98 protein-coding genes, 1 tRNA gene and 1 pseudogene are annotated in these 115343 nt (G+C 62.0%); 41 read left to right on the forward strand and 59 right to left on the reverse strand.

The features are described from left to right. Positions 1 to 11: 11 nt before the first annotated feature. The 3 genes from DOM36_RS16715 to DOM36_RS16725 form a co-directional block, all read right to left on the reverse strand. A complete protein-coding gene (locus DOM36_RS16715; RefSeq protein ID WP_110643766.1) occupies positions 12 to 1274 on the reverse strand; it encodes a restriction endonuclease subunit S in 1263 nt (420 codons plus the stop codon). Then, entirely contained in the window at positions 1271 to 4021 is a 2751-nt protein-coding gene (locus tag DOM36_RS16720; protein ID WP_110643767.1) for a DEAD/DEAH box helicase family protein, read from the reverse strand. The genes DOM36_RS16715 and DOM36_RS16720 overlap by 4 nt, the downstream gene beginning before the upstream one ends. A gap of 541 nt (positions 4022 to 4562) precedes the next feature. Next, a complete protein-coding gene (locus DOM36_RS16725; protein WP_232823893.1) occupies positions 4563 to 4820 on the reverse strand; it encodes a hypothetical protein in 258 nt (85 codons plus the stop codon). A gap of 37 nt (positions 4821 to 4857) precedes the next feature. Here DOM36_RS16725 and DOM36_RS16730 point away from each other — a divergent pair. After that, positions 4858 to 5151: pseudogene (locus tag DOM36_RS16730) on the forward strand (tyrosine-type recombinase/integrase); the annotation flags it as partial. Positions 5152 to 5164: 13 nt separating this feature from the next. Here the strand turns inward: DOM36_RS16730 and DOM36_RS16735 are convergent. Beyond that, a tRNA-Ile gene (locus DOM36_RS16735) sits at positions 5165 to 5241 on the reverse strand. 84 nt (positions 5242 to 5325) lie between these two features. On the opposite strand from DOM36_RS16735, the gene DOM36_RS16740 reads away from it, so the two are divergent. From DOM36_RS16740 to DOM36_RS16755, 4 genes are all read left to right on the forward strand, one after another. Next, positions 5326 to 5934, forward strand: a complete 609-nt coding sequence (locus tag DOM36_RS16740; protein WP_232823894.1) for a hypothetical protein — start codon at positions 5326 to 5328, stop codon at positions 5932 to 5934. Positions 5935 to 5937: 3 nt separating this feature from the next. Beyond that, entirely contained in the window at positions 5938 to 6681 is a 744-nt protein-coding gene (locus DOM36_RS16745; RefSeq protein WP_075571591.1) for a 4'-phosphopantetheinyl transferase superfamily protein, read from the forward strand. Positions 6682 to 6749: 68 nt separating this feature from the next. Next, positions 6750 to 7646: a lipid A hydroxylase LpxO gene (gene lpxO, locus DOM36_RS16750; protein ID WP_075571598.1), complete on the forward strand. Its 897-nt coding sequence runs from the start codon at positions 6750 to 6752 to the stop codon at positions 7644 to 7646. A 241-nt stretch (positions 7647 to 7887) separates the two neighbouring features. After that, complete coding sequence (locus DOM36_RS16755) at positions 7888 to 10035, forward strand: TonB-dependent siderophore receptor (RefSeq protein ID WP_075571590.1); 2148 nt, start codon at positions 7888 to 7890, stop codon at positions 10033 to 10035. Between the two features lie 27 nt (positions 10036 to 10062). On the opposite strand, the gene DOM36_RS16760 is transcribed toward DOM36_RS16755, so the two are convergent. Next, the gene (locus tag DOM36_RS16760; RefSeq protein ID WP_110643769.1) at positions 10063 to 10260 is read right to left on the reverse strand and encodes a hypothetical protein; all 198 of its coding nucleotides are present in this window, start codon (positions 10258 to 10260) and stop codon (positions 10063 to 10065) included. Here DOM36_RS16760 and DOM36_RS16765 point away from each other — a divergent pair. The 4 genes from DOM36_RS16765 to DOM36_RS16780 all read left to right on the forward strand — a co-directional run bounded on the left by DOM36_RS16765 (position 10259) and on the right by DOM36_RS16780 (position 16345). Further along, the gene (locus tag DOM36_RS16765) at positions 10259 to 11830 is read left to right on the forward strand and encodes an aspartate aminotransferase family protein (protein ID WP_232823895.1); all 1572 of its coding nucleotides are present in this window, start codon (positions 10259 to 10261) and stop codon (positions 11828 to 11830) included. The genes DOM36_RS16760 and DOM36_RS16765 overlap by 2 nt on opposite strands. Then, a complete protein-coding gene (locus DOM36_RS16770) occupies positions 11824 to 13146 on the forward strand; it encodes a lysine N(6)-hydroxylase/L-ornithine N(5)-oxygenase family protein (protein ID WP_110643770.1) in 1323 nt (440 codons plus the stop codon). Before DOM36_RS16765 ends, DOM36_RS16770 begins: the two co-directional genes overlap by 7 nt. Positions 13147 to 13186: 40 nt before the next feature. Then, the gene (locus tag DOM36_RS16775) at positions 13187 to 15691 is read left to right on the forward strand and encodes a GNAT family N-acetyltransferase (protein ID WP_110643771.1); all 2505 of its coding nucleotides are present in this window, start codon (positions 13187 to 13189) and stop codon (positions 15689 to 15691) included. 156 nt (positions 15692 to 15847) lie between these two features. Then, positions 15848 to 16345, forward strand: a complete 498-nt coding sequence (locus tag DOM36_RS16780; protein ID WP_232823896.1) for an RNA polymerase sigma factor — start codon at positions 15848 to 15850, stop codon at positions 16343 to 16345. Positions 16346 to 16351: 6 nt separating this feature from the next. Here DOM36_RS16780 and DOM36_RS16785 read toward each other — a convergent pair whose 3' ends face one another. Together DOM36_RS16785 and DOM36_RS16790 are read right to left on the reverse strand one after the other, a co-directional pair. Next, positions 16352 to 16804: a GNAT family N-acetyltransferase gene (locus tag DOM36_RS16785; RefSeq protein ID WP_110643773.1), complete on the reverse strand. Its 453-nt coding sequence runs from the start codon at positions 16802 to 16804 to the stop codon at positions 16352 to 16354. After that, positions 16801 to 18024, reverse strand: a complete 1224-nt coding sequence (locus tag DOM36_RS16790) for a hypothetical protein (protein ID WP_198651314.1) — start codon at positions 18022 to 18024, stop codon at positions 16801 to 16803. Before DOM36_RS16790 ends, DOM36_RS16785 begins: the two co-directional genes overlap by 4 nt. Before the next feature lie 149 nt (positions 18025 to 18173). On the opposite strand from DOM36_RS16790, the gene DOM36_RS16795 reads away from it, so the two are divergent. The 5 genes from DOM36_RS16795 to DOM36_RS16820 all read left to right on the forward strand — a co-directional run bounded on the left by DOM36_RS16795 (position 18174) and on the right by DOM36_RS16820 (position 25613). Beyond that, complete coding sequence (locus tag DOM36_RS16795) at positions 18174 to 18941, forward strand: ATP-binding cassette domain-containing protein (RefSeq protein WP_110643774.1); 768 nt, start codon at positions 18174 to 18176, stop codon at positions 18939 to 18941. Between the two features lie 320 nt (positions 18942 to 19261). Further along, the gene (locus tag DOM36_RS16805) at positions 19262 to 21061 is read left to right on the forward strand and encodes an MFS transporter (protein ID WP_075571583.1); all 1800 of its coding nucleotides are present in this window, start codon (positions 19262 to 19264) and stop codon (positions 21059 to 21061) included. Beyond that, positions 21058 to 23259, forward strand: coding sequence for a RecQ family ATP-dependent DNA helicase (locus DOM36_RS16810; protein WP_232823897.1), 2202 nt, complete (start codon positions 21058 to 21060; stop codon positions 23257 to 23259). Before DOM36_RS16805 ends, DOM36_RS16810 begins: the two co-directional genes overlap by 4 nt. Positions 23260 to 23378: 119 nt before the next feature. After that, positions 23379 to 24638 carry a putative DNA modification/repair radical SAM protein gene (locus DOM36_RS16815; RefSeq protein WP_110643775.1) on the forward strand — a complete coding sequence of 420 codons (1260 nt, stop codon included), beginning with the start codon at positions 23379 to 23381 and terminating at the stop codon, positions 24636 to 24638. A gap of 45 nt (positions 24639 to 24683) precedes the next feature. Then, positions 24684 to 25613 carry a TIGR03915 family putative DNA repair protein gene (locus DOM36_RS16820; protein ID WP_110643776.1) on the forward strand — a complete coding sequence of 310 codons (930 nt, stop codon included), beginning with the start codon at positions 24684 to 24686 and terminating at the stop codon, positions 25611 to 25613. A gap of 19 nt (positions 25614 to 25632) precedes the next feature. On the opposite strand, the gene DOM36_RS16825 is transcribed toward DOM36_RS16820, so the two are convergent. Further along, entirely contained in the window at positions 25633 to 27294 is a 1662-nt protein-coding gene (locus DOM36_RS16825) for a multidrug ABC transporter permease/ATP-binding protein (RefSeq protein ID WP_110643777.1), read from the reverse strand. Between the two features lie 219 nt (positions 27295 to 27513). After that, positions 27514 to 28425, reverse strand: coding sequence for a LysR family transcriptional regulator (locus tag DOM36_RS16830; protein ID WP_075571578.1), 912 nt, complete (start codon positions 28423 to 28425; stop codon positions 27514 to 27516). Positions 28426 to 28773: 348 nt separating this feature from the next. On the opposite strand from DOM36_RS16830, the gene DOM36_RS16835 reads away from it, so the two are divergent. From DOM36_RS16835 to DOM36_RS16845, 3 genes are all read left to right on the forward strand, one after another. After that, positions 28774 to 29793, forward strand: coding sequence for a zinc-dependent alcohol dehydrogenase family protein (locus tag DOM36_RS16835; RefSeq protein ID WP_075571577.1), 1020 nt, complete (start codon positions 28774 to 28776; stop codon positions 29791 to 29793). A gap of 109 nt (positions 29794 to 29902) precedes the next feature. Next, positions 29903 to 30778, forward strand: a complete 876-nt coding sequence (locus tag DOM36_RS16840) for an AEC family transporter (RefSeq protein ID WP_110643778.1) — start codon at positions 29903 to 29905, stop codon at positions 30776 to 30778. Positions 30779 to 30899: 121 nt separating this feature from the next. Further along, entirely contained in the window at positions 30900 to 31433 is a 534-nt protein-coding gene (locus DOM36_RS16845; protein WP_232823898.1) for a PRC-barrel domain-containing protein, read from the forward strand. A gap of 118 nt (positions 31434 to 31551) precedes the next feature. Here the strand turns inward: DOM36_RS16845 and DOM36_RS16850 are convergent, their stop codons facing one another. The 3 genes from DOM36_RS16850 to DOM36_RS16860 form a co-directional block, all read right to left on the reverse strand. Beyond that, positions 31552 to 31941 (reverse strand): DUF4168 domain-containing protein, encoded by a 390-nt coding sequence (locus DOM36_RS16850; RefSeq protein ID WP_110643779.1) that lies wholly within the window; start codon positions 31939 to 31941, stop codon positions 31552 to 31554. Between the two features lie 187 nt (positions 31942 to 32128). Then, positions 32129 to 33424: a pyridoxal phosphate-dependent aminotransferase gene (locus tag DOM36_RS16855; RefSeq protein WP_110643780.1), complete on the reverse strand. Its 1296-nt coding sequence runs from the start codon at positions 33422 to 33424 to the stop codon at positions 32129 to 32131. Between the two features lie 44 nt (positions 33425 to 33468). After that, a complete protein-coding gene (locus DOM36_RS16860) occupies positions 33469 to 34386 on the reverse strand; it encodes a MurR/RpiR family transcriptional regulator (RefSeq protein ID WP_110643781.1) in 918 nt (305 codons plus the stop codon). A 215-nt stretch (positions 34387 to 34601) separates the two neighbouring features. Between DOM36_RS16860 and DOM36_RS16865 the strand changes: the two genes are divergently transcribed. Next, a complete protein-coding gene (locus DOM36_RS16865; protein ID WP_075571572.1) occupies positions 34602 to 35057 on the forward strand; it encodes a DUF4174 domain-containing protein in 456 nt (151 codons plus the stop codon). An 84-nt stretch (positions 35058 to 35141) separates the two neighbouring features. On the opposite strand, the gene DOM36_RS16870 is transcribed toward DOM36_RS16865, so the two are convergent. The 3 genes from DOM36_RS16870 to DOM36_RS16880 are packed head-to-tail and all read right to left on the reverse strand — an operon-like array spanning position 35142 to position 37560. Next, positions 35142 to 36098 (reverse strand): biotin-dependent carboxyltransferase family protein, encoded by a 957-nt coding sequence (locus tag DOM36_RS16870; RefSeq protein WP_232823899.1) that lies wholly within the window; start codon positions 36096 to 36098, stop codon positions 35142 to 35144. Then, positions 36098 to 36811, reverse strand: coding sequence for a 5-oxoprolinase subunit PxpB (gene pxpB, locus DOM36_RS16875; RefSeq protein WP_075571571.1), 714 nt, complete (start codon positions 36809 to 36811; stop codon positions 36098 to 36100). Before pxpB ends, DOM36_RS16870 begins: the two co-directional genes overlap by 1 nt. Beyond that, on the reverse strand, positions 36808 to 37560 hold the full coding sequence (locus tag DOM36_RS16880; protein WP_075571593.1) for a 5-oxoprolinase subunit PxpA: 753 nt from the start codon (positions 37558 to 37560) through the stop codon (positions 36808 to 36810). The genes pxpB and DOM36_RS16880 overlap by 4 nt, the downstream gene beginning before the upstream one ends. Before the next feature lie 264 nt (positions 37561 to 37824). On the opposite strand from DOM36_RS16880, the gene DOM36_RS16885 reads away from it, so the two are divergent. The 4 genes from DOM36_RS16885 (at position 37825) to DOM36_RS16900 (ending at position 42050) form a co-directional block, all read left to right on the forward strand. Further along, entirely contained in the window at positions 37825 to 38781 is a 957-nt protein-coding gene (locus DOM36_RS16885; protein WP_075571570.1) for a LysR family transcriptional regulator, read from the forward strand. A gap of 120 nt (positions 38782 to 38901) precedes the next feature. Then, the gene (locus DOM36_RS16890) at positions 38902 to 39900 is read left to right on the forward strand and encodes a TRAP transporter substrate-binding protein (protein ID WP_110643858.1); all 999 of its coding nucleotides are present in this window, start codon (positions 38902 to 38904) and stop codon (positions 39898 to 39900) included. An 80-nt stretch (positions 39901 to 39980) separates the two neighbouring features. After that, positions 39981 to 40562 (forward strand): TRAP transporter small permease, encoded by a 582-nt coding sequence (locus DOM36_RS16895; RefSeq protein ID WP_110643782.1) that lies wholly within the window; start codon positions 39981 to 39983, stop codon positions 40560 to 40562. Between the two features lie 186 nt (positions 40563 to 40748). Next, on the forward strand, positions 40749 to 42050 hold the full coding sequence (locus tag DOM36_RS16900; RefSeq protein WP_075571568.1) for a TRAP transporter large permease subunit: 1302 nt from the start codon (positions 40749 to 40751) through the stop codon (positions 42048 to 42050). Positions 42051 to 42087: 37 nt separating this feature from the next. On the opposite strand, the gene DOM36_RS16905 is transcribed toward DOM36_RS16900, so the two are convergent. From DOM36_RS16905 to DOM36_RS16925, 4 genes are all read right to left on the reverse strand, one after another. Continuing rightward, positions 42088 to 43017 carry a Gfo/Idh/MocA family oxidoreductase gene (locus DOM36_RS16905; protein ID WP_075571567.1) on the reverse strand — a complete coding sequence of 310 codons (930 nt, stop codon included), beginning with the start codon at positions 43015 to 43017 and terminating at the stop codon, positions 42088 to 42090. 44 nt (positions 43018 to 43061) lie between these two features. Next, positions 43062 to 44621: a sodium/solute symporter gene (locus DOM36_RS16910; protein WP_075571566.1), complete on the reverse strand. Its 1560-nt coding sequence runs from the start codon at positions 44619 to 44621 to the stop codon at positions 43062 to 43064. A 404-nt stretch (positions 44622 to 45025) separates the two neighbouring features. After that, entirely contained in the window at positions 45026 to 48007 is a 2982-nt protein-coding gene (locus DOM36_RS16920; RefSeq protein ID WP_232823900.1) for an FAD-binding and (Fe-S)-binding domain-containing protein, read from the reverse strand. 63 nt (positions 48008 to 48070) lie between these two features. After that, positions 48071 to 49342: an aminotransferase class V-fold PLP-dependent enzyme gene (locus tag DOM36_RS16925; RefSeq protein ID WP_110643784.1), complete on the reverse strand. Its 1272-nt coding sequence runs from the start codon at positions 49340 to 49342 to the stop codon at positions 48071 to 48073. Between the two features lie 271 nt (positions 49343 to 49613). Here DOM36_RS16925 and DOM36_RS16930 point away from each other — a divergent pair, with 271 nt between their 5' ends. After that, on the forward strand, positions 49614 to 50315 hold the full coding sequence (locus DOM36_RS16930) for a GntR family transcriptional regulator (protein ID WP_110643785.1): 702 nt from the start codon (positions 49614 to 49616) through the stop codon (positions 50313 to 50315). 14 nt (positions 50316 to 50329) lie between these two features. Here DOM36_RS16930 and mtgA read toward each other — a convergent pair whose 3' ends face one another. Further along, a complete protein-coding gene (gene mtgA / locus DOM36_RS16935) occupies positions 50330 to 51037 on the reverse strand; it encodes a monofunctional biosynthetic peptidoglycan transglycosylase (protein WP_075571168.1) in 708 nt (235 codons plus the stop codon). A gap of 282 nt (positions 51038 to 51319) precedes the next feature. Here mtgA and DOM36_RS16940 point away from each other — a divergent pair, with 282 nt between their 5' ends. Then, positions 51320 to 52018: an alpha/beta hydrolase fold domain-containing protein gene (locus tag DOM36_RS16940; protein ID WP_232823901.1), complete on the forward strand. Its 699-nt coding sequence runs from the start codon at positions 51320 to 51322 to the stop codon at positions 52016 to 52018. Between the two features lie 15 nt (positions 52019 to 52033). On the opposite strand, the gene DOM36_RS16945 is transcribed toward DOM36_RS16940, so the two are convergent. After that, the gene (locus tag DOM36_RS16945) at positions 52034 to 52975 is read right to left on the reverse strand and encodes an ABC transporter substrate-binding protein (protein ID WP_110643786.1); all 942 of its coding nucleotides are present in this window, start codon (positions 52973 to 52975) and stop codon (positions 52034 to 52036) included. A gap of 205 nt (positions 52976 to 53180) precedes the next feature. On the opposite strand from DOM36_RS16945, the gene DOM36_RS16950 reads away from it, so the two are divergent. The 5 genes from DOM36_RS16950 (at position 53181) to cysA (ending at position 58150) form a co-directional block, all read left to right on the forward strand. Continuing rightward, complete coding sequence (locus DOM36_RS16950; protein WP_110643787.1) at positions 53181 to 54107, forward strand: CysB family HTH-type transcriptional regulator; 927 nt, start codon at positions 53181 to 53183, stop codon at positions 54105 to 54107. A 119-nt stretch (positions 54108 to 54226) separates the two neighbouring features. Beyond that, positions 54227 to 55297, forward strand: coding sequence for a sulfate ABC transporter substrate-binding protein (locus DOM36_RS16955; protein WP_280952808.1), 1071 nt, complete (start codon positions 54227 to 54229; stop codon positions 55295 to 55297). Positions 55298 to 55318: 21 nt separating this feature from the next. Then, positions 55319 to 56146 carry a sulfate ABC transporter permease subunit CysT gene (gene cysT / locus DOM36_RS16960; RefSeq protein ID WP_110643789.1) on the forward strand — a complete coding sequence of 276 codons (828 nt, stop codon included), beginning with the start codon at positions 55319 to 55321 and terminating at the stop codon, positions 56144 to 56146. Positions 56147 to 56156: 10 nt separating this feature from the next. Further along, the gene (gene cysW, locus DOM36_RS16965) at positions 56157 to 57023 is read left to right on the forward strand and encodes a sulfate ABC transporter permease subunit CysW (RefSeq protein ID WP_110643790.1); all 867 of its coding nucleotides are present in this window, start codon (positions 56157 to 56159) and stop codon (positions 57021 to 57023) included. Further along, entirely contained in the window at positions 57020 to 58150 is a 1131-nt protein-coding gene (cysA, locus tag DOM36_RS16970; protein WP_110643791.1) for a sulfate ABC transporter ATP-binding protein, read from the forward strand. Before cysW ends, cysA begins: the two co-directional genes overlap by 4 nt. Positions 58151 to 58298: 148 nt before the next feature. Here the strand turns inward: cysA and fghA are convergent, their stop codons facing one another. Together fghA and DOM36_RS16980 are read right to left on the reverse strand one after the other, a co-directional pair. After that, entirely contained in the window at positions 58299 to 59156 is an 858-nt protein-coding gene (fghA, locus tag DOM36_RS16975; protein ID WP_110643792.1) for an S-formylglutathione hydrolase, read from the reverse strand. 159 nt (positions 59157 to 59315) lie between these two features. After that, complete coding sequence (locus tag DOM36_RS16980; RefSeq protein WP_075571176.1) at positions 59316 to 60425, reverse strand: S-(hydroxymethyl)glutathione dehydrogenase/class III alcohol dehydrogenase; 1110 nt, start codon at positions 60423 to 60425, stop codon at positions 59316 to 59318. 180 nt (positions 60426 to 60605) lie between these two features. On the opposite strand from DOM36_RS16980, the gene DOM36_RS16985 reads away from it, so the two are divergent. Then, positions 60606 to 61493 (forward strand): LysR family transcriptional regulator, encoded by an 888-nt coding sequence (locus DOM36_RS16985; protein WP_110643793.1) that lies wholly within the window; start codon positions 60606 to 60608, stop codon positions 61491 to 61493. Between the two features lie 70 nt (positions 61494 to 61563). Here the strand turns inward: DOM36_RS16985 and DOM36_RS16990 are convergent, their stop codons facing one another. Together DOM36_RS16990 and DOM36_RS16995 are read right to left on the reverse strand one after the other, a co-directional pair. Continuing rightward, positions 61564 to 62298 carry a Crp/Fnr family transcriptional regulator gene (locus DOM36_RS16990; RefSeq protein ID WP_075571178.1) on the reverse strand — a complete coding sequence of 245 codons (735 nt, stop codon included), beginning with the start codon at positions 62296 to 62298 and terminating at the stop codon, positions 61564 to 61566. A 166-nt stretch (positions 62299 to 62464) separates the two neighbouring features. Then, positions 62465 to 63844, reverse strand: coding sequence for an L-serine ammonia-lyase (locus tag DOM36_RS16995; protein WP_110643794.1), 1380 nt, complete (start codon positions 63842 to 63844; stop codon positions 62465 to 62467). Between the two features lie 158 nt (positions 63845 to 64002). Here DOM36_RS16995 and DOM36_RS17000 point away from each other — a divergent pair, with 158 nt between their 5' ends. Beyond that, positions 64003 to 64950, forward strand: coding sequence for a LysR substrate-binding domain-containing protein (locus DOM36_RS17000; protein WP_075571180.1), 948 nt, complete (start codon positions 64003 to 64005; stop codon positions 64948 to 64950). 54 nt (positions 64951 to 65004) lie between these two features. On the opposite strand, the gene DOM36_RS17005 is transcribed toward DOM36_RS17000, so the two are convergent. The 6 genes from DOM36_RS17005 to DOM36_RS17030 form a co-directional block, all read right to left on the reverse strand. After that, complete coding sequence (locus DOM36_RS17005) at positions 65005 to 66192, reverse strand: CoA transferase (protein WP_075571181.1); 1188 nt, start codon at positions 66190 to 66192, stop codon at positions 65005 to 65007. 126 nt (positions 66193 to 66318) lie between these two features. Further along, positions 66319 to 67107: an enoyl-CoA hydratase/isomerase family protein gene (locus DOM36_RS17010; RefSeq protein WP_110643795.1), complete on the reverse strand. Its 789-nt coding sequence runs from the start codon at positions 67105 to 67107 to the stop codon at positions 66319 to 66321. A 55-nt stretch (positions 67108 to 67162) separates the two neighbouring features. Then, on the reverse strand, positions 67163 to 68449 hold the full coding sequence (locus DOM36_RS17015) for a TRAP transporter large permease (RefSeq protein WP_198651315.1): 1287 nt from the start codon (positions 68447 to 68449) through the stop codon (positions 67163 to 67165). Continuing rightward, the gene (locus DOM36_RS17020) at positions 68446 to 69009 is read right to left on the reverse strand and encodes a TRAP transporter small permease (RefSeq protein WP_232823902.1); all 564 of its coding nucleotides are present in this window, start codon (positions 69007 to 69009) and stop codon (positions 68446 to 68448) included. Before DOM36_RS17020 ends, DOM36_RS17015 begins: the two co-directional genes overlap by 4 nt. Positions 69010 to 69072: 63 nt before the next feature. Next, on the reverse strand, positions 69073 to 70053 hold the full coding sequence (locus tag DOM36_RS17025) for a TRAP transporter substrate-binding protein (RefSeq protein ID WP_110643796.1): 981 nt from the start codon (positions 70051 to 70053) through the stop codon (positions 69073 to 69075). 458 nt (positions 70054 to 70511) lie between these two features. Continuing rightward, positions 70512 to 71183: a GntR family transcriptional regulator gene (locus DOM36_RS17030; RefSeq protein WP_110643797.1), complete on the reverse strand. Its 672-nt coding sequence runs from the start codon at positions 71181 to 71183 to the stop codon at positions 70512 to 70514. 101 nt (positions 71184 to 71284) lie between these two features. On the opposite strand from DOM36_RS17030, the gene DOM36_RS17035 reads away from it, so the two are divergent. After that, entirely contained in the window at positions 71285 to 71749 is a 465-nt protein-coding gene (locus DOM36_RS17035; RefSeq protein ID WP_075571185.1) for a heme-binding protein, read from the forward strand. Between the two features lie 115 nt (positions 71750 to 71864). Then, positions 71865 to 72503 (forward strand): hypothetical protein, encoded by a 639-nt coding sequence (locus DOM36_RS17040; RefSeq protein ID WP_110643798.1) that lies wholly within the window; start codon positions 71865 to 71867, stop codon positions 72501 to 72503. A 242-nt stretch (positions 72504 to 72745) separates the two neighbouring features. Here DOM36_RS17040 and DOM36_RS17045 read toward each other — a convergent pair whose 3' ends face one another. From DOM36_RS17045 to DOM36_RS17055, 3 genes are all read right to left on the reverse strand, one after another. Further along, a complete protein-coding gene (locus DOM36_RS17045; protein WP_075571187.1) occupies positions 72746 to 73411 on the reverse strand; it encodes a response regulator transcription factor in 666 nt (221 codons plus the stop codon). A 388-nt stretch (positions 73412 to 73799) separates the two neighbouring features. Next, a complete protein-coding gene (acs, locus tag DOM36_RS17050; RefSeq protein ID WP_075571188.1) occupies positions 73800 to 75752 on the reverse strand; it encodes an acetate--CoA ligase in 1953 nt (650 codons plus the stop codon). Between the two features lie 261 nt (positions 75753 to 76013). Next, on the reverse strand, positions 76014 to 76613 hold the full coding sequence (locus tag DOM36_RS17055) for a SprT-like domain-containing protein (RefSeq protein ID WP_232823903.1): 600 nt from the start codon (positions 76611 to 76613) through the stop codon (positions 76014 to 76016). Positions 76614 to 76692: 79 nt separating this feature from the next. Here DOM36_RS17055 and DOM36_RS17060 point away from each other — a divergent pair, with 79 nt between their 5' ends. Beyond that, positions 76693 to 77379, forward strand: a complete 687-nt coding sequence (locus DOM36_RS17060) for a YecA family protein (RefSeq protein WP_075571189.1) — start codon at positions 76693 to 76695, stop codon at positions 77377 to 77379. A 66-nt stretch (positions 77380 to 77445) separates the two neighbouring features. Here DOM36_RS17060 and DOM36_RS17065 read toward each other — a convergent pair whose 3' ends face one another. Continuing rightward, complete coding sequence (locus DOM36_RS17065) at positions 77446 to 78573, reverse strand: phosphatidylserine/phosphatidylglycerophosphate/cardiolipin synthase family protein (protein ID WP_110643799.1); 1128 nt, start codon at positions 78571 to 78573, stop codon at positions 77446 to 77448. Between the two features lie 207 nt (positions 78574 to 78780). Between DOM36_RS17065 and plsB the strand changes: the two genes are divergently transcribed. Then, the gene (gene plsB, locus DOM36_RS17070) at positions 78781 to 81201 is read left to right on the forward strand and encodes a glycerol-3-phosphate 1-O-acyltransferase PlsB (RefSeq protein WP_075571191.1); all 2421 of its coding nucleotides are present in this window, start codon (positions 78781 to 78783) and stop codon (positions 81199 to 81201) included. 28 nt (positions 81202 to 81229) lie between these two features. Here the strand turns inward: plsB and DOM36_RS17075 are convergent, their stop codons facing one another. From DOM36_RS17075 to DOM36_RS17120, 10 genes are all read right to left on the reverse strand, one after another. Further along, entirely contained in the window at positions 81230 to 82030 is an 801-nt protein-coding gene (locus DOM36_RS17075) for an ABC transporter permease (protein ID WP_075571192.1), read from the reverse strand. 26 nt (positions 82031 to 82056) lie between these two features. After that, positions 82057 to 82944 carry an ABC transporter permease gene (locus DOM36_RS17080; protein ID WP_075571193.1) on the reverse strand — a complete coding sequence of 296 codons (888 nt, stop codon included), beginning with the start codon at positions 82942 to 82944 and terminating at the stop codon, positions 82057 to 82059. Next, the gene (locus DOM36_RS17085) at positions 82925 to 84061 is read right to left on the reverse strand and encodes an ABC transporter ATP-binding protein (protein ID WP_075571194.1); all 1137 of its coding nucleotides are present in this window, start codon (positions 84059 to 84061) and stop codon (positions 82925 to 82927) included. The genes DOM36_RS17080 and DOM36_RS17085 overlap by 20 nt, the downstream gene beginning before the upstream one ends. 187 nt (positions 84062 to 84248) lie before the next feature. Next, on the reverse strand, positions 84249 to 85361 hold the full coding sequence (locus DOM36_RS17090) for an extracellular solute-binding protein (RefSeq protein ID WP_075571195.1): 1113 nt from the start codon (positions 85359 to 85361) through the stop codon (positions 84249 to 84251). Between the two features lie 377 nt (positions 85362 to 85738). Further along, the gene (locus DOM36_RS17095) at positions 85739 to 86791 is read right to left on the reverse strand and encodes a porin (RefSeq protein ID WP_110643801.1); all 1053 of its coding nucleotides are present in this window, start codon (positions 86789 to 86791) and stop codon (positions 85739 to 85741) included. A 455-nt stretch (positions 86792 to 87246) separates the two neighbouring features. Then, a complete protein-coding gene (locus DOM36_RS20520; RefSeq protein WP_232823904.1) occupies positions 87247 to 88167 on the reverse strand; it encodes a ProQ/FINO family protein in 921 nt (306 codons plus the stop codon). Positions 88168 to 88271: 104 nt separating this feature from the next. After that, the gene (locus DOM36_RS17105; RefSeq protein ID WP_110643802.1) at positions 88272 to 88805 is read right to left on the reverse strand and encodes a dihydrofolate reductase; all 534 of its coding nucleotides are present in this window, start codon (positions 88803 to 88805) and stop codon (positions 88272 to 88274) included. Then, positions 88802 to 89596, reverse strand: a complete 795-nt coding sequence (locus DOM36_RS17110; protein ID WP_110643803.1) for a thymidylate synthase — start codon at positions 89594 to 89596, stop codon at positions 88802 to 88804. The genes DOM36_RS17105 and DOM36_RS17110 overlap by 4 nt, the downstream gene beginning before the upstream one ends. A 106-nt stretch (positions 89597 to 89702) precedes the next feature. Then, positions 89703 to 90515, reverse strand: a complete 813-nt coding sequence (lgt, locus tag DOM36_RS17115; RefSeq protein ID WP_075571200.1) for a prolipoprotein diacylglyceryl transferase — start codon at positions 90513 to 90515, stop codon at positions 89703 to 89705. Between the two features lie 37 nt (positions 90516 to 90552). Continuing rightward, the gene (locus tag DOM36_RS17120) at positions 90553 to 91344 is read right to left on the reverse strand and encodes a sulfite exporter TauE/SafE family protein (protein ID WP_075571201.1); all 792 of its coding nucleotides are present in this window, start codon (positions 91342 to 91344) and stop codon (positions 90553 to 90555) included. A 271-nt stretch (positions 91345 to 91615) separates the two neighbouring features. On the opposite strand from DOM36_RS17120, the gene DOM36_RS17125 reads away from it, so the two are divergent. Further along, positions 91616 to 92395: an NRDE family protein gene (locus tag DOM36_RS17125; protein ID WP_075571202.1), complete on the forward strand. Its 780-nt coding sequence runs from the start codon at positions 91616 to 91618 to the stop codon at positions 92393 to 92395. On the opposite strand, the gene ptsP is transcribed toward DOM36_RS17125, so the two are convergent. Together ptsP and DOM36_RS17135 are read right to left on the reverse strand one after the other, a co-directional pair. Next, complete coding sequence (ptsP, locus tag DOM36_RS17130; RefSeq protein ID WP_110643804.1) at positions 92386 to 94647, reverse strand: phosphoenolpyruvate--protein phosphotransferase; 2262 nt, start codon at positions 94645 to 94647, stop codon at positions 92386 to 92388. The two genes, DOM36_RS17125 and ptsP, sit on opposite strands and share 10 nt — an antisense overlap. A 132-nt stretch (positions 94648 to 94779) precedes the next feature. Further along, the gene (locus DOM36_RS17135) at positions 94780 to 95280 is read right to left on the reverse strand and encodes an RNA pyrophosphohydrolase (RefSeq protein ID WP_075571286.1); all 501 of its coding nucleotides are present in this window, start codon (positions 95278 to 95280) and stop codon (positions 94780 to 94782) included. A 424-nt stretch (positions 95281 to 95704) separates the two neighbouring features. Here DOM36_RS17135 and DOM36_RS17140 point away from each other — a divergent pair, with 424 nt between their 5' ends. Continuing rightward, positions 95705 to 96361 (forward strand): HAD family hydrolase, encoded by a 657-nt coding sequence (locus DOM36_RS17140; protein ID WP_110643805.1) that lies wholly within the window; start codon positions 95705 to 95707, stop codon positions 96359 to 96361. Between the two features lie 127 nt (positions 96362 to 96488). Here DOM36_RS17140 and rsd read toward each other — a convergent pair whose 3' ends face one another. From rsd to DOM36_RS17180, 8 genes are all read right to left on the reverse strand, one after another. Beyond that, positions 96489 to 97007, reverse strand: a complete 519-nt coding sequence (rsd, locus tag DOM36_RS17145) for a sigma D regulator (protein ID WP_075571205.1) — start codon at positions 97005 to 97007, stop codon at positions 96489 to 96491. 49 nt (positions 97008 to 97056) lie between these two features. After that, entirely contained in the window at positions 97057 to 97611 is a 555-nt protein-coding gene (locus DOM36_RS17150; protein WP_110643806.1) for a disulfide bond formation protein B, read from the reverse strand. Between the two features lie 128 nt (positions 97612 to 97739). Further along, positions 97740 to 99311 carry a glutamate--cysteine ligase gene (gene gshA, locus DOM36_RS17155; RefSeq protein ID WP_232823914.1) on the reverse strand — a complete coding sequence of 524 codons (1572 nt, stop codon included), beginning with the start codon at positions 99309 to 99311 and terminating at the stop codon, positions 97740 to 97742. A gap of 228 nt (positions 99312 to 99539) precedes the next feature. Beyond that, positions 99540 to 101918, reverse strand: a complete 2379-nt coding sequence (locus DOM36_RS17160; protein WP_110643862.1) for a Tex family protein — start codon at positions 101916 to 101918, stop codon at positions 99540 to 99542. A 277-nt stretch (positions 101919 to 102195) separates the two neighbouring features. After that, positions 102196 to 103776 carry a phosphoenolpyruvate carboxykinase gene (locus tag DOM36_RS17165; protein ID WP_110643808.1) on the reverse strand — a complete coding sequence of 527 codons (1581 nt, stop codon included), beginning with the start codon at positions 103774 to 103776 and terminating at the stop codon, positions 102196 to 102198. A 212-nt stretch (positions 103777 to 103988) separates the two neighbouring features. Beyond that, entirely contained in the window at positions 103989 to 104861 is an 873-nt protein-coding gene (hslO, locus tag DOM36_RS17170) for an Hsp33 family molecular chaperone HslO (RefSeq protein WP_075571207.1), read from the reverse strand. Positions 104862 to 104958: 97 nt separating this feature from the next. After that, on the reverse strand, positions 104959 to 105351 hold the full coding sequence (locus DOM36_RS17175; RefSeq protein ID WP_075571208.1) for a S4 domain-containing protein: 393 nt from the start codon (positions 105349 to 105351) through the stop codon (positions 104959 to 104961). A 47-nt stretch (positions 105352 to 105398) separates the two neighbouring features. Further along, positions 105399 to 106058: an HAD-IA family hydrolase gene (locus DOM36_RS17180; protein ID WP_075571209.1), complete on the reverse strand. Its 660-nt coding sequence runs from the start codon at positions 106056 to 106058 to the stop codon at positions 105399 to 105401. 141 nt (positions 106059 to 106199) lie between these two features. On the opposite strand from DOM36_RS17180, the gene nudE reads away from it, so the two are divergent. Then, entirely contained in the window at positions 106200 to 106793 is a 594-nt protein-coding gene (nudE, locus tag DOM36_RS17185) for an ADP compounds hydrolase NudE (protein WP_075571210.1), read from the forward strand. A 181-nt stretch (positions 106794 to 106974) separates the two neighbouring features. Here the strand turns inward: nudE and DOM36_RS17190 are convergent, their stop codons facing one another. Both DOM36_RS17190 and DOM36_RS17195 read right to left on the reverse strand, forming a co-directional pair. Beyond that, entirely contained in the window at positions 106975 to 107337 is a 363-nt protein-coding gene (locus DOM36_RS17190; protein WP_110643810.1) for a hypothetical protein, read from the reverse strand. 120 nt (positions 107338 to 107457) lie between these two features. Beyond that, entirely contained in the window at positions 107458 to 108396 is a 939-nt protein-coding gene (locus DOM36_RS17195) for a LysR family transcriptional regulator (protein ID WP_198651316.1), read from the reverse strand. A 214-nt stretch (positions 108397 to 108610) separates the two neighbouring features. Between DOM36_RS17195 and DOM36_RS17200 the strand changes: the two genes are divergently transcribed. Further along, on the forward strand, positions 108611 to 110176 hold the full coding sequence (locus DOM36_RS17200; protein WP_110643811.1) for an altronate dehydratase family protein: 1566 nt from the start codon (positions 108611 to 108613) through the stop codon (positions 110174 to 110176). A gap of 128 nt (positions 110177 to 110304) precedes the next feature. Beyond that, complete coding sequence (locus DOM36_RS17205; protein ID WP_110643812.1) at positions 110305 to 111348, forward strand: 2-keto-3-deoxygluconate permease; 1044 nt, start codon at positions 110305 to 110307, stop codon at positions 111346 to 111348. A gap of 90 nt (positions 111349 to 111438) precedes the next feature. On the opposite strand, the gene DOM36_RS17210 is transcribed toward DOM36_RS17205, so the two are convergent. Together DOM36_RS17210 and DOM36_RS17215 are read right to left on the reverse strand one after the other, a co-directional pair. Beyond that, positions 111439 to 112488 carry an oxidoreductase gene (locus tag DOM36_RS17210; protein ID WP_110643864.1) on the reverse strand — a complete coding sequence of 350 codons (1050 nt, stop codon included), beginning with the start codon at positions 112486 to 112488 and terminating at the stop codon, positions 111439 to 111441. Between the two features lie 276 nt (positions 112489 to 112764). After that, entirely contained in the window at positions 112765 to 114024 is a 1260-nt protein-coding gene (locus DOM36_RS17215; RefSeq protein WP_075571215.1) for an acyltransferase, read from the reverse strand. A 444-nt stretch (positions 114025 to 114468) separates the two neighbouring features. Between DOM36_RS17215 and DOM36_RS17220 the strand changes: the two genes are divergently transcribed. Further along, positions 114469 to 115239: an SDR family NAD(P)-dependent oxidoreductase gene (locus tag DOM36_RS17220; RefSeq protein ID WP_110643813.1), complete on the forward strand. Its 771-nt coding sequence runs from the start codon at positions 114469 to 114471 to the stop codon at positions 115237 to 115239. Positions 115240 to 115343 lie beyond the last annotated feature (104 nt).

The following is a 115343-nucleotide window of genomic DNA, read 5'->3' on the forward strand; positions in this document are numbered from 1 at the left end:
CCCGGGGCGATTCATTCGTCAAGTGCCTTTCCTGTCAGATGCTTGATGGTTGATCCGGTGTAATGTTGATCCAGAAGCCCAGCGAGTGTCGCAAACCTCAAGAAATGATAGGCAAACCAAGCACTGTAGGACTGTGTGAAGCGCACGCGATGCAGGGCCTTCTGAATAAAAACACTGTCGTCATCCCCTTGCCAAACCGCACAGCGACCCGGTTCCCCGCCTTCACAGATCACCAAGTCCCCCGCTCTGATCCCATAACGCGGGATTTCGTGATCCTCGATGGGCATTATCTTTTCCCTATCTACGTCGAATACTCCCCACCTCAAATTGATGTTTCCCAAGTACGGCCTTGAAGTTCCTCGGTTCTTTTGCCGATCAAGCATCTTCCCTAGGACGGCTTCGAAAGCGATGCCTCCCAACGGGGCGGTGATCCAAGCGGACGGGGTTGTGAGGCGATCATGGGGCTTTGACTCGAGGTCCTTTGGCCGCTTCGGCTTCGCGGGTTTCTTGCCCTTTTCGCCATTGGCGCGCCACTCACCGAGGGCCTTTTGCCAGGCGTCCAGGGCGGCTTTGTGGCGGGTATCGCGTTCGCGCTGGAGGCGAGCGAGGAGGATTTCTGGGGCTTCCAAGCTTGAAGCGTTTTGCGCGCGCCAGTCGGCGGTAAGGCGGCCCTCAAAGGCGGATTTCAGCAGGGACTGGCGGTAGAAGCTGAGGGTGGCGCGCGCCGTTTGAAGGCTCTCGACCCCCTTGTCGATCTCGTCGAACATCGTCTCGATCTTCCCGACGATGCGGCGTTGTTCATTGGTGGGGGCGATTGGCAACTCGAATGATGCAAGGCGCGGCATCTCGATGCTGTGAACCGTCGTGCCGCCCTTGCGACATTTGTCGAGAATGCGTTGCTCGAAAGCTCGCATTCCCCAAGCGATATATTCAGAACTTATGCCATCTGGAAGGGCGAGCGCTTTGAGGTCCTGATTGAGCGTACTCTCTGCGGCGGTGACCGCAATTGGCAAAGTGTGAGCCAAGATTCCAGATCGAGTGACGATCAGGACCGATCCGGCGGGCACAAGTTTCGCTGCAGAGTCCTCAACGGCTTCCTTTGTGATGCCGTCAATCGTTTCCCGAATGATCTTGCTTTTCATGTCCTTGGGCGAAACCCATAGAATGGGACCGTTCCAAAAACGAGGGTTTGCTTTCGAGGGTGTGCCACCCCCGATCCATGTTCCGAAATCGGAGAACTTCGCGCTCGCCCACGTGGAAGGTAGATCAGTCATGCCGAGAGAGCCTTATTCATCTCGAACATGACCTTGTCCATACCATCGCCGAAGAGCGCATACATCTGCCCCATGCTGCCCTTGCCGTCAAATGGGGCCATGTCCAAATCGTCTCGTTCAATAGTAAAAGATGTCGCGAGATGGTCGCGGATCATACGCAGCCAGTCCATCTGTTCTTCAGTGAATTTCGTGCCGGCGCCGGAATGTCGGTTCAGCACCCAGTTCTGGAAGTTGCGCCGCACGCGCTCAGAATGGCAGGTCAGCTTTTCATCCAGTCCGGTCACTCGACGTATCAGCGCCACTAGCGCGGTGAGGTCGCTGGCCGGATTCCCGCCTTTGTAGTCGTCAAGATGGGAATAGGCGCGCCAGACGATGAGCGGAGCGAGGCGCGGGCGATCCTCGGTCAGTTTCTTCAGCACGTCCTTGATCATGGCGTAGGTGACTTCGGACCGACGGGCGGGGGTGTTGAAGTAGATCGAAAGTGCCTCGATCTCGTCGCGGTTCTCGGTAAGGTATTCCTCGAATTCCCCCGCGATCTGCTTGGCGTTCTCGGCCGCGTCGCCCGCCCATTCGGCGCGCAGCAGTGTGTCAAGGTTGTCATGGTCGATGGTCTGCTCGTTGTCCCGCCGGATCCTGTCCATCAGATTGATGAGCGGGCCGGTGAAGACGTTGGCGGCTTGCTTGATGCGTTCCTCGCGCGCGGCCTGCATGGCGGCATCGTCCGGCTCGGGGTGGCCCGCAGCCTTGGCGTCGGCCTCCACCTGATCGGGGTCTATCGCATCGAAGAGGTCGCGCACGATAGCCGTGAGGGGTTTGCCGGCCTCGGTCGCGATCTTCTCTTGGTCCTCGGCCCCGAGCTTGTTGTCAAGCCGTGCGAGGCGAGCGGCGAGAGAACTAACGCTCTCCTCGGACCGGTCGCCCATCATCAACCCCATGGCGAGATCTTTAAATGGGATCGATGGCTTGGTGTCGAGCGGCTGGCTGGCCGTCTTGAGCGATTTAGTCACGCCGACCGCGTCGACAATGACATAATGGGTCTTGGCCTCGGCAGAGGGGGAGACCTTTTTCAGGTCATCGTGTTTCAGAACACGGGTGCCACGGCCCTTCATCTGCTCGAAGTAGGTCTTCGACTTCACATCGCGCATGAAGATCAGGCATTCGAGTGGTTTGACGTCGGTGCCGGTGGCAATCATGTCCACGGTCACGGCGATGCGCGGGTAGTAATCGTTACGGAAAGCCGACAGCGAGGATTTCGGATTCTTCGCGCCGTTGGTGATCTTGCGGCAAAAATCATTGCCTTCGCCGAACTCTTGTCGGACGGTTTGGATGATGTCGTCGGCGTGGCTATCGGTTTTGGCGAAGATCAGCGTTTTCGGCAGCTCTTTCCGGCCGGGGAATATCTCGGGCCACTTGTCACAGAAGGCGCGTATCACCGTGCGAATCTGGTCGGGGTTCACGACGGAGCGGTCGAGCTGGGTCGCGGCATAGGCTTGTTCCTCGTCCTGTGTCTCCCAGCGGCGGGCGCGGGTTTCACGCTCACGTTTCTCGACGAGTTGCTCGGCCTTCAGCGTCTCACCTCCCCGGCTGATTTCGGTCTCGATCAGGTAGATTTCATTGCCGACGTTGACCTTGTCGGCGACGGCCTTCTCGTGGGTGTACTCGCTGACGACGTTCTTTTGGAAGAACCCATAGGTGCGATTGTCGGGCGTGGCGGTCAGGCCGACCAAGTAGGCATCGAAATATTCGATGACCTGGCGCCAGAGATTGTAGATAGAGCGGTGGCATTCATCGATGACCACCACATCGAAGTATTCCGGCGGCAGCTTGGCGTTGTAGACGACTGGCAGGGGCTCCTTGCGGCGCCATTTCTGCTCGGCCGGGTTTTCGTCTTCTGCGCCTTCGTTCAGCTCTTCGCCCTTGAGCGTGGCGTACATGCGCTGGATCGTTGAAATAACGACCTGACTGTCATTCGCGATGGAGGGCGAGGTCAGCCGCTGGACGTTGTAGAGTTCGGTGAACTTGCGGTTGTCGTCGTTCGGGATGAAGGCCATGAACTCCTGTTCGGCCTGCTCGCCGAGGTTCTTTGTGTCGACGAGGAACAGGATACGGCGCGCGCCTGCGTGTTTGAGCAAGCGGTATACTTGTGTGATCGCGGTGAAGGTTTTGCCCGACCCGGTCGCCATCTGGACGAGGGCGCGTGGCTTGTCCGCCTTGAGTGAGGCTTCGAGGTTCGTAATCGCCTTGATCTGGCAGTCGCGCAGGCCGTCCGGGTTGAGACCCTGCAGGGCTGCGATGCCTGTGCGCAGGCTCTTTAGAGCCTGTGCCCAGGATTTTAGGGTTTCTGGCCGGTGAAAGGTGAAGACCTCGCGCGAGCGCGGATTCGGATCGCGGGCGTTGGTGAAGCGGGTGACTTGGTCTGTGCTCTCGTACACGAACGGGAGCGGTTCGGCGTTGGTGACCCATTTCAACTTGGCGTTGGCATAACCCGCGGATTGTTCCTCGACGGAGGTCAGGCGGCCCCCCCATTTGTCAGGCTTGGCCTCAACCACACCGACCGCTTGCCTGTCGGCGAAGAGGACGTAGTCGGCGGGCCCGATATCTGTCTGGTATTCGCGAACGGCTACGCCAAGGCCGACATTGAAGTCGAGTGCATCCTTGTCCTGAACATGCCAACCCGACGCCCGTAGGCGCTCATCGATACGACCCCGGGCGACCTGCTCTGGTGTTTGGTTGGCGTCATATGACACGTGGTAAGGCCTTAAATTTTTTTCAAATTTTTGATGATGGCTACCGGCAACTAGAAATGCAATTTTCGAGCGACGTCATTTAGCTGCGAAACCATTTTAAAGAACGCTTCGCCTCAAATGCTGCCTGAACCGTCCTTCACCGCCGCTTTTCGGGCCGGTGTGGCGCATCGTCCTCAATTATCAGCGGCCGCCCGTCTTTCCAGACCACATAGTAGTGGCCCAGGCGGCATTTTCATTCGAGCATCTCTTTAGCATCTGGTGATAGCTGGGCCATGGCTAGTGTCCACACATCTAGAATCATGATGTCTAGGACTGTTAAAACAACTGGGTACCTAGCGGCGTGTCCAGTGGCGTTCTTCATACCTTCCCCGCCTGCCTGGCAATAGGTGACCAAGCTCAGGTCACGAGCCAAAAAGGATGCCTAAGCCCTATGCCGCCCCGGCAGGAGCGGCTTAGGCTTTACTGCGTGGTCTAGCTCGCTGCCCATTTTAGCAAGGGCTGACGAGCAATTCGCAAACCGAATAAGTTTCGCCCCTTCTTATCAAGGCGCTGCGACGACCGCCATGCGACGCAACATTTCTTCGTAGAACGCCTCGACGCGCTCGATAAGGATCTGAATCATCGCCTCGTCCCGGTAGGCTCGCTTGATGAACAGTGGCATGCCAAGCCAGTAGCTGACGAAGTCGATCCACTCGCGTTCGCTAACCCATAAGCCGCCCTGGCACTGCGCGACGTGCTCCTGAGGAAGCTCATCGGCCAGCAGCAGCTCGATCTGATACTGGGCAGATTGGTGAACCACTCCTGGCTCACAAAATCGTCACGAGAGTGGCAAACGCAGTAACTACGCTTTCACCAAAGCAATGAACCGAACGGGAATTGAGCTGCCCAATGGCCAACGTGCGCACGTCTTGCGTCATACCTTCGCCAGCCACTTCATTATGAATGGTGGCGACTTACTGACGCTGCAGAAGATCCTCGGACACCAGACGATTCAGATGACCATGCGCTACGCCCATCTCTCCCCCGGCCACTTGGCCGCCAGTCTGAAATTCGGGCCGAAAATGCCCGGTCGATACTTGGTCGAGACCGACGAGAAATGGAACCCTGAAACGGGTCGAAAATTGACGTAAGCTACTGATTTTATGGTGGGCCCAGTAGGACTTGAACCTACGACCAAGGGATTATGAGTCCCCTGCTCTAACCAACTGAGCTATAGGCCCTGAAACGCGGGAGCCGTATGATAACCAAAGCGGTCGGCACAGGCTAGCCGCTGTTGAACGGTATGCATGTCCAGGGAGGACAGGATGTCATCGAAAACGATTATTCGCCGCGTCATGGGCATCGGCTTGGCCGCCGGATTGACGGCGTTCTGCGGGCTGGCGCAGGCAGCGTGGCAGCTCGACCCCAATCAGTCCCGGGTGACGGCCACGGTGACCGAAATCACCAGCGGTGGCGAGTCGATCACTCACGAGCACGCCCTGCGCCGCATGGAGGGCCAGATCAGCGCGGACGGCACGCTGAAGCTGCCCATTCGGCTCAACCAGACGGACGTGCTCGATCGTCTGGGCGATCTGCCGCCGTGGATGTCGTCATTGACCAATACCACGCTGGTCACTGTCGTCACGCAACTGCCGCCGGAGCGGATCAATTCGTTGAAAGTCGGCCAGTCGACGGTGGAAATACTGACACTACGTACCGATTCCAACGGCGAGCAGCGCCAGGAAAAGCTACCGGTGCGCTTCACCCGCGAGTCGGACGACGCGGTGCGCGTGCGCAATGCCGAGCCGGTCTCGCTGGATGGCAAGGAATTGATGAAGAATCAGAACGTGCGTTCGATTCTGTCGCTGATGGGTTATCAGCAGATCGGCGACGAAGTGCCGGTGGAGCTGAATGCCGTGCTGGTCGATCGCTGAGCGATGTCTGAAGTCAGACCACCGACCGAAACATTGCCATTCGGCTGCCACTCGCAGAGAAGCGAGTGGCCCTGGCAACTCGTGTTACCCGAGGCACGCTTTAGCGCACTGCGCTTTGAGACAGAAGCCTTGTGTGAAGCGGATCTCGACGGCTGGGATCTCCCGCTGCCGGAGCGCCTGAGAACGGCGGCGGCCAAGCGTCGGGCCGAGTTTTTGGCTGGTCGGTTAAGCGCCCGGCACGCACTCGCCGAACTGACGGGCTCGTCATCGACGCCAGCGCAGGATGCCGAACGGCTCCCTGAGTGGCCGGCGGGCACCCTCGGCTCGATCACCCATAGCCGGGGATTGGCAGCAGCGGTCGTCGCCAGTCGGCCGAACTTTCAGAGCGTCGGGCTGGATGCCGAGGTCGTGATGAGCGCTGAGCGGGCACGACGGCTGGCGCCTCAGATTCTGGTGGCGTCGGAACAGGTCTGGTTCGATCGGCTGCCCGCCGAGCGTCAGGGCGATTTCCTCACCTTGGTGTTCTCGCTCAAGGAGAGCCTGTTCAAGGCGCTCTATCCGCTGGTGCGTGAGCGTTTCTATTTTCCCCATGCGCGCTTGATCCTTTGGGATGCCGAAACCTGCGCGGTGTCGATCGAGCTGCTCAAGACCTTATCGCCGCAGTGGCCGGCGGGCACCGTTCTCCGCGGGCAAGTCACGAAAATCGATGACTATCTGTTGACGCTGATCGCGATCTCGGGAAAATAGTAAGCTGCCAAACTAATTTCGCAGCACGATGCTTATCCGTGCTCGGCCTGCCCGCGGAAGTCTACTCTATGATCAAATGGATTTTGATACTGCTTTTCGTCGCCAGCGTGCTCTATACGCACTATCGCGGCCGCGTGCGTCACAAACCGCTGCGCCAGCTCTCCGACCACTCCACGTTCATGTCGCCGATCAATGCATTGATGACGCTTTTCGGCCGTGACAAGGACCAGCCCTACCACGATCTGGCGAATTATCCGGAACTCGAGAGACTGACCGGCAACTGGGAGACGATCCGCGACGAAGCGATGGCGCTACAGGATCACATCAAGGCGTCCTCACGCTACGACGATGCCGGTTTCAATTCGTTCTTCCGCCGCGGCTGGAAGCGCTTCTATCTGAAGTGGTACGGCGAGAGCCACGCCTCGGCCGAGCAGCTATGCCCGCAGACCACGCAGCTGTTGGCGGGCATTCCCAACGTCAAGGCGGCGATGTTCGCCGAATTGCCGGCGGGCAGCCACCTGACGCTGCATCGCGATCCCTACGCCGGCTCGCTTCGTTACCACCTGGGGTTGATCACGCCCAACGACGACCGCTGCTACATCGACGTCGACGGCGAAAAATACAGTTGGCGCGACGGCGAGGCCGTGATGTTCGACGAGACCTACCTGCACCGCGCGGAAAACGGTTCGGAGCAGAATCGCATCATCCTGTTCTGCGACATCGAACGGCCGATGAAATACGGCTGGGCGCGAAGCCTCAACCATTTCTTTGGCCGGACGGTCATGGCGGCGGCCAGCTCGCCCAATGACGACAGCGACCGTACCGGTGGACTGAATCGGGCGTTCAAGTATATCTACGCCGTACGCCGTCAGGGCAAGGCCCTCAAGAAGCGCAACAAGTCGCTCTACTACGCCATCAAGTGGGCACTATTCGCCATCGTGATCATTGCGATCATCGCCTGGTAGACGAATCCGGCGGACCGTTCAGGGTCCGCCGCCTTCCGTTTCCTTCTTTTTCTTTTTCCTTTCCTTTTTCCTTCCCCCTCCGCTCAAGAAACGCACCGCCGTCCTCGACCATCGTGTAGCGTCCCGATCCGGTTATTGAAAATAATTGTCATTGCGGTTCAGAAACCGGACTCCCCTACGTCTTCTTATTGGCAACATCCATGGATAAGAACGATTTTCATTCAAGGGGAGTCTGTCGTTCATGCATCATGTTCTACGTTATCCGGCAAGTGCACTGGCCTGCGCCTGCCTGTCGTTTCCGGTCTGGGCCCAGCAGACGAACGACAACATTGTCGCCACCACGGCGTCGGCTGAAACCGCCAACCTGGATACCGTCACGGTGACCGGGCAGTCTGCCGCCACCAAGACCGAAACCCCCATCGTCGAAACGCCGCAGACCGTTTCCAATGTCGACCGCGAGGAGATGGACGAACGCGGCGTGCGCACGGTGCGCGAAGCGGCGCAGTACACGCCGGGTGTCTACACCAACCAGGTCGGCGCCTCCAACCGTTACGACTATCTGGTCATGCGTGGCTTCTCCGACGGCAGCCTGAGCAACACCTATCTCGACGGGCTCAAGGTGATGGGGGACGCCAATGGCTACAGCTCGATGGTGATCGATCCATGGTTCCTGGATAACGTCGAGATCGTCAAGGGGCCGGCGTCGGTGCTCTACGGGCGCTCGTCTCCCGGTGGGCTGGTGGCATTGACCAGCAAGAAGCCGCTGTTCGAGGACCGCAACGAGCTCCGTTTCAGCACCGGCACCAACAGCCAGCGCAGCGCAGCATTCGACTTCTCCGGACCGCTGGACGACGAGCGGCGCGTCGCCTATCGGCTGGTCGGCATCGGCAGCAAGGCGGACACCCAGTTCGGCCCGATCGAGGAGGAGCGCTACGCCATCGCGCCGTCGATCACCTGGGACGCCACCGACGACACTTCCGTTACCTTCATGGCGTACCTGCAGAAAGATCCCGAGGGTGGCTATCACTCCGGCGTGCCCTATGAGGGAGCCGTCAGCAGCCATAACGGCCGCCACATCGGCAATGATTTCTTCGACGGCGAAGACGACTACGACAAATTCGAACGCACCCAGCGCATGTTCGGCTACGACCTCGAGCATCGCTTCAGCGATGACGTCACCGCCCGCCAGAAGCTGCGTTATCTGAACTCGGATGTCGAGCTGAACCAGGTCTACGGCTACGGCTGGGTCTCGCCGGATTCCAACGAACTGAACCGCTACTACTCTGGCGGCCGCGAATCCCTCGACGCCTGGACGCTGGATAACCAGGTGGAAGCGAAGCTCCAGAGCGGCTTCATCGATCACACCGTGCTGGTTGGCGTGGACTACCAGAAGCGCAAGAATGATGTGGTCTGGACCGCCGGTAGCTTCCCCAGCCTCGATGCCTTCAACCCCAGCTATGGCGCCGATCCGATCGGAGAGATTGGGGTCACCAACGACGAGCGCCATGAGCTGACCCAGACCGGCATCTACCTGCAGGACCAGATGGCGATCGATCGCTGGCGTCTGACCCTCGGCGGCCGCTACGACTGGGTCGATATCAAGAACACCGACCATCGGAACGATAGCGAAAGCACTCTCGATGACACCCAGTTCAGCGGTCGTGTCGGCGCGCTCTACCTGTTCGACAATGGCCTCGCGCCCTACCTGAGCTATAACACCGCCTTCACGCCGACCAGCTTCGTCGACGGTAACGGCGATCTGCTGGAACCGATGGAAGGCGAACAGTGGGAGACCGGGTTCAAGTATCAGCCGCCGGGAAGCCGGGATCTCTATACGTTGTCGCTGTTCCGGATCAACCAGGAAAACGTCGCGACCAAGGAGCAGCCTACCGACGATTACCGCTCCGTCGGCGAGATCCAGTCCCAGGGGGTCGAGTTGCAGGCGCGCACCTACCTGACCGACAACTTCCGCCTGCAGGCCGGTTACAGCTACACCGACATCACCTACGAAAAAAGCGACGTGCCCGGCGAGCAGGGTAACCACGCAATCTATGCACCGCGCCACCAGGCCAGTCTCTGGGGTCATTATGTCTTCAAGAACGGAGCCTTCGACAACGGCGCTCTCGACGGGCTGGATGTCGGCGTCGGCGTGCGGTACTACGGCGATATCTACGCCGACCGCGCCAACACCGAGAAGGTACCCGACTACACCCTGGTGGATGCCGCCGTAGGCTATGACCTGAGCCAGGTCGGGCTGCAGGGCGTCAGCGCCCGGGTCAACGTGGGTAACCTGCTCGACAAGGAGTATGTCGCCTCATGCAACTCGCTCGAATACTGCTACTTCGGCGCGGAGCGTAACGTCACCGCCACCGTTGCCTACGAGTTCTAGCGTGTAGCCGTTCTAGCACGACTCGTTCTAGAACGTCCCACGCTGATCGATCGCCGGCTGCAGGAAGCGGCCGGCTCTCATCGACACCGCATCACTCATCGTTTCGCTCTCTATCGACATGCGCGCTCCCAGCGTCGCATTGGCTGCGCCTTTGTCTGCAAAAAGGTCCGTCACAAACCAACGGACTGCCAAAGGCATCAGGAAGGCAATCAGGAGAAACGTCATGCCACATGACATGGAATTCGCCACGCCCATTCCTTTGCACCGGCTTCGTCCGCCCTGCTCCCCGGAGACATCGATGTTGTTCGGCGAGGCGAGTCTCGACGCCTATCGAGAAGGCATGCAGCGTTGCATGGAGCGGGTGCGCCGCACGCTGACCCGAGCGCAGGGCCCCTGCAGCGGTGTCGAACCCCACGAGTTGCAGCCCGCCTTCGAGGCGATCGATCTCGACCGGCCGCTGAACGATCTCGATGCCAGCCTGGAGGAGGTACAGCGGCTCTATCTCGACCACGCCGTCCATTTCCATCACCCGCGCTATGTCGCACACCTCAACTGCCCGATCACGCTGCCGTCGATCCTCGCCGAGGCAATCGCCACGCCACTCAACACGGCGGTGGAAACCTGGGACCAGAGCGCCGGCGCCACCCTGATCGAGCAGAAGCTGATCGACTGGACCGCGGCACGCATCGGGCTCGGCGACGAGGCCGACGGCGTGTTCACCAGTGGCGGCACTCAGTCCAACCTGATGGCTTTGAGCATCGCTCGAGACAGCGCCTGCGAAGCGATGCCCGGACACGCCGGCAACCGCCATCACGGTCTTCCCGAAAACTACCGCAAGCTGCGCATCCTCACCTCCGAGGTCAGCCACTTCAGTGTCCAGAAAGCCGCCGCGCTGTTGGGGCTGGGCTACGACGCCGTGATCAGCGTGCCAAGTGACGCCGACAAGCGCATGGATATCGACGCGCTTCAGGCGACGCTGGAAGATTGCGACGAGGCGGGGCTGATCCCGCTGGCGATCGTCGCCACCGCGGGCACCACCGATTTCGGCAGCATCGATCCGATTCCCGCCATTGCCGAACGCTGCCGGCAGCGCGGGATCTGGCTGCATATCGATGCGGCCTACGGCGGCGGGCTGCTGCTCTCCTCGCGCCATCGTCACTGGCTCGCCGGCATCGAGCAGGCGGACTCGGTCAGCATCGACTACCACAAGACCTTCTTCCAGCCGGTGAGCTGCAGCGCCTGCCTGGTCCGCGATCGCCGCCAGCTGCGCCATGTCACCTATCACGCCGACTATCTCAACCCCCGCGATCAGGCAGAGGAAGGCACGCCGGACCTGGTCAACAAGAGCCTGCAGACGACCCGGCGCTTCGATGCGTTGAAGCTGTGGATGACGCTACGCACCCTTGGTGCCGAACGCCTGGGCGACTGTCTCGACGAAGTGATCGAACTGGCGCGCCAGACCTATCGCGCGCTTCGAGCGCGTGACGATTTCGAGGTGCTGATGCCGCCAGCGTTGAGCACGCTGGTCTTTCGTTACCGTCCGGGCGGCATGGACGACGAAAGCGATCTCGAAGCGCTCAATCAGCGCATTCGCCAGACGCTGTCGCGACGCGGCGAGGCGGTCATCGCCGGTACCCGGGTCGACGGCCGCTTCCATCTCAAGTTCACGCTGCTCAACCCCATGACTCGCCTCGAGGATCTGATGCCCCTGATTTCGGAGATCGCCCGGGTCGGCGAATCACTCGCCCCGTCGACTTCTCATCCGTCCAACGTCTGGAGCCAGTCATCATGCTGAGCCGCATCTACGACTTCCTCGCCGTCGGCCTGGGGCCGTTCAATCTGGGTCTCGCCTGCCTGACCGATCCCGTCGACGATCTCGACGGTCTGTTTCTGGAGCGTCGCTCGAGCTTCGACTGGCACCCCGGCCTGCTGCTCGAGGACGCCACCCTGCAGACGCCCTTCATGGCCGACCTGGTCACGCTGGCCGACCCTACCAGCCGATTCAGTTTTCTCAACTACCTGAAATCCCAGGGTCGGCTCTACAACTTCTACATCCGCGAGAACTTCTTCCTGCTACGTAACGAGTACAACCGGTACTGCCAGTGGGTCACCACGCAGCTCGAATCACTGCGCTTCAATCACGATGTCCAGAGCATCACCTACGACGACGCCGAGCAGTGCTATCGCATCCGCTGCCGGGATACCCGAAAGAACGAAAACCGCATATACCGCGCCCGCCGGCTGGTGCTGGGTACTGGCAGCGAGCCGATGATTCCGGCGTGCTGCCAATCGGTAGCCGAGCGCGTGGTGCACTCTTCACGTTATCTCGACCACAAGGCGGCGCTGCAGACGAAGTCGGCGATCACGATCGTCGGCAGCGGCCAAAGCGCCGCCGAGATCTATCTCGACCTGCTCGAGGAGATCGATACCCACGGCTATACCCTGAGCTGGGTCACCCGCTCGCCGCGCTTCTTCCCGCTGGAGTACGGCAAGCTGACCCTCGAGATGACCTCGCCGGACTACATCGACTATTTCCACGCCCTGCCCGAGGCGACCCGGGATGAGCTGATGCGCCAGCAGAAGGGGCTCTACAAGGGCATCAATCTCGAGCTCATCAACACGATCTACGACCGCCTCTACACCAAGAGTCTGCAGGGCAAGGTGGATACCCACCTGCTGACCTGCGCCCAGCTGGAGAGCTGCCACTTCGATACCGCCCACCGACGCTTCGACCTGACCTTCAACCAGACCGAGCAGGATCGGCGCTTCGAACACCAGACGGAGGGCGTGATCCTGGCCACCGGCTACGCGGCGCAGACACCGGCCTTCCTCGCTCCGATCGAGGACCGGATCCGCCGCGACGGCGCCGGACGCTATGCGGTCGGCCGTTACTACGGCATCGGCACCGACGACGACATTTTCGTCCAGAACGCCGAGTTGCACACCCACGGCCTGGTGGCACCGGATCTCGGCATGGCGTGCTATCGCAATGCCTGCATCATCCGCGAACTGGCCGGACGCGAGGTCTACCCGGTCGAACGCGGCTTCACCTTCCAGGACTTCGGCGCCCCCGACGAGCGCGTGTTCCAGCCCCGGCGCGCCACGGCATGACCGATACCTCGTTCCCCGATTTCCGCCAGGAGACAACGCCATGACTCTATCGAAAAATCGACTGCCCGCCGCCGAGACAACCAAGTCGCCGCTCAGCAGCCTTTATTCTCGGGAGCTGCGCTTTCGCCGTGAGTGGCCAGCCATCGGCACGCTCGCCCTTCGCCCATTCGATCTCGATCGCGACATCGACACCGTCTTCGACTGGGTCAGCCGCGATAGCGCCCGTTTCTGGGGCATGAGCAACGACACGTGCGATCAGGTCACCGCGTTCTACCGCGACATGGCGCAGAGCGACAGCGCCCAGGCGTTCCTCGGCCTCCACGACGGCCAGCCGGCGTTTCTGGTCGAATGCTACGACCCCCGCCACGATCCGGTCGGAGAGCAGTATCCGGTCCAGTCCGGCGACCGTGGCATGCATTTTCTGGTCGCTCCGCTGGATGGGACCTCACGATCGCCGATTCACGGCTTCAGTCAGGCCGTGATCGATACCATCGTGGCTTTCCTGTTCAGCGACCCGGCGACACGGCGCATCGTCGTCGAACCGGATGTGAACAATGAAAAAATTCACCCGCTCAACCGCCGCGCGGGTTTCGCCTACCAGGGTCAGATCCAGCTGGGGGAGAAAACGGCGCATCTGGCGTTCTGCACCCGCGAGCGCTTCGAAGCGCTAGACACCTCGCGGCGCCCCGTCACCGCACTGCGCGAGGCGGTCGCCCATCTCCGCCCCGACCGCTGGCGGCGCGCCAATCGCGACCTGCTGGGCAAGGCGATCAGCGAGTTCGCCCATGAACGTTTGCTGAACCCGTTAGCGTCATCCGCACCCGAGAGCGATGGCTGGGCCGATTACCGGCTCACCACCGATAGCGACAGCATCGTCTATCATTTCCGCGCGCGCCGGATGGCGCTGGATCACTGGTGGATCGACAAGGACACGCTTGCCAAGACCCGTGACGGCGATCCACAAGCGCTAGACGTGGCAAAATTCCTGTTGGAATGTCGGGCGCGGCTGAACATCGATCCCGACAATCTGCCCACCTACCTGGAAGAGATCGCCAGCACCCTGGCCGGCATGGCCTACAAGCTTGGCCGAGATGTGCCCGCGGCCGGTGCCCTTGCCACGGCCGATTTCCAGACCGTGGAGACGGCGATGAGCGAAGGCCACCCCTGCTTCGTCGCCAATAGCGGCCGGATCGGTTTCGACGTGGAGGATTATCACCGCTACGCGCCGGAAGCCGGCGCCGCGATTCGCCCCGTCTGGCTGGCCGCCGCACGCCACTGCACGGCATACAGCGCCATCGACGGGCTCGACTTCGAATCGCTCATCGAAGACGAGCTGGATGCCTCGGTTCGAGAGCGTTTCATGGCCCGGCTTCACGAGCTCGGCCTCGATCCCGATGACTACTTCCTGATGCCGGTTCATCCGTGGCAATGGCGCCACAAGCTCGCCATCACCTTCGCCGGCGAAGTGGCCGAGAACCGCCTGGTACTGCTCGGCGAAGCGGACGACGACTACCGCGCCCAGCAGTCGATCCGAACCTGGTTCAACGTCTCGCAACCCCGGCGCCGCTACGTCAAGTTCGCGCTGTCGATCCTCAACATGGGCTTCATGCGGGGGCTGTCGCCGCACTACATGAAGGGAACGCCGGCGATCAATGCGTGGGTCGAGAACCTGGTCGCAAGCGACGCCGAACTACAGGCCCAGGAGTTCAGCGTGCTGCGTGAAGTCGCCACGCTGGGCTACCACCACGCCGGTTTCGAGGCTGCCACCGACAAACAGCATCCGTATCAGAAAATGCTGGCCTGCCTGTGGCGCGAAAGCCCTTACACCCGCATCGGCCCCAACCGACGGCTGATGACCATGGCCGCGCTGCTGCATCGGGATGCCAATGGCGATGCGCTGCTGCCCGCCCTGATCGACGCCTCCGGCATCGGCGCCCGCGCCTGGATCGAACGCTATCTGGCGGCCTACATGACGCCGCTGCTGCACTGCTTCTTCGCCCACGATCTGGTATTCATGCCCCACGGCGAAAACCTGATTCTGCAATTCGAGAACCATGTGCCGACCGGCGCGATCCTCAAGGATATCGGCGAGGAAACCGGCATCTTCGATAACGGCCAGTCATTGCCGGAAGCGGCCCGGCGCATTGCGGTCGAGGTGCCGGAGCATCTGAAGGTCCTGTCGATCTTTACCGATCTGTTCGACTGCTTTTTCCGCTTCCTGGCCGAGATTCTGGTGGCTTCGAACCAGCTCGATGAGAACGATTTCTGGCAGCTGGTGGCGACGTGTGTCATCGATTACCAGCAACGACACCCCGAATTCAACGACAGGTTCGAACGCTTCGATCTGTTCGCCCCGGAATTCACGCTGTCGTGCCTCAACCGGCTACAGCTGCGCGACAATCGCCAGATGATCGATCTGGCCGACCCGTCGAAGAACCTGCAGTTCGCCGGCACGCTGGTCAATCCCATCGCCGCCTATCGCCCGACCTCTGAACGGCGACACGCGGCCGAGGAGAAGCGCCACGCATCGACCGTATCGACATGAGGTAACCGACGCCCATTCCGATCCATCGCCGGGCGCGTCGAAGTGCCCGGCCTACAACTAGTTGCCAATACGACTTATTGCTAATGATTCTCATTTTTGCCATGATCGCGGCACTTTTGTCGTTCTGCCCCCAGGGCCGCCATCATGCGCGCAGCAATGTTCGAATCTCTCTATCGTCAGCACCATCATGAACTCGAGGGCTTTCTCAGCCGCCAGCTCGATTCCCGGGATCAGGCCGCCGATCTTTGCCATGAGGTCTATCTCCGCCTGCTCAATACCGCGCCGGATCGCGCGCTCGATAATCCTCGCGCCTACCTTTTCCGCATCGCTCGCAACCTGTTGATCGATCACCGGCGACGCCAGACGCCGGATCTGATCGCCATCGAGGTGCTGGAGCCGGTGCTGATCTGCCCGCATGCCTGCCCGGAGAGCGACGCCTGCCAGCAGCAGTGCGTTCATCAGCTCACGCGAACGCTGGGCAACCTGCCGGACCGGCTGCGCCGGGCGTTGATCTGGCACCGACTGGAAGGCATGACCCAGCGCGAAATCGGTGAACGTCTTGGCGTTTCCGAACGCATGGCCGGGCGCTATATCGCCCAGGCCGTGACCCGATGTCAGGCTGAGCTCGACGGGCTGGATATCGCTGTGACCTGACCTCCGCTAGCGGTTCGGTTGGGGGTACCATGCCATGCCGATGGCGTGGGGCGAGGTCGGCTTGAAACCGAACTGGGCGTACAGCCGATGTGCTTCGCCATCCGCCAGCAGGCTGACGAAGGCGTTTTCCGGTGCCTCGCGCAGAATATAGGCCCGAATCTCGCTCATGATCCGCTTGCCCAGACCGCGCCCCTGATGCGCCGGCTGCACGGCGATATCCACCACCTGATAGAAGCAGCCGCCGTCGCCGACGATCCGTCCCATGCCGACGGTTTCGGACTTTCCTTCAAGCTGGTGAACGATCTGCACGGCAAACAGGCTATTGGGTAAACCCAGCGCAGCGCCGGCAGCGCTGCGTGCATTCATGCCGGCCTCGCGGCGGAGCCGCATATAGGTCTCGGCGTCGGGCGGCTCGAAGATCAACCGATAAGCGTTGTCATCATGACTGGCGTTTTTCATAACGTGGGATCCGTTCGGAAGTCATTTCGCGATCGAGCGATCAGCGTGCCATCACGCCGCGGCCGCTGCCTTTTCGTCAACCAGCGGGGCGTTCTCGAGCTCGCCTTCAACACCGGTACCAACAGCCAAAGCAGTGGCGCCAGCAACCAGCGATAAACGAACCGTGCCACGATCAACAGCGGCAACAGCACCACGACCCAGATCAGGAACTGCCCCAGCCACACCGGCCAGCCCAGCCACCGCGCGGCGTTGGCCCCCAGCGCGCTGACCAGGCTGGGATGACGTGCCACCACGTAGGCCGTGCCGGTGATCGCCGCGACCTTGGCCGCTCTCGACAGGTTGACGAAACGCCCGCCGCCGGCCAGCACGCCGCGCCCGGCAGCCCGCGCGCCCTGCCCCTCGACAGCGGCGCCGGCTCGCACCGCGCGGCCGGCCCGCAGCACCTTGACCGCACTGGTCATCACCAGCAGGTCGATGCCGGCCCAGCCGATATCGGCGACCCCGATGGCCTCGCCCTGGCGCCACTGACTTTCCAGATCGCGCAAGCCACTGGTGAAGAAGTCGCCGATATCGCTCACCACCCGTTCGCCCTGTAGCCAGCTCACGTCATTATCCGGCGTGACCACGAATTGCTGCAGAAAGGCGTGACCTTTGGCTTCCAGAATCGCGATGGCGATCTGGCCGCGGCGTGCCGGCGTCAACGCCGCCGACATCGAGTTCCCGTCGTTCGCCGTGGTCGTCGCGCTCTTTGCTGAATCCGCCGAGGCCCGTGGGCCGCCCTCCTCGTCGTCACTCCACCAGTGATCCAGTTGCTCGCTCGCCGCCCGGTAGCGCGTACCCAGCCAGTGCCGGGCCCGCAGCGTGACGATATCGTGATCGCGGTAATAGATCACCGGCAGTACGGCATCGGCACCGAAACGCACCAGCACACGCTGAAATGCGGGATCGAGCCCGTAATCGCGCAGCGCCTCACGGGCCAGATCGCCGTGATTGCGAATCGCCAGCCAGGCAGCGGCCCAGAGCGCCGGCTCGTCGGCATAGCCCAGAAAGACGGCGTTGATCTCCGGCGACTCCTCGGCCAACGCATCCGCCAGCGACGGCAGCGCGCGCTGGGTTTCCAGTCGAAGCATGCGTGGCTCGAAGGGTTCGTGCGAGGCGACGGCGGTCAGCACGCCTCCCGCGACGAGTGCCAGAAGCACAATCGACAACCAGATCTTCATGGGATCTTGCTCCTCGGGCACTCGTGGATTCGATTCGCCGATAGCTGCCAGCGATAAACAACGACAAGTGTCTTTGATAAGCGTTCGTATTTGAATTAGGATTGCCTTCCATCCTGTGACCCATCATTCGCTGCGAGGTTGCCCCTGCCATGTTCGAAGTCCAATCGGCGAGCTTCGAGATTGCGGGCAAGACGCTGCTCTCTCCCATCGATTTCACCTTCGGTGAAGGCCAGATCTACGGGCTGATCGGACACAATGGTTCCGGCAAGTCGACCCTGCTCAAGCTGCTCGCGCAGCAACAGCCGGTTAGCCACGGTAACATCCAGCTCGATGGTCGCCCGCTGACGCAGTGGAAGCCACGGGAGTTCGCTCGTCACGTCGCCTATCTTCCGCAGCATCTTCCCAGCGCCGAAAACCTCACCTGCCGCGAGCTGATCGGCTTTGGCCGCTATCCCTGGCACGGCCTGCTGGGGCGCCTCACCCGTCACGATTACCAGCAGATCGAACGCGCCATCGCCCTGACTCATACCGAAGCCTTCGCCGACCGCCTGGTCGATACGCTTTCCGGCGGCGAGCGCCAACGCGTGTGGCTCGCCATGCTGCTGGCCCAGGGCAGTCGCTATCTACTGCTCGACGAGCCGCTGGCCGCGCTCGATATCGCCCATCAGGTCGAAGTACTCGCGCTGGTCCGCAAGCTCTGTCGCGAACTGGGGTTGGGCGTGGTCATCGTACTGCATGACGTCAACATGGCGGCACGCTACTGCGATCACCTGGTCGCGCTGCACAGCGGCAAGCTGCTCGCCGAAGGCGCGCCGGCCAGCATGATGAATGACGTCAATCTGGAAGCCATCTACGGCATCCCCATGCGGGTGATGACACACCCCGCCGACGCCTGCCCCATCGCGGTGCTGCAGTAACCGCAACGCCGACACCTATCCCTGATCGACATATGGCTTGCCGGTAAGCGATAGCACTGGACGCTCGCTATCACAGACAGGATGCTAACCTTTAGGGAACCACTGCATAAATGCCTGCACGAGCGAATCGCTACGTTGCGCGGTACTGGTACGCCAGCTCGGTCGAGACTCGCCTAACCCCATGTTATGTCTCGTCTTCTGCGTGCCGTGCGCCTTACGCTTCATCTCGTTCGCCTATTTATTCAGCGCTTCCTTAGCGTAAGGCCTTGTCCGCTCGCCCGGTCGTGCCTTTCGATTCGCCTCCTGCCTGCGAGCTTGTCATGCTGCAACCCGTTTCCCGCCAGAGTGACCTGACCCTCGAGTCCGAACAGACTCCGCCACGCCCGGCGGATGTCAGCACTTTCGCTCCATTGGGGGTACCCGCGTTCCGGATGATCTGGATCGCCAACCTGTTTGCCAATCTCGGCGTGTGGGCACAGTCGGTGGCGGCGGCATGGGTGGTGACATCGAACGACGGCGGCGCGGTGGCGGTGGCGATGATTCAGGTCGCGGCGGCGCTGCCGCTGGTGTTGATGTCGATCGTCACCGGCGTGATCGCGGATAATTACGATCGCCGCAAGGTGATGCTGTTCGGGCTGGGTATCGAAGTGCTGGGCGGCGTGTTCATTACCCTGATCGCCTTCCTGAATCTGCTTTCACCGACCTTGCTGATCGTCTCGATCCTCTGCGTCTCGATCGGCGGCGCCATCACCACGCCGGCCTGGCAGGCGGCGGTCAACGAGCAGGTGCCGCGCAACCTGGTCTCGAGCGCCGTGCTGCTCAACAGCGTCAATTACAATGCCGCCCGCGCCATCGGTCCGGCCATCGGCGGGTTGCTGCTGGCTGCGGTGGGGCCGGCATGGATCTTTCTGCTCAACGTGTTCTGTTTCTGCGGCCTGATCGCCGCCCTGTGGCGTTGGAAACGCGCAGTACTGCCCAAGTCGCTGCCACCCGAGCGTATCTGGGAAGGCGTCAAGGCGGCGCTGCATTTCGTGCAGTACTCCAGCGTTACCCGCCTGGTGATGATGCGCTCGTTCATTTTCGGCATTTCCGCCAGCGCGCTGTGGGCATTGCTGCCACTACTGGCACATCAGCACCCCAGCGGCAGCGCCTCGCTCTACGGCTACATGCTCGGCGGCCTGGGGATCGGCGCGATCGCCGGCAGCACACTGGTCAACCGGGCCCGCCAGCGGGTCGGCAGCAGTCGCCTGATCAGCTTCGCCGCCATGACGCTGGGCCTGGTGATGCTGGCACTCGGCGGCCTCGACACCCTATGGGTACTATTTCCCGCACTCGTCGTCGGCGGCAGCTGCTGGATCGCGGCCGTGGCCTCGTACAATTCATCGGTACAGATACTGGTGCCGGACTGGGTCAAGGCTCGCGCCCTGGCGCTGTATCAGACCGCGCTCTATGGCGGCCTCACGCTGGGCTCGCTGCTGTGGGGGCAGATGGCCGAGGGCCTGGGCGTGCAGACGGCGCTGATGCTGGCGGGCGCGCTGCTGATCGTCTCGGCGTTGTTGTTGCTCCCTTCAAAGCTCCCGGAGCTGGATGCCAGCGATCTGGTCGAGGCGCCCGAGGCGCACACCAGCAGGCCCGATTTCGACTTCAATCCGGCGCGGGGCTCGGTGATGGTGACGGTCGAATATCGCATCGATAGCGAACACCTGCGCGAGTTCGCCCGCGCCGTGCGCCCGCTGCGAAAGCTGCGGCTGCGCAATGGCGCCAAACGCTGGTCGCTCTACCGCGATACCGTCGATCGCGACCTGTGGCAGGAGGTCTTCCTCGTGCCCAACTGGCTGCAGCATCTGCGCATGCTGGACCGGCTGACCCTGGCCGATCGTGCCATCATCGATCGGGTCACCGCCCTCCACAGCGGGCCGGAGGCGCCGCACCTGCGTTATGGCGTCAGCTATCGCTCGTCGCGCCACGCCCTGCCGGCGTTGACGCCGAACCAGACCGCCCCCCTCGACGATCCGGCGACCGATGCCACCTCACCCGGCACCTATCCCCCCGACACCACCGCGTCCTGGCCCAGCAAGACACATGATTCAGGGCGAAACATGACGCAGGACAGAACATGACCCAGAACATCATGAACAGCGCCCGGAATACCCTGCTCGAGGTGTTCGGCTTCCCGGCCTTTCGCGGTAGCCAGGAGGCCGTGATCGAACGCGTCATCGGCGGGTGCTCGACGGCGGCGATCTTCGCCACCGGCGCCGGCAAGTCGCTCTGCTATCAACTGCCGGCGCTGCATTTGCCCCATCTCACGCTGGTGGTCTCGCCGCTGCTGGCGCTGATGCAGGACCAGCTGGCATTCCTCCAGCGCCACGGCGTGGCGGCCGCGAGCCTCGACTCGACCCAGGATCGCGATACCGCCCGCGCGATCATGGATCGCGCCCGCAGTGGCGAGCTGAAGATCCTGATGGTCTCGGTGGAGCGACTGAAGAACGAGCGCTTTCGTCATTTCCTGCGCCAGATCGCGATTTCGCTGCTGGTGATCGACGAAGCGCACTGCATTTCCGAATGGGGACACAATTTCCGCCCGGACTATCTCAAGCTGCCGAACTACCAGCGCGAATTCGACATTCCCCAGGCGCTGCTGCTGACCGCTACCGCGACACCTGCGGTGATCGACGACATGCGCGCCAAGTTCGACATCGCCTTGGATGACGTCATCGTCACCGGCTTCTATCGCAGCAACCTGGAACTGCTGGTCCATCCGGTGGAAACCGAGAGCCGCCTGCCGGCGCTGGTCGAATGGCTATCGCCACGACAGGCGCCGATGTCGGAACCGGAATCGCAAGCGCCGACCATCATCTACGTCACCCTCCAGCAGACCGCCGAATCGGTTGCCGCGGCGATGGCGAAGCAGGGTTTCTCGGTGCGCGCCTATCATGCCGGGCTCGACAGCGAGACGCGGGATCGGATTCAGCAGGAATTCATGCGCGGCGAGATTCCCTGCATCGTTGCCACCATCGCCTTCGGCATGGGCATCGACAAGGGCGATATCCGCAACGTCATTCATTACGACCTGCCCAAGTCGATCGAGAACTACAGCCAGGAGATCGGTCGCGCCGGACGCGACGGCAATCCATCGCGCTGCCTGATGCTGGCCGGTCGCGATGGCCTGCGGGTGCTGGAAAATTTCGTCTACGGCGACACGCCGGAGCGCGAGGGCATTCGCCACGTGCTGAGCGAAATTGCCGATGCCGGCCGCCAGGCGGAGCGCCAGTGGCCAGTGCTGCTCAACACGCTTTCCCGCGATAGCAACGTTCGCCTGCTGCCGTTGAAGACACTGCTGGTCCGTCTCGAAATGCACGGGGTGATCGCGCCCCGCTTTGCCTATCTGGCGGAGTACCGGCTGCGCTATCTCGAAGCGCCCAGTGACCTGATGGCGCGCTTCCAGGGCGAACGCGCCGACTTCGTTCGCCTGCTGGTCGATAACATCGCCATGGCAAAAACCTGGGGCACGGTGGATTTCGAGCGTCTCTACCGCGCCGGCGTCGAGGCGCAGATCGATGCCTCGCGCTCGCGGGTGATCGCCGCGCTCGAGTACTTTCAGGACAAGGGCTGGGTGGTGCTGGAGGGCAAGCGCATGACCGATGTCTACGAAGTGCGCCAATCGGAGATCGACGTCGACGCCCTGACCGACCGTCTGCTCGCCGAGTGCCACGCCAGAGAACGCTCGGAGATCGAACGGCTGCAAGCCATGCTGACGCTGTTCGAATCGGACATCTGTCTGGCCCGCCGCCTCGGCGATTACTTCGGTGACGATTCATTCCAGGGCGACAATCCCATCGCTCACGACGACGCCGGCCAATCGGTTCAGGCCTCCCGAGGCTGCGGCCAGCCCGTTCAGACTGCCCGAAGCCCCAGTCAGGCCGCCCGAGGCTGCGGCCAGCCTGTTCAAGCCGCCCGAAACTGCGGCCAGCCTGTTCAAGCCGCCCGAGACTGCGGCCAGCCCGTTCAAGCCGCCCGAGACTGCGGCCATTGTTCGGTCTGCCAGGGTCACGTCGCTCGCTTGCCCGCAGCGCCGGCACTCCCGGAATTGACCCGAGACGATTTCGAACGCCACGCCAGGCCATGGATCCAGCGCCACCAGGAACAGCTCGGAACGGTGCCGGGCGCGCAGCGCATCGCCCACTTTCTGTGCGGGCTCGCCATGCCGATCTTCACGCCGCTCAAGGCGCGCCAGCTGGCGGGTTTCGGCGTCTACGACCAGCGCCCTTACCCCGACGTTCGCGCCTGGGTCGAGCGCCAGATGGTCGTTGCGGGATGAAACGCCACTGACAGGCTGGGCGTGGAACCCCCGAAATCGAGCCACCGACCTTGTCGATCCCGCGATTCTCGAATACTGTATATAAAGACAGTCATCGGGACACGCCACAGGATCACTGCATGGAACTGATCGACAAGCTCTCCATCCTCGCCGATGCCGCCAAGTACGACGCATCATGCGCCAGTAGCGGCGCACCGAAGCGTTCCTCTCGCGGCAAGGTGGGACTCGGATCCTCTGACGGCATGGGGATCTGCCATAGCTTCACGCCGGACGGACGCTGCGTGTCTCTGCTCAAGGTGCTGTTGACCAACTTCTGTCTGTTCGACTGCCAGTACTGCGTCAATCGGCGATCGAGCAACGTGCCTCGAGCGCGCTTCACGCCGGAGGAAGTCGTTCGCTTGACGCTATCGTTCTATCGCCGCAACACCATCAGCGGACTGTTCCTGAGCTCCGGCATCATTCGCTCCAGCGACTACACCATGGAGCAGATGATTCAGGTGGCCAGGTCACTCCGGGAGACGCATCAATTCCGCGGCTACATCCATCTCAAGGCGATCCCGGAGGCGGACCCCAAACTGCTCGAAGAAGCCGGACGTTACGCCGACCGACTGAGTGCGAACATCGAACTGCCGACGTTGACCAGCCTGAAGACGCTGGCACCGGAGAAAGAGCTGGGTACCATTCATTCCGCCATGGATCACATGCGCCAGCGAATCGATGCCGCCAACGACGACGCCCGGCAGGATGCCCGCCATCCGGTTCGCAGCAACAATCCCAAGCGACAGGCGCCGCGCTATGCACCCGGCGGTCAGAGCACGCAGATGATCGTCGGCGCGGACGCCACCGATGACCGTACGATTCTGCAGTCCGCCCAACATCTCTATCGGGATTTCCGTCTCAAGCGCGTCTACTACTCGGCGTTCAGTCCGATTCCCGAACGTCCCGCCGGGCTACCCCAGGCGGCGCCACCGCTGCTGCGGGAACATCGGCTGTATCAGGCCGATTTCCTGATCCGCAGTTACGGTTTTCAGGTCGAAGAGCTGCTGAACGCGCCGGGCAACCTGGACCTGGAGATCGATCCCAAGCTGGCCTGGGCGCTGGCCCACCGCAACGACTTTCCGGTCGACCTCAATCGCGCCGAACCGGCGATGATCGCCCGCGTTCCGGGCATCGGTCTGCGCAGCGTGCAGCGGCTGGTCGATCTGCGCCGACTGCGCCGCATTCGCTATCAGGATCTGGTCGCACTGCGCTGCCGGCTGGACACCTTGCGTCCGTTCGTCATCACCCAGGACTACCGCCCCGCCGACGCCAACCTGGACAGCACCCGCCTGCGCCAAAGCCTGACCGCGCCACAGCCTGCCCAGATGGCGTTGTGGTAGATCCATGCAACACAAGCGCGCGAGTCATCAGCCGGAGCTTTCGTCATGAATCCTGATCCATCGTCACTGTCGCCACGTATCGCTCACGCTCGCGATTTCGAGGAATGGCGCGAACGGGCGCGGCAGCTGTTGATGGCTGGCGTACCGCCCTCGAACGTGACCTGGCGGGATGGCGATGACAGCCACGACGACCTGTTCTCCTCGCCGCCAGCAGCGGAAAGGCAGCATCCATTCCGGGGAGCGGCTTCGACATCGATCCGAATCGGGCGCGAGCAATTGGCGCTACTGCGCAACGCCGCCCGCTATCGCTCGCGCGGGGGCGAGCAGGCGCGCTGGCCGTTGCTGTATCGGGTTCTGTGGCGATGGGCCCAGGGCGATGCGGCGGCGACTCACCCCGCCGATGCGGATGGTCATCTCTTGCATCAGCGCTGGCATGCGATCAAGCGGGAAGCGCATCACATGCACGCCTTTCTGCGGTTCCATCGGCGCGATGATGCGTTGGGAGAACGCTACGTCGCCTGGTTCGAGCCCGCGCATGACGTGCTCGATCTGGGCGCCGAGCACTTCGCCGACCGCATGGGCGGCTCGCCCTGGTTGATTGCCACGCCGGAAGGGGGCGTGCACTGGAACGGTTCGACGCTCGACTACCGCTTCCCCTGCCCTGCAACCTGGGCCACCGAGGCGCGGACAGCCGCCGAGCGCGCCAATGCCGACGAGGACCATGCGCTCTGGAGAACCTATTTCGTCAGTACCTTCAATCCGGCCCGACTCAACCACAAGGTGATGACCCAACACATGCCGCAGCGCTTCTGGCGCCATCTCAGCGAAGGGGATCTGATTCCCGCGATGGAAGCCAGGGCCCGCCATGGCGGCCAGCGTCTGGCCCAGGAGAGCAGCGTGGGCCAGCGCAAGGGCAAGGCGCTACCGCCCGGCAGGCTCGCATGCCACAGCACGCCGCCGGCCGGCAACGACTAGCCAGTCGCTGTGCCACCCTTCACGGCGTATCGATTCTGGCCACGGCATCCCGACTGGCCAGCGCCCGCTCTTCACCGGTCAGCTCGCGCAGCTGGCCGTCTCGCATTTCCAGCAGCCTATCGGCATGGGCGAAATAATGGTCGTCATGGCTGATCGCGAAGACCGTGATGCCGAGTTCCCGAAAGCGCGGCATCAGTTCGCGATAGAAGGCGCGCCGGAACTGCGGGTCCTGATCCGCGGCCCACTCGTCCAGCAGCAGTATCTGGCGTTGCTCGACCAGTGCCATCAGCAGTGCCAGACGCTTGCGCTGGCCCTGGGAGAGCTCGGTATCGAGAATCTTCCCCTCCTCGAGCTGCAGTTTTCGGGCCAGCTGCAGCGTCTGCAGCCAGTTGTCCAACAGCGCGGGATCGGCATGCCCCCCTTGAGGCCCCATCAGCCGATCGAACTGATGGAAGTCGGTATAGACCGCCGAGAATCGTTGGCGATAGCGGTGCCAGTCGGCTTCGCCGACGATCTCGTCGTCGATGCGGATCTCGCCGGCGTGCGGTCGATAGAGTCCGGTGAGGAGCTTGGCCAGGGTCGATTTTCCGCTGCCGTTGCCGCCGATCAGGTAGACCTGCTCGCCGCGCTCGAGGCGCAGGTTGATCGGCCCTACCGAAAATCCTTCGCGCCCCGCCTTGGCCGGGTAGCGATAGGTGATGTCGCGCATCTCCAGAGACTGCCACTCGCTGTGGGTCTCGACCAGATCGAAATCGGCGCGGTATTCGGCCAGGGCCAGTTCGCGCAGCTTGTCGAACGAGACCTGGGCGGTGATCAAGGTCGGCGTCGCGCCCACGGCCTGGATCAGGGGCGAGCGCAGGAACAGCAGCGTCAGCGAAAACGTCGCCGCCACCGCGGTATTGGCCCAACCCAGGCCGTTGGCGAGGAAAAACACCACGCCGATCGCCCCCAGCATCATGATGTTGGTCCAGTTGCCTGCACTCAGATGGTAGGTGTCGGCACGAATGATGTGATCGCGATAGGTCCGGGCATCGGCCCCGTAAACCTCTTCCAGCAAGTGTCTGGCGCGATCGCGATTGAGCGCCAGCTCCTTGCGCCCGTGGATGATCGTCTCGTAATCCTGGTAGAGCCGACTGTCGGTGGCCCGGGTGATCCGGATGTGATGATAGACCTTCGACACCAGCCACCAGCCGATCAGCATGGTCACGGTGATCCAGATCGCGGTGATCAGCAGCAGCGGCGGCGAGAGCCACAGCAGGTAACCGACCGAGGCCAGCGTGATGATCACGCCCTGAACGAGCTCCGGCAGGCGGACGAAGGCGATGGTCACGTTACGAATGTCGCTGGAGAGACACGACAGCAGATGCGCGCTCCCGAGCTGCTCGAGTCGCTCGATGTCGGTGTCGAGGATGCGCTTGATCAGCCGTCCGCGCAGCCGATAGACGAAGTGGTGTCCGAGCGTCGTCAACGCCAGCTGCGACCCCAGCGTGACCGCCAGCAGCAGCGCGATCAGGCCGATGAAGGGCAACAGTGCCGTGATGGCGGTGCCATCGGTGACGATCAGATAGTGATTGATGAACGCGATCACGCCGATCCCCAGCGCCGCGCTCAGCAGGGTAAGCAGCATGACGCCGATGAACGGCCAGCGATAATGACGAAAGACGACGCGCAGTAGTTCCATTCGGATTCCGTAGCCGGCGATTGGGTTCGCTCATGCCTTCATGCGCGAGACATTGGCCGCAGCACTCCACGGCGGAAGCGATGACCAGGCACGCTTGCGAAGGCATCGAGCGAGAAGCACGGCACCGGGTGATGGCCGGCAGACCGCAGGCGCGAATGATTCTGATCTTCACTCACGAAGTCAAGAGACGTGGCGGCGAGCCCTGTCCTCGGAGGCGACTCATTCGTTGTCGTCGGCGAACATCATCTGTATGCGCGAGCGCAGCCAGCGCTCGGCAGGATCATTGTCGTAGACGCTCTGCCATACCATGCTCAACGGAGAGGGTGCGCGTTCCAGCGGCATTTCGTCCACTCGCAACCCGCCCTGGGCGGCCAGCACGTCCGCGGCGTAATCCGGCACCGTGGCAACCATGTCGGTATCCCGCAGCAGCGAGGCAAGACTGTTGAACTGCGGGACGGCTAACACGATGCGACGCTTGAGCCCTTTTTCGGCCAGCAGTTCGTCGACGTAGCCGTTGAGGTCGCCGTCGAACGACACCAGGGCATGCGGGCGCTCGCAGTAGTCGGCCAGGGTCAACGCGCCCGGACTGCTGTCCGCCCGCAGCACCTTGGCCCGGCTGTGACGCAGGATCTTCTGCTTCGCGTTGGCCGGCAGATCCCGTGCATAGCCGGCGGCCACGGTGACCTCGCCGGTATTGAGCAGTTGGGGCATCAGATGGAAATCGGCGCGCCGGACTACCAGCACGATGCCCGGTGCTTCGGTTCGCAACCGCTTGAGCAGCGCCGGAAGCAGGGCAAATTCGATGTCGTCACTGAATCCAACCCGGAAGACCGCCTCACTGGTCGCGGGGTCGAAGTCGCTGGTCCGGCTGAGCACGTTGGAAATCGCGTCGAGGGCGGGCTGCAACTGCTCGTAGATCTGCTGTGCCCTGGCGGTTGGCACCATCTGGCGCCCGGTACGCACCAGCAGCGGATCGCCGAAGACATCCCGGAGTCTGGCGAGCGAAGCACTGGTGGCCGGCTGCCCCAGAAACAGCCGCTCCGCCGCTCGCGAGACACTGCGCTCCTGCATCAAGGTCTCGAATACCACCAGAAGCTTGAAATCCACCCCACGCAGATCACTACGATTCATGCATGCACTCCGTTCGACGAGTGGCGATGACCGCTCGTCCCTTCAAGTATCCGTCAACGGCAACCCGCGTCCCGGCGCCGTATCGATGAGCGTCAGCGCCTTGTCGACAAGTGTCCGTGCCATACCGGCAAGTGTCCATGCCGTAGCGACCAGTGTCCGTAGCGTATCGATAAATGGCGTTTTCCTATCGATAAGTGGCGTTGTCCTATCGATAAGTGGCGTTGTCCTATCGATAAATGGCGTTGTCGTATCGATGAGCGTTATAGCCACTATCGATCCTCGAGCATAGTGTTTGCCGGCCATCGTCGATAGAGTCGATAGCAAGCTCCAAAACCCTCGAGGTTCACAATGTCACGCGCGATACAGTTTCAACGTTTCGGCGATGCCGACGTTCTGGAAATCATTGAGCGCGACGACCCGCAGCCCGCAGCCGGCGAGGTGCTGATCCAGACCGAGGCGCTCGGCGTCAACTGGCAGGACGTCATGTGGCGCCGCAACATGGCGCCGACGGAAGCCAGACTGCCGGCCGGCTCGGGTACCGAGATGGCCGGTACGGTGATCGCCGTCGGCCCGGGCGTCAGCGCTTTCTCGCCGGGCGACCGCGTGGCTTCGATCCCCGCTTTCGATCCCAATCAGTATACGGCACATGGCGAGCGCGTGGTGTTGCCGGCCGAGGCCCTGATCGCCTATCCGAGCTGCCTGACCGCGGCCGAAGCCAGTGTCCACTACGTCCCTTCGCTGATCAGTTGGCTCGGTTTTCGCGAAGTCGCCGATCTGAAACCCGGCGACACCGTGCTGATCACCGGCGCCTGTCATATCGGTGGCCCCTATGCGGTGCAGATCGCGCGAGCGCTGGGCGCGCGGGTCATCGCGGCAACCCCGCACGAGGCGGCGGTCGACTATCTGAAATCGCTGGGAGCCACGGCGGTCATCCATACCGAGACTCAGGACCTCGCCTCGCGGATCAACAAGCTGACCGACAATCACGGCGTCGATGTGGTGCTGGATGCGCTGGGCGGCCCTCAAATGAACCTGCTGGGCGATGTGCTCGCACCGCGCGGTCGGCTGATCCTCTACGGCATGATGGGAGGCAACCAGACCACCTTCCCGGCCCAGGCCGCCTTTCGCAAGAACATTCAGTTCTACGTTCACTGTCTTTCCAATTTCAGCGGCAAGCCCGAACTGGGCATACCCCAGAATCGTGAGGCGCTGGATCGCGCCATTACCGACGTCGATCGGATGACCCGCGCCGGCGAACTCAAGCCACAGATCGATTACCGGTTTCCGTTCGAGGAGATCGCCGAGGCGCACCGCTATCTGGAAACCTGTGCCAATCATCATGGCCGCATCGTGGTCGAAATGGCCTGATCGAGCGGGGGGGGCGCCCCCCGACCGCAATCGTGCATTGCCAGCCACCTGACGGATTGACGACAATAGACTTCTCGACTTTCGTCTCGATCACGTTCAAGGAAACCGGATGCTCGCGCAACTGTTCGCCGTCATGGCCCCCGTTCTGATTGGCGCGAGCATCGGGTTCGGCTGGATTCGCTTCGGTTTCAACTACCCCACCGAGTTCGTGACCAAACTGGTATTCAACATCGGCACACCGGCGCTGGTACTGGCATCGCTGGCCAATGCCGAGGTCGATCCCCATACCTTCGGTCGCACCCTCGCCACGACTTTCGTGGTGCTGGCCGGTATGGCAGTGGCAAGTTTCGGCGTCGCCAGGCTGCTACGCAAACCCTGGCAGGTCATCATCTCGCCGATGATGTACCCCAATGCCGGCAACATGGGTTTGCCGGTCTCGCTCTACGCTTTCGGCAAAGAGGGATTCACCTTCGCCATGACGGCATGGGTCGCCAATGCACTGATCCAGTTCACCGTTGGCATGATGATGGCGACGCGCGGCAGTCCGCTGAAGACACTGGTACGCAACCCCACGCTATACAGCATCGCCATCTCGCTTACCCTGCTGCTGTCCGGGATTCATCTGCCCGCGTGGCTCGGCAATACCGTCCACCTGCTCTCCGGCCTGACGATTCCCTTGATGCTGATCACGCTAGGCGTGTCACTGGCCAGCATCCAGGCGCGCAATCTCTCGTCAGGGTTCCTGTTCACGCTTTGCCGTGTCCCCATCGCGCTGGCGCTGTCATTCGCCACCGCCGCCTGGTTCGGCCTGCCGCCGGTGGCCGCCAGCGCGGTGGCGCTGCAGATGAGCATGCCGGTCGCGGTCTACAACTATCTGTTCGCTCAACGTTCCCGGCGCGAGCCGGAGTACGTCGCCAGTCTGGTGTTCTGCTCCACCGTATTGGCGTTCGTCTATCTACCGCTGGAACTGGCATTCATGCTCTAACGCCTCGTCCGCATGGCTTGCAAATGTGACGCGAGCAACTACATTACAAAGTGTAATCTTCAAAAGTTAATGGATTACAGGTAGTTGCATGTTCAAGAAGCCGCGAGGCAAGGAGATAGAGATGAAAAAACTGTCATGGAAGCAGACACTCGGCGTCGCCACACTGGCTGCGGGTAGCGCAATGCTCTCTCAGGCCGCACTGGCGCAGGATACCCAGGATCCGCAAGGCCTCTACTCCGCCGATGAGCTGATGGATGCAGACGTCTTCTTGACGAGCAAGCCGGATGAAGACGTGGGTGACGTCGAAGACATCCTGCTGGGCGAGGACATGAGCGTTCAGGCGCTGGTCATCGAAGCCGGTGGCGTACTCGACATGGGCGACAAGGATTTCGTGGTCCAGAAGGGCGACTTCACGGTAGAAACCCGTCACGACGACAACCTCGACGACATGGAATATCGCGTCGTTCTCGACATGGACGGCAGCGCGCTGAAGCAGCAGCCGGAATACACCAATGACTGGTGGCAGAACGCCAAGACTCAGGCGGCCAGCGCGTGGGAAAACACCAAGCAAGGCGCCTCCAGTGCGTGGAAGGACACCAAGTCAGCAACGTCCGATCTTCTGGACGATGCCAGCGACGCGATCGACAACAACTGATCGTCCAGCGCTCTCGTGATGCATCGGACCCGATGCAGGCACAACAAAACCGCCGACTCGCTGTCGGCGGTTTTTTCATGCGCGACTCTGGCAATGCCAGAGCCACTGCATGTCGCGTTTACTGCTGTGGTTGCTGAACCATGCCTTTCACGCGTTGCATCAACTGCGGATCCTGCTGGATGGCCTGGCCAATGGAGTTGAACTGCTCGACACTCATGCCGCTGTCCTTGACCGCATCCACCATCTCGTCGTTGGCCTGCTGACGAATCTTCTGCTGTTCACCCTCTTCGGATGCATTCTGCAGCTGCTCGGTGTAGTCCTGAGAGATCATCGCGATGTTCTGAGACGCATCGGCGAACTGTTGCAGCTGCTCATCGGAGAAGTTCTTGGCCGGAGCCTGGGCCTGGGAACCGCTGTCGGCTGCGTTCTGGTCTTGCGCCATGGCGGGTGCGCTGACAAGTCCGGCCGTCATCATTGCCGCCGCGACGAATGCAGTGATCCTTTGCATGAATACCTCCAAGTACGATTTTATGCGTGTGCTGTAGTGGGATACCGCTCGGGGAAGAGAGTTCCCTGCGAATTGTTTCGGCAGGAAATTTAATGTTTCCTCAAGAAACTCAGGCGGTATCGCGCTAGTCAGCCCGCCAGGCGCTGGCCCGTCATTGAGACAAGGCTGGCGTCTCGGCGGTCGCCCGTCATGGTAGCCATTCGATCATTGCCTGAACACCCTCGCGGACCTTGACCAGCGCCGGCAGCGCCATCGGGTCAGCGTGGTGCTGCGGCAGGTGCGCCAGTAGCGCCGCGCCATCGAAATCGACATAGGCCAGACGAACCGTGAGTTGAGCGGGATCGCAGCCGAAAGCGCTGCCCGGCAACAGCGCCACGCCGGTCTCGGCCAGCAGTCGTGAGGTCAATTCAGCGCTGGTGGTGATACCTCGACGCGACAACGCCTCTCGATATCCCTCGAAATCGGGGAACAGGTAGAAGCCGCCATCCGGAAGATGGGTACGAACGCCCGCCGCCTGCAGCCGAGTGGCACACCAGTGGCCAATCAGGCTGAGCCATGCTCGCTGACAATCCAGATATTGCGTCAGTGCCGGTGTCAGCTGGTAGGCGACGCAAGCCGCTTCCTGAACGGGGCTGGCAACGCTCGACCAGGTCTCCGAAGCGATGCCCAGAAAACGTGCGAAGATCTCCTCTCCCAGCGCTTCGGGCACCTGCATCACGCCCAGCCGCCATCCGCCAGCGCCGCACCACTTCGAAAGACCGCTGGTGGTCACCGTGCCCTCGGGATAGTCGCACGCAAAGGCGCGATGCGCCCTCTCATGCGTCAGTGGTCCGTAGATCTCGTCGGCCAGCACGATCACCCCGTGGCGACGCGCAACCTCGGCCAGCGCCCGCTGGCTATCGGCCTCGGGCGACAGTCCGGAAGGATTGCCGGGCGCATTGAGTATCAGCAGCCGTGTACGGCTGCCACCCCCGCGGCAATGCGCCTCCAACTGCTCGGGCGTGATCTGCCAGCGCGTGTCGAAACTCGCTGGCAGTTTGATCGGCGTCTGTCCTGCCAGGCGCGCCTGTGGTGCATAGGAGACCCAGGCCGGCGCGGGGATCAGAATTTCCGCCGCCGGCAACGCCTTGATCAGGGCGAACAGCAGCAGTTTGCTGCCGGGAGCGATCAGCACGCGCGAGGCCAGCCATGAAGTGCCGTCGAGCTCGCTGTGGAAAGCCGCGACCTTCTCTCTTAGCGCCGGCAAGCCCTGGACGGGCAGATACGCTTTCTTGTCGGCGTGCCTGGCCAACGCTTCTACCGCAGGTCCGTAAACCGGAAACGGCGATTGGCCGAAGCCGAACTTGATGATGCGCTCGCCCCGTGACTCCAGCCATCTCGACTGTTCGTTGATCAACAAGGTATCGGAAGCCGGGGTGGCGTTGATGTCATCGGCGTAGGCGTGATTCAACAGGGCGGTGGCGAGCCCCTGGCGAGCGGTCATGTCAGCGGAATTCCTGATGTCGTCGGGGTATCAAGGCAGTTCGATCATTCGATCTGCCAGCGGGCGATCAAGGCCTCACGACGACGGATCGACGAGACGGCGTCGCCGCCCATGTCGTGGGCCATGTGGGACAACAGCATTTCGATCACCACGAACAGGCTGCTCATGGGATTGAAGAAAAACGGGCCTTCGGCGGACGCCAGCAGCGTCATCTCGGTCATGGTGGAGAGACGAGCGGCGGGGTGATTGGTCAATGCGAGCAGCTGCGCGCCCTGTTCGAGTGCCTGGTGGCAATAATCGACACTGCTCCGGGTCTCCGGCCGGTAGCTGATACCCACCACGAGATCCCCCTCCTCCAGCTCGCGCACCGCTTCGAGATTGATACCGCCCACCGAGTCGATCAGCCGCACGTCGCTGCGCAGATAGCTCAAGTAGTAGGAGAGATAGTGAGCACCTGCGAAACAGGCGCGCTGTCCGACCACGTGAACTCGGCGCGCATCGATCAGGGCACGGACGGCACCCGCCAGCATCGCCTCGTTCAGCCCTTCGGCGGTGCGCGAGAGATTGCCCATCTCTTCCTGCCACAGCATCTGCTGCCGGACCGGGTGATCGCCGTCACTCGGGATCTGACCGAGATCGAGCAGCCGCTCGGCACGCGTTGAATAGAACGCCCCGGTGGCGGCATCGGCCCGGAATAGCGCCTGGAAGGCCTTGAATCCGGTCAACCCCAGTGCATGGGCCAGGCGAGTCAGGCTGGACGCATTGACCCCATGCTGCGTGGCCAGCGCCGAAATGCTGAGCGTCGCTGCCAGTTCCGGCGCCGCGAGCAACTGCTCCAGCAGCTTGAGCCCCCCCGGCGTCAATTTCGGGGCTTGAGCTTCTCCGCGACGTGCAGCGATCGACAGCGCCTGCAAGGCGGCCATCGACGTCGGGGGCGAGTCGAAACCATCGTGAGCGGCCATGACCTATCCCTCCGTTTCAGTTTGTAGGTTATACCTTCGCTTGAATTACGACAAATAAATTTCCTTTTTAGGTAATTTATTTGCATTCCCTGGTTTCGATCTCGATGCCCTTTGATTGTCGATGCCCTTTGATTGGCGGCCTTGTCTTGAACCCCTCTCCCTTCCGTGAGTCACAAGGTCTAGAGTACTCGCAAACGATACGCGTGGAGACGCTCATGAAACGATGGTTGATGACCGGTGCCCTGGTAGCTGGCGCCTTCTTGGCAAACGGCGCCACGGCGCAGGCGGATGGCGGTAACGACCCCGCCAACCCGCTGATTACCGACAAGTGGAACTTCCGCCCGCTGATCGTGGTGACACCGGACCCCGGCCAACCCGCCTATCGGCATCTACGCCAGCAGCTCGATGACACACGAAACCAGTTTGCCGATCGCGACATGCTGCTCTACACGGTCGAGGGCGATAGCGGCACTCGCCACGGCCAGCCGATGACGCCCTACGAAACTCGGGCGCTGCTAGATGCGCTGGGGGTGAACCCCGATCAGGGCGTGACGACGATTCTGGTGGGCAAGGACGGCGGCAAGAAGGTTCAGCTTCGAGGTGACGTTGATCTGCAGGAGATCTACGCCACCATCGACCGGATGCCGATGCGCCAGGCTGGCGATGACTGACCGGCGGGACAGGCGAACCGCCGAGCGCTCATCGTGGCAAGCGCCCTCCAGCGCCGGGCCGAACCGGCTTGCGCTGGCCAGCGGCTAACGCCACAGCGCGAGCTGGCGCAGGTAGCGCGTTCGTGCCTGATGGGGCGTCACCGGCGAGAGCCTGATCGTGGTGCCGGAGGCGCACTGACCCAGTTGGGCGCAGGCGATCGGCGACAGCGCACCCAGCCTCGGGTAGCCGCCGATGGTCTGGCGATCGTTCAGCAGGATGATCGGCTGCCCGTCCGGCGGAACCTGAACGGCACCGAGCGGAATGCCTTCCGATATCATTCCGCCCAACTGACACCGCAGCGCCGGACCTGTCAGCCGAACGCCCATCCGGTCGGCGCGGCTATCCACCTGCCAGCCCTGATTGAAGGCGGCGAACAGACTGGCACCCTCGAAATGCGCGATCTGCGCGCCGGTTACCAGCGCCAGCACGACCTCGTCCCGCGGCATGGGCGGCACCGAAGGCATGTCACGAATCTCTCCGGCATGGCCGGCGGCCGACAGTCGATCACCGACCTGGAGCATCCCGCCACGGCCATCGAGCCCGCCCAGTTGCTCGCGGGCCACCGTCGACAGGCTACCCATGAAGGGCTCGGCGTCGATCCCGCCCGGCAGTGCCAGATAGGCACGCAGGCCCGCCCTCGGCTGATCGAAAGCGAGCACCTGACCCTGTTCGAGCGTGAAGCTGACGTTGGCATCCAGCGGCTCGCCGTCCCGCGTGGCGCCCAGATCGGCACCCGCGATGGCCAGCCGAATCGTCTGCTCCGCTTTCAGCGCCAGGCCGCCGATGGCGATCTCGATGCCGGCAGCATCGGGCGCATTGCCCAGAAGCCAGTTGGCCCAGCCCAACGATATCCAGTCCAGCGCGCCGCCCTGCGTCACCCCCAGGTGGCGGCAGCCGAAGCGGCCCGCGTCCTCGACCAGGGCCAGTGGCCCCGTGCGCTCGACGACGAGTGACGCCGGCCTGGTTTGCATCGCGTTCTGCGTACTCGTCCGCGTCGCCATCAGCGCTCCTCCAGCGGCGTGGTATCGCCGCCCTGTTCGATAAAGGCTTCGCGACTGATCGGCTCGAAACGCACGCGATCGCCGGGGCGGAACAGGCTGATCTCGTCGCGCTCGCGATCGAACAGCTTGACGGCGGTACGACCGAGGATGTTCCAGCCGCCCGGCGAGCGCATCGGATAGATGGCGGTCTGACGCTCGGCAATGCCGACGCTGCCGGCGGGAACTCGCTGACGAGGCGTTTTCAATCGCGGCGTCGCCAACGCTTCCTCGACCAGACCCATGAAGGCATAGCCGGGGGCAAAACCGAGCGCGAAGGCGCAGTAATCGCGGCCGGCATGCCGACGCGCGACGTCATCCGTATCGACACCCAGGCGCTCGGCAATGCGGGAGAGCTCCGGACCGACGCTGTCGTCGTACCACACCGGAATACGGTGCTCCCGACCGGCCTGGTTCGACGCCGGCTTCAAGCCACGCAAGGCGTCCTGAATCAGCTTCCTGGCCTCGATCTGGGACAGCCGGGAGACGTCGTAATGCACCAGCAGCGTGGTATAGGATGGCACCAGGTCGATCATGGCCTCGCCGAGGCGCTCACGCAGCGCGGTATCGGCCGCCAGTATCCACGGCATGTGCGCCTCGTCGATGGCGTCGAACAACCTCACCATCAGCGCGTCCATGCCCACCGTTTCGAGCCGGGGAGATAGTGACTGGCTCATGCGTCGCTCAACTGCTGAAAGGCTTCGCGAATGGCCTTGACCGCCGCCACCGACTCGGCGTTGTCACCGTGAACGCAGAGCGTATCCGCGGGGAGATGCAGCTTGCTGCCGTCACTCGCGGTCAGCGGCTCGCCCTTGGCCAGGGCTACGGCCTGATCGACGATGGCACCGCGATCGTGGTGCACCGCCCCCGGTAGACGCCGCGACATCAGGTGGCCCTTGGCGTCGTAGGCACGATCGGCGAAGGTCTCGAACCAGAGTGTCACGCCCATTGCCGCGGCGAGCTCGCGCACCGGCTCGGGATTGGCGGTCGACATCACCAGCAGCGGCAGGTTGCGATCGTATCTGACCACCGCCTGCATTGCCGCACGCAACAGGTCGAAGTCGCTGGCCATGTCGTTGTAGAGCGCGCCGTGGGGCTTGACGTAGCTGATTCGGGTCCCTTCGGCGCGGCAGAACGCTTCCAGCGCGCCGATCTGATAGAGCATCAGGTTTTCGACCTCCTGCGCCGAGCAGGCCATCGAACGACGGCCGAACCCCATCAGATCGGGATAGCCGGGGTGCGCGCCGATACGCACCCCGTTGGCAGCCGCCATCGCCACGGTCTTGCGCATCACATCGGGGTCGGAAGCGTGAAAGCCGCAGGCGATATTGGCACAATCGACGAAAGGCATCGCCTGATCGTCGAGACCCAGCGCCCAGTTGCCGAAACTCTCACCCATGTCGCAGTTGAGCAGGGGCACGCGCATTCGCATTACCTCGTATCGTTGTTGTTGCTCGTATCGTGGTCGTAGCTCGTATCGTGGTCGTGGAAAGGCGTGCCGCAGCCAAGCCTGAAGGCACTGTAAGAAACCGTCAGCGACAGGGTCCAATCGTTTTTCACGATGCGCAGTATCGGCGCAATCTTTCATCCCGATCATGGCGTCCCCAAACGGCGCAATATGAAGAGTTGACGTTCCCGGCATCGGGCCGAAGAATCGGCCATCCCCTTTCGAATACATAACGAGACACCGATGTTCGATTTCAAGGAGCTCGAAGCCTTCGTCTGGGTCGTCAGGCTGGGGTCGTTCCGCAAGGTGGCAGCGCGGCTGCACCTGACCCAGCCCTCCATCTCCGATCGTATTACCCGTCTCGAAGCCGCGGTCGGTGAATCGCTGCTCGACCGCAGCGCGCGGCCGGTGCAGCCCACGCTGCGCGGTCGCGAGTTCTACGCCCACGCCGAACGCCTGCTGGACAGTCGGGAGGAGGCGCTGCAGCTGTTTCAGAACCAGGAGGATTTTTCCGGCACGCTACGGCTTGGCGTGATCGAGACCATCGCCCACAGCTGGTTCAGCACTTTTCTGACACAACTGGCCGAGCGGCATCCACAGCTGACCATCGAGCTCACCGTCGATATCTCGCCGTTCCTTCACCAGCGTCTGGCGGATAACGATCTCGACATGATCTTCGCCATGGACGGCGTCGCACCGGGGCTATCGGTGACGCAGCTGCCGCTGGCGACCTACGAGATGGGTCTGTTCGTGGCGCCGCAGCACGCCGCGCGTCTGCATCACGGCGGCACGGCTGCGCTGTCCCGTCTTCCGTTCGTCTCGTTCAGCAAGCTGGCACGCCCTTACGGCGAGCTCGTGACCTATCTGGCCGAGCTGGGGATCGAGGATCCGAAGATCCACTGCGCCACGACGCTGATGACCATCGCCCGAATGACGATCGACGGCGTGGGTGTCGGCTCGCTCCCCGTTTCCACGGTATCGGACGCCTGCGAACGCGGCGAGCTGTTGCGGCTGGTATTGCCTACGCCGCTACCGGCAATGTTCTACGACGCGATCTGGCGCAGCAGCAGCTATCCCAGCTTCTGCCGGGGCGTCACCCAGCTCGCGCAGGACTGTGCCGCTCGCTATGCCCAACGCCATCTCGATGACGAACCCCACGGGGAAGTGAAAGCCTGGCCCGATAGTGCGGATAAGAATTAACGATTTGACGCCGTCGCCGACCGACTTGAAGAATGCAAGAGTCCGATATCTCGATCACGCCCCCGTTCAATAACAAGCGGCGTGAATGAAGACCCTATCAATAACAAACGGAACCCAATGATGCGCACATCCGCGATATCTCTGCTGACGATCGCCATGGCGAGCTCGCTCACCGTCGCGACACCGGCACTCGCCGACCAGTGGAATCTTGCCTCTCCCTACGGCGATGCCAGCTTTCACACCCAGAACACCAAGCAGTTCGCCAAGGATGTCGGCGAAGCGACCGATGGCGAGCTGACCATCACCGTGCACAGCGGCGGCTCGCTGATCAGCCACGCCGAGATCAAGCCATCGGTGCGCCGCGGCACCGTCCAGGCTGGCGAGATATTCCTCTCCACGCTCTCCAACGAGTCGCCGATCTACGAAGTCGACACCCTGCCCGGCCTGGCCGGCAGCTATGCCGACGCCTACGATCTGTGGCAGGCCTCCAAGCCGATCATCAGCGAACTCTTCGCCAAGGAGGGGCTGATGCCGCTGTACGCCGTGCCGTGGCCGGCGCAGGGCATCTACACGGACTTCGAGCTGACCGATGCCTCCCAGTTCGCGGGCCTGCGCGTTCGTGCACCGAACATCAACACCCAGCGCTTCGTCGAGAACCTGGGCGGCATCCCGACCCAGACCGAAGAAGCCGATATCCCCACGGCGTTCAGCACCGGCCGCGTCGACGCCATGATCACCTCGGTTTCCACCGGCAAGTCGATGTCGGCATGGGATTACGTGTCGAACTACAGCGATGCCAACCTGTGGTTGCCGAAGAACATCGTCTTCGTCAACAAGCGCGCTTTCGACCGCCTCGACGACGCCACCCAGAAAGCGGTCCTCGATGCCGCGGCCAAGGCCGAGCAGCGCGGCTGGCAGATGAGCAAGGAAGACAGCGCAGAAAGCGCCAAGGCTCTGGAATCCCACGGGATCACCGTGAGCGAGCCCAGCGATGCCCTCCAGCAGCAGCTGAAAGCCGCCGGACAGAAGCTGTTCGACGACTGGCAGGCGCGCGCCGGCGATCAAGCTCAGCAACTGGTCGATCGCTACCGCGAACGTCAAGCCCAGCAGAGCCAATAACGTTTGGTGTAACGGCCCGCCTCGTCGCGGGCCTCGTACGCCGTAGACTTCACTTCACTCACACCCGGTGAGTTTCCGTCATGACCTTCAAACTGAATCCGCTCTACCGGCTCGGTGCCTGGGGTGCCGCGGCCTGCATGCTGGCGATCTGCGGCCTGGTCACGTTTCAGGTACTGCTGCGCTGTCTCGACGCCGTGCTGGTAATGGGCGGCGCCAGTCGTCTCGGCTACGAGATCAGCGGCGTCTCGGAGATCGCCTCCTATCTGCTGGTCGGCGCCACCTTCCTGAGCCTCGCCTACACCTTCACCCACTACGCCCATATTCGCGTCACGCTGGTCATCGCCCGACTGCCGGCGGCGGTCAGAGCCTGGTGCGAAGTGGCGTGCCTGGCGATCGCCTTGGCGCTCAGCGCCCTGCTCAGTTGGGAGATGATCGGGCTGATTCGCGAAAGCCTCGATTACGGCGACGTCTCCTCGGGGCTGATGGCGATTCCGCTGTGGATTCCACAGACCGTCCTGGTCGTCGGCCTCGCACTGCTGTGTCTGGCCATTCTGGAAGCCCTTTCGAACACGCTGAGACAGGCCGTCACGGCGCCGTCGCGCTACGTGGCCCCCGGCGACAACAACGACCCTGGCGATAAAGACAGCTTCGGCGGCGAGTAACTTTTCGCTCCCACAACCAGCGAGGAAGCGCTGAATAAATCGGCGAGCGGGATGAAGAGCAAGGCGCACGGAGCGCAGAAGACTAGACATAACATGGGGTTAGGCGAGTCTTCCAGCACCGCGGAACGCAGCACTTCGCCCGCGCAGACATTTATACGGTGCTTCCCTGAACCGAGGATTCGACTCGTGCTCACGCTCAGTCTTGCAACGCTTTTTACCCTGGCGATTCTGCTCGGCGGCGGCGTATGGATCGCCTTCGCCCTGCTCGGCACCGGCTGGATCGCGCTGACCGGTTTCACGAGCTTCGAGGTCGGCCCCATTCTTGCCTCCGATTTCTGGGGCGCCAGCTATGGCTGGGACCTGACCGCCCTGCCGATGTTCGTGTGGATGGGCGAGATCCTGTTTCGCTCCGGGCTTGCCGACAACATGTTCCGCGCGCTGTCGCCCTGGCTCAACCGTCTGCCCGGTCGGCTGCTGCACTCCAACATCATCGGCAGCGGACTGTTCGCGGCCGTCTGCGGCTCCTCTGCCGCGACCTGCGCCACGGTCGGCAAGATGACGCTGCCCGAACTCGAGCGGCGCGGCTACGACGAGACGCTGGCGATCGGCACGCTGGCCAGCGCCTCCACCCTGGGCCTGCTGATCCCGCCGTCAATCATGATGATCGTCTATGGCGTGGTCACCGAGCAGTCGATCTCGCGCCTGTTCATGGCGGGCGTCGGCCCCGGCCTGCTGCTGCTGGCGCTGTTCATGATCTACCTGGTGATCTGGTCACTGACCGCCGGCAGGAATGGCGGCGCAGGTCATGCCGAGACGCCGATGCCGTTTCTCGACAAGGTCAGAAACAGCTGGCGGCTGATTCCGCTGCTGGTACTGATCGGCGGCATTCTCGGCAGCATCTACGGCGGCGTCGCCTCGCCCACCGAGGCAGCGGCCGTCGGAGTGGTGCTGTCGATGGTGATCGCCCGCTTCAATGGCCACTTCGACAAGTCGATCTTCCTGGAGTCGATGTTCGCCGGACTGCGTACCTCGTGCATGATCGCCTTCATCATCGCCGGCGCGTCGTTTTTGTCGTCGGCAATGAGCTTCACCCAACTGCCGACGCAGCTGGCCAGCGCCATCGCCGCCATGGGGCTATCGCCCAACGTGCTGCTGGTGATGTTGACGCTGTTCCTGCTGGTGCTGGGCTGCTTCCTCGACGGGATCTCGCTGATTCTGCTGGTGACCTCGATCATCATGCCGCTGATCAACGCCGCCGGCATCGACCCGATCTGGTTCGGCATCTACCTGGTGATCGTGGTGGAGATCTCGCAGATCACGCCACCGGTGGGCTTCAATCTGTTCGTGATCCAGGGGCTGACCGGCAAGAACATCTTCACCATCGCCAAGGCCACGTTGCCCTTCTTCCTGCTGATGCTGTTCGCGATCGTGCTGATGCGGGCGTTCCCGGAGATCGTGTTGTATCTGCCACAGGCGATGACCGGCTAGGCTTTGTACGAAACCGGCGCTCGCTCGAAGCTCTCCTCTATTCGACGAAGTCCTCGACGGTGTGCCGGTGCCCCAGCATCAGGGCGTCGGCCACGTGCCGGAACGGGCTGACATCGACGTCGGAACGACCCTCGGCGATCAGCGTGGCAAAGCGTTCGTAGAGGCCGGCGTACTCCGCATCGGGACCTTCTTCGCGTAGCTCGCCGTCGATCAGCAACCGGCTGCCGCCCGCTTCCAGGGTCAAGCGCCCTTCGTCGGTCTCGACGTGAATGTTCCAGATCGGCGGCGTGCCCTGCTGACGAAAATCGAACTCGGCATGAATCGGCACGTTTTCGCCGTCGACGAAATCCAGCGATGCCGCGATCGGCGTCTGGCAGTTGCCGGGCACCTGCAGCTGGGCATCGGTCAGGTGGAACGGACGCGGCAGGATCTCGGTCACGATCGATAGCGCGTTGATACCCGGATCGAACACCCCCATGCCGCCCGGCTGCCAGATCCAGGCCTGCCCCGGATGCCAGACGCGCACGTCCTCCTTCCATTCGATATCGACACGCCGGATCTGGCGCGTCGCCAGCCACTGCCGTGCCGAATCGACACAGTGGGCGTGACGGGAATGCCATGACGCGAACAGCGTGACACCATGGCGCTCGGCGTCTTCCCGCAGGGTTTCGATTTCCGCCAGAGTGGCTCCGGGCGGCTTCTCGAGCATCACGTGCTTGCCGCTTGCCATGGCCAGACGCGCCTGCGCGGTGCGAACGCCAGCGGGGGTGCATAGCGACACGGCGTCGATCTCGGGGCCCTGCTCGAGCAGCGCCTCGAGACTTTCGAAATTCGCAACGTCGGCCACGGAGGCGTTACGGCTGGAGACGGCGGTCAATCGATAACGCGCATTGTCGTCGATGGCAGGATGATGCTGATCGCGGGCGATCTTGCCGTAACCCACGATCGCGAGACGAAGGGTATCCATGACAGATCCTTGTATGAAACAGCCTTGAAATGAGAGCGGCTCGCTCATCGCAGCAGATAGACGATGATCGCGGTGAGCGCCGACACGATGGCGATGCCGATCATGACATCACGGGGAACCCGCTCCAATCCCTCTTTGGCGATGACCGCGATCCGCGCATCCTCGTCGTCCGGCCGATCGTCGGCGCCCAGCCGAACCTTCCAGAACCCGGTGAATAGCGCCGTCGCCGCGAACAGGATACCGCCGATGATGGTGAAGTGGATCGGCAGCACGCCAGTCTCAACCAGCACGAACAGCACCGCACTGAGCGCATGGCCGCTGGCCAGGCCGCGCAATGCCGCCGACGAGCCCAGCGACTTGATCCACAGCCCCATCAGGAAGGTCGCCACCAATGGCGAGGCAACGAACGCGAACACCTGCTGGAGATAGGCCCAGAGGCCGGAAAAGTACTGGATCATCGGCCCCCAGGATGCCGCGATCGCCGCCAGGATGAACGTGCAGATCCGTCCCCATCTGGCCAGTTGGGCATCGCTCAGACTCGGCCTGGCCGGCTTGATGAAATCCAGCGTCAGCAGCGTCGCCGAAGAGTTGAGCGTCGAGGATAGCGTCGACATCAGCGCTGCGATCAGACCAGCCAGGATCAAGCCGGTGAGCCCGGTCGGGGTGAATTCCTGGACCATTTTCGGGTAGACCTGATCGGGATGCTCGAGCCCCGGCAGCAGCGGGATCACCATGGCGCCCGGAATCGTCATGATGAAGATCGGCAACAACTTCAACGCTGCCGCGAACACCGAGGCGCGACCGGCGGCCTGAATATCGCGTGCCCCGAGCAAACGCTGGACGACATACTGATTCATGCTCCAGTAGTAGAAGCCGACGATCGGCACCCCGGTGATCAACCCCAGCCACGGCACGCTGGGATCGTCCAGCGGCCGGATCAGCGACAGCTTCTCGGGACTGACCGCCTCCTTGACCGTCGACCAGCTGTAGTCGAAATGGCCGAAGATGATCCAGGTCATCGCCGCCGAACCGCCGATCAGTACGCAGGCCTGCATCACATCGGTGTAGACCACGGCACGGAGCCCGCCAAAGGCCGTGTAGATGCTGGTGAACAATGCCAGCAGCGCACAGACTTCCCACAGATTGGTGCCGGGGATGAAAGTCGTCACGATCAGGCCGCCGGCGTAGAGCGTGCCCGCGGTATCGAGAATGATCGACAAAAACAGCGTGATGACGGAAAGATACTTGCGCAGCCGTGAATCGAAGCGTCGCTCCATCAGCTCCGGCATGGTCGTCACGCGCGCCCGCATCAACACCGGCAGCACGAAGATGGCCGTGAACATCAGCACCACGCCGGCCATCCACTCGTAGTTGGCCGCGGAGATCCCGTGCTGATAGGCGGCGCCCGGCAGGCCGATCAAAGTATCGGAGGAGATATTGGAGGCGAACAGCGAGAACCCGATCGCCATCGGGCCCAGGCTTCTTCCCGCCAGGAACAGCTCTTCCGGCGTCGTCTTTCCCCGAGCGGTCTTGTAGCCGATAAAAGTGACGATCACGAAATAGGCCGCGATCACCGCAAAATCCCAGAATTGAAGATTTTCCATGAGTTCGTTCGCTTTTGATCTGTGGTTGTTGTGGCGAGCGATGGCGGCGCGATGGCACCGATAGCCAACCGTCGCGACGACGCCTGTTCAGGCGTTCACGAGGTAAAGGTTAGCCAGCACACGGTCGAAAATCCATTCTCGGACAGCGAGCTGCCGTCAACGAAAAGGCCCGGCGGTGTTCTTCGCCAGGCCCTGGTAGTCGCTAGGGAAGCGCTGGATAGATCGACGAGCGAGAGGAAGCGCGAGGCGCATGGAACGAGACATAACATGAAGTCAGGCGAGTTTTCGCGTGCCACGCAACGAAGCGACTCGCTCGCGCAGGCATTCATGCAGCGTTCCCCAGGCGACGCTATCGAGGGTAAAAACCCATGCTCTGGCAGGCGCTGCGTCGCAAGACCAATGTCTCAGGTCTTGCGACGGCTCAACGCCGTCTCCAGCACTCTTGCCACGTGCAGCGCTTCGCGTCCGGCCCCATCGAGAATCTGATGGCGGCAGCTGGTGCCATCGGCCACGATCCAGGCGTCCTCGCCCGCTTCACGTATCGCCGGCAACAGCGACAGTTCCGCCATCTGTCGCGAGGCATCGATGTGTTCGACTTCGTAGCCGAAGCTGCCCGCCATGCCGCAGCACGAAGAGACGATCGCCTCGACGTCGAGTTCGGGAATCCAGTTCAGCACGGTCATCACCGGCGTGAAGGCATCGAAGGCTTTCTGGTGGCAGTGACCGTGAACCTTGGCTCGACCGACCGTCAACGGCTCGAGTTCCAGGTTCAGCCGCCCCGCCTGCTTTTCTGCTACCAGGAACTCCTCGAACAGCATGGCGGCCTCCGCCAGCCGCGTCCCCTCATCACCAAAACCATAGTGCATAAACTCGTCGCGCAGCGTGAGCAGGCACGAGGGCTCGAGCCCGACGATCTTGACGCCGCGTTCGACGTAGGGCATCAGGGTCTCGAGGGTGCGGCGTGCTTCTTCCTTGGCCCGATCGACGCGACCCGCGGCCAGATAGGTTCGTCCGCAACAGAGCGGCCGTTCACTTCCGCGGACGTTGAGATGAACTCGATAACCGGCGGCTTCCAGCACGCGCCGCGCCGCCGCCGCGTTGTGGCCCTCGAAGTAGTTATTGAAAGTATCGACGAACAGCAGCACTTCACCGGCGGGGAGCGGCGCCTGAACCGATGGTCTCTTGTCCACTTCGCCTCGCGAGCTCCGTAGATAATCCCCATTGAAGACCGGTAACGAGCGCGACTCGGCGAAGCCCAGCCAGCGTTTGCCGCGCCCGCCCAGCCAGGAGACCCGTTCGAGGCGCGCGGCGAGCTTGCCCACATGTCGCATCCAGGGCGCGTAACGCGGCAGCTCGGACACCAGCTTGTCGCGCCAGCTCAGACCCTGTTCCTTGACCCGCGCAGCCCGCGCCTCGATCTTGAACTTGGCCATGTCGACGCCGGTCGGGCAGTCGCGCTTGCAGCCCTTGCAGGAGACGCACAGATCCAGCGCGTCAGCCACCTCGTCGCTGGCCAGCCCCCGATCGCCGATCTGGCCCGCCAGCACCAGACGCAGCGTATTGGCGCGACCGCGGGTGAGATGACGCTCGTCGCGGCTGATCCGGTAGCTGGGGCACATGGTACCGGCATCGAACTTGCGGCAGTGGCCGTTGTTGTTGCACATCTCCACGGCCTTGGCGAGACCCTGGGCCGGGTCGCCGCCGCTACCCGGTACGCCCAGGTCGCCGCTCAGCGGATCGCGGGTGACATCCCAGGCCGACCAGTCGAGCTCGGTGGCAACGGGAATGATCTGGTGATCGGCGGGGAAGCGGAACAGCCGCGCGTCGTCCATCTTCGGCGTGTCGACGATCTTGTTGGGGTTGAAGCGATTATCCGGATCGAACAGCCGTTTGATCTCGCCAAAGGCCGCATTGAGCTCCGCACCGAACTGCCACGCGACCCATTCGCCACGACAGATGCCGTCTCCATGCTCGCCGGAATAGGCCCCCTTGTAGCGACGAACCAGCGCGGACGCTTCCTCGGCAATGGCGCGCATCTTGGCGGCGCCATCGCGGCGCATGTCGAGAATCGGGCGCACGTGCAGCGTGCCGACACTGGCATGGGCGTACCAGGTGCCCTCGGTGCCGTGGCGATGGAAGACCTCGGTGAGCTGGTCGGTGTACTTGGCGAGATGCTCGAGCGGTACCGCGCAATCCTCGATGAAGGAGACGGGTTTACCGTCGCCTTTCATGCTCATCATGATGTTGAGCCCGGCCTTGCGCACGTTCCACAGCGCCGACTGCTCCACGCCGGCGGTCAGCCCGACCACGCTATCCGGCAGACCGAGATCGCCCATCAGCATCCTAAGCTGTGCGAGCTGACGCAGTTGCGAATCGAGATCCTCCCCTGCGAACTCCACCAGCAGCAGCGCATCCGGACGCCCGATCAGCGACTTTTCCACCGTCGGTCGGAAGGCCGGATTCTCCAGCGCCAGCTCGATCATGGTGCGATCGACCAGTTCCACCGCCGCGGGTCCCAGCTCGACGATGTGCTGGGTCATGTCCATCGCCTGGTAAAAGGTCGGGAAGTTGACCACGCCGAGCACCTTGTGGATCGGCAGCGGCGACAGCTTCAGCGTCAGCCGGCGAGTGAAAGCCAGCGTCCCCTCGGAACCGATCAGCAGATGCGCGAAATTGGCACGCCCCTCGGGGTCATAAGGAATCGGGTTGCGGCAGTCGAACAGATCCAGGTTGTAGCCGCCGACCCGCCGCAGCACCTGCGGGTAGTGTTCGCGAATGGCTGCCGCTTCTCGCCGGGCAATCGCCTTCACCGCCGTCGCCAGTTCGGCCAGGGGCGATGCCGGCCCGATCTCGTCGAACCAGCCGAAATATGCCTCGCGACCGTCTGCCAGCGTCGCTTCGAGCCCCAGCACGTTGTGAACCATGTTGCCGTAGCGGATCGAGCGCGAACCGCAGGAGTTGTTGCCCGCCATGCCGCCGAGCGTGCACTGCGCCGAGGTGGAAACGTCCACGGGAAACCAGAGTCCATGGGGCTTGAGCCAGGCGTTGAGATGATCGAGCACCACCCCGGGCTCGACCGTGACGGTGCGTGCCTCGACATCGAGTTCGCCGATGCCGGTCAGCCAGCGGCTGGTGTCGATCACCAGCGCTTCGTTGACGGTCTGCCCGCACTGGCTGGTGCCGCCGCCTCTCGGCAGCACCGGCGCGCCATTGTCGCGAGCGATATCCAGCGCCAGAGACAGATCCTGCTGGTCTCTCGGTACCACGACACCCAACGGCATGATCTGGTAGATCGACGCATCGGTGGCGTAGCGACCGCGCGACCCGGCGTCGAACGCCACCTGGCCTTTCAGCTCCCGCCGCAACCGGTTCTCGAATTCGCTCATGGCGGCTTGTCGGGGCCGTCTTGCGACCGGGCTTTTCGGCATCACGCTCATCGCGATCTCCTGTCAGGCGCGAACGGCACCGGCCTGTGATGGGCCCGTCGACGCAGCCGCCGCCAGCTTGCGGGCCGCCGGCGTGCCGGGCGCCGGATTGTCGGCGAAGAATTCCAGCGCGACCTGCAGCCCGCTGCCGAACAGCTCGACCCCGCAGAGCTTGAGCCCGGCTTCGCAGCCGCCGAGCGTGGCGATCAGGGTCAGGTCGTTGCAGTCGCCGAGATGGCCGATGCGGAACATCCGCCCCTTGGCCTTGCCGAGGCCGGTGCCCAGCGACAGATCGAACCGGTCGTAGATGGTCCGACGAACCTCGTCGGCGTCGATCCCTTCCGGCATCACCACGCCCGTCAGCACCGGCGAGTAGAGCGCGGGCTCCTGGCACTGGATTTCCAGCCCCCAGGCATTGACCGCGCGCCGGACGCCTTCGCCCCAGCGCTCGTGGCGGGCGAAGACCTGATCCAGCCCCTCCTCCAGCAGCATGTCCAGCGCCTCGTTGAGACCGTAGAGCAGATTGGTGCTCGGCGTGTAGGGCCAGTAGCCGTTGGTGTTGCCGGCGAGAATCTCGTCCCACGCCCAGAAACTCTTGGGCATGAGGGAGCGCTGGCTGGCTTCGATCGCCTTGGGCGATAGCGCGTTGAAACTGATGCCCGGCGGCAGCATCAACCCTTTCTGCGAGCCGGAAACGGTGACATCGACGCCCCACTCGTCGTGGCGATAGTCGGCACTGGCCAGCCCCGAAATGGTATCGACCACCAGCAGCGCCGGATGACCGGCCGCATCGATGGCCCGGCGCACGGCGGCGATGTCGCTGGTGACGCCGGTCGAAGTCTCGTTATGCACGACGCATACCGCCTTGATCCGATGTTCGCCATCACGGCGGAGACGCTCTTCGATGAGCTGCGGCCGTACCCCGTAGCGCCAGCTCTGCGACGCTGGCAGTGACAGGAATTCCGGCTCGAGCCCGAGGCGCAGCGCCATCTGCTTCCACAGCGAGGCGAAGTGGCCGGTCTCGAACATCAATACCGCGTCACCCGGGCTCAAGGTATTGGAGAGCGCCGCTTCCCAGGCGCCGGTGCCCGATGCCGGATAGATGATCACCGGATGTTCGGTCTTGAAGATCTTCTGAATGCCACCGATGACCTTCAGACCCAACTCGCTGAACTCGGGTCCTCGGTGATCGATGGTCGGCAGGCTCATGGCCCGCAGAATGCGATCCGGCACCGGCGAAGGCCCGGGTATCTGCAGAAAATGACGGCCGGAGGGGTGTTGGTCGAGCTTGAGCATGGCGGCATCTCCAAGAGTGAAGCGGGAACCGCCTCACATCGTTTTAGCACTTACCGGATTTTTGTCACTCAATTGGTTTTTTGCATTCATTACGCAATATGCCCAATAATCGAACGCCGACACACCTCGACATAAGTCGCAGAACGAGATGCGCGGACTGGTGTTCGAGAGGAGTAAGTGCTCAGTGACTGGTCTCGAGGGCTTCAGCCGAGAGTAGCCAGCACCGAACGCTTGCGATAGAAAGAAGGAAAGCCTGGCCAGGGTTCAATGCATGCAGACATTCAATGACGATGGCACCACGCTCGAGACGGCCGCGCGTCCGATGCGCATCCAACGCGCTGCGCTTCACGACAAGATCGTGGAGCGGCTGCACGACCTGATTACCGAAGGTGATCTAAAACCGGGCGAGCGCATCAACGAGCGCGAGCTGGCCGATCGGCTGGCGGTGTCGCGTACGCCACTCAGAGAGGCGCTGCGTGTGCTGGCAGCCGAGAAGCTGGTGACGATCTCGCCCAACTACGGCACCTTCGTGACCCGCATGACGCGCCAGGAAATTCACGATACCTTCGAGTTGATGAGCGCACTGGAGCGTTTTTCCGGAGAGCTGGCGTGTCTCAGAATCACGGCGGGGGAACTGACGGCGATTCGCGAAGCCCACGAGGCGATGCTGGGTCATTGGCAGCGCCATGATCTGCCAGCTTACTACCACGCCAATCAGCGCATTCACGATCTGATCAACCGTGCGGCCCGCAACGATGCCTTGCGCCAGATCTATCTATCGCTCAACCGGCGCCTTCATCCCCTGCGGCTCTCCTCCAATCGCTCGGAGGCGAAGTGGCGCAGAGCGGTGGAAGAACACCGCGAGATGATGGCCGCGCTGGAAACTCGTGATGGATCTGCGCTCGGCGCACTCATGGAGCGCCACCTGCTGGAGAAACGCGACGCGGTGCTGGCCGATTGGACGGATGGTTGAGCAGGCCGCGGGAATCAATCGAGCCGCTGAAGAAAGTCGGTACCGCCGAGGTTACGCATCTGGCGTTGAATCCATGCCGCCCGCTGCTGAACGTGCGCGGAAGGCCGAGAAGCACTCCAGCCCCGCGGATTGGGCAGTATCGCCGCGAGCCGGCTGGCCTGAGAGACGCTGAGATTGGCAGCCGAGGTGCCGAAATAGTGCTGCGCTGCGGCTTCCAGTCCGAACACGCCGGTATCCCACTCGGCAATGTTGAGATAGACCTCGAGAATTCGCTGCTTCGGCCATAGCGCCTCGAGCAGCAGCGTGAACCACGCTTCCAGCCCCTTGCGAATCCAGCTGCGTCCCGTCCAGAGAAAGAGATTCCGGGCGGTCTGCTGGCTCAGGGTGCTGGCGCCACGCAAGTCGCCTCCGTCCGACCAGCTCGTGATCGAGCGCTTGATCTGCGCCACATCGAAGCCCCAGTGATCGGGGAAGCGCTGGTCCTCCCCCGCCATCACCGCCACCTTGGCATTGTCGGAGAGTCGGGACCACGGTTCCCACTGCTGTTCGATGGTCAGGTTGTCTCCGTGGAACCAGGAACTTACCTTGCGCTCCACCATCACCATCGAGCCGAACACCGGCACGAAGCGGAAGATCAGCACGAAGAGTATCGACAACCCCACGAAAGCCGCAATGGCGATCACCAGATAGCGAAGGAACGTGCGCGGCCAACCTGAGGGCATGGCGGAGAGCTCATGGTCGAAAAAGTAGGAGCCTAGTATAACAAGGGCTTGCTGGCATGGGTTCGGCATCGAGGCGAATCGTTGCCCCGTCACGACAGGGACTTCGCCGGATCCCGACGACGGATTTCCAAACGGCCCATCGACGAGGAGCGTTTCATGCATATCGAGCAGTTCATTTGCGAATTCAGCCGCAGCGACGACGGTGCAGACGACTCGCTTGACGCACGACGGCGAGCCTATGAGAGGTTGCATGCTCGAAGGCGCCCGGCGGATCCCGCCGACATGCGGATTCACGACGAGATCCTGGCCGGTGTCGGTGTCCGCCGATTCCGCCCCGCCCGCTGCCACGCCGGCGACGTCGTCTACCTGCACGGCGGCGGCTGGAACCTGGGCTCGGTCGACAGCCATCACGGCATCACCGCGAATCTGGCCGAGCGGTTGCAGCGCGAGGTGATCAGCGTCGACTATCGGTTGCTGCCGGAAGCGAGCTACGCCGAGGCGCTGGCAGATTGTCGCGCCGTGGTCGAATCGCTCGCGCCAGGTGCGGTGATTGGCGACAGCGCCGGCGGACGGCTGGCGATCGATGTCGCCCATACCAGCGAGTGGAAAGGATTGCTCGGCTTGATCTATCCGGTAGTAGGAGCGCCGACGCGGGAGAACCTGGGCGATGACGCGCCACTGCTGTCGAGAGCGGACATTCTCTCACTATGGCGAATGGCGGCGCCTGGCGCCCCCGATGTGCCGGCCAATCTACCTCCAGTCCCGAACATCGAGGCCCTCTCCGCCGAGCGCGATCCCCTCACGCGGCCGCTGGAACGGGCTGTCGACGCCTGGCGCCGGGCCGGCGCATCGGTAGGCTATCGCTGCGCGCCCGATATGGTGCACGCGGCCCTTCACGGCCATGCGGAGCTACCGGCGATGAGGATCGCATGGCAGGATTTCTGCCAGGCGATAGCACGGCGGCTCGAGGACGAAGCCTGAATCGCCGCAGTCCGTTCAGCTATCCAGCTTTGCCTTGACGGCCTCGATCGCGGGTTTGCCATCCCTAGTGGTCACGCCGTCCAGCCATTGCGCCACGGTCTCGTAATGGTCGCGAATCCACTCGCTGGCAACCTCGTCAGCGGGACGCTCTTCGTAACTGTACTCGTAGACCCAATCGTTCTGGTCCTCGATGGCGACCTGGTACTGCGACAGGAAACGATAGAGGTTGGCGTCCTCTGCCTCGAGGCCCGCCGGTACCACGGTCCACACGGTGCTCTCGATCTGCGCCACGCCGCTGTCGTCGGAATCTTCGAGATAGTAGAGATCGTAGCTGACGTTCATCCAGTGCGGTTCCCAGCCGACGAACGTCACCCACTGCTTGTCGCTGATTTTCTGATCGGCATAGGCCAGCATGGCGGCCGTTGAACTTTCCCGCAGCTGCCAGTCGCCCAGCCCCGCCGCATCCTTGTCGATCGCGGCGAGAATGCTGTCATTGATGCCGGTACCCGCTTCGATACCCTGGATCTCGCCGTCGAAGCGATCCTTGTAGCGATCGAGGTCGGCGACGCTGTCCACGCCCGCTTCGTGAACGTATTCCGGAACGACCAGCCCCGAGTTGGCGTTGCTGATGTTCCTGGCGACCTTGTCGACCTTGCCGTCGGCCACCAGCGGATCGATCATCTCCTGCTCGATCGGATACCAGCCGCCCAGATAGACATCCAGGTCGTCGTTGGCCAGGCCGTTGAGAATGACCCCGACGGCCAGCTCGTTCTGCCGGGTCTGGTAGCCCATGGCCTCGAGAATCTGCGAAGCGACCTCGGATTTCACCGTCACGCCCGGCCACGGCGGCACACCGAAACGCACGGTGTCGAGATCGGCCTGCGCCGATCCCGCCGCCAGCAGTGCCAGCGGCAGCGCGGCGGTGATGAGGTGACGTTTCAGGCTGGAATGATCCATGGGTTATCTCCCTTGACTTGTTATCGAATGAAACACCTCTACTGTGACGGTCCCGCTGGCCGATGATTGACTCCAGACGACGCCCGCTACACACCAAACGGCAATAGCGGTGCCGGCTGCTCGATATGGATATGAGCAATATGTATTAAAGAGAATAAAAAACCTGATTTATATTCCATTACAACGACCACCACCGGCTCTGCCCATGAACTTTCAGCAGCTACGCATCGTCCGCGAGACCGTGCGCCAACGCTTCAACCTGACGGAGGCGTCGAACGCGCTCTTCACCTCGCAATCCGGTGCCAGCAAGCATATTCGCGACCTCGAGGACGAGCTCGGTGTCGAGCTGTTCGAACGCCGCGGAAAGCGGATACTCGGATTGACGACCGCAGGCGGCGCGCTGCTCGAGACCATCGAGCGCATGCTTCTCGATGCCGAAAACCTCAAGCGCTCGGCCCACCAGCTGGCGAACCAGGACCAGGGCCGGCTGGCGATCGCCACGACGCACACTCAGGCGCGCTATTCCCTGCCGCCGATCATCGCCCGGTTCAAGGAAAGGTTTCCCAAAGTCCATCTCGAGCTTCACCAGTGCAGCCCCGGGGAGATCGTTTCATTACTGAAGACGGGGGCAGTTGATATCGGCATCGCCACCGAGGCCGTCAACGAGGATGGCGCGTCGTTCGTGCGCTTTCCCTTCCATCACTGGCATCACAGCGTCATCGTGCCTGACGACCATCCGCTGACCAGAGCCGCGCCCCTGACTCTGGAGGACGTGGCCGACTACCCCGTCGTGACCTACCACGAAGGCTTCACCGGCCGCGCCAGAATCGATCAGGCCTTCGAGAAGGCTTCGCTGGTCCCCAATGTCGTTCTGACCGCGCTGGATGCCGACGTGATCAAGACCTACGTCGAGCTGGGTCTGGGGATCGGCATCATCGCATCATTGGCTTACCACCCCGATCGCGACCGTGGATTGGAACTGCTGTCGGGAGAGTCGTTGTTCCCCCGCAATACCACCTATCTCGCCCTCAGACGCGGGCATTTCCTGCACGCCTTCGCCTACGAATTCCTCCAGCTCTGCAGCGCTGCGCTGGACGCAACGACCGTGCAGCAGGCGCTCGGTGCGCGCTGACCCAATAAGTCAGAAACGCGATAAGCAATTCAGTTTTTATTACTTTTTAATCAGATAACAGCTCACTTAGAGTCATTGGACAGACACTCCCACCGATCGACTTCAGGGAACCGATACCCGTGAGAAAATTGACTTCTTGGGCATTCGCCAGCGCACTGGGGCTGTTCGCGCTGAGCGCCACGTCATTCGCCCAGGCGGAAGACATCGAGCTGCTAAACGCCTCTTACGACCCGACACGTGAGCTTTATCAAGCCTACGATCCTTTGTTCAGCAAGTGGTACAAGCAACAGACCGGTGACGACGTCACCATCGAACAGAGCCATGGAGGCTCTGGCAGTCAGGCACGTTCCGTCATCGACGGTCTGCCTGCTGACGTGGCGACGCTGGCGCTGGGTTACGACATCGACGCCATTGCCGATCGCACCGGCAAGATACCCGAGGACTGGCAGAGCGCGTTTCCGCACAACAGTGCACCCTATACGTCGACGATCGTCTTTCTGGTTCGCAAGGGAAATCCCAAGAACATTCAGGACTGGGACGATCTGACGAAAGATGGCATCGAGGTCATCACGCCCAATCCCAAGACGTCCGGCGGCGCCCGCTGGAACTTCCTGGCCGCCTGGATCTACGTCCTGAAGCAGCAACTGGGCGACCTGGGCAAGCTCGACGATCCTCGTTACGCCGATGAAGTCAGCGCCGCAAAAGCGGCAGCAGAGAAATTCGTCGGCGACCTTTACCGCCATGTGCCGGTACTCGACTCCGGCGCACGCGGTGCCACCAATACCTTCGTGCAACGGGGTATCGGCGACGTGCTGTTGGCATGGGAAAACGAAGCATTCCTGGCCACGGAAGAACTGGGTGAGGGTCAGTTCGATATCGTGGTGCCCTCGGTGAGCATTCTCGCGGAGCCCCCGGTCGCGGTCGTCGAGGGCAATGTCAGGAAAAAGGGAGAGGCTGCCGAGAAGGCCGCTCACGCCTATCTCGAACATCTCTACTCACCAGAAGCCCAGGCGTTGGCGGCTGCCAACTACTATCGCCCGGTCAAACCCGAGTCTGCCGCGAAGGAGGATCTCGCACGCTTCCCCGATCTGGAACTGCACACGGTCAATGAAGTCTTCGGTAGCTGGCGCAAAGCGCAAGAAACCTACTTCAATGATGGTGGCGTCTTCGACAAGATCTATCAGCCCTGAATGCCTGGAAGCCGATCTCTCATGAGCCAACGAAAGACGCTGTTACCGGGTTTCGGGCTGAGTCTGGGTATCACGGTATTCACGCTCTCGCTGCTGGTGCTGATCCCGCTGTTGGCTCTCGTCACCAAATCCGCCGAGCTCAGTCTCGGCGGCATGTGGGACGCGCTGGCGGATCGCAGGGTGCTGGCGGCCTTTCGCGTCAGCTTCTCGACCGCCTTTGCAGCCGCCTTCGCCAATCTGTTTCTGGGGTTGATCGTCGCTTGGGTACTGGTGCGCTACCCCCTTCCTTTCAAACGCGGCTTCGATGCCCTGATCGATCTGCCGTTCGCGCTCCCCACCGCCGTCGCGGGGATCGTGCTGACGACGTTGTATGCCCCCAACGGTTGGTTGGGGCAGTTCTTCACGGACTGGGGGATTCGCGTGGCTTTCACGCCACTGGGCATCATCGTGGCATTGATTTTCATCGGGCTGCCATTCGTCGTGCGCACGGTCGAACCCGTGCTTCAGGAACTGGATCGACAGCAAGAAGAGGCCTCGACCAGCTTGGGCGCGTCGCGCTGGCAGACCTTCTACCGCGTACTGCTACCGCCATTGGTACCGGCCATTCTGACCGGCTTTTCGCTCGCCTTTGCGAGAGGGCTGGGGGAGTACGGATCGGTCATCTTCATCGCCGGCAACATGCCGATGAGGTCCGAAATCGTACCTCTGTTGATCGTCACCAAACTCGAGCAGTACGACTACGCCGGCGCCACCGTTATCGCGCTGGCTTCACTGGTCGTTGCCTTCATCATGCTGCTCGTCGTCAACGGACTGCAGCACTGGACGCGCAAGCGCACCGGTCGCGACTAAGGAAAACCTCATGAGTCGTATTCTCCAACCCCAAACCGCGTCGCGAGAGCAAAAAGGAGAAACGCCGTTCGTCCGCTACCTGCTGAGCTTGCTGGCACTGGCCATCATCGGGTTGTTTTTGATTCTGCCCCTGGTCGCTGTCCTGTTCGAGGCGTTTCGGGAAGGCTGGCAGGCCTACCTGACCGCCGTCACCGATCGCTACACGCGCCACGCGATTCTGCTGACCCTGTTCACGGCGCTGATCTGTGTGCCGTTGAACACGCTCTTCGGCATTGCCGCAGCCTGGTGTATCGCACGGTTCCAGTTCCCGGGTCGTAGTCTTCTGACCACGCTGATCGACCTGCCCTTTTCGGTATCGCCGGTCATCGCCGGCCTCGTCTTCATTCTGATCTTCGGTGCTCAAGGCTGGTTCGGCGGTTGGTTCGCGGCCAACGGTTTTCCCGTCATCTTCGCGCTGCCAGGCATCGTGCTGGCTACGATGTTCGTCACCTTGCCGTTCGTCGCCCGCGAGCTGATACCCCTGATGCAAGCGCAAGGCGCCGAGCAGGAAGAGGCCGCAATCATGCTCGGGGCCGGCCCATGGCGAATGTTCTGGACGATCACGCTACCGCGCATCAAGTGGGGGCTGCTATATGGCGTGATTCTCTGCAACGCGCGCGCCATGGGCGAGTTCGGTGCGGTATCCGTCGTATCCGGACATATCCGTGGCTCGACCAACACGCTACCGCTTCACGTCGAGATTCTTTACAACGAGTACCAGTTCAGCGCGGCCTTCGCCGTCGCCACGCTGTTGGCTGGCCTCGCCATCGTGACACTGATCGCCAAGTCGATCGTCGAGTGGCGTCAGCAGCGTCAATGGGAGAATGCATCGTCATGAGTATCCACGTTAACCAGTTGACCAAACGCTACGGCAACTTCACGGCACTGGACGACATTTCGCTGTCCATCGACGATGGCGAGCTGGTGGCACTGCTCGGCCCCTCCGGCTGCGGCAAGACGACGCTCCTTCGCAGCATTGCTGGCATGGAATTCGCCGACAGCGGCAACATCCTGTTCGAGGGCCGCGACATGACGTTCGAGCCCATACGCCATCGCCAGGTCGGATTCGTGTTTCAGCACTACGCCCTGTTCAACCACATGAGCGTGTTCGAGAACGTCGCCTATGGCTTACGCGTCAGGCCGCGTGCCCAGCGTCCCAACGAAGCCGCGATTCGTCAGCGCGTCCATGAGCTGCTCGAGCTCGTTCAACTGGAATGGCTGGCCAAACGTTTTCCGCCACAGCTCTCCGGTGGCCAGCGCCAACGTATTGCGCTGGCGAGGGCTCTGGCAGTGGAACCTCGATACCTGCTGCTTGACGAACCGTTCGGCGCACTGGATGCCAACGTTCGCAAGGAATTGAGACGCTGGCTACGCCGTCTACACGAGGAGCTACATGTGACGAGTCTGTTCGTCACTCACGATCAGGAAGAGGCCATGGAAGTCGCGAGCCGCATCGTGGTGATGAATCATGGGCGAATCGAGCAGGTGGGTACGCCTGCCGATATCTACGATGAACCCCGCACGCCGTTCGTTTCTTCCTTCATTGGCAACGTCAATGTGTTTCAGGGCACCATTCGCAGTGGCGCTTTCCACAGTGGCAGCTGGCGTCTTCCACTAACGGATGCCAGAGATACCCTCCACGCTGCCGAGCAGAACGCGTTCGTCCGTCCGCACGACATCGAGATTGTTCATCCTTCGACATCAGAGTGGCAAGCAAGAGTCCAACACATCCAGCCGATGGGCAGCAGCTATCATATCGAGGCGGTTCCCTTCGCTGATGCCGCTGGAGGAGATGGCCCTCAGATCGAAAGCGGACTGATCGTGATCGAAATGACTCGCCACGCGTTCAAGTCATTGGCGCTAGAGACCGGGAACGTCGTCGGCCTCGAAATTCACCACGTCCACTGGTTTCATCAGGGAGATGCCACGCAAACGCAGTCAATCGCGGTGCCGGCCCCTGCTTGATGGCGTTTAAAACCGCGATTCCCCGAGGTACGCCATCGGCCAATGTCCTGAAGAGATCAACGACCACGAAAAAAGCGGCACGCTTCAAGCATGCCGCTAAACGATCGTTCCTCGGGCCCAACGAAAATCAATGTTTGCGTGATCGGGCTCAGCGCTTGGCGTAGAGTCGCTCGGCGTGATAGCGCAGGTGCTCGTCGATGAAGCTGGCGACGAAAAAGTAGCTATGGTCATAGCCGGGATGCCGGCGCAGGGTAAGCGGATGATCATGTTCCTCGCAGACCGCCTCCAGCCGCTCGGGCTTGAGCTGTTCTTCGAGGAAGTTGTCCGCTTCGCCCTGGTCGATGAACAGCGGCTGGCGCGACGAGCCCTTGGCCACCAGCTCGCAGGCGTCGTACTGGGTGCGCAGGCCGACGTCGTCGCCCAGATAGTTCTCGAACGCCTTCTGGCCCCAAGGCACCTGGATCGGATTGACGATTGGCGCAAATGCCGAGACCGCCGCATACCGCCCAGGCTGGCGCAGGGCCAGCACCAGCGCGCCGTGGCCGCCCATCGAGTGGCCGCTGATCGACTCGCGACCGTTGACCGGAAAGTGCAGGCGTACCACCGAGGGAAGCTCCTCGGTCACGTAGTCATACATCCGATAATGCTTCGACCACGGCTCCCGCTTGGCGTTGAGGTAGAAACCCGCGCCGGAGCCGAAATCGTAGCTGTCGTGCTCTCCGGGCAGATCCAGACCGCGCGGGCTGGTGTCCGGGCAGACGATCGCCACCCCAAGTTCGGCCGCGGTCTCGAGCGCTCCGGCCTTCTGCATGAAGTTCTCGTCGTTGCAGGTCAGGCCCGACAACCACCACATCAGCGGCACCCGACCCTCTTCGGCCTGCGGCGGCAGGTAGATCGCGAAAATCATGTCGCAATCCAGCGCCCGGGAATAATGCTTGTAGCGCTTGACCCAGCCACCGAAGCTTTTGGTAGCCGAGACGAGTTCCAGCTGTTCGCTCATCGACATGGTTTTCTCCTTGTCTCTTTGTGCGCCGCTTTTCATGCGCCCCGAAACCGGCGCCAGAGCTACTGTTCATGGCGCCCCTAACCGGCGCCGGAGCTACTCTCCATAGCGCTCCGAGGCCAGCATGGGTCTGGCTTTTCGCGCGGCCTCGGGCGCGATGAATCAAAAATGCAGAACGGTGCGAATGCTCTTGCCAGCATGCAGCAGCTCGAAGGCCTCGTTGATCTGATCGAACGCCATGTCGTGGGTCACGAATTCGTCGATCTTGATCTCGCCATCCATGTAGCGCTGGACGTAGCCTGGCAGCTCGGTACGACCCTTGACCCCGCCGAAGGCGGAACCTTTCCAGACACGCCCGGTGACCAACTGGAACGGGCGGGTGGAGATCTCTTCGCCGGCACCGGCAACCCCGATGATGATCGATTCGCCCCAACCCTTGTGGCAGCACTCCAGCGCCGAGCGCATCACGTTGACGTTGCCGATGCACTCGAACGAGTAGTCCACGCCACCGTCGGTCAGATCGACGATCACCTGCTGGATCGGGTCGCTGTAATCCTTGGGATTGACGAACTCGGTCGCCCCGAACTGACGCGCCAGCTCGAACTTGTCCGGGTTGACGTCGATGGCGATGATGCGCGACGCCTTGGCCATCTGCGCGCCCTGGATCACGGCCAGGCCGATCGCTCCCAGGCCGAACACGGCGACCGTGGCACCCGGCTCCACCTTGGCGGTATTCAGCACGGCGCCGATCCCCGTGGTGACGCCGCAGCCGAGCAGGCAGATCTTGTCCAGCGGTGCTTCCTTCGAGACCTTGGCCAGCGAGACTTCCGGCAGCACGGTGTACTCGGAGAAGGTCGAGGTGCCCATGTAGTGGTGCAGCGAGGTGCCGTTCTTCGAGAACCGCGTCGTGCCATCCGGCATCAGCCCCTTGCCCTGTGTGGCGCGTACGGCGCCACACAGGTTGGTCTTGCCGGAAAGGCAGAACTTGCACTTGCCGCATTCGGCGGTGTAGAGCGGGATGACGTGATCGCCGGGCTTCAGGCCGGTAACGCCCTCGCCCACTTCCTCGACGATCCCGGCGCCCTCATGACCCAGTACCGACGGGAACAGGCCCTCGGGATCCTTGCCGGAGAGCGTGTAGGCGTCGGTGTGACAGACGCTGGTGGCGACGATGCGCACCATGACTTCGCCCGCCTTGGGGCCCTGTACATCGATCTCTTCCAGCGAGAGCGGCTTGCCTGCTTCCCAGGCGACTGCGGCGCGCGATTTCATTGAACTGTCTCCATTTGAGCGTGAAAGCTTGGACTTCAGGGATCGTCCATCGTTCGTCAGCCGAGGTGACGACCGGTCTGGCTTCAGTCTAGGTGGTCACTGCCATGCAATAAACCTGGCAATCAGCATATGATTATTGCTGTGTGACAATAATCCCGCCACATTCATCGAGGAGTCATCATGACGCGCTGGGAGGGTATCGAGGCCTTTGTCGCCGTGGTTCGTCTGGGGACGTTTTCCCGCGCGGCCCAGTCACTGAAAGTGTCCAATTCTCACGTCAGTCGGCTGGTGGGCCAGCTCGAGCAGACACTGGGGATGCCGTTGCTCTATCGAACGACGCGACAGATTCGACTGACCGACAGCGGCGCGATCTACTACGAACATTGCCGGTCGCTGCTCGATGGCTTCAAGGAGGCCGAGGCCGCGCTCAACGAACTGCAGTCGCAGCCCCAGGGCCGGCTCGCCATCAGTTGCGCGACCACCTTTGGCGAACGTTACATCGCCCCATTGGTCAATGACTTCCACTGCCGCTACCCGCAGCTCGACGTGCGACTGCACTTCACCAACCGCGCCGTCGAGCTGATCGACGAAGGCTTCGATGTCGCCATCCGCATGGGCGTGCTCAAGGATTCCAGCCTGCTGGCCCGACGGCTCTGCCAACGCCGGGAGTACGTGGTCGGCGCACCCGATTACTTTCAGCGACGACCGACGCCGCACAGTCTCTCCGAGCTTTCGCATCACAACTGTCTGGTCGGATCGCGGGACAGCTGGCTGTTCCGTGTCGACGGCCGACAGCGGGAAATTCGCGTTTCGGGGAACTGGCGGGGCAATTCGGGGCCGGCATTGCTGGATGCTGCCTGCAAGGGTATCGGACTGGCTCAATTGCCCGACTACTACGTGGAAGCAGCGATCCGACAGGGACAGTTGATACCCGTCCTGGATCGCTACCAGTTCACCGATACGGGCGTGTGGGCGGTTTACCCGCGTCACCGACAGCTCTCTTCCAAGATTCGCCTGCTGGTCGATTTCCTGGCCGGGCGGCTGCCGGATGCGATTGCGGCCGATTAGGCATTCGCGCCATGACTGCAGGCCATCCGGGCCGGCGACATCCCGGCCCGGCACATCGCGAATCGTCGATTCAATGATGGAAGAAGTGATCGATACCGTCGTTGAGGTAGGCATCGCCGAACTCCGCTTCCCGCGCCAGCGCGGCAGGATCGGGCAGTTCGATGCGTTGGCGCGAGCGCAACAACAGCCCTTCCTCGCGGAAGGCCGTCAGCGTCCGACTGACGTGGACCGAAGACAGCCCCAGCGCATCGCCGAGATGCTGCTGGGACAGCGGTAACCGGATGCCATTGCCCTGCCGCGCCTTGGTTCGATCCAGCCGCACGTACATTTCATAGATCAAGTGGGCCAGACGCTGACGCGCGCTACGTCGCGCCAGATTGACGAGGCGCTCGGTCAACAGGGCCTGCTGATGAGACGAGATGGCGAAGAAAATGGTCGAAAGCGTCAGCGATTCACGGAAAACGTTGACCAGACGCCGATGGGGGAAATGGCACACCACGCCGTCTTCGAGCATGGCAACACCGGTCAGGCGCTCCTTGAAGGCAAATTCCCTCAGTCCGATGATATCGCCGGGCAGGTAGATCTCCAGAATCTGGCGAGATCCATCCTCCATATGACGAAACGAATAGGCCCAGCCTTTGCTGAGCGTACAGAATTCCCGCGCGGGATCGCCTTCCTGCCACAGAACCTGATCGGCCTTGACCTCGGTCGGGCTCTGCTCGAGCTCGGCCAGCAAGGTTTCGTCGTTCTTGGAAAGCTCACCGTAGTGCTTGAAATGACAGACGATGCAACTGTCGTGGCTCATTACCCTGCCCTTGTTCATGCTTTTGGCGACGCCATGTTGAGGGAGTCGATATTGGCACAGCCAGCCGAGATTGTCGTTATCCCATATCAGGGTTCACGACCTCTCTGAGGGTAACGATCCGGGTGGTACACGCGCCTATCTTCCACCATTGCCGAAATCGACAGGCTCAACATTCGATGATGTTGACCGCCAACCCGCCGCGAGACGTTTCCTTGTATTTGTCCTGCATGTCGCGCCCCGTGTCACGCATGGTGCGAATGACCTTGTCGAGAGAAACGAAATGCTCGCCGTCGCCGCAGAGCGCCATCTGGGCCGCGTTGATGGCCTTGACCGCGCCGATCGCGTTGCGTTCGATACAGGGCACCTGAACCAGCCCCGCGATCGGATCGCAGGTCAAGCCCAGATTGTGCTCCAACCCGATCTCGGCGGCGTTCTCGACCTGAGCCGGCGTCCCCCCCATCAACTCCGCCAGACCGGCGGCGGCCATCGCGCAGGCGGATCCGACTTCGCCCTGGCAGCCCACTTCCGCCCCCGAAATCGAGGCATTGGTCTTGCACAGAATGCCGATCGCGCCTGCGGTCAGCAGGAACCGGACCACATCCCGTTCGCAAGCGTCCGGCTGAAACTTCATGTAGTAGTGCAACACTGCCGGCACGATCCCGGCGGCACCGTTGGTCGGCGCGGTCACCATCCGACGCCCCGCGGCGTTCTCTTCGTTGACCGACAGCGCAAACAGGTTGACCCAGTCCATCGCCGAAAAGGTACTCGCGATCAGACTCTTCTCGTTGTCCAGCGCCATCAGACGCCGATGGAGCGCCGGCGCCCGTCGCCGCACATTGAGACCGCCCGGCAGAACACCGGTTTGATCCAGGCCGCTGTCGACACATGCCTTCATCGCCAGCCAGATCCGCCACAGCCCGGCGCGAATCTCCGCCTCGCTGCGCCAGGCCTGCTCGTTGGCCAGCATCACATCGCTGACGGCCAGATTTTCACGGCGGCAGATATCAAGCAGCTCGACGGCATTCTTGAACGGAAATGGCAGCGTGACCGTCGGCGTGATGGCATCGCCCTGCGCCGCCTGCCCGGCATCGACGACGAACCCCCCCCCAACCGAGTAATAGGTGTTGTCGTAGACGACGCCGCTGTCGTCGAAGGCGACCAGGCGCAGAGCGTTGGTGTGGTAATCGAGGATCTCGTCGCACCACTCGATGTCCCGCGTCGCATCGAATGCCACCGGGTGCACGCCGGCCAGTTTCAGCGCCCCTTCGCGCGCGCCAGCCGCCAGCCGAAGCGCCAGGTCGTCAGGGTCGACGGTAGAGGGCCGCTCGCCCATCAACCCCCCCATCACGGCGCTGTCCGTGTTATGGCCCTTACCGGTTGCCGAGAGCGAACCGTAGAGCGTCACCGACACGCGTCGGATGGTCGTCAACAGCTCGCGCTCGCGTAGCGTCGCGACGAAATCATGGGCGGCCTGCATCGGTCCCACCGTGTGCGAACTGGAAGGCCCGATACCGATCTTGAACAGGTCGAACACACTGAATGGCATGCGGCCACCTCATATAGTTCAAATGCCAGGATGTCGCTCTTGCGCCAGGATCTGTCGTTTCAAGAACCGGCACATGGTGTAGTCTGACTTCAGTGTGTTCGCCAGCCTACCCGGAAACAATCGATAAAAACTGCCCTCGGATATAGCATGACTAAATCATGATCCAGCCCCTCAATGCGCAGACCCATGCCTGGCTGAAGGTGTTCGCCGTCAGTGCCCGGCACCTGTCCTTCACTCGTGCCGCGGAGGAGCTTCATGTCACTACCGGCGCCGTCAGTCAGCAGATAAAGCAACTGGAAGAACGCCTGGGGTTCCGTCTTTTCAGGCGGCTGCCACGAAAGCTGGCATTGACGGAAGAGGGAGAACGGCTGGCCCGCGTCGTCGCCCAGGCCTACGATGCCGTCGGGCTGGAGGTCGATCGCCTGCGCGGTGGCGTCATGAGCGGCGTGCTCAGGCTGCGCTGCCTGCCCTCGTTCCTGGCCAAATGGCTGATGCCGAGATTACCGCGACTGCAGGCCCGATTTCCCGATATCGACCTGCACATCACGGCCGAAGACAGCAACCTCTCGCTGCTCGACGGCGGCTATGATCTGGCCATCGACCTCAACGATGGCCATTACGCGGGCCTTCAGACCACGCCGCTGATCGATGAAAAGATCTTTGCCGTCTGCTCCCCGCAACTACTGAGAAGACGCCCCCCGCTCACGCACCCCGAGGCGTTGGGCTACTACCCGCTCCTGCACGACGTGACCGCCTGGCGTGGCAGTCACGATTACGCGGAGTGGGAGCACTATCTGCGGGCCATCGGTGGCGAAGGGGTCAACGTGCGCCGGGGCTACACCTTCAATCGCAACCAGTTGACGGTAGAGGCAGCCATCGCCGGCATGGGTGTGGCCATCGCCCGCCGAACCCTGATCGGCGACGAGCTGGCCAGCGGCCGCCTGATCGCACCGTTCGCCGGATCGGTCGCGACCGGCAAGCGCTACGGGCTGGTCTATCCGCAGGGCGCACTGGACGACCGCCGCGTGCAAGCGGTACACGACTGGCTGAAAGAGGAGGCGCGACGATCCCTGGAGACCACGCCGCGCTTCGATTCCGACGGTTGAGCACCGCCTCCGGACGACTTTTCGCTCGATACTGACGAGCTCGCCTGACGGCGTCTAGCGCACGACCCCGCGCTCACGCAGACCCGCCAGATGCTCGCCTTCGACACCCAGCGTCGCCAGCACCTCTTCGGTGTGCTGGGCGAAGACCGGTGCCGGCCGGCGAATCTGAGACGGCGTCGCAGATAGCTTGCTGGCAAAGCCGATGGTCTGCATGCGTCCGATCACGGGATGATCAAGCTCCTGAACCATGCCGCGCTCCCGGTAGTGCGGGTCGTCCATCGCCTGGGCGAAGTCGTTGATCGGCCCGGCCGGCACGCCGGCTTCATCGCAACGGCTCAGCCAGTGCTGCCGGTCCGCCGTGCACATCAGTTCTTCCAGCAACGTCTCCAGCGTATCGACATTTCGCCCCCGGTCGCTGTTGGTGACGAAACGAGGATCGGCGATCAGGTCAGGTTGTTTCAGCACGTCATTGCAGAATCGCTCCCAGGTACGCTGATTGGCGCACCCCAGCATCATGTAGCCGTCGCGAACCTTGACGGCCTGATAAGGCGCCGAGACCCGATGCCGCCATCCGGTCGGCTGCGGAACGCGCCCCTCGGCGAAATAGGCAGCCGCTTCCCAGGTGAACCAGGGCAGCCCGCACTCGGCGATCGCCACGTCCACCAGCTGCCCCTCGCCGGTCTTCTGCTTGTGGATGTACGCCGCCAGTATCGAATAGATCGCGGTGATCCCGGCCCCGATATCATAGACCGCGACCCCGGTCTTCAACGGCCGCCGCCCGGGTTCGCCGGTCATCGACATCAACCCCGTCATCCCCTGGGCAACCAGGTCGAATCCGCCCTTGCGCCGATAAGGGCCGGTCTGCCCGTAGCCGGAGATCGAACAGTAGACCAGACCGGGATTGATCTCCTTGAGCGTGTCGTAATCGATCTTCAGCGACTGGGTCACCCCGGGGCGATAGTTCTCGACCACGACGTCCACTTCCTTCGCCAGCCGGTAGAACAGCGCCAGCCCGTCGGGCTCCTTGAGATTGAGCGAAATACTGCGCTTGTTGCGGTTGATCTGCGCGAAGCAGGTGGACTCGTCATTGACGTAAGGCCCCATCTGACGACTGTCGTCACCACCCTGAGTCTTCTCGACCTTGATCACGTCCGCACCCATGTCGCCCAGCACCATGGTGCAGTACGGCCCCGCCATGATCTGCGAGATGTCGAGTACCTTCATGCCTTCCAGCGGTAACATGGCGATTCTCCCTGCCGGTCCTCCAACAGACGGCCGGCATCATTGATGGACATGCACGTTACCGCCGCAGCGAACTGCAGTGAACGTGCCGTCGTTCGGATCGATACGCGTTGCTGTCGCTCGGGTTCAGCGGCCCTGCCAGGCGTACGGAGTCTTGTCGATGAAGCGTTTGACGGCGCCGTGAAAATCCTCGCTGGTGTAGCACAGTTCGATCAGGTCATCGCCGGCTTCATGAGTGGCGCGCCGCTGATCCAGAACCCGACTGATGCACGTCTTGGCCGCCCGCATCGTCAGTGGCGCGTGGCCCGACAACCTCTCGGCGAGCTTGCGGGCGGTCTCGTCGAGGTCGTCGCCGTCGACGACCGTCTCGATCAGCCCTGCCGCCAGCGCCTCCTCGGTCTCGATCATCTGGGCCAGCATCAGGACGCGCTTGGTTCGGGAAACGCCGATCAAGTCGATCAGTCGTGCCACGTTGGTTATCGACATGCAGTTTCCCAACGTTCTGGCGATAGGAATTCCGAACTTCAGAGCGCCATTGGCGTAGCGGAAGTCGCAGGCCAGCGCGATGGCCGCCCCTCCGCCGATACAGTACCCCTCGATCAGCGCCACCGTCGGCGTCGCCAAGCGTTCTAGCCCGCCGATCACTTCATCGATACGACGCTCATAGTCGATGCCATCGCGGCGCTCGCGGAATTCGGCGAACTGCTTGATGTCGGTCCCCGCGACGAAGGCTTCGCCGCCCTCGCCGCGAAAGGCGATCAGCTTGACCGCCTCGTTCTCGTCGAACTGCCGATAGGCCTGGGTCATTGCCTGATACATGTGCCAGGTCATGGCGTTACGGGCTTCGGGCCGGTTGAAGCGAATCCAGCCGATCGCGCCCTCCTGGTAACAGCGGATCTCGTCGTCTTGAATCATTGCGGTTTCTCCTCGGATCGAAACATGCCCAATTCCGCAAACTCGGTGTCCCGTCTCAGCTGCCGTAGATCATGTGCACCAGCAGCAGCGCGAAGTCAGGGACGTAGGTATTGAATATCAGCACGGTGAACAGCACGCCGAGGAACCACAGGTTGGTTCGCGTCGTGCGCCAGATATCGGCCTTGGCGATCGAGCACGAGGCGATCAGCACGCTCGCCACCGGCGGCGTCTGCTGGCCGATAGCCAGATTGAGCGTGACGATCAGGCCGAAATGCAGCGGGTCGATCCCGACACTGATGATCAGTGGCAACACGATCGGCACCACCAGAATGATCGCCGCCGCCGAGTGCAGGAAGATCCCCAGAATCAGGAAGATGATGTTGAGCAGCGCCAGGATCACGTACTTGTTGTCGGTGAGCCCGCTGATCGAGCTGGCCAGTTGTTGCGGCAGCTGGGATTCTGTGAGGTAGAGCCCCACCAGCGCGGAACTGGCGACCAGCAGCATGACCACCGCGGTCTGGATGCCGGCGTCCAGGCACGACTTCCATAGCGTCTTCAGCGAAAACTCGCGATAGACCACCGCGCTGATGAAGATGGCGACCACCACCGCCAACGCCGCGCCCTCGGTCGCGGTGACGATGCCACCGAAGATACCGCCGAGGATGATCACCGGAATCAGCAGCGCCCAGATCGCCTCCTTGAACGACTTCCACACCCGGCTGGCCTGGAAGCGCCCTTCGGATGGGAAGTTGTGCTTGCGTGCCAGAAAGTAGCAGACGATCGCCAGGCCCAGGGCGCCCAGAAGCCCAGGAAAGATGCCGGCGACGAACATCTTGACCACCGACTCTCCTGACATCACCGCATAGAGAATCATCGGGATCGAGGGCGGCAGGATGATCGCCAGGCTGGCGGCGGATGAGGAGATCGCCGCGGCAAACTCCTTGGAGTAGCCGCGGCTCTTCATCGCCGGAATCAGCAGACTGCCCAATGCGGAAACCCCGGCCACGGCAGAGCCGGAAATCTCGGCAAAGAAGATCGAGGAACCGATGGTGACCATCGCCAGGCCGCCCTTGACGAAACCGACCAGCGACGCCGCGAAGTCGATCAGACGCCGCGAGATGCTCGAGGCATTCATGATCGCCCCGGCCAGAATGAACAGCGGGATGGCAATCAGCGGAAAGTTGGTCGCGCCCTCGAACATGGTCAGCCCGATATTGGGCAGCGCATAGACGCCGTAGCTGGAATACACCGCGATGGCACCGACCAGGCCCAACGCGATGGCAATGGGGACGTTGAGCACGATCAATACCAGAAGTCCTGCGAACATCAGCGCCAGAATCATCGTGTCACCCTCCCCGCGTCGGACTGGCTTGCCATGTTCGGACTCAGGCCCACCTCCTCCAACTCGTGATCGACGAAGCCTTCCCCGCGTGCCTGACGGATGACTTCCGGCAGACGCAGCAGCTCAGCGACGATGAACAGGACCGAGGCGATCGGCAGCGCCGACTGCGTGAACTGCAGAGAGACAGTGGTCAGGCTGATCATGGTGGAACCGGCCAGGATCTGGACGACTTGCCATCCTGTCACCGCCAGCAGCACGAAGAATGCAATCGTCACCGCCTCTCCCAGCAGCGCGATCGGTAACCGTATCGTGGGCGGAAACGCATTGACGATACTCGGACAGGCAATGTGTGCCCCCTTGGCCGCGGCGAGCGCCGCACCGTAGTAGGTCAGCCAGGCCAGGCTGATAGAGGCCGCTTCGTCGTACCAGGTAAACGGCGACCCCACCAGACGCGACAGGAAGCCGACGATGACGATCCCCGCCAGCGCCATCATGTTGATGACCACGATGACCTCGAGCAGGCGGCTGAATCCATCGCGCAGCGTATTCAGAGTTTTCACAGGCGGCTCCTTCGTCCGCAGCCCGACCGCGCCCCGATCAGCGGACGCGGCCAGGCCCGCGAGTTAACTGGCAGGTTGCAGTTCACGCACCTTGTCGAGCATCCCCTGGCCACCGTCGACGTCCTTGATGAACTTGTCGTAGACCGGCCTGGAAGCATCGATGAAGGCCTGACGATCGACCTCGTTGATCTCGAGACCGGCATCGCGCATCTTGGCAAGCGTCTCCTCGTCGAGCTTCGCCCCCTGCTCGAGCGCGTAGGATTCCATCTCCACGGCGGTCTGCTGGAGCACCTCACGCACATCTTCGGGCAGGCGGTTCCAGCTCAGCCCCGCGGTCACGAAGGCAGGGGTATAGATGTGATCGGAGAGCGAGAGGTATTTCTGCACTTCCTGGAGGCGCGAGGCATAGGTCTGGACCAGCGGGTTTTCCTGGCCGTCCATCGCCCCTGTCTGCAACGCGACGAACACTTCCGAGAGCGCCATCGGCGACGGGTTCGCACCGTAGCTCTTGAACATCTCGACCCGCCAAACGCCCTGGGGCACGCGCAGCTTGATGCCCGAAAGATCGGCCGGCGTCTTGATCGGGCGAACGTTGTTGGTGATCTGGCGGAAGCCGTTCTCCCAGACACCGATGATGTGGTAGCCGCGACTCGCAGCCACGGGGTAGAGCTGAGGCCTTACCACCTCGTCGCGCACCTTCGCCATGTGGTCGCGATCCGCGATGAGATAGGGCATTTCGAACAGCGCAAACTGCGGTGCCACGCTACTCATGACGGTCGAAGGCAGCGCCAGGTCGACCGTGCCCAGCTTGAGCTTCTTCAGCAGTTCCGAGTCGCCGCCCAACTGGCTCGAGCCGTAGACGACCACCTTGGCTTCACCCGCGAGTTTTTCGTTGGCGCGCTTGGCGAATTCCTGGGACACATCGGCGAACAGCGAGCCCGGCTCGCCAACATGAGCAAACTTGACCTGAACTTCCTGAGCACCGGCGTGGTTGACGCCGGCCATCAGTGCTATCGCCAACAGTCCTGCTTTGAGACTTTTCATCACTGGCGTCCTTCCGTCTTTTTATATTGGCTCGCCTGAACGATGGACCGGGGACGGTGACGGGATCCTCTCAACGTCCTTTTCCACTCCTCCCGCAGTGCGAGTACCATGGGATCCTGCCCGCGAATTATGAATTCATAATTCAATTGGAACCAATCCAACATTTGTCTATTGGCGTAAAGTCTCAACGCTAAGCATTTAAAATTAGCGAGTTACCTAAGACCAGGTGTCGAGATTAGCCCCAACACAATGAATTCATTTTAAATTATGCCGGTCGGCGCAAAAATTATGGAAGGGAAGCAATAGGAAGGCGGTGACGCCGATAATGCATCACCGATCAAGGCCGGTGTTCAAAACCCGCAGCAAGAAGATTCGCGACGGCGATCCCGTTGAAACGCCGTGCCCACGTTTCTGGAAGGTATCACGATATTGAAGCATCAATGACGATCACGCCGCGATCAGCCAGCTGTTCGTTCGTCATCGATCACGCCACTCTCCGCAGCCACCACCAGCTTGTGACGCAAGTGCTCACGCAGGATACGGCCGAGCCGCTCGCCGTCGCGGGCCAGCAAGCAGTCGATGATGGCCTCATGATCGGCGACGGCCTGGTCCCAGTAGTCACCGACCATGCGCGTGGAATAACGCACCCGCTGGATGCGGTAATTCAAGCTGCTGTGCGTCTCACGCAGCACTTCGTTACGCGATGCGACCATGATCGCATCGTGAATTCGATGATTGAGCTCGAAATAGGGGCGGATCTCCTTGCGCTTGTAGTACGCCAGCATCTGATAGTGCAGCGCCTGAATATCGGCGACCTCCTGTTCGGTGATGTAGCGACAAGCCAGTTCACCGGAGAGACCTTCCAGAGCGCCCATCACGCTGTAGGTCTCCTCCAGCATCTGACGGGTCAAGCGCATGACCCGCGCACCCCGGTTGGGTAGAAGCTCGACCATGCCCTCGGACGCCAGAACCTTGAGTGCCTCCCGTAGCGGCGTTCGGGATATGCCGAACTGCTCGCACAGCTGCTTTTCCGGAATGCGGATACCGGGAAGGAGCGACCCGTCGTTGATCATCTCACGGATACGGGCGGCGGCTTCGCCATGGAGCGTATTTTGCTGGATCTTGATCATGGTGCACTCAGAACGGTTTCAATACGCCATTCTCCCAATGGCGCATGGATCACGCCACCCAAAATGAATTATGAATACAAAGAATCGAAACGGAGGTCCGCATGGCTCGTAATGTCTATCTCACCCACCAGACACTGACCCGCACCCAAGCCCGCACCATCATTGAAGCGGCGCTGGCCTACGCCAACGCACAGGCCATGAATCCCGTCACCGTTACGGTCATGGACACCAGCGGATACCCGATAAGTTGCGACAGGGCAGATGGCTGCGCCGTTCTTCGACTGGCGGTCTCCCACGGCAAAGCCAAGGCCGCCTTGGGCTACGGACTCTCCAGCGGGACCATCGGCGACCGTAACGGGTCGCGCCCGGCATTCCTGTCGGCGGTTGCCTCGGCGTCCCGGGGCGAATTCATTCCCGTCGCCGGGGGCGTACTGGTACTCGACGCACAGGACCATGTCATCGGCGCAGTCGGCGTCAGCGGAGACAGCTCCGACAACGATGAACGAGCGGCCATCGCGGGTATCGAGGCGGCCAATCTTCGGGTCGGTCTGACACCGGAAAACTGAACGCAAGACACCCTGAGATTAAGGAAACCTTAAAAAAATCTACCGAACAGCGTTTCTTAACGGGTTTGAGGCTGATATCCTTAGCCAGCTATTAATTGCTGTGCAGGAATCGATCATGCCGACTCTTTCCTTCCGTACGGTCGCCTCGAGGGCCGGCCTCTACATCCTGTTTCTGGCAGGGCTGATGCAGGCCGTGCTGATGGTGGATGCAAGGCATGCCGTAGCGGCCGATTTCAGCGAAACCTCGCTGACCGAAATCACCCAGGCGGCATTGCTGTTTCTCTGCACTGTCCTGATGCTGATCATCCGCCAACGCGTCGGGGTGCTTCGCAACGTCAGCCTGCTGCTGGCCGCGTTCTTCGCGATATCCCTCGTGCGGGAAAACGATCTATGGCTGGATACCTATCTCTTCGATGGTGCCTGGGAATGGCTGGTCGTGCTGATGGCACTGCCCGCCCTGCTGTCGGTGCTACGCTCGCGACGCGCCTTTCTCGAAGAATTTTCGCTGATCGCCAATAGCCTGGGGTTCGGCCTGTTTGCCGGCGGTTTCCTGACGACCTATGTGTTTTCTCGCCTTTATGGACGTAGTGAGCTGTGGCATGCCCTGATGGGTGATCACTACCTGCGAATCGTCAAGGATGCAGCGGAAGAGATCACGGAGCTGACCGGTTACAGCCTGCTGCTGTTCGCCAGCGTGGAACTGCTGCTGCTGGCCAGACGGCTTCGCGATCGCAGGCTGCTCGAGGCCGGCTGATCCGGCATAGGCGGATCTGGCATAGGCGGATCTGGCATAGGCGGATCTGGCACCGGTTGATCTCATACCGGCCCTGCCAGCGGATACAAGCAGCCATACGACCTCTGTCACGCCAGTGGCCACGTTACCCGGGGCGGGAACGAGAAAGCCGCCCATCCCTGGGAGGGAGTGGGCGGCTTTCGATAGCTTCTCGATCCCGGCGTACGATACCCGACCGAAAATCAATGTGGATCGAGAAACGTCTAGTTGTCGGTAACCTTGGGTGGTTCGATCTCCAGCTTCTGAGCGGCGATCACCGCCTGGGTGCGGGAGTGAACCCCCAGCTTGCGAAGAATCGCTGTCACATGGGCCTTGATGGTGGCCTCGGAAACATTGAGTTCGTAGGCGATCTGCTTGTTGAGCAGCCCCTCGGTCAACATGTTGAGTACTCGAAACTGCTGTGGCGTCAGTGACGCGATCGCCTCCGCGAAACGCGTGTCTTCCTCATTCCCATCGCCCATGACCCCCGCCAGTTCGGGAGGCAACCAGACTTCACCTTTGAGCACCTCTCCGATCGCTTCGGCGATGGTATCCAGTGAGGCGGATTTCGGAATGAAGCCCGACGCGCCATAGTCGATGGCGCGTCGAACGACATTGACCTCTTCACTGCCGGATACTACCGTCACCGGGATATCCGGCATCTGCCCGCGCAACTGGATCAGCCCGGAGAATCCGTGAGCGCCGGGCATATGCAGATCAAGCAGGATCAAGTCGGCATCGGGATGCCGAGTGACGACCTCTGTCGTGGCCTCCATGGTGTCCGCCTCGACGATTTCCGCTTGCGGCGAAACCTGTCGCAATGCCTGATTGAGAGCCGCCCGGAAGAGTGGGTGGTCATCGGCAACGATGAATTTCTGGGCAAAAGCCATTGATTCTCCTCCGGCGCTGTCTAGATATGTGGCGAGATAGCCGGTTCACTGTCGCCATCTGGACAAGATGATTCAACTATTGATTAACAGCATGTTACCCCATGCGATCGTGGAATCCCAAGTCTCAAATCAACGGGAGGAAAATCCCAGGATAATGGCTGAGTAAACATGCCATAAAAGCGTAAAAAAAGTTCGATCGTCCTGGAAAGCTGGCGCGCTTCCCTCCCTTTGGAGCGGCACGAAAAGTACCGGGAGGAGAGCCTTTTTCAAGACAATCGAACGATAATCATCGATCAATAAAAACCAGGAAGATTTAGCTTAACTAATCATATAGTTAATACGCCGCCTGGTGGTGGGTGCACCGGTTCGCCCGGTGCACCGGGAAGCGTCATGATTTCAGATGACGGTTCTCGATCAGGTCTTCCACCACGCTGGGATCGGCAAGCGTGGAGGTATCTCCCAGGCCATCACACTCGTTGGCGGCAATCTTGCGCAGAATACGGCGCATGATCTTGCCGGAGCGGGTCTTCGGTAACCCTGGCGCCCATTGAAGCACATCGGGCGTCGCGATCGGGCCAATATCCTTGCGCACCCACTGCTTGAGTTCCTGCTTCAGCTCGTCGCTGGGTTCGACGTCATCGTTGAGCGTGACGTAGACGTAAATTCCCTGACCTTTTATATCATGCGGATAACCGACGACTGCGGCTTCGGCGACGGATTGATGAGCCACCAGGGAAGACTCGATTTCCGCCGTTCCCATCCGGTGGCCGGAGACATTCAGCACGTCGTCGATGCGTCCCGTGATCCAGTAATCGCCATCGACATCACGACGGCAACCGTCCCCGGTGAAATAGACGCCTTCGTAGGTCGAAAAGTAGGTTTGCACGAAGCGTTCGTGATTGTTCCAGATCGAACGCGCCTGCCCGGGCCAGGAATCCAGAATCACCAGATTGCCGTCGGTCGCCCCTTCCAGACGTTGCCCCTCGTTATCGAGGAGCGCCGGCTGAACGCCGAAGAACGGCTTGGTCGCGCAACCCGGTTTCAGATCGGTCGCGCCAGGAAGCGGCGTGATCATGTGGCCGCCGGTTTCGGTCTGCCACCAGGTATCCATGATCGGACAGTTCGAGTTGCCCACCACCCGATAGAACCAGTCCCAGGCTTCGGGATTGATCGGCTCGCCGACGGATCCGAGTATCCGGAGAGAGTCGCGTCGACTGTCGTCCATGATGTGCTCGCCGTGCGCCATCAGCGAGCGGATCGCTGTCGGCGAAGTGTAGAGAATCGCTACCTGGTGCTTGTCGACGATCTGCCCGATCCGTCCATGAGTCGGATAGGTCGGCACGCCTTCGAACATCAACGTCGTGGCGCCATTGGCAAGGGGACCATAGACGATATAGCTGTGGCCGGTAATCCAGCCGACATCGGCGGCGCACCAGTAAACTTCGCCGTCGTGGTAGTCGAAAACGGTACGATGCGTCAGTGCAGCGTAGAGCAGATAACCGCCGGAGGTATGCTTCAGTCCTTTCGGCGTTCCCGTCGACCCGGAGGTGTAGAGAATGAATAGCGGATCCTCGGCATTCATCGTCTCGGCGGGACAGTCGGTGTCCTGCGGGTCGACGACCTCGTCGAACCAGAGATCGCGACCCTCGTGCCACTCGATATCGCCGCCGGTACGCTTGACCACCAGCACGGAGTCGACCACATCGGTCCCCTCGCGAGTCAACGCCGCGTCGACGTTATCCTTGAGCGGAACCTGCTTGCCGCCGCGAACCGATTCATCGGCAGTGATGACCACCCGAGACTGGGAGTCGACGATACGCCCTGCCAGTGCATCGGGTGAAAAGCCGCCAAACACCACCGAGTGGACCGCGCCGATACGCGCACATGCCAGCATGGCCATGGCCGCTTCCGGCACCATCGGCATGTAGAGCGTGACCGTATCGCCCTTGCCGATCCCGAGAGACTTGAGGCCATTGGCGAGCTGCGAGACCCGCTGATGCAGCTCGCGATAGGTGATGATCTTGTGATCGTTCGGATCGTCGCCTTCCCAGATGATGGCAGGCTGATCGCCGCGCGAGTCCAGATGGCGATCGAGACAGTTGTGGGCGACATTGAGTTCGCCGTCCTCGAACCAGCGGATGTCGACATTGTCGGAAGCAAACGATGTGTTCTTGATGGTGGCTGGCTTGCGACTCCAGCTCAGGCTTTCGGCCTGCTCACGCCAGAAGCCTTCGGGATCCTCGACGGACTGACGATAGAGCGACTCGTAGCGATCGCGATCGACCCAGGCATCGGCCGCCAAGCGCTCATCGACAGGATATACGCGCTGCTGTTCGCTCATGCTCCAGACTCCCTGTTGATCGTGCTGCGTTCGTACTCGTTCGACGGTGAAAGCCTAGCCGGCTCAAGGTGATAGACCATCGACGGTCAAGTCGGTCAGCATATAACGACGGCACCGGCCACCCCCTATTAGACCTTCGTCTCAATATGTTTCGGCAAGCGTCCCCGATTCGGCCAATCCTCCGGAACCGGGCGCTGTCAGTGGCTGGCAGACGCACGCGGTTTCAGGCTTGGCGATGGCTGCGAGCCGAACGCGCCGGCGTTATCCCGACGCTTCCCGATAGGCAAACGTCAATGTCGCGCGACAATGACGACAACGATAGCGCATCCCTTTCGACACCTGTGCATGACGGCGACCGGTGAAGCGATGCAGTGTCTCGCAGCGACAGCGATAACAGTAAGGCGCGGGGCTGGCGCGAGTCACATCGAAACGATGCGTGGTGACCGGCGTCAGCCCATAGAGCTTGCGCATCACGCTCTGCCACTCATGCCCGTGGGGTCGGGCTTTGGCTCCATCCTCGAGATGAAAGACCAGCCAGTGCGCCATTTCATGAGGCACGATCTCGTCCATGAAGGCCTGCCTGTTTTCGCGCAGCAGCGTTCGATTGAAGCGCAGTCCGCCGCGCTGGTAATGCGCCTGCCCGGCGCTTCTGCCGCGTAGATCGAACCAGATTCCGGGTCTCGGTAATTCAGGATGCACTTCGCGAGCGAGCCGCCAGGCAGCGTCGGCTCGGTGCAGCAACGCCTCTTCCAGCGAGGCATGATCAAGCGCAGCCAGCGCCTGGGCATCACTTTGGCCGAGCGCGGGAGAGGCAGGAGAGGAACGCAGATGGGTCATGGGATGATAGAATGCCGGGGACATGAACGGGCGTCCAGCCCATTGAGCCTTTGCAAGATTCAGGTTGTCCATACATTCATATCGCCATGATCTGGAGCGCCGCATGCCTGACCTCTCGTCCGAATCACCGGATGACGCCATCGAAAGCCAACCGCCTCTGGGCGACGATGCGCTGGCGCGCCTCGATGACTACCTGGACGACGAACGCCTCGGTGAACAAGCGCCCGATGTTATCGCCGCCCACGGCTATCTGGTTGCGCTGGCTGTCTCTCCTCGCGACATCGAACCTAAACAGTGGATCGCCGAGCTGTTCGAAGGAGAGCCGCCGTTCGACAGCGTCGATGAGCGCGATGAGATTCTGGGCCTGCTGGAGACGCTCAAGAGCAATGCCGGCAGCATTCTGGAGCGCGGACACTGGGTCGAGCTGCCGTTCGACACCGAGCTCGACGAGGCCGGCGAGATGGCTGCCGCCATCGAGGATTGGTGCGCCGGATTCATGCAAGGCGTCTTTCTCGACGAAGGAGCCTGGTTCTCGCAGGATGAATCACACGTGGCCGCCCTGCTGCTGCCGTTCATGGCGCTATCGGGATTGTTCGATGACGAGCCGGAGATCGAGGAAATGATCGCCGAGGACGAACAGTTCGTCGCCCTGGCGCGCCAGCTGCCGGAGCTGACGCTGGATCTCTACCTGCATTTTCGGGTGCCACCGGAACCCTCTGGGGGCAAGAACAAGGGCAAGGCGGCAGGCAAGGCCTCGTCCGGCGGGCGCAAGCGCGGCCGCAAGCGCTGAGACAGCGCTGACCGTGTCTCGCCAGCGGCTCCGCCGGAGCCGCTCGATGGCGGTGTCGGCGGCGATCTACTTGAGTCGCGTCACCCAGGCATTGAGCGTGCCGAACAGCCATTCTCTCCCTCGCTGGACCCACGATCGCTCGGCCCAGCTTGCGGCATCGATACGCTCACTGGCGGCAAAGTTGCGCTCGAAAAGCTGCGCGATCTCCGCGGCAAAGTCGGCATCATCGATCTCCTGGTTGGCTTCCAGATTCCACTGCAGACTCCAGTGGTCGAAGTTGCACGATCCCAGCGATACCCAGTCGTCGACGACGCTGAACTTGGCGTGAATGAAATTGGGCTGGAATTCATAGATCCTGACGCCCGCCTTGAGCAGTCGACCGTAGAACCGCTGACCGGCGTAGCGAACGCCCGGATGATCGTGGTGGCCGCCTGCCAACAACAGGCGCACATCGATACCGCGGCGCGCAGCGCGAGCCAGCGCCCGGCGAAGGCTGAGCGTCGGCACGAAATAGGGCGTACACAACCACAGCCTGCGATGGGCGGTGCCGATGCGTCCCTGAAGCGAGACCCGAATCGCCTGATAACGATGTCCCCGCCCCCAAATGGCGCGACCGCGCATGCCGCCGGCGACGGGCTCGGTCGGCAATGAAGCCACCGGAATCGATCGCGACAAGCGCGTTCGCGTCCCTCCGCCTCTGGTCAGCGGAGAATCCCAGACCTGGGCGAACAACCGCATCCAGTCCTCGACAACCGGCCCCTGAATGCGCACGGCGACCTCGTACCAGGCGTCGACGAACTCGTCGACGATGCCGAAACCACCGGTAAACGCGGTGACGCCATCGACGATAACGAGCTTGCGATGATCGCGCATCAGATTGCCGCCCAACCGCGTCACCGACAGCGGATTGAAGAATCGCAGCTCGACCCCGCCATCCCGCAATCGCTGCCGATCGCTGTTCGTCAGGCCCATGCTGCCGACGCCATCGAGCATCAGCTTGACCTCGACCCCGCGCGCCGACGCCGCTGCCAGGGCATCGATGAAGCGCTCGGCCAGAGAGCCCGATTCCATCAGGTAGAGTTCGATCCACAAATGGCGCTGAGCGCCTTCGATGGCCTCTCGCATGGCCGGCCAGAACCGCTTGCCTTCCGGCAACAGTTCGAATCGGTTGCCGTCCCTCCACGTCACTTGCATCAACTGCCGCCTCCTTGGTCGCCGACGATTGACGCACGTTTACGGTGACAAGGAAAGCGGGTCGTTTGGGGTCATCGCTGCCGGCCAGGCTTGTCGCTATACTCGGACGTTTTGCGGACGAAATTGTCTCGATGCCGGCGCTTTTGAGACTTCAAGGAACAAGGCTTCCAATGTTCGGAGATGCAATGACCAGGGGATTCAACGATCGTGATTGAACTTCAACGACTGTGGCATCGCCTGGTCAGTCGCGTGCTCGATCGCTGGCTTGCCTTTCGCCTGGTCGAGCCGGAACCCTTCGCGCTCGATGCCACGCTGCCGACTTTCTATGTCATCGCCCGCCCTTCGCTGACCGACGAGCTGGCTGTCGAACGCCTGACCCGGGATCTCGATCTCCCCGGCGCTGGTGAATGGCACTCATTGGACCGCGCCCTGCTTCCCGGCTGCTTCGCACTGCCGCGTTTGCGGGGGAGCCGCGGGAGAATTCGAGGCCAGCATTCGGCTCATCTGCAGCAGTTGCTGGATGCGCTCGACAACGACACCACCCTGGACGCCCAATTGGTGCCGGTCAGCGTGTTCTGGAGTCGCGCACCCGGCAAGGATTTCGGCTTCTGGAAGATGATGGCCGCCGACGACTGGGCCTGGAGCGGGCGTTTACGCCGACTGCTGTCGGTGGCCGTCAACGGCCGTCATCTGGAAGCGCACTTCGGAGAGCCGATCCGGCTAAGGCCGCTGATCGACGACCCGGCCGTCACCTTGACCCAGCGCAAGGTTGCCCGGGTACTGCGCGTTCACTTCCGACGCATTCGAGCAAGAGTGCTGGGACCGGATATATCGCATCACCGCACGCTGATGCGTGGCGTGGTCGACAGCCGGCCGGTCCAGGCAGCGGTGCTGGAGGCAGTCGCGGCCAATCGCAGCACGCCGGCGCGTGAACACCGCCGCGCCGAGCGTTACGCCCGCGAAATTGCCTCCAACATGTCGTATCCGATGCTGCGCTTCTGCTATGAACTGCTAAAGCGGCTGTGGAACCGCCTCTACGATGGCGTCGATGTACACGGCCTCGACGCGGTCAAGGCCATCGCCGGCGAGCGCACGCTCATCTACGTTCCTTGCCATCGCAGCCATATCGACTATCTGCTGCTCTCCTACGTGCTCTACCGCGAGGGCTTGATGCCGCCGCACATTGCCGCGGGCCGCAATCTCGACATGCCGGTCATCGGCGCGTTGCTGCGGCGTGGCGGGGCGTTCTTCCTGCGCCGCAGCTTCAAGGACAACCGCCTCTATGCGGCGGTCTTCAACGAGTATCTGCACCGCCTGATCGCCCGGGGTCATCCGCTGGAGTATTTCATCGAAGGCGGCCGCTCGCGAACCGGTCGAATGCTCTCTCCGCGCCCCGGCATGCTGGCAATGACATTGCGCTCGTTTGCCCGGGATGCGATCCGCGACGTCGCTTTCGTGCCGGTCTACGTGGGTTACGAAAGAGTCCTGGAAAGCAACAGCTATCTGCGCGAGTTACGCGGCGGTAAAAAGAAGAAGGAGTCTCCGCTCGACCTGCTGCGGGTCCTCAAGCATCTACGCGAGCCCCATGGCCGGGTCACGGTAAGCGTGGGGGAACCCCTGTCGCTGGCGGGTTTCCTGAGTGAAACGGTTCCCGGATGGCAGGACGATCCCGTTTCGGCGCGCCCGGAATGGTTGAGTCGAGCCGTCCCGCTACTCGGGGAAACGCTGGCCCGGCGGATCAACGATGCCGCCAGTCTCAATGCCGTCTCGCTGGTGGCGATGACGTTGCTGGCCACCCCGCACCACACCATCGAATCCGACCTGTTGGCGAACCATATCGGCCTGCTGGTCAGGCTTCAGAAAAACTTGCCCGGCAGCCAGCGCTGTCAGTTGCCGACAGGCGAGCCTGCCGACTGGATCGATCAAGCGGTCAGCCTGGGTTTCGTCACCCGGCAGCCGCAGGCGCTTGGCGAATTGATCACCGCACGTCCGGAACAGGCAACGCTCCTGACCTGGTATCGCAACAACGTTCTGCATCTCTTCATGCATCTGGGGCTGGTGGCATTCGCCTTTCGCAACAACGCTGCCTTCTCGCTGGACGATCTCGATACGCTGCTGTCGCCGGCCTGGCCGTTACTGGCGCGAGAACTCTATTTCGCGCCGCCGAACGATCCCCGCGAGCGCCTGGCTTCCACGCTGGCGGCACTGACGGAGGAAGGCCTGCTGCAAGCCACCGCCAACGGCTGGCGCCGACAACCGGGACATCTCGAGTCCAGCGAACATTTGAGACTGCTGGGCCAGCCGGTGCAGCCCACGCTGGAGCGCGCCTATCTGCTGCTGGCGTCGCTGCTGCGCTATCCCAGCGGCGACCTGACCCGGGAAGCGCTTGAAGAGCACAGTCGTCAACTGGCCGAGCGACTGACACTGCTGGCAGGACTCAACGCACCGGAGTTTTTCGACAAGCGGCTGTTCAGCGGGATGCTGGAGACACTTGAGCAGCAAGGTTGGCTACGTGTCGAGAACGAGCACCTGTTCTACGACGATACGTTGCCACGCCTGCAGATGCGCAGCCGGGCACTGTTCGATCCGGAATTGCGTCATCGTCTGGTGCGATTGACGCACCAGTAGGCGCCGGCTCCAGATGGCATTCGATCCCTCAGACGATACGCCGGGCAGCTTCGCGCCGGCGCTTGAACTCATAGATCATCGCCAGTCCGACGGTGAACAGGATCATCAGCAGCGCCAGCGCGTTGACTGCTGGCGTCAGGCCGGTGCGGACCTTGGAGGCAATGTAGATCGTCAGCGTGGTGTCATAACCGGCGACGAACAGCGTGGTGTTGTAGTTCTCCAGCGACTGCAGGAACGCCAGCACCGCCGCCGACAGAATCGCCGGCCTGAGATAGGGCAGCAGAATTCGACGGAACGTCTGCCACTGGCTGGCCCCCAGGTCCAGGGCCGCGCGCTCCAGCGTGCGATCGAAGCGCTGAAGCCGAGCCGCCACCATCAGCATGACGTAGGCCGCGATGAAGGCGCTCTGGGCAATGATGGTCAGCGCGATACCGCCATTCACGCCCCAGCCGCGCCAGAAAATCAGCGTCGAGATGCCGATGATCACGCCCGGCGTCAATAGTGGCGACAGAATCAGCGCATAGATGAAGGATTTGCCGCGGCCCTCGACCGTGGTCAGGAAAAGCGCACTGGCCACGCCGATGGGGAGCGCCAGGCACAGCACGCCAGCGGCCACCAGCAGGCTGTTGACCAGCGAGTTCCACATGCCACTGTCCGCCCACAGCGCCGAGAACCACCGCAGCGTGGTACCGGTCCACGGGGTGACGGTGGGAAAACGGCTCTCGTTGAACGTCGCTGCCGCCATGATGATCAGCGGCAGAAACAGATAGATGAAGAAAACCAGCAGATAGGCCTTGAGCGCCCAGGAGAAGAATCGCGAAGAGCTCATGAAACGCTGTTCCTGTTTGGCATGGTCTATTTAGCGATGTCGCCGAGGCCGACCTTGAAAACCCGCATGATGACGGTGACGAAGACGATACACAGCACCAGCAGCAGAAAGGCGTAGGCGGCCCCCTGATTCCAGTCACCGCCCTCGAAGAACCAGTTGTAGATGATCTGCGTGAACCAGCGACTGCCCGGCGATCCCAGCAGCGCCGGTACCGCGTAACTGCCTGCCGCCAGCATGAACGTCATGATGCAGCCGGTGGCGATACCGGGCTTGGCGTGGGGAATCACGATACGCCGATGGGTTCGACCCCACCCTGCCCCCAGATCCCTCGCCGCCCGAATCTGATTGGCGTCGAGGCTTTCGATGGCGTTGTAGAGCGGAAAGACCATGAACAGAATGTAGGCATAGACCATGCCCACCAGCACGCCTAAATCTCCACTGAGAAAGCGGATCGGACGATCGATCAAGCCCAGTGCGAACAGCAGCTCGTTGAGCGGGCCGCGAAACGCGAAGATGATGTACCAGGCAAAGGTACGCAGAATTTCGTTGATCCAGAACGGGATGATCAACAACAGCAGACACAGCGCCGCCTGGCCAGGCGTCGCGACCTTGGCCAGATAGTAGGCCAGCGGATAGCTGACGATGAGCGTCAGCCCGGTGACGAGAACGCTCGACCAGATCGTCTTGAAGAAGATCGCCAGATGAATGTCGTTATTGAAAAAGGTCGCGTAGTTGGTCAACGACCAGACATCCTTCACGCCCCCACGCTCGGCCGGCAGCAGCGACGGGTGAAACGAGTAGTCGACCATCTGCCATTGCGGCAGCAACACCATCGCGATCAGCCAGATTCCCAGCAGCGAGACGATGGCCATGGTCAGCGGGAGTCCGAAGCGATTACGCAGTTGCTGCCACATCGACGGCCTCCTCGCGCGATGCTTCCACCTTGGCACCCGGCAGCACGATGGCCTGATGAGGCGAATGGTCCAGCCGGCAAACGTCCCCCACGGCCAGTTGATCGTCGAGGCCAACGCCTGCCCCGGCATGTGGCACGTGCGCGCGAACCGTCGGCCCCTGATCCAGAGCGATTTCCAGCGTCAGCCACGCGCCTTCGAAGTGCTCGCTCCGGACCACCCCGAGGAGCGGCAGATGCGTCTCGTTGATACCCCCAACTTGCCACTGCTCGGGCCGCACATAGAGTGTCGCCTCATCGCCGGGTTTGAGCGGGCTGCTGGAACGTCCGATCAACGGTAGCGCCAACCCGGCCTCCAGCGTCACCATCTCGCCCGCTACCACCGTGACGCACCCCGGAAAGCAGTTGGTTTCACCCACGAAATTGGCGACGAAATCCGTTGCCGGCTGCCGGTATAGCGTCATCGGATCGGCGACCTGCTGGATTCGCCCCTCGGACATCACGGCAACCCGGTCGGACATGGTCAGCGCTTCGCCCTGATCGTGGGTAATATAGATGAAGGTAATACCGGTCTTGCGTTGAATCGCCTTGAGTTCGGTCCGCATATGCTGGCGCAGCTTGAGATCCAGCGCCGATAGCGGCTCGTCCAGCAACAGGACGCGCGGCTCGACCGCCAGCGCACGCGCGATCGCAATCCGCTGCTTCTGACCACCGGAGAGCTCGACAACCGGCTTGTCACCACTACCGACCAGGGCTACCAGCTCGAGCAATTCATCCGCTCTACGACGGCGCTCGCGACGATCGATACCGCGAACTTCCAGCCCGAACTCGATATTCTGATAGACGCTCATCAGCGGAAAAAGCGCCAGATTCTGGAAAATCATTGCGGTAGGTCGCCGGTTGACCGGCACGCGGGTCATATCGGTGCCGCCGATGGCAACGCTGCCTTCGCTGGGAGTCAGAAACCCGCTGATCAGGTTCAACAGCGTGGTCTTGCCGCAGCCGGAGGGGCCAAGAAAGCTGAAGAACTCGCCTGACTCGATCTCCAGAGAAGTCGGCTGAATCGCCGTGAAATCACCAAACCGCATCGCGACTTGGTTCAAGGATACGCGACCGTCCATGACGCCCTCTTCGAGTAATTCGGCTGCCTATCCGCCATTGAACGTTCGCTGACGGTCAGCGTCTCGAGTCCGAATATCGTGCGACATTCCCCTCGAGACCGGCTGACAATGAGCATGGGTGGCGCTCGTCGTTCGAAAACGTGAATCGCGTTCGTCATTAGCAAAATGACGCTCGACAGCCGTGCAATCAAGCCGACAGATAACGGTCCTGATATTCGTTGCGCAACGCCACATACCAGGGATCCTGGACCGGCCACCACCACAGATTGTCCAGATCCTGCTGAGTGTAGGAGTTCTGGAAGAACTGACGCGTCGCTTCTGGCAACAGATCCTCGGCACCCACCGCCGTCGAGTTATAACCGGTGGACTTGACGAACATCGCTCCCGCTTCCGGGGTGTAGTACCAGTTGATCAGCTCGTAAACCGCATCGACATTGCGCGCATTTTGGGGAATCACGAACCCCTCCATCCACGCCAGCGCCCCTTCCTTGGGTGCGCCGTAGGCGATCGGCTCGCCTTCGGTCTGTAGCCGGAAGGCGGTGCTGTCCCATGTCTGGCCGATCATGGCGCCGTTGGTACGGAAAGCACCCTGCGCTTCGTTCTCGGTCGACCAGAACTGGATCACCATGTCCTTGTGCTTGACGGCCTCGGCCAGAATGACATCGAAGTTGGCACGCATCGCTTCTTCGGTCTTGAACGACTCGAGCAATGGCCTGGGAAGCTTGCCCTGCGCTTCCAGCCACAGGCCGATGCCCACCAGGGCGGAATGCGCGCGTACCGTCACCCCAGGGCCGATTTCCGGGTTCCAGAGATCACCGTAACTCAGCTGGGCGCGGTCGATATCCGTGTACCGTGTGTTGTAGGCGATGGCCTCGGTGCCCCAGTCCGACGGCGCGAAATAGCGCTTGCCGTCGACCATTCCACCGACTTCCGATCCCTTCAACGCGGTATCCAGGCAGCCATCCCAGTGAATGCGTGACGTATCCAGCGGCTGAATCAGCTGGTAATCCAGATAACCCGGGACGCGGTCCACGGTCGGCATGATCACGTCGAATCCGGAGCCATCGGTGGCCCGCAACGAATTCATCAGTTCGTCATTGGTGCCGTAAGGGGTAAACGTCGCCTTGATGCCCGTCTTGGCCGTGAAATCCGACAGCATTTCATCGGTGAAATAGCCCGCCCAGGCATAAATGCGCAGCACCTGATCCTGGGCGAAGGCGCGATTGATATAGAACGGTACCGAAGCGGCGGCACTGGCAGCCGCAGCGCCCTGCAAGAAGCGACGACGGGAAAGGGTCATCGAAGGTCTCCTGTTGTTTGTCGATCCACCACCCGGTTAGCAAAATACCGGCCGGCGGAAAACGTTGTTATACGACAGACCTGTTACCGGCGCGTGACGCTCCATCATTATCGAACGTCCGCTCAACGAGAGATTACCAGCCCGTCACGGAAATGACATCTGAACAAAGGTCAGGGTGGGAAGTGCCAGACAGGACAAAGGAATGAAACGCAGAGTGAAGGGCGAAGCCGGGCGGTTGCACAGCGATGGGACTATTCAAGGGCTGAAAATGGTTGTCGACGCGCCATCGCCTAATATCTTTCACCCACGAAAAAGCCGGCCCTGAGGCCGGCTTCGTTCGATAGAGTGGCTCAAGCGGCCACTCGCACGGGATCAGCTTAGAAGCTGTAGACGGCACCGACAGCAACGCCGTCGCCTTCGTCTTCGTTACGGTCACGCAGCGCGCCTTCGATGAAGGTGTACATCGCCGGAGAGATGTTGTACGTCACACCGCCGACGATTTCGTTGGCCGTGTCATCACCGTTGAGGTACTCGGAGCCATCATCAGTCTTGATGTACTGGTAGGCACCGTAGACATCACCGAAGCCGTAGCCGTAGCGAGCGCCCAGCGCGTAGAAGTCAGCGTCGGCATCGCCCTGCTCGCTGTCGAAACGCTCGGCCTTGGCAGCCAGACGCAGCGCATCGATGGTGTACTGAGCGGTGATACCGTACTGATCGCCGGACTCGTAAGTTTCACCGTTCGCGTACTGACCATCGTAGTTATCGAGGTCATCATAGACACCCGCGATGGAGAATGCGCCAACAGCGTACTTCAGACCGGTATAGAAAGAAGCGTTGCTGTCATTGCGAATGTTTTCTTCTTCGGCGTCGCCCTTGTACTGGCTACCGACGGCGAACTGCAGGCCAGCCCAGACCGGGGACATGTACTGGAACTTGTCGCCTTCACGGTCGTCGGTGCCGTAGATACTTTCATCGCCATTGAACGGGTCAAGGGCTGCACCACTGGAGTCGCTAACGTCGAAGTACTCGTTGTTGGAGATCGGATCTGCAATCCAGTCATCCATCAGCGGATCCCAGGAGCCCAGACGTGCGTCACCGAAGTTGCCCTTCAGACCCAGGTAGGCCTGGTCACCATCGTTGATGCCACCGTTGGACTTCTCTTCGTCAGCCTGGTGCTCGAACTCGGCCTTGAAGTAGCCGGTCAGGCCCGGGTTGATGATGTGCTGGCCGGAGAAACCGATGGTCGAACCGTTGTCGAAGACTTCGTCTTCGAAGTTACCGCGTTCGTTTTTGACATTTTTGTAGGCAATCTGGATGTTGCCGTAGATGTCGAGCTGCGTGCCGTCCTGGTTGTAGACAGTCGCTGCCTGGGCAGCGGCGGAGGCGCCCAGGGCACCAGCAATAGCAGTCGCTAAGAGCGTCTTTTTCATCGCGATAGGTTCCTTAACTAGCTTACTGTTCGATCGTGTCTGCAGATGCAGTCGGCTTCGGCACCTTCAACCAGCATCGTCACGCGAACGAATGACGGCTGTGGAACTTAGAAGCCTTGTTATTGTCCAATGCTCGCCCAGAAACCTTATACTGGACGTTGGAGGAACGCAACAAGAAAAAAACACTGTTTTCGTTCCCGTCGCGGCGTCTTCTCGCCTCCGTCGCTCTCACCTATGCTGGTGATAACTACGAAGTTGTCGGGCGCTCGCAGCCTAGCCTCGGGCGGTGACAATCCCATGACACCCCACCGCTCGGCAAGGAAAAGCGGTAGAACATTTGACAGCCTGGCGCCAGAACGAGACTAAAGTTTACTGCCAAATGCTCTGGTCTAACGCCAACGGCTGCTGTCGACCTGTCTTCTCCAGCGCGACGTGATGCTCATCCGACCACGTCGCTACTCCTGAGGCTGCTGGCCGTGCTTGGCCAGCAACGCGCCAATCTTGCGATCCAGCTTTTCGGATCGCTGCTGCGTTTCACGCGTTTTCTGTTTTTTCTGCAAGGCCTCCAGCTGCCGCTTGGCGTGCTTGGCTTCCTCTGCGGTGACGGCCTCGCAATCTTCACCGTCCATGCCGACACGCCGCGCATCCTCCCGGACCGATTTCAGATAGCGTGGCAGATGCACGTAACAGGCCAGCGCGCGGCGAACCAGCTTCTCGGGCCAGGGCTCCACTTCACACAATTCGAGATGAATGCCGGTCTTCAACGGCCGCGTGTGGCCCTTGAAGAACGTTTTCGGGTAACGCTTGTACCACTGGGCGAGCAGCGAGTGCGGCGAAGGCGCCTCGTGTTCTGCACCAAACGCCAGCGAGTTCTGTGGCTGCCCGGCATCCGGCATCGACGGCGCAAAGTCCCCCGGCTCCTCGGGTGGGCGCGATTCGAAAGCTAACGTCCCTTCCTCAATCGTCGGGTGCGCGTCGCCTTCGATCTCAGCCCTCTCGGTCAACCGGGTCTCTGGGTGATGCGCAGCCGGCGGTTCGCCTGGCGTCCCGCTGGACGACGATGTCAGCCGCTGCAGTGGCGAAATCGTCTGGCTGGAGCGGCCAGCGGGCGTCTCGTCCAGTTTCGGCCGGGGCCGTCGGAACGCCAGATTACCCAGCCCACGGGCGCGAGTTCCGCCATCCGGATCTTCGTTATGATCGTGCCCCTTGACCATCAAGGGGTCCAGCTCCGCCAGCGCAAGCAGCCGCTCCTTCAGCGCCCGGTTTTCCGCCTCCAGCGCCTTGTAGCGCTCTTTCTCGGCTTCCAAAGCAGCTTGACCCGCTTCGACCTGGTGCTCGATGGCAGCCAGGAGCGCCTGTGTTCGATCCGTCAACACGGCACAACTCCTCTCAAGTCCTCTCAATCGACATCGGGACACGCCGCCGGTCATCCTGACGACAGGCGCTCGATCCCTCTCGGACGCACGCTTCCAGCACAGACTCAGCCAGAACCGAGCCTACGACGATACTGGACGAAAGCATAATCCGGTGATCCCGTCCTGACGGTGCGTTCAGCCTCCTCCCACTCTTCTCGCGTGAAGGCCGGAAAAAAGGCATCACCCTCGAGCTCGACGTCCACCTCCGTGAGATGGAGTCTCGTGGCCACCGGCAGTGCCTGCGCGTAGATCTCTCCTCCGCCCATTACCATGATCTCATCGGCGCCATCGATCAACGCCTGATGATCGGCAAGTCGCAACGCCTCGTCCAGCGAATGGCAGACCCGGATGCCCTCGCGCTGGTAGTGCGGGTCCCGCGTGATCACGATGTTGAGCCGACCCGGCAGTGCCCGGCCAATCGACTCGAACGTCTTGCGCCCCATCACCAGCGGCTTGCCTAGTGTGAGAGATTTGAAGCGCTTCAGATCCTCCGGCAGATACCAGGGCAGGCGATTATCGACGCCAATGACCCGGTTGGACGACATCGCGGCGATCATCGCGATCGGCGTTTCTCGCGTCGAAGGTTTCACGTCGCTCATACGGCAATCGGTGCCTTGATGGATGGGTGGGATTCATACCCCTCGATCGCGATATCGTCGAACCGGAAGTCGAACAGATCATCGATCGCGGGATTGAGCTTCAGTCTCGGCAACGCCAACGGTTCGCGCGACAGCTGCAACCGGGCCTGATCGAGGTGATTGAGATAGAGATGTGCATCGCCCAGCGTGTGCACGAAGTCGCCGGGCTTCAGCCCGCAGACCTGCGCCACCATGTGGGTCAGCAGCGCATAGCTTGCGATGTTGAACGGCACGCCCAGAAAGATATCGGCGCTGCGCTGGTAGAGCTGGCAGGACAGCTCACCTTTGGCGACGTAGAACTGGAACAGGGCATGGCAAGGCGGCAGCGCCATCTCATCGACCAGGGCCGGATTCCAGGCCGAGACGATGTGCCGGCGGGAGTCGGGATTACGCCGAATCTGATCGACCACCTTGGCGATCTGATCGATATGTTCACCATCGGGCGACGGCCAGCTGCGCCACTGATAACCGTAGACCGGACCCAGATCGCCGCTGGCATCTGCCCACTCGTCCCAGATCGTGACGTTGTGCTCATGCAGATAGGCGATATTGGTCTCGCCCCGCAGAAACCAGAGCAGCTCGTGAATGATCGAGCGCAGATGAAGCTTCTTGGTGGTCACCAGCGGAAACCCCTCGCGCAGATCGAAGCGCATCTGCTGCCCGAACACGCTCAGCGTACCGACACCGGTGCGATCGGCTTTTTCAACGCCGCTGTCGAGCACGCGTTGCATCAAGTCGAGATAAGGCCGCATGGGCACGCTCCTTTCCGGTGACGGGCTCGCCACATACGGCAAGCCCGTCAAGACACTTGTTCAAAATTGAGACCGCCAGGAATCCGGCGGCCAAGCACTCGATGAGTCACGCTTGAGCTGCCGGCTGCCCCACGCGAGCGTCGTCGACGCCATTGTGCCGCGACCAGGCGATCAGCGCGATACCGGCAACAATCATCGGCAGTGACAACAGCTGCCCCATGGTCAGCCAGTCGAAGGCGATAAAGCCGAGCTGCGGGTCCGGGCGCCGGAAGAATTCGGACAGGAATCGAAACGCGCCATAGCAGATCAGGAAGAGGCCCGAGATGAAGCCGCGTCGACGAGGCGACAAGGACGCCATCCACAGCACCCCGAACAGCACGACGCCTTCCAGAAAGAACTGATACAGCGAAGAGGGATGGCGCCCCTGCCCGCCCATCCCCGGAAACACGAGCGCCCAGGGGACGTCCGTCACGCGGCCCGGCAATTCATGGTTGATGAAGTTGCCGATACGCCCTGCGCCGAGCCCGATCGGTACCAGCGGCGCGATGAAATCCGTGAGCTGGAAGAACGCCAGACCATGCTTGCGCGCGAACAACAGCGCCGCCAGCAGCACCCCCAGCAGGCCACCGTGAAAACTCATGCCGCCGTCCCAGACCTGAAAGATCCACAGCGGGTTGTCCAGAAACCGATCGAAACCGTAGAACAGCGCATAGCCGATACGACCGCCGAGTACGACCCCCAGCGCGCCATAGAACAGCATGTCGCCGATGTCATCGGGCTTCAGTCCCAGGCGGTCGGCACGTCGACGTCCCAACCACCAGGCTCCCACGAAGCCGATGACGTACATCAGCCCGTACCAGTGAATCTTGAGCGGGCCCAACGAAACGGCCACCGGATCGATCTCGGGGTAAGCCAGCATGCTTTCTCCTTGGCTACGGGATGGTCCAGATCGCGAGTCAGCCAATCATCAGCTTGACCCCTACCACGATCAGCAGGAGGGCAAAGATACGTCGCAGCGTTCTGGCAGGCAATGCATGGGCGACTTTGACGCCGACTCGAGCCATCGGCACGCTGGTCGCCATCAGGCCGAGAAAGGCTGGCCACATCACATAGCCGGTCGCGCCGGCCGGCAGCGTCATCTCGCTCCAACCCACGGCGATATTGGTGACGGTGCCGATCAGCGCGATCGGCAAACCGATCGCCGAGGACGTTCCCACCGCTTCCGTCATCCGGCTGGTGAAACGTGACAGCCAGGGCACCGACATCACCCCACCGCCGACACCGAACAGGGTCGAGACGCCGCCGATCACGGCGCCGGCTGCCGTCATTGGCCAGCGTCGCGGCACTTGCCCCTGAGTCGCGGGCGGTCGCGTCAACAGCATCTTCAGCGCCATCACCACCGCAAAGACACCAAACAGCCGAGTCAGCGCATGACCGGGTAGCGCCGACGCCAGCAGCACACCGAGAACGCCGCCTGCGAGCAGACCCGGGATCATCAGCCGCAGCCAGTCTCGACGCACGCTGCCGCGACGCCAATGCCCCCAGGCCGACGAGGCGCCGGTGACCACGATCGTCGCCAGCGACGTACCCACCGCCAGATGCGCGACGACAGAAGGATCGAAGCCTTGCGCCAGAAAGGTAAAGACCAGCGCGGGAACGATGACGATGCCACCACCGATACCGAAAACGCCCGCCATCAGGCCAGCGGCGGCACCGACCACGAGATAGATCAGGATCGCGGTCAGCATGGAATGCTCCTGGCCTGCTCGATATCGCTGGAGGGGAGCGTGGCACCCATGCGGGTTGGCGCAGCGGCCGGAATGGTGAAGGCTGGCATGAAGCGATCCTGTAGGCGCAAGGTATCGGTTGATGTTGAGAGCGAGAGCCAAAGATCGAACGCCGAAACCGGGCAGAGATTTCGACCGCGGATCGCTAGCATGCTCATGTTACGCTGCCGCCAGGATGGTGTCATGGCACCGTCTCTCGACCGGATCGCTTTGCCAATCAGGAATCCATGCCATGTGCTTGATCGTATTCGACTGGCAGCCTCGATCCGAGGTGAAATTGCGCCTCGCTGCCAATCGCGACGAATTCCACGCCAGGCCAGCCCAGGCACTGCATCGCTGGCCTGACGCCGAACTGATCGGTGGCCGCGACCTGCAGGGCGGGGGAACCTGGCTTGCCGCGACGCCCTCGCGCGTGGCCGCGCTCACCAACGTTCGCCAACCGGGACCGGCCGCGGCACCCGGCGCGCCCAGCCGAGGCGAACTGGTGCGTCAGGCGCTGGAGACCGACGATCCGGTCGCTTGGCTGGAAACCCTGGCCGCGGGCGGCGCCGAACGGTACGCCGGATTCAACCTGCTGCTGATGTCGGGCCATCGGCTGTGGACGCTTCATCACGACCATCGAGTCACCCACTGGCAACTCGTGTCCGCCGGCATTCACGGCCTGTCCAACGCCAGCCTCGACACGCCCTGGCCCAAGCTCGTTCAGGCGCGGCACGCCCTGCAACAGGCGTTGACGGCGCCGGACTGGCGAGTCGACCTGTGGTCGGCCATGCGCGATGCCCGCCAGGCACCGCTCGACGAGCTCCCCGATACCGGCGTCGGCCAGGATCTCGAACGCGTTCTCTCGCCGGCATTCATCGAGGGCTACCACTACGGGACGCGAGCCACCACGCTGGTGACGGCCGCTGCAGGGAACACGATGCTGGAAGAGCAGCGATTCGACCCTGGCGGCGTGCCGGCAGACAACATCACGCGATTGGCGACGCGCGCAACGGGAACGGATCAGTCCTGAGGCGGAAGCAGGTGACCTATCTGCCAATCGTTCAGCCGCTGGCGCAGGTGCGCTCTGACGACCGCGGTGGTCGGCAACGAGAGCGTTTCCGACACCAGCGAGCGCGCATCCTCGATACTGACGCGCCGAATGGCCGCTCGCACCCGAGGCAGGCTGGGCGCGTTCATCGACAGCGCGTCGAAGCCCATGCCCATCAACAGCAGTGCGCCGGCGGGATCGCCGGCCAGTTCGCCGCAGACGGAGGCCGGCACGCCGAGCTGCTGGCTCTCCGTCGCCAGGCGCGCCAGGGCATTGAGCACTGCCGGGTGACAGGCGTCGTAGAGACTGGCCACTCGGGCGTTGTTGCGGTCGACCGCCAGGAGATACTGGGTCAGATCGTTGCTTCCCACCGAGAAGAAATCGACGCGCTCCGCCAGCGCCGATAACTGGTAGAGCGTGGCCGGTACTTCGATCATCACCCCGACCTTGGGCGAGGCGACCTCGATGCCATCCTCGGCGAGTTCCTCGCGAGCTCGCGCCAGCAGGCGCAGTGCGGTATCGACCTCGTCCACACTGGTGATCATCGGCAGCAGGATGCGCAGATTGTCCAGCTCGCGCGATGCCATCAGCATCGCCCGCATCTGCACCATCAGCACTTCCGGGTGATCGAGCGTGACCCGAATGCCTCGCCAGCCAAGAAACGGATTGGCTTCGTTGATCGGGAAATAAGGCAGGTCCTTGTCGCCGCCGATATCGAGCGTTCGCATGACCACCGGCAGCGGTGCAAAGCTGGAAAGCTGCTCGTGGTAGAGGCGGGTCTGCTCCTGCTCGCTGGGGAAGCGCTCGTTCATCATGAACGGGACTTCCGTCCGGTACAGGCCGACACCGCTGACCCGTGGCTTGAGCTGCGCCACGACATCCACCGCCAGCCCCGTATTGACCATGAGCGGCATCTTGTAGCCATCGGAGGTCTCGCTGGGCAGATGCTGCTCGTGCTCGAGCACCTCCGCCAGCGCCTGCTCCTCCTTGATCAGGCGTTCATAGCGTTTGGCCAGTTGAGCATCGGGCCGCACGAACAGCCGGCCCCGGTGTCCGTCGAGAATCGCCGTTGCCCCGTTGATGCGCGGCAGCGGCAGATCGACCATGCCCAGCACGGTGGGAATGCCCATGGCGCGGGCCAGAATGGCGACGTGCGAATTGCTGGAGCCGCGAATCGAGACCAGCGCCGCCAGACGCCCCCTGGGCAGCTCGCCGAGCGTTGCCGCACTGATCTCGTCACCTACCAGAATGGCATTGTCGGGGTAGGTCGATGGCGTCAGTTCATTGCCTTCCTGCAGACGCGCCAGCACGCGGCGCCCCAGATCGCGGATATCCGCCGCTCGCTCGCGAAGATAGCCGTCGTCGACCCGCTCCAGGTATTGCGTATGGCGCCGCACCACATCGGCCAGCGCCCCCGGCGCCCACTGCCCTTCGCGAATCCGCTTTTCGACCTCGTTGCCCAGCGCCGCATCGCCCAGCATCTGCTGATAGACATCGAACAGCGCCAGCTCCTGGGTGGAAATACGGCTGGCAAGGCGCGCGCCGGCCTTGCGGATATCTTCGCGCACGTGGGCCAGAGCCGCATGCAGGCGAACCACCTCGGCATCCGGGTCGGTGGGGATCAGATCGGGAACGCTATCCAGGTCCGCCGGCGGCGCGATCACCACGATCTCGCCGATGGCCATGCCCGGCGATGCCGCCACGCCGGAAAACATCGCCTGACCGTCAGGCTCGGCGCGGCGATTGAGCGTCCCCGATACCAGCGCATGAGCCAGCACGCCGGCCAGCTGCGCCGCCATGGTAACCAGAAACGCCTCGTCGCCCTCGTCGAAGCGACGCTTTTCCTGCTGCTGAACCACCAGCACGCCCAGCATTCGCCGCTGGTGGATGATGGGCACACCCAGGAAACTCGAGAATCGCTCCTCTCCGGTCTCGACGAAATAACGGAACTGCGGATGCGCAGGCGCATCCTCGAGATTCAACGGCTCTTCCCGCTGACCGACGAGTCCGACCAGCCCTTCACCGAGCCGCATCGTCACCACGCCTACGGCCTGGGTTCGCAGGCCAATGGTGTCCATCAGCACCAGACGATCGCGCTCGCGGTCGAACAGGTAGATGGAACAGACATCGGTGCGCATCGCCTTACGGATGCGACGTACCATGGTGGCCAGCGCGGCATCCAGGCTACGGGCGCCGTTGACTTCCTGAACGATGCGGCGAAGAGTATCGAGCATGGGCCTTTTTCTTGTGGGCGAGGAGATCCTCGTGGTGGCTTCGGGTGGACAGCGCCAATCCCCGAAACCTCAACCGGATATCGGCATCAGAATCGGGGAGCGTGGCCCGTGAACTCAAACAGCAGGGTCGTTCTACAGCCTGGCCATTTCCTCCAGCGACAGTCGATGAAAATCTGGCGCCAGCTCCCGCAACGCGCGTCGGTAGACCTCACGCTTGAAGGAGACCACCTGCCCTAAAGGATACCAGTAACTCACCCATCGCCAGCCATCGAATTCCGGCTTGGGGGTGCTATCCACGCAAACCCGACTGTCGTGACAGCGAATTTTCAGTAGAAACCACTTCTGTTTCTGGCCAATACAGATCGGTTTCGAGTGTGTCCGGACCATGCGCCGGGGCAGACGGTAGCGTAGCCATCCTCGCGTACAGGCAACGACATCGACATCCTTGGATGTCAGCCCGATCTCTTCCTCCAGTTCCCGGAAGAGTGCCTGATGCGGCGTCTCGCAAGCATTGATACCACCCTGCGGAAATTGCCACGCCTCCTGTCCCGCCCGACGCGCCCAGAGCAGCTGGCCGTCACAGTTGGCAATGATGATGCCAACGTTCGGCCGAAAGCCATCGGCGTCTATCACAGCGTTCACCTTAGCTCAATCGTCGTTGGGATCATTCTTCCACAAAGCGAGAAAGGGCATCAATACGCCTTAAGCCAACCGGCCATAAAACCTTCACTCAAATCCTTCGGTTGCACCCACTGCCCCATCGGAATCCCGATCGGTCAGGTTGAGGCATAGCTTCATAGGGGATTATCCTCAGGCCACGTTGACGACAGCGGCTTCTCGAGCCGTTGCCGGGATGCGCGCGTGGGCAAAGGGGCGGGAGTTTGCGATACTGCCGAGCGCTCGTATTCATCGCTGAAGCGACAAGCGTTCGACACTGTCGGGAGCTGACTGACAGACCTCTCTGACAAGACTTGTCGAAAAGACCTGGCCGAAAAGACCTGGCCAAAAAGACTTCGACCTACCAAGACGCGCCGCACGCCAACACGGGAGCCCACCTTTGAGCCTGGCCATCTTCGATCTCGACAATACCCTGCTGAGCTGTGACAGCGACCATTCCTGGGGCGAATTCCTGGTGGAACAGGGCGCCGTGGACGGCGAAAGCTATCGCCGTGCCAACGATCAGTATCTGCAAGACTATCAAGCCGGCCAGCTGGATATCATGGCGTATCTTTCGATGGCGCTGAAACCGCTGAGCGAGCATAGCGAGGCGCAACTCAACGCCTGGCACCAGCAGTTCATGGCCTGCAGGATCGAACCCCATATTCTGCCGCAGGGCGAGACGCTGCTGGCGTGGCATCGTCAACGGGGCGATTTCCTGCTGATCGTCACCGCGACCAACCGCTTCATTACCGCCCCCATCGCCGAGCGCCTCGGCGTCGACGATCTCATTGCCATTGAAGCGGAGCGCGAGAATGGGCGCTACACCGGTCGTGTCGAAGGGGTTCCCAGTTACCGCGAAGGCAAGGTCACGCGCGTCATGCAGTGGCTGGACGATCACCCCACCCTGACCCTGGACGACGCCTGGTTCTACAGTGATTCGATCAATGATCGTTATCTGCTGGAGGCCGTGAGCCAGCCGGTGGCGGTCGATCCCGACGACGAGCTCAGAGCCCTGGCGAGTGAGCGGGCGTGGCGCATACTGTCTCTGCGCTAGTCCTCGGCGGCGTTCGAGCGTGGCGAGCCGTGTTCGAGTCAGGCATGGAGGGTTGCGACAGTCTGCCGACGTCACAAAGACCAAGCCCCGACCAGGGCCGGGGCTTCAGGTAGAACGAAAGGCACCATCAGTCGGTGCGAACGGACCGATCGTCAGGCGCCTTCGCCACGTCGGCAGCGGAAGGCGCATGGACCGCATGCAGACGGCTGATGAGCTGGTCTTCCAGCGCGAAGCGCTCTGTCATCGTCGCGCCCAGCTTATCGAGCCAGCCGGGAAGACGGTCGGTATAGCGCTGACAGCGCGCTGGCGTGGCGTACTCGTTATCGAAATCGAGCACCATCTGCGTCGATGCATCGACACGGGCCAATAGCTTGTCTGCCACGTCGAGCGCTTCGCGGTCGTCGAAGGCTCTAGCCTCCTCGCGCAGCTGTGGATAGATCTCGAAATGTCCGGCGCTGATGTAATCCATCAAGGCTTCGCTGAAAGCATCGATGCGCTCTTTCGACACCGCCGAGAGATCGCCATCGCAGAATTCGCGGAGATCGACCAGTGTCACCAGCATGTCGTGGCGCTGGTCCAGCCATCGATCGATCAGCGTATGAACGCCACCCCACCGTTCCTGGGCGGTTTTGCAATCTTCCAGCATGATCAGACTCTCCCTCGTCGCCTGTTTCCCGGGAGGCATCGAACCCGATTCAGGACGCCTGCCCCACCGGTTCGCGAACCGTTTTGCCACTGTAGCGCAATCGGGACACGATCATCATCACCGGAATGATGCCCAGGACGACGAAACCCAGTAGCGTCCATTGCGGCAACGTCACACCCCACAGCGACCCCTCGACCAACGCACACTCTCCGGAGCCGTGCAGCACCCGCGCCATGACGTCCCACAATGGCAGCATGTCCATCATGTAATCCAGACCCGGTCCGCAGCTGGGGACACTATCCGGAGGCAGCGTCTGCAGCCACACGTGCCGACCCGCCACGCCGATGCCACCCAGCACCGCCAACAGAGAGAGCGCCGCGTAGACGAGACGGCCGCCGCGTGCGGGGTTGTGAATCGCGCCGATCAGGAACACGACACCCGCGGATATGACCGCGACGCGTTGAAAGATGCACAGCGGGCAAGGCTCTAGGCCGACGCCATACTGGAGATAGAGAGCGACGGCCATCATGAAGCAGCACATCAAGAGGCCCAGCAAACACCACTGACGAGTACTGGCCTGTGCCATCCAATGCTTGATTTGCATGTCCTTTCCCACTGAATGCCGGCGCACGTTCGCGCCGGCGGTTTTCATCCTCGACGACCGCCGGTCACGAGTACGTTCGACGACAGTCGATCCTGGGTACGCTCGATGAACGCCAATGGTTCACTGACTCACGTCGCCGACCGAGGTTCCCTCGCCCGCTGGAAATATTCGGCGAGAAACTGGCCGAACGAGAGCCTGTCTTCGGCTTCGATGTCATGCTGCTGTTGATGCGATGTCTCGACCAGTTGGGAAAACAGTTCGGCGCGCGCCTCGTCCATCGGCGTCGAACGCCAGTGCTGCGCCTGCTCCTTGGCCAGATCGGCAATGAAATCCGCCCACTCGCCACCATGCGCCTCCAAGGCACGCAGCATCTGCGCGGAAGGCGTCAACTCGGGGTCATCCAGGCGCGGGGCAATGGCGGCAATCGCGGCAACATGAAGATCGTCTCCCTCGAGGGTATCGAGCAATTCGGCCACCTTGCGCATGCCTTCGATGATCTCGTGGCCGCGAACACGCAGCGACACCCGACGATCCCCGATCTGCAGCTCGAGCGCCGGATCGCGCCCCTGCTCGACGACCAGCCGGCGATTGTCGTCCAGGCGGTCGCACTCCTCGTCAGGGATCCAGGGGCTATCGGAAAGCAGGCACCAGAGCAGGAAGGTATCCATGAAACGCATCTGCGGCTCGTCGATCCCCAGCGGCAGAAACGGGTTCAAATCGAGACAGCGCACCTCGATATATTCCACGCCGCGCGCTTCGAGGGCCTGAGTTGGCGTCTCGTCATGTCGCGCCACGCGCTTGGGCCGAATGTCACTGTAATACTCGTTCTCGATCTGCAGGATATTGGCACTGAGCTGCCGCCATTCGCCATCGACATCGACGCCGATCCGGCGATAGCCAGGCCATTCGGTCGAGATCGCGTTGCGCAGCGTCCCCACATAGTTGGAGAGCGAGTTGAAGCAGATCTTCAACTGCTCCTGCACCTTGTTCTGATAACCCAGATCGGACATGCGCAGGCTGGTGGCGTAGGGCGCATAGAGGGTCTTGTCGCCCAGCGGCTTCAGCTTGTCGCAGCGGTCATCGCCGCCCTCTTCCCCCAGAAAGCTCCGATCCAGTGCCGGCGAAGCACCGAACAGGTAGAGCAACAGCCAGCTGTTGCGACGGAAGTTGCGAATCAGGTCGAAGTAACGCGTCGAACGGAAGCCCTGCAGCGACTCCTCCTGGCGACCTTCCATTTCCTGCAGCATCGGCCAGATATCGTCCGGCAGCGACACGTTGTAATGGATTCCGGCAATCGACTGCATGATGCGGCCGTATCGCGCGTCGAGCCCCTTGCGGTACACATACTTCATGGTACCGACGTTGGACGTGCCATAATCGGCGATCGGAATACTGTCGTTACCCGCCAGCCGCGCCGGCATGCTGGCCGGCCACAGCCACTCGTCATCGAGCTTGCGGTAGGTGAAACGCACCAGATCGCCCAGAAACGAGAGTGCATCGGCGGGACGACAGTAAACCGGCGTGATGTACTCGAGCAGCGCTTCCGAATAATCGGTCGTGATATGCGGATGGGTCAGCTTGGAACCGAGCGCATGCGGGTGAGAGGTCTGCACGATGGCACCCTTCGCATCGACGCGTAGGCCTTCCTTCTCGATGCCACGGCGCAGGCGACCCAGCAATCCCTTGCGGGCCGGCGCCATCAGTTGGCCAACGTTCTTGGCGAGTTGATCAGACACGCTCAACACCTTATCTCGTTGGAGGAGCAGCACTCCCCCGTTTGTCCGTGCGTCGACGAGGCGGCCGGGACTCGTTCCTGTCCGGTCCGCCTCGAGCAAAATCTCATTATGGAGGCGGCGATAGCACTTTCAAGGCTAACGACTTCTCCGTCGACGCCATTCCCGGCGACATGTTCGACGCCGCTTCCGACGCTATGTCCGCCGCTGAGCCTTGCGCAGCGCCTCGGCCATCGCGCCACCTGGCTGCGCAGGCTGACGGTCGCCGTTGCCCTGACGCGCTTGACGACCCCGATTCGCTTCGCCACCCCGCGACTGGCCGCCGCTCGATCGACGCTCGCCCGCTGGCGATTTCTCACCCGCTGAGTCACTGAGCCGCATCGTCAGGCCGATGCGTTTACGGGCCACGTCCACCTCCATCACCTTGACCTTGACGATATCGCCGGCCTTGACCACCTGGCGCGGATCGTCGACGAACTTGTCGGCCAGTGCGGAAATATGCACCAGGCCATCCTGATGTACGCCGACATCGACGAAGGCCCCGAAGTGGGTGACGTTGGTCACGACCCCTTCCAGCAGCATGTCGGGCTCGAGATCACCAAGCTTCTCGACCCCCTCGCGGAACGTTGCCGCCTTGAATTCCGGGCGCGGATCGCGACCGGGCTTGTCGAGTTCCGCCAGGATATCGATCACCGTCGGCAACCCGAACGTCGCATCGATTCCCAGCGCGTCATCGACGTAATCCGACGGTTTGAGTGACTTGAGATAGCGGCTATCCCCGATCAGACCGCCCAGCTCACGCCCATTGCGTTCGGCGATGCGCGCCACCAGCGGATAGGCTTCCGGATGCACGGCACTGGCATCGAGCGGATTGGTGCCGCCCATGATGCGCAGGAAGCCGGCACACTGCTCGAAGGTCTTGGGCCCCAGTCTGTCGACGCTGAGCAACTCCTTGCGAGTCCGAAACGGGCCTTCGCGATCACGCCGCGCGACGATATTGTCGGCCAGCATCGTGCTGAGGCCCGAGACTCGGGAAAGCAGCGCACTGGAGGCGGTATTGAGATCCACGCCCACGGCGTTGACGCAGTCCTCGATCACCGTTTCGAGACTGCGGGACAGGTTCACCTGGGAGACATCGTGTTGATACTGCCCCACGCCGATCGACTTGGGGTCGATCTTGACCAGTTCGGCCTGAGGATCCTGCAGCCGGCGGGCAATCGATACCGCGCCACGAATCGAGACATCGAGATCGGGAAACTCCTTGGCCGCCAGCTCCGACGCGGAATAGACCGACGCTCCGGCCTCGCTGACCATCACCTTGGTGAGCTGGCGCCGCGCCACGCGCTTGACCAGTTCGGCTGCCAGCTTGTCGGTTTCGCGGCTGGCGGTCCCGTTACCGATCGCCACCAGCGACACCTCATGGCGCTCGACCAGCGTGACCAGGGTGGCCAGCGCCTCGTCCCAGCGCTTCTGCGGCGCGTGAGGGTAGATCACCGCTTCCTCGAGGAAACGCCCGGTGGCATCGACCACGGCAACCTTGCACCCGGTACGCTGACCCGGATCGAGACCCAGCGTCGTACGCGGTCCCGCCGGTGCTGCCAGCAGCAGATCCTTGAGGTTGGCGGCGAAGACATCGATCGCTTCCTGCTCGGCGCGCTCTCGCAGCCGACCCATCAATTCGGTCTCGAGATGCGTGTAGAGCTTGACGCGCCAGCTCCAGCGGACCACTTCTTTCAACCACCGAGAGGCGGCCTGCTCGGCCCCCAGATCGATGCCGACATGACGCGCGATCGCTACCTCGGCAGGATGAATCGGCGCGTCGTCTTCGCCGGCCATGGCCAGCGAGAGCGACAGCACGCCCTCCTTGCGCCCTCGAAACATCGCCAGCGCCCGATGTGAAGGCGTCTTGGCGAGACCTTCGTCGTGCTCGAAGTAATCCGAGAACTTGGCCCCTTCCGCCTCCTTGCCCTTGACCACCCGGGCGCGAAGCTGGCCGTCTTCCCACAGCCGTTCCCGCAGGCGACCGACCAGTTCGGCCGCTTCGCTGAAGCGTTCCATCAGTATCTGCTTGGCCCCGTCCAGCGCGCTCTTGGCGTCCTCGATGCCGTGGCCAGCACCGGTAGCGCTATCGGCAAACGCCGCCGCTTCGCGCTCCGGGTCGAGACTCGGATCGCTCAGCAGCCGGTCCGCCAGTGGCTCCAGTCCCGCCTCGCGAGCGATCTGCGCCTTGGTCCGACGCTTCTTGCGGTAGGGAAGGTAAAGATCTTCAAGGCGCTGCTTGGTGGTCGCCGAATTCAGCTCGGCGCGCAGCATCTCGGTCAGCTGGCCCTGCTCGTCGATCGCCTGCAGGATCGCTTCGCGGCGTTCTTCCATTTCACGCAGGTAGCGCAGCCGCTCTTCCAGCGCCCGTAGCTGGCTATCGTCGAGACCGCCGGTGACTTCCTTGCGATAGCGGGAGATGAACGGGACGGTGGCGCCGCCATCCAGCAGTTCGACAGCAGCACTGACCTGAAGCGGGCGAACGCCGAGTTCTTCGGCGATCAACGCAATGATTGCGGTTTGGATCTTGGACATGAAAACCATCACGATGGGTAGGATCGCGCCACGTTAGCACACCGGCGCGAATGGCTCACACCTCGACGCTGCCGGCGTGCCGGAAACCGGACGGGGATGACCGATGGTCATCCCCGTCAATGGCTGCCGTGCAATCGTCGGACGTGACGACTCAAGGTTTTCGATCCGGCACTTCAAACATCAGCGATCGGGCTATCAGCGCCGGCGAGCAGGCTGGCCGCCTCATCCTCGAGGCTGTCAGCGTCCCCATCGGCGCTATCGGCAGCGTTGTCGCGTGCTAGAGCACCTGCGGACCGGCCGCCAGGATCGCCGTATCGACGTTATCGAACTTGGTGAAGTTGGCGGTAAACTTGGCCACCAGCGCATTCATCTGCTCGCGGTAGGCTTCCTGATCGGCCCAGGCGTCGCGAGGGTCGAGCAGTTTGGCATCGACACCCTCCACCGCCACCGGAACGTCGAGATTGAGACCGTCGATATGACGGGTCTCGACATTTCTCAGGTCGCCTTCCTGAATCGCGCGGATGATGGCGCGGGTCGTCGGAATGCTGAAGCGGCTGCCGCCCTGGCCGTAGGCACCGCCGCTCCAACCGGTATTGACCAGGTAGACGCGGGATTCGAACGCCTCGATACGCTTGATCAGCAGCTCGGCGTATTCATGTGCCGGGCGCGGAAAGAAAGGCGCGCCAAAGCAGGTCGAGAAGGTCGCTTCCAGGCCGCTGGTGGAGCCCATCTCGGTCGAACCGACCTTGGCGGTGTAGCCGGATAGAAAATGATAGGCCGCCGCTTCCTTGGTGAGCAGCGACACCGGGGGCAGCACGCCGCTCATGTCACAGGTCAGAAAGATGATCGCGTTAGGCTCGCCGGCACGATTCACCTCGATGCGCTTGTCGACGAACTCCAGCGGGTAACCGGCACGGCCGTTCTGGGTCAGGCTGTCGTCGGAGTAGTCAGGCACCCGATCCGCCTCCAGAACCACGTTTTCCAGGACGGTGCCGAAGCGAATGGCATTCCAGATGATCGGCTCGTTCTTGCGCGATAGATCGATGGTCTTGGCATAACAGCCGCCTTCGAAGTTGAAGACGGTGCCCTCGCCCCAGCCATGCTCGTCGTCGCCGATGAGGTAGCGCTCCGGATCCGCCGACAGTGTCGTCTTGCCAGTGCCGGAAAGGCCGAAAAACAGCGTGGTTTCACCATCTTCACCGACGTTGGCGCTGCAGTGCATCGGCAGAACGTCCTTCTCCGGCAGCAGAAAGTTCTGAACCGAGAACATCGCCTTCTTCATTTCGCCCGCATAGCGCATGCCCGCCAGCAGCACTCGGCGCCGTGCGAAATTGATCATCACGGTGCTTTCGGAGCGGGTGCCGTCGCGCTGCGGATCGCAGACGAAATCGGGCGCGCTTAGCACCGTCCACTCGCTCTTGTCCTTAGGATTCCAGTTGTCGGTACGCACGAAGAGATTGCGCCCGTAGAGGCAGTGCCAGGCCGTCTGCGTGACGACGCGGATCGGCAGGTAATACTCCGGATCGGCGCCGACATGCAGCTCCGAAACGAAAGTATCGCCGCCCGCCAGATAATCCTCGACCCGCTCCCATAGCGCATCGAAAACATCAGGGCCGATTGGACGATTGACCTGCCCCCAGTCGATCAGATCCGACGTGGAGGGCTCCTCGACAATGAAGCGGTCCAGGGTAGAGCGTCCGGTACGCGCTCCCGTCTCCACCACCAGTGCACCATTGGCGGCCAGCACGCCTTCTCCCCTGACAAGGGCATATTCGACCAGCTCGGCGGTGGTCAAATTGGTGTGCGCTTTGGCGGAGCGGGAATCGCCGGCAGCCTGGAAGGCTTGAGAGGTGGTCATTGTCCAATCCTGGGCGCTAAGGCCTCTGTTCGTGTTTTATCACAGCGTCGAAGATCCGCCGTCCCGGTGACATCACTCTGGGACAGGCGACCTCGGCGTCTGGCGGGCGAAAAAGGATCGCCATTATGGCAAAAAGCGCCCGGCGCGCAAACGCCGAACGCTCGATGTCAATTCCGCCTTGATCGAAGCCCGGCTACCACCGAGCGCCGGTATTAGTGCAGCGTCGGCGACGGCGCCTGCGGGGAGTCGATGATCGCCTCGATCTCTGCCGCACTAAAATGGTACTGCGTATGACAAAAATGGCACTGCGTATCGATGGCTTTCTGCTCATCCAGAATGCTGCGCAGCTCGTCGGCCCCGAAAGTGTGCAGGGCGTTGGCGATGCGCTCCCGCGAGCAGGTGCAGCCGAACGCCAGAGGCTTGGGCGTGAACACCCGGGTGGTCTCTTCATGGAACAGTCGATACAGCACGTCCTGCGCCGGCAGCGTCAGCATTTCCTCGGCAGTAATCGTCGCGGCCAGGTGAACGACGCGATCCCAGGCGTCGGGGTCACGATTGGAGGCGTCGTTCGGTAACTGCTGCAACAGCAGGCCAGCGCTGCGCTCGCCATCGGCGCTCAGCCACAGGCGAGTGGCCAGCTGCTCGGACTGCGCGAAGTACTCTTCCAGGCAGCCCGCCAACCGGTCGTGCTCCAACGCCACGATGCCTTGATAGCGATTGCCTTCGGCAGGATCGAGCGTAATCACGATCTGTCCGTCGCCCACCAGTTGGCGCAGCGTCGCATTGTCGGCAAATACCTGATTCTCGTCATAACGTGCGATGGCCCGCAGCTGCCCGCCGGGACTGGATTCGGCCATCAACACATCGACGCCCTGCTTGCCCCGGATTTCCAGGCTGACCGTGCCATCGAGCTTGACGGTCTCGGTCAGCAAGGCAACCGCGCTCAACAACTCACCCAGCTGATATCGAATCGGCTCGGGGTAGTCCTGACGCTCAAGCACTTCCCGGTAGGCGGTCTCCAATTGCACGATCTCGCCGCGTACGTTGGTGTCATCGAAGAGGAAGCGCTGAATTTCATCGTTCATCAATCGGATCTCGTCGGATGCCGGACGAATCGCTGACGCTCGTCCGGCCATGGCAGAAGGGATGTCGGAAACCGTTCAAGGCGCAGGCGCCGAACGTTCAGTCGTCGCCGTGCTGGCGCTGGAAGCGGTGAATATCACGACGTTGGCGTTTATCGGGGCGCTTGATCGGCGGCTGCATCAGTTGATTGGCCAACTTCCGCTGGTGCGCCTCGCGCGCGCGACGATCGATGCTGTCCGGCGTCTCGGCATAGAGTGCCTGAGCCTCGGGGGCGCCACGGCGTTGATCCGACAGCGCCAGGACTTCGACGGTCGCATGATCCCAGCCTTGCGGCACCTCGATCAGCGCGCCGACCTCGACGGCCCGGCTGGTTTTCACACGGCCGCCGTTGTAGCGAACCTTGCCACCCTCGATCGCTTTCTTGGCCAGCTGGCGCGTCTTGAAGAACCGCGCAGCCCACAGCCACTTGTCGATACGTATCGTTTCACTCATGGGTCTGTTACCTCGACCTGCCTAGATGGGGGCCGCTGGTCCCGGGTTCAAGCCGGCGTTGCAGGCATCAGCGACGCGAAGCGCTCGACGACGGTAAACGTCGGATGCTTACACCCCGGTTTGCGGCTGTCGGGCTGATGAATGCCCAGCAGATGGCGGATGCCGTAACGCTGCGCGCTGCCCAGCACCTCGGTGTTGTCATCGATGAAGAGGCTCCGCGCAGGGTCGAACGGATGCAGTCCCTGCATGGCGTCCCAGAATGCCGGCTGCTCCTTGGGCACACCGACATCCGCCGACGACACGATGCGATCGACGTAGCGATCCAGCCCGGTCAGCGGCAATTTCAGCCCGAGGCTCTCACGATCGGCGTTGGTCGCCAGCACGACCTTCACCGGCGCCGCCTTGAGCCACTCCATGAACGCCAGCGCATCGGCGCGCCAACCGATCAGGTGCGCGACCTCGCGTTTGAGCGCGACGATATCCACCGATAGCTCGCGACTCCAGTGCGCCAGGCTGTACCAGTCCAGCGATCCACGGGCATCGAGGATTCGCGCTTCCAGCGCCGAGCGGTGCGCATCATCCAGCCGATGCAGCTCGACGTAGCGACGTGGCAGGTGCTCGAGCCAGAAGTGGCTGTCGAAATGTAGATCGAGCAAGGTACCGTCCATATCCAGGAAAACGGTATCGATCGTGTTCCAGTCGATCATCGGAGAATTCTCGGCCGTCAGGTGAAGGAAATCCTCTCGCGGAACGCCCCTATTCTCGCCAGGATGCATCAGGGTCATTTCCCACGAGGACAAGCGTCGATTATTGTACCCAGTGCAACCCGCCCGATGCACGGAGGCCGCATGGTGCCGACAGACTCTCCCTCGAAATCCTCGATCAAGCCGGCGATTCTCGCCCGGCGCAATGTCGCCCAGAGCGAACTGTTCGCCATCGAATCGCTCGACCTGCGCTTTGCCAACGGTGCGGAGCGGACTTTCGAACGCTTGAAGGGCAAGGGCCGCGGTGCGGTGATGCTGGTGGCGATGCCGGATCCGGATCACGTGCTGCTGATTCGAGAATACGCGGCGGGCTTCGACGAATACACGCTGACGCTGCCCAAGGGGCTGGTCGATCCCGGCGAAGATATCATCACGGCAGCGAATCGGGAGCTGATGGAAGAGTGCGGCTATGGGGCCAACCGCATCGAACCACTGGTGGAGCTGTCACTGGCCCCCAACTACATGAATCATCGCATCCAGGTGATGCTGGCCAGCGATCTCTACGAAAGACGCCTGGAAGGCGACGAGCCCGAACCGCTGATCGTCGAGACGCATGCCATCGACGACATCGTCGGGCTATTGGCTCGCGATGACTTCCACGAGGGTCGTGCCATTGCGGCGCTGTTCATCGCTCGCGAGAAGCTGCGCAGCGAGCGTGAATCGGAAAGCTGGTGGTAGGTTTGTCACTTTCACCCAGGTAAGACCTACCATGTTCCCTCCGAATCCATGCTTCGAGTCCGTGCCTCGAAGCTCCCGCTTTGAATTCGTGCCTTGAAAAACGACGATCGCCCCGCTCAGCGGGGCGATCGTCGACAGTAATGCCAGTTTTCGGAGCCTCTATCGCGAGACTTCAAACTGCTTAGTTGGGGTTCACATCCTGCGCGGAGTCGACGCCGTGGTTGTTTTCCATATCGTCTTTCATGGCACCCTTCGCGGCAGAGGTATCCTGCGCAGTACCGCCTTCGGCTTTCAGGCTGCCCGGCTGCGTATTGGCAGAACCGGTCTGCGCGTTGTCAGTGTCGGGCAGGTTGTTCTCGGTCGGGAGCGAACCGCTAGTGTCGCCGGCCGCAGTACCACCCTGTGCTTTGGTCGTGTTGTCTCCGGACTGGGTGTTGGCCGAGCCGGTCTCCGGGCTGACGCTGGGCGCCTGATCCTGAGCAAAGGCGCCTGCCGTCGGAAGAGCGATGAGTGCGGCAAAAATGGCGGCGTTGACTTTTTTCATTTGAATCCTCCGTAATTCATCCTGATTCGCGACACGGTCCCAGCAGCCATTGCCAATGCTGCTTGTGTCACGTCGACTTGCCTGAGCAATCTATACAAAACCTAGACAACAATTCGTCAGTTAGCAAATCTTGCCGCCAGATTGTTCCTCGCTGTCGTAGCATTCGATAAATCGTCGCGCGACCGGCGACAGCTCTCGATCCCGGCGCCAGAGCATCTCGAAAGCGGGATTGCGCGTCTTGAAGCAGTAGCTCACCCGAGCCAGATGGCCCCGCTCCACCTGCTCGCGCGCAATCCGCTCTGGCAGCAGCGCCAACACTCCCTTGTCTCGCTCCAGCATCGCCAGAATGGCATATGTGGACGAAATCTCGATCGCCTGCACCGGTTGCGATAGACCGGCGGTCACGAACTCCTGCTCCAGCATTCGCGGCATGCTGACGGGATAGACAATCCACGCCTGTCTGGCCAGCGTGGTGAAATCGGGCTGCCCGACCTCGACCAGCGGGTGTCCGGGATTGGCGACCACCCACAGCGGCTCGGGAAAGTGGCCGTGGCATTCGTAGTCGCCCGGGCGCCGACCGAAGTTGGAACGACACAGCGCGACATCGATCCGCCCCTGGTCGAGCAGACGCAACAACCCTTCGCTCGTATCCTCGATGACCTGCAGCGACAGCGACGGCTGCTCGGCACGAACCTTGACGATGGTCTCGACGATCGCGGCGATGGCACCCATCGTGCCGCCCACCGCCAGATGGCCGCCGTAGCCCTGCTGTATACCGATCATCTCCTCGCGCAGATGCGCCACGTCGGTCTGAATCAATCTGGCGTAGCGAATTACGCAACGTCCCAGATCGTTGGCTTGCAATCCTCGCGCGCTTCGCAGGAACAGTGGCGACCCCAGCGTCGACTCGATCTCGTTCAACGCGCGTGTCGCGCCGGGCTGGGAGATAGCCACCTGCTCGGCGGCCTTGTGAATGGAGCCGCACTCGTCGAGCGCCATCAATAGACGCAGCTGGCGCAATCGCAGGCGCGACATCAACGTTTCCAGCGTCGGGGGCATCGACGAATCCTCTCGCTCACGATGTGACTAGAAATAAGACTTTGGCCGAATGCGCCGTCGTTATCACTCGATCAGTAACTCTCAGTAGTGCATTGCAGAGCGAGCGGATAGGGTGTGGCTACCAGCAATATCCTAATAAACCGCTGATTATAAACGACTTTAAGTCTAAAGTCGCATAGACCAAAGTGGCACCAGCCGCTCGAGGAGCCGATTCATGGCACTGATCGACCATACCACCGAGGCACCCGCCTCGATCATTCGCCTGCACGAACGCGATGATGTCGTCATCGCACGCTTACCGCTACCCAAGGGGACCGAGGTCCTGCCGGGCATCGTCCTGACAGGAGCGGTGCCCGCCGCCCACAAGATCGCCGTCCGGGATCTTCGGACGGGAGACATGATTCGCCGCTACGGCCAGATCATCGGCCGCGCCACACAGCCCATTGCACCCGGTGACCATGTCCATGTTCACAATCTGAGTATTGGTGACCTCGAAGGTGCCGGACACGAACAGGACTATGCCATCGGTAGCGAGGTAACGCCCGTCGAGCGGATTTCCCCCACCGCCACGTTCATGGGTATCCAACGCACGGATGGCCGAGTCGCCACACGCAACTACATCGGCATTTTGACCTCGGTCAACTGTTCGGCAACGGTCGCTCATGCCATCGCCGATCATTTCCGGCGCGACGTTCACCCCGAAGCAATGGCGCCCTATCCCCACGTGGATGGCGTGGTCGCCCTGACCCACGGCGTCGGTTGCGCAGTGGCAGCGGATGGTGAGGCGCTGCAGATGCTGCAGCGCACGCTGGCCGGATACGCGCGCCATGCCAATTTCGCCGCCGTGCTGGTCATCGGCCTGGGCTGCGAAACCAATCAGATCGATGCCTTGATCGAGTCCCAGGGCCTCAAGCCGGGCCCCAAACTGCACCCTTTTACCATCCAGCAGATCGGCGGCACCACCAAGGCCATTGCCGAAGGCATACGGCACATCAAGCAGCTGCTCGGCGAGGCCAATCAGGTCGAACGCACGCCCTGCTCGGCCGAACATCTGCGGGTCGCACTGCAGTGCGGCGGCTCCGATGGCTACTCCGGCATTACCGCCAATCCGGCATTGGGCGTTGCCGTCGACCGGCTGATCGCCCATGGGGGCAGCGCCGTGCTCGCCGAGACACCGGAAGTCTACGGCGCCGAGCATCTGCTGACACGTCGGGCAGTCAGTCCCGCCGTCGCCCACAAGCTGATCGAGCGTATTCATTGGTGGGAAGAATTCTGCCGCGTGCGTGGTGCCTCGCTAGATAACAACCCCTCGGCCGGCAACAAGGTCGGCGGGTTGACCACGATCCTCGAGAAATCGCTGGGCGCCGTGGCCAAGGCTGGCACCACGCCGCTGGTCGAAGTGCTGGAATACGCCGAGCCGATGCGCGAACGCGGCCTGGCCTTCATGGATTCTCCCGGATTCGACCCCGTTTCGGTCACTGGGCAGGTGGCCAGCGGCTGCAATCTCATCGCGTTCACCACCGGCCGTGGCAGCGCGTTCGGCTGCGCACCGGTGCCATCCATGAAGCTTTCGACCAACACCGCGCTGTGGCGTCATCAGTCGGATGATATGGATATCAACTGCGGCGCCCTGACCGACGGCGACGTCAACCTGGAACAGCTCGGCGAGCAGATATTCCAGCGCTTTCTGACATTGGCTTCCGGCGAGCGCAGCCAAAGTGAACGCCACGGCTACGGGCAACAGGAATTCGTGCCCTGGCAGATCGGCGTCATTACCTGAATTCAACGCCCTTCCGCTACTTTTCGTGCGCGATTTGGGCTTCCGTTTGTCAACCAGGCTTTTCGCTCTTAAATCAGCGGGCGCCGTCGCTGACGGCGTCTGATCATGATAGGCATGGAGAAAATCGCATGTCGGCTCCTGTATCTCGCATCCCCATCTACGACACACTCAATCGTATCCCCGGCGGCCTGATGATCGTGCCGCTGATACTCGGTTCGATCGTGGGTACACTAGCGCCCTCCGCGCTGGAGATCGGTAGTTTCACGACCGCGCTGTTCAAGGATGGCGCCATGGCCTTCATGGGCCTGGTGATCTTCGCCACCGGCATGCAGATCACTCCACGCAATGCCGGCCCCATTGTCGGTACCGCCAGCGTCATACTTTTAACCAAGAGCCTGATTCCCGGTGTTCTGATCGCGGTGCTCGGTTTGACCACAGGTATGCACGGCCTGTTCGGCATCTCGATTCTGGCCATGCTGGCCGCGATGGATAACAGTAACGGCGGTATCTGGCTCGCCTTTACCGGACGCTACGGTGATCAACGTGATCGCGGCGCCTACATCGCCAGCGCGATCAATGATGGTCCGTTCTTTACCCTGATTTTGATCGGAGCATCGGGGCTGGCAGACATTCCTCTGGAAGTCTTCATGGCCGCGATCATTCCGCTATTGCTGGGCATTCTGGTGGGCAACCTCGATCCAAAATGGACCGAGGTTCTGCGTCCGGTACCGGAGATGGTGATTCCATTTTTCTCCTTCGGGCTCGGCACCGGCATCAATCTCACCGATGTATTACATGGAGGCATTACCGGACTGGCGCTGGGCTTGATCGTCGCCCCTTTTACCGGAGGACTAGTCTATCTAGGCTATCGATACCTGCTGAAACGCGGTCCACGTAGCGGCATCGGCTTCGCCGCTGGAACCACTGCCGGTAATTCCATTGCGACGCCAGCGATCGCTGCCGCGGCCGATCCTTCGCTCCAATCCTATGTCGGCGTCGCAACGACCCAGGTCGCAGCCTGCGTACTGGTTTCCGCCCTGATGGCACCAGCCATCGCCTCGTGGCTGCTCAAACGCAACGGCGAGCTGCGATCACCGGAAGACACACGAAAGGAAGTTGCGGAAATCGGCGATGCATCCAACCTGGTGCGGTCTGAGGCAATCATGAAGTGACCGTTCTGGATACCAGTGCCCCAAACGATTCGAGCCAGCGCATTCGCTGGCTCGATCCATTGCAGTGACTGATGGCGACGCCGAACCGCATCAGGACAGGGTGACGACCTGCCCCGACTCGGCGCTTCGAATGCCGGCCTCCAGCATTCGCATGACTGTCAGTGCGTCTTCCGCCGTCACCGGGAGCGGTACCCCGTTCTGAATGGCATCGCGTACCCCGGCATAGTAGGCGAGATAGTCGCCGGGCAGGGTCGCCACCTCGTGCAACTCGGGCTGAATGCCCTCCCGCACCTGACCCACCGTCATCATGCCGTGGCGCCAATCTTCCCCCCAGTACGGCGACGGCAGACGATCGCCGCGCTTGAGCATGTCTTCCTGTGGATCGAGACCGTGCTTGACATAGCTGGCCCGCGTCCCGTGAACGGTGAAACGGGGCCCGGGGACAGACACCAGCGTACCGCCATGCAGTATCACGCGGCACTCCTGGTAGCGAAGTACGGCGTGAAAGTAGTCGTCGACTTTGGCTCCTTCGCGCTGACAGGCGAGATCGAGCGAGATGGCATCCGGCATCCCGAACAGCACCAGACTCTGGTCGAGCAGGTGGGATCCGAGATCGAACCAGGCACCGGCCCCCGGCACCGGGTCTTCACGCCAACGCTGCGCGACTTCCGGCCGGTAACGATCGAAATGCGACTCGAAATGCACGATCCGGCCCAGCGACCGGGTATCGATGAGTTGACGCACGGTCAGGAAATCCGCATCCCAGCGCCGGTTGTGAAACACCGACAGCAAACGCTTCGCGTCGGCGGCCTGCTCGCACAACTGGCGGGCTTCGTCCGCCGTCACGGTAAACGGCTTGTCGACGACGACATGCTTGCCGGCAGCCAGTGCCTCGCTGACCAGCGGATAGTGGGTCGCATTCGGCGTGGGAATCACGACCAGATCGATATCATCGCGGGCGAAAAGCGCCTGCGGCGTCGGCTCCACCGGCACGCTCGGCCAGTCGACATGAACCTTGTCGGCATCCCGGCTCGCCACGGCCACCAGCGAAAGCCCTTCCTGGGCGGAGATCAAAGGCGCATGGAATCGTTTGCCGGCCATGCCATAGCCGACCAGTCCCACGCGGATGGATTCCTTCATGCGGCGTCCCTTAGAGATGAATTCGCGATCGCTTTGCCGAACGACCGGCGAAGCACGAATTTCCAAGGATATCGCATCCTTCAAGGCAATGATTTACCCCAAACGATGGAGGCGCGCCACAGGATCCGCAGGCCGACGCCGCCGCCTTGCCAGCGCGACGCCAACGGCCAACGTCAAGCTAGCCTGGACATCAGGTAGAGAGGGAATCGGCGCTCGAGACAGAAACATGCACCGAGCGTGAGAGGAGAGAGAAAGACAGAAAGATAGCGTCGGCCATCAAGCCTTGGCGATGACCAACGGCAGCCGACGCTGCTGCCACGCCGACGGTAGTCTCGCCTCCATCCAGTGTCGCATCGGAGCGACCACGAAGCGCTGCATTAGCAACGCCAGAACGACGATCAGCGCGAGATGGAAAGCCATCGTCCATAGCGGAATCGCGAACTTGAGCGCCGCGTTGCTGCTGTCCGCGATCCAGCTTTCGTGCCATCGCTGTAGAAGCCAGCGTGTCGCTCTCGCAGTCGGCCCGATCAGCGGGGTGTGCAGGGCAAAGATACACAATGCCGATTCTCCTAGGCGCTGGGCCCAGGCGCGTATCGTCGCGCTCTCAGGGGCGCCAAACGTACACACACTCAGCAGTACCAGTCCCTGGAACGGCAGCAGCAGTCCATTGTGGGTCAGATAGTAAAGCTGCAGACCATCCAGCTTCAGTAGCCAGATACCGATCGGCACGCCGCACAGTCCGGCGGCCAGCAGCGGATAGCGAAAACGTCGAAACAGCTCGCTCACGCGCTCCGATTGCCAGGCGCGGTAGAGCAGGATGCCCGTCAGGAACTCGGGCAACCGGAATAACGGGTTACGATGCAGGACGCCGACCGTCACGTAGTCGAACGAGCCTGCCAGCGTCGCCACCAGCGGACCCAGCGCATAGAGTCCCCAGACACCCAATAGCACCAGCCCCCAACGCTGGAGCCGCATCAGTCGCGGGGCCAACCAGGGAAAGCAGGCATAGAAGAAAAGTAACGCCGAAATCGACCAGGACGCACCGTTCAACCACAGAAAGCGAGGCTCCCAGGCCTGTAGCAATGTCAACTGCAGCGCGATATGCCCCAGCGCACTCGGCCACGAGATACGTTCCGCAAATGCCGCGCGCGCTTCGTCGCTCAGCGGGTAGTACGGGTGAGTGTTGAAGTAGACGTAGACCCCTTCGGGCCGAATCGGATATTGCAGCAACAGCAGCCCGATCGATAACAGCATGGTCATCACGTGAATCGGGTAGAGATTGCACAATCGTCTGGCGACGAACGCCGGCCCGTACATTTTCATCTCGCCGGCGTGATCCAGCGCCACGTGAGCGAGCAGGAACCCGGATAGCATGAAAAACGTGCTGGTGGCGAAAAAGCCCATGCCGATGACGCCTCTCAGCATATCGGGCATGTCGCTGTAGATGCCCCCGAAATGGTAGGCGACCATCCACAGCGCCATGAGAAACCGAAGCCACTCCAGCCCGTAATAACGCTGCCGCTTGATAGTGGACATCGCCACCTCCTTTCACACCGCCAGACGACATCCGTCGATCCGATCTGCAGACAGGACTTCGAGAAGCCATCCCCGAGTGGTTGATACCGTGGCTGATAAAACGCCGAGAAGAGTGCGGCCAGTTCGAAGATCGTAAGGGTTTATGAGAAACGTGATGCCTTGGGAGTTGGCCGAGCCGCGAGGATCAGCGCGAACGATGGGATATCGTCGCCAAAACGTAATCAGACGGCAACAACATTCATCAATGCGTATCGGCAATCACCGGGTTTTACACAAAGCCGCCACCCCTGTCGCCAATGAGCGACACGGTAGTCATCTTCCAACCTCGGTATTTCCGATCGGGAATGCGCTAACCTGATAAAGGCGAACCGACCTGGCCCGATCATCCCGTCATGTCTTCGTTCGGCGTCGACATCCTTCACTTTTTCCGGATCAGGAGTCAGCATGAGCCACAATCCCCCCGTCGCGTTCATCACCGGTGCCACATCCGGATTCGGGCGCGCCTGCGCCCATCGCTTTGCCGAGGCTGGATGGGCTCTGGTACTCAGCGGCCGGCGTCAGGAGCGTCTGGACGCGGTCAAACAGCAGCTCGAGGGCAAGGTCCCGGTTCATGTCGCCACGCTGGATGTCCGAGACCGTGAAGCCGTTGCCCGGGTGATCGACGAATTGCCTGCTGCCTTCGAGGCGGTCAAGGTACTGGTCAACAATGCCGGTCTGGCGCTGGGCGCCGGCCCGGCCCAGGAAGCCAACCTGGACGATTGGCAAACCGTCATCGACACCAATATCACCGGGCTGGTCAATGTGACGCGGACGCTGCTGTCGACACTGATCAGGGTCGGTCGCGGTGCCGCCATCATCAACATCAGCTCCACCGCCGCGCTGTGGCCCTACCCGGGCAGCCACGTCTATGGCGCGTCCAAGGCGTTCGTCAATCAGTTTTCCTACAACTTGCGCTGCGATCTCAGAGGCACAGGGGTTCGCGTCACCGACATCGCCCCCGGCATGTCGGAAACCGAATTCACGCTGGTGCGAATGAAAGGGGATCAGAGCGCTCACGACAAGCTCTATGGCGGCGTGGAGCCGATCCAGCCGGAGGATGTCGCCGAACAGGTCTTCCTGGCCGCGACGTTACCGCCGCATCTCAACATCAACCGCCTCGAGATCATGCCGGTGTGCCAGTCCTGGGGTGGCCTGTCGGTCAATCGAGACGGATGAACGCCGAGCGGAAGGGAAGCCCGCGACTCACTGGAAATTGCAGACGATGGAGAGCAATCTCGATGCTCGACCGCGCTTGCCACCAAGGGCACTCTCGATAATCA

The organism is Salinicola sp. CPA57, from assembly GCF_003206035.1.
In the GTDB taxonomy this organism is placed as follows: Bacteria; Pseudomonadota; Gammaproteobacteria; order Pseudomonadales; family Halomonadaceae; genus Salinicola; species Salinicola socius.

Coding starts and splice junctions, on each gene's coding strand:
- DOM36_RS16715 (WP_110643766.1), bottom strand. CDS start 1,274: ATGACTGATCTACCTTCCACGTGGGCGAGCGCGAAGTTCTCCGATTTC.
- DOM36_RS16740 (WP_232823894.1), top strand. CDS start 5,326: ATGTCATCGAAAACGATTATTCGCCGCGTCATGGGCATCGGCTTGGCC.
- DOM36_RS16745 (WP_075571591.1), top strand. CDS start 5,938: ATGTCTGAAGTCAGACCACCGACCGAAACATTGCCATTCGGCTGCCAC.
- lpxO (WP_075571598.1), top strand. CDS start 6,750: ATGATCAAATGGATTTTGATACTGCTTTTCGTCGCCAGCGTGCTCTAT.
- DOM36_RS16755 (WP_075571590.1), top strand. CDS start 7,888: ATGCATCATGTTCTACGTTATCCGGCAAGTGCACTGGCCTGCGCCTGC.
- DOM36_RS16765 (WP_232823895.1), top strand. CDS start 10,259: ATGCCACATGACATGGAATTCGCCACGCCCATTCCTTTGCACCGGCTT.
- DOM36_RS16760 (WP_110643769.1), bottom strand. CDS start 10,260: ATGACGTTTCTCCTGATTGCCTTCCTGATGCCTTTGGCAGTCCGTTGG.
- DOM36_RS16770 (WP_110643770.1), top strand. CDS start 11,824: ATGCTGAGCCGCATCTACGACTTCCTCGCCGTCGGCCTGGGGCCGTTC.
- DOM36_RS16775 (WP_110643771.1), top strand. CDS start 13,187: ATGACTCTATCGAAAAATCGACTGCCCGCCGCCGAGACAACCAAGTCG.
- DOM36_RS16780 (WP_232823896.1), top strand. CDS start 15,848: ATGTTCGAATCTCTCTATCGTCAGCACCATCATGAACTCGAGGGCTTT.
- DOM36_RS16785 (WP_110643773.1), bottom strand. CDS start 16,804: ATGAAAAACGCCAGTCATGATGACAACGCTTATCGGTTGATCTTCGAG.
- DOM36_RS16790 (WP_198651314.1), bottom strand. CDS start 18,024: ATGAAGATCTGGTTGTCGATTGTGCTTCTGGCACTCGTCGCGGGAGGC.
- DOM36_RS16795 (WP_110643774.1), top strand. CDS start 18,174: ATGTTCGAAGTCCAATCGGCGAGCTTCGAGATTGCGGGCAAGACGCTG.
- DOM36_RS16805 (WP_075571583.1), top strand. CDS start 19,262: ATGCTGCAACCCGTTTCCCGCCAGAGTGACCTGACCCTCGAGTCCGAA.
- DOM36_RS16810 (WP_232823897.1), top strand. CDS start 21,058: ATGACCCAGAACATCATGAACAGCGCCCGGAATACCCTGCTCGAGGTG.
- DOM36_RS16815 (WP_110643775.1), top strand. CDS start 23,379: ATGGAACTGATCGACAAGCTCTCCATCCTCGCCGATGCCGCCAAGTAC.
- DOM36_RS16820 (WP_110643776.1), top strand. CDS start 24,684: ATGAATCCTGATCCATCGTCACTGTCGCCACGTATCGCTCACGCTCGC.
- DOM36_RS16825 (WP_110643777.1), bottom strand. CDS start 27,294: ATGGAACTACTGCGCGTCGTCTTTCGTCATTATCGCTGGCCGTTCATC.
- DOM36_RS16830 (WP_075571578.1), bottom strand. CDS start 28,425: ATGAATCGTAGTGATCTGCGTGGGGTGGATTTCAAGCTTCTGGTGGTA.
- DOM36_RS16835 (WP_075571577.1), top strand. CDS start 28,774: ATGTCACGCGCGATACAGTTTCAACGTTTCGGCGATGCCGACGTTCTG.
- DOM36_RS16840 (WP_110643778.1), top strand. CDS start 29,903: ATGCTCGCGCAACTGTTCGCCGTCATGGCCCCCGTTCTGATTGGCGCG.
- DOM36_RS16845 (WP_232823898.1), top strand. CDS start 30,900: ATGAAAAAACTGTCATGGAAGCAGACACTCGGCGTCGCCACACTGGCT.
- DOM36_RS16850 (WP_110643779.1), bottom strand. CDS start 31,941: ATGCAAAGGATCACTGCATTCGTCGCGGCGGCAATGATGACGGCCGGA.
- DOM36_RS16855 (WP_110643780.1), bottom strand. CDS start 33,424: ATGACCGCTCGCCAGGGGCTCGCCACCGCCCTGTTGAATCACGCCTAC.
- DOM36_RS16860 (WP_110643781.1), bottom strand. CDS start 34,386: ATGGCCGCTCACGATGGTTTCGACTCGCCCCCGACGTCGATGGCCGCC.
- DOM36_RS16865 (WP_075571572.1), top strand. CDS start 34,602: ATGAAACGATGGTTGATGACCGGTGCCCTGGTAGCTGGCGCCTTCTTG.
- DOM36_RS16870 (WP_232823899.1), bottom strand. CDS start 36,098: ATGGCGACGCGGACGAGTACGCAGAACGCGATGCAAACCAGGCCGGCG.
- pxpB (WP_075571571.1), bottom strand. CDS start 36,811: ATGAGCCAGTCACTATCTCCCCGGCTCGAAACGGTGGGCATGGACGCG.
- DOM36_RS16880 (WP_075571593.1), bottom strand. CDS start 37,560: ATGCGCGTGCCCCTGCTCAACTGCGACATGGGTGAGAGTTTCGGCAAC.
- DOM36_RS16885 (WP_075571570.1), top strand. CDS start 37,825: ATGTTCGATTTCAAGGAGCTCGAAGCCTTCGTCTGGGTCGTCAGGCTG.
- DOM36_RS16890 (WP_110643858.1), top strand. CDS start 38,902: ATGCGCACATCCGCGATATCTCTGCTGACGATCGCCATGGCGAGCTCG.
- DOM36_RS16895 (WP_110643782.1), top strand. CDS start 39,981: ATGACCTTCAAACTGAATCCGCTCTACCGGCTCGGTGCCTGGGGTGCC.
- DOM36_RS16905 (WP_075571567.1), bottom strand. CDS start 43,017: ATGGATACCCTTCGTCTCGCGATCGTGGGTTACGGCAAGATCGCCCGC.
- DOM36_RS16910 (WP_075571566.1), bottom strand. CDS start 44,621: ATGGAAAATCTTCAATTCTGGGATTTTGCGGTGATCGCGGCCTATTTC.
- DOM36_RS16920 (WP_232823900.1), bottom strand. CDS start 48,007: ATGAGCGAATTCGAGAACCGGTTGCGGCGGGAGCTGAAAGGCCAGGTG.
- DOM36_RS16925 (WP_110643784.1), bottom strand. CDS start 49,342: ATGCTCAAGCTCGACCAACACCCCTCCGGCCGTCATTTTCTGCAGATA.
- DOM36_RS16930 (WP_110643785.1), top strand. CDS start 49,614: ATGCAGACATTCAATGACGATGGCACCACGCTCGAGACGGCCGCGCGT.
- mtgA (WP_075571168.1), bottom strand. CDS start 51,037: ATGCCCTCAGGTTGGCCGCGCACGTTCCTTCGCTATCTGGTGATCGCC.
- DOM36_RS16940 (WP_232823901.1), top strand. CDS start 51,320: ATGCGGATTCACGACGAGATCCTGGCCGGTGTCGGTGTCCGCCGATTC.
- DOM36_RS16945 (WP_110643786.1), bottom strand. CDS start 52,975: ATGGATCATTCCAGCCTGAAACGTCACCTCATCACCGCCGCGCTGCCG.
- DOM36_RS16950 (WP_110643787.1), top strand. CDS start 53,181: ATGAACTTTCAGCAGCTACGCATCGTCCGCGAGACCGTGCGCCAACGC.
- cysT (WP_110643789.1), top strand. CDS start 55,319: ATGAGCCAACGAAAGACGCTGTTACCGGGTTTCGGGCTGAGTCTGGGT.
- cysW (WP_110643790.1), top strand. CDS start 56,157: ATGAGTCGTATTCTCCAACCCCAAACCGCGTCGCGAGAGCAAAAAGGA.
- cysA (WP_110643791.1), top strand. CDS start 57,020: ATGAGTATCCACGTTAACCAGTTGACCAAACGCTACGGCAACTTCACG.
- fghA (WP_110643792.1), bottom strand. CDS start 59,156: ATGTCGATGAGCGAACAGCTGGAACTCGTCTCGGCTACCAAAAGCTTC.
- DOM36_RS16980 (WP_075571176.1), bottom strand. CDS start 60,425: ATGAAATCGCGCGCCGCAGTCGCCTGGGAAGCAGGCAAGCCGCTCTCG.
- DOM36_RS16985 (WP_110643793.1), top strand. CDS start 60,606: ATGACGCGCTGGGAGGGTATCGAGGCCTTTGTCGCCGTGGTTCGTCTG.
- DOM36_RS16990 (WP_075571178.1), bottom strand. CDS start 62,298: ATGAGCCACGACAGTTGCATCGTCTGTCATTTCAAGCACTACGGTGAG.
- DOM36_RS16995 (WP_110643794.1), bottom strand. CDS start 63,844: ATGCCATTCAGTGTGTTCGACCTGTTCAAGATCGGTATCGGGCCTTCC.
- DOM36_RS17000 (WP_075571180.1), top strand. CDS start 64,003: ATGATCCAGCCCCTCAATGCGCAGACCCATGCCTGGCTGAAGGTGTTC.
- DOM36_RS17005 (WP_075571181.1), bottom strand. CDS start 66,192: ATGTTACCGCTGGAAGGCATGAAGGTACTCGACATCTCGCAGATCATG.
- DOM36_RS17010 (WP_110643795.1), bottom strand. CDS start 67,107: ATGATTCAAGACGACGAGATCCGCTGTTACCAGGAGGGCGCGATCGGC.
- DOM36_RS17015 (WP_198651315.1), bottom strand. CDS start 68,449: ATGATTCTGGCGCTGATGTTCGCAGGACTTCTGGTATTGATCGTGCTC.
- DOM36_RS17025 (WP_110643796.1), bottom strand. CDS start 70,053: ATGAAAAGTCTCAAAGCAGGACTGTTGGCGATAGCACTGATGGCCGGC.
- DOM36_RS17030 (WP_110643797.1), bottom strand. CDS start 71,183: ATGATCAAGATCCAGCAAAATACGCTCCATGGCGAAGCCGCCGCCCGT.
- DOM36_RS17035 (WP_075571185.1), top strand. CDS start 71,285: ATGGCTCGTAATGTCTATCTCACCCACCAGACACTGACCCGCACCCAA.
- DOM36_RS17040 (WP_110643798.1), top strand. CDS start 71,865: ATGCCGACTCTTTCCTTCCGTACGGTCGCCTCGAGGGCCGGCCTCTAC.
- DOM36_RS17045 (WP_075571187.1), bottom strand. CDS start 73,411: ATGGCTTTTGCCCAGAAATTCATCGTTGCCGATGACCACCCACTCTTC.
- acs (WP_075571188.1), bottom strand. CDS start 75,752: ATGAGCGAACAGCAGCGCGTATATCCTGTCGATGAGCGCTTGGCGGCC.
- DOM36_RS17055 (WP_232823903.1), bottom strand. CDS start 76,613: ATGTCCCCGGCATTCTATCATCCCATGACCCATCTGCGTTCCTCTCCT.
- DOM36_RS17060 (WP_075571189.1), top strand. CDS start 76,693: ATGCCTGACCTCTCGTCCGAATCACCGGATGACGCCATCGAAAGCCAA.
- DOM36_RS17065 (WP_110643799.1), bottom strand. CDS start 78,573: ATGCAAGTGACGTGGAGGGACGGCAACCGATTCGAACTGTTGCCGGAA.
- DOM36_RS17075 (WP_075571192.1), bottom strand. CDS start 82,030: ATGAGCTCTTCGCGATTCTTCTCCTGGGCGCTCAAGGCCTATCTGCTG.
- DOM36_RS17080 (WP_075571193.1), bottom strand. CDS start 82,944: ATGTGGCAGCAACTGCGTAATCGCTTCGGACTCCCGCTGACCATGGCC.
- DOM36_RS17085 (WP_075571194.1), bottom strand. CDS start 84,061: ATGGACGGTCGCGTATCCTTGAACCAAGTCGCGATGCGGTTTGGTGAT.
- DOM36_RS17090 (WP_075571195.1), bottom strand. CDS start 85,361: ATGACCCTTTCCCGTCGTCGCTTCTTGCAGGGCGCTGCGGCTGCCAGT.
- DOM36_RS17095 (WP_110643801.1), bottom strand. CDS start 86,791: ATGAAAAAGACGCTCTTAGCGACTGCTATTGCTGGTGCCCTGGGCGCC.
- DOM36_RS17105 (WP_110643802.1), bottom strand. CDS start 88,805: ATGAGCGACGTGAAACCTTCGACGCGAGAAACGCCGATCGCGATGATC.
- DOM36_RS17110 (WP_110643803.1), bottom strand. CDS start 89,596: ATGCGGCCTTATCTCGACTTGATGCAACGCGTGCTCGACAGCGGCGTT.
- lgt (WP_075571200.1), bottom strand. CDS start 90,515: ATGCTGGCTTACCCCGAGATCGATCCGGTGGCCGTTTCGTTGGGCCCG.
- DOM36_RS17120 (WP_075571201.1), bottom strand. CDS start 91,344: ATGCTGACCGCGATCCTGATCTATCTCGTGGTCGGTGCCGCCGCTGGC.
- DOM36_RS17125 (WP_075571202.1), top strand. CDS start 91,616: ATGTGCTTGATCGTATTCGACTGGCAGCCTCGATCCGAGGTGAAATTG.
- ptsP (WP_110643804.1), bottom strand. CDS start 94,647: ATGCTCGATACTCTTCGCCGCATCGTTCAGGAAGTCAACGGCGCCCGT.
- rsd (WP_075571205.1), bottom strand. CDS start 97,007: ATGCTGGAAGATTGCAAAACCGCCCAGGAACGGTGGGGTGGCGTTCAT.
- DOM36_RS17150 (WP_110643806.1), bottom strand. CDS start 97,611: ATGCAAATCAAGCATTGGATGGCACAGGCCAGTACTCGTCAGTGGTGT.
- gshA (WP_232823914.1), bottom strand. CDS start 99,311: ATGGCGCCGGCCCGCAAGGGATTGCTGGGTCGCCTGCGCCGTGGCATC.
- DOM36_RS17160 (WP_110643862.1), bottom strand. CDS start 101,918: ATGTCCAAGATCCAAACCGCAATCATTGCGTTGATCGCCGAAGAACTC.
- DOM36_RS17165 (WP_110643808.1), bottom strand. CDS start 103,776: ATGACCACCTCTCAAGCCTTCCAGGCTGCCGGCGATTCCCGCTCCGCC.
- hslO (WP_075571207.1), bottom strand. CDS start 104,861: ATGAACGATGAAATTCAGCGCTTCCTCTTCGATGACACCAACGTACGC.
- DOM36_RS17175 (WP_075571208.1), bottom strand. CDS start 105,351: ATGAGTGAAACGATACGTATCGACAAGTGGCTGTGGGCTGCGCGGTTC.
- DOM36_RS17180 (WP_075571209.1), bottom strand. CDS start 106,058: ATGATCGACTGGAACACGATCGATACCGTTTTCCTGGATATGGACGGT.
- nudE (WP_075571210.1), top strand. CDS start 106,200: ATGGTGCCGACAGACTCTCCCTCGAAATCCTCGATCAAGCCGGCGATT.
- DOM36_RS17190 (WP_110643810.1), bottom strand. CDS start 107,337: ATGAAAAAAGTCAACGCCGCCATTTTTGCCGCACTCATCGCTCTTCCG.
- DOM36_RS17195 (WP_198651316.1), bottom strand. CDS start 108,396: ATGCCCCCGACGCTGGAAACGTTGATGTCGCGCCTGCGATTGCGCCAG.
- DOM36_RS17200 (WP_110643811.1), top strand. CDS start 108,611: ATGGCACTGATCGACCATACCACCGAGGCACCCGCCTCGATCATTCGC.
- DOM36_RS17205 (WP_110643812.1), top strand. CDS start 110,305: ATGTCGGCTCCTGTATCTCGCATCCCCATCTACGACACACTCAATCGT.
- DOM36_RS17210 (WP_110643864.1), bottom strand. CDS start 112,488: ATGAAGGAATCCATCCGCGTGGGACTGGTCGGCTATGGCATGGCCGGC.
- DOM36_RS17215 (WP_075571215.1), bottom strand. CDS start 114,024: ATGTCCACTATCAAGCGGCAGCGTTATTACGGGCTGGAGTGGCTTCGG.
- DOM36_RS17220 (WP_110643813.1), top strand. CDS start 114,469: ATGAGCCACAATCCCCCCGTCGCGTTCATCACCGGTGCCACATCCGGA.